A 112,166-nucleotide genomic window follows, 5' to 3' on the forward strand; every position below is an offset into this window, starting at 1 on the left:
CCGGGCGGCGCCGCGGGCGGCGCGGGCGCGGACCGGCCGTTCAACGCCTTCGAGAGGCCCGACCGCGCGTCCCGTCCCCCGGGGCCTGCGCACGCCGCCGCCAAACCGGGCCGCAAGCGGCCGCGCGCGCCGAGGAAGTTCGGCGGCATCCTGCTCGGACCGCTGGCCGGCGCGGTCGGGCTCGTCCTGGTGACGGGCATCGGCGCGTACGCGCTGACCGGGGCGGGCGACGACTGCGCGGGCGACGGCGCGCTCACGATCAGCGTGGCGGCGGCGCCGGACGTCGCCCCCGCGGTCATCCGGGCCGCGCGGCGCTTCAATGACGCCCGCGAGCAGGTCGCGGGAAGGTGCGCCATCGCGCGGGTGCGGTCCGCCGACCCGGCCGCCGTAGCGACGCTCCTGTCGGGCAAGGGGGTCGCGGGGGTCACCGAGAAGCCGGACGTCTGGATCCCCGACTCCTCCCTGTGGACCAAGCTCGTCGAGGAGTCCGACCGGGCCGGGGCCGCCGCGGACTTCACCCGCCTCGGCGGGATCGCGTCGAGCCCGATCGTGCTGGCGATGCCCCGCGGGCTCGCGGTGCAGCTGCGCAACCTCGGGGCGCCCGAGCGGCCGTCCTGGAAGGAGCTGCTGGCGGCGGCCGGGACGGCGGAGAACGCCGAGCAGGGGCCCGCGGCCGCGCCCGCCGAAGGCGCGATCCCCCCGCGGCTGTTCCGGCTGCAGGTCCCCGACCCCGACCGCACCGCCACCGGCATGGGCACGCTGATGCTGGCCGGCGCGCTGCTGGCGGACGACCCGCAGGGACAGGCGGTGTTCACCGGCGTGGTGCGGACGTTCCGGGAGGGCATCGCGGCGTCGGTCAAGGCGCAGTTCGCCGCGTTCGGCCAGGAGTCGGGCGAGCGCTACCCCGTGGCGCTGACGCCCGAGCAGGCGGTGTTCGCCTTCAACGCGAAACGTCCGTCCGAGATCGCCGTCGCCGTGTACCCGGCCGAGGGCACCGTCTTCCTCGACCACCCCGTCACCGTCCTGTCCAGGGAACCGGCCAAGGTGAGCGCCGCCCGGCTGCTGCGCGAGGAGCTGGCGAGCGACACCACCCGCGAGGACGTGCGCAGGCTGGGCTTCCGGACGCCCGACGGCGCCGCGCCGGCGGCGTTCTCGGCGAAGACCGGGCTGGCGAAGAAGGCGCCCGAGGCGCTGCCGCCGACGCCCGCGGCCGAGGTGAAGCGCACCATGCAGCAGTGGGCGCAGCTCTCGCTGAGCATCCGGATGCTGAGCATCATCGACATCTCCGGTTCCATGGACCGCAAGATCGCGCCCGGCGCCACGCGGCTGCAGTCCACGATCCGCACGGCGCAGAACGGGTTGTCGCTGCTGCCGGACGACAGCGAACTCGGCCAGTGGGTGTTCTCCACCGAGCTGGAGGGCGAGCGGGACTGGCGGGAACTGGTCAGCGTGGGGCCGCTGGACGAGCGGCTCGGCTCGGCCACCCGGCGCCAGCTCGTGCTGAGCGCGTTCGCGCAGACCAGGGTGAAGGAGGACGGCGGCACGGGGCTGTACGAGACCACCATCGCCGCGTTCGACCACATGAAGCGGACCTACAAGCCGGAGTACGTGAACTCGATCCTGCTGTGGACGGACGGGAAGAACGAGGACAGGGAGGGCCCCTCGCTGTCGGAGACGCTGGAGCACATCCGCCGGGCGTACGACCCGGAGCGTCCCGTCCTGATCAACATGTTCGGTCTCGGCGAGGGCGTGGACGTCAACGAGCTCCGCCAGATCGCGCGGGTGACGGGCGGCGACGCGTACGTGGCCGAGACTCCGGGACAGGTCCAGGCACTCTTCCTCAAGGCGCTGTCCCAGCGGGTCTGCGAACCCGACTGCTGAGCCTCCGCCCCTCCGGGATTCGCTGCACGGCCGGACGGACCACCTGACTCGTATTTGATTCTAGAACTCGATTCGAGTTAGGTTAGCGTTCTGTTAATTGCGCAGCGAAAGGGGCACAGCGTGCGCCGCACCGTGTTCAACGAGGACCATGAGGCGTTCCGGGAGACGATCCGGTCGTTCATCGAGGCGGAGGTCGCGCCCGTCTACGGCGAGTGGGAGGACGCCGGCCATCCGCCGCGCGGCTTCTACAACAAGCTCGGCGAACTCGGCGTGTTCGGCATCCAGGTGCCCGAGGAGTACGGCGGCGCGGGCGAGACGAGCTTCAAGTACCAGGCGGTGGTCTCCGAGGAGTGCGCCCGCGCCGGGGTGAGCTTCGGCGGTTACGGCGTGCACGTCAACCTCGTCCTGCCCTACGTGCTGAAGTACGGGTCGGAGGAGCAGAAGAAGCGCTGGCTGCCGCCGTTCGTGTCCGGCGACATGATGACGGCCATCGCGATGACCGAGCCCGGCACCGGCTCCGACCTCGCCGGCATGCAGACCACCGCCAAGCGCGACGGCGACCACTACGTCCTCAACGGCGCCAAGACGTTCATCACCGGCGGCGTCCTCGCCGACCGGGTGCTCGTCGTGGCGCGGACGTCACCCGCCACGCCGGAGAACCGGCGGGCGGGCCTGTCGATCCTGGCGGTGGACACCAAGAGCGAGGGCTACGCGGTCGGCCGCAAGCTGGAGAAGATCGGCCTGCGCAGCTCCGACACGGCCGAGCTGTCGTTCACCGACGTCCGCGTCCCGGTCGAGGACCTGCTCGGCGAGGAGGGCCGCGGGTTCGAGTACCTGACGCACAACCTGGCCGAGGAGCGCCTCGGCATCGCGACCAGCTCCTACGCGTCCGCGGCCGCCGCCGTGGAGTTCGCCCGCAGGTACGTCCAGGACCGCACCGTCTTCGGCAAGACCGTGTCGTCGTTCCAGAACACCAAGTTCGTCCTCGCCGAGTGCGCCACCGAGGTCGAGGCGGCCCGCTCGCTCGTCGACCGCTGCATCGAGGCCCTCGACGCCGGGGAGCTCACCCCCGCCGACGCCGCCGTGTGCAAGCTGTTCTGCACCGAGGTGCAGGCCCGCGTCGTCGACAAGTGCCTGCAGCTGCACGGCGGCTACGGCTACATCCTCGAGTACCCGATCGCGCGCCTGTACGCCGACGCCCGGGTCACCCGGATCTACGGCGGCACCAGCGAGGTGCTCAAGACCATCATCGCCAAGGACATCCAGGTCTGAGAGGGGCCATCGACATGACCGACACCAGGGTCGCCATCGTGACCGGCGCGGCGCGGGGCATCGGCGCCGCCACCGCCGTACGGCTCGCCCGGGAGGGATTCGCCGTCGCGGTCTGCGACCTCGACGAGGCCGCCTGCGCCGCAACCGTGGAGCAGATCGAGAAGGACGGCGGCAAGGCCCTCGCCGTCGGCGTGGACGTCGCCGACTCCGCGCGGGTCACCGCCGCCGTCGCGCGCGTCGCGACCGAGCTGGGCCCGCCCGTCGTGCTGATCAACAACGCCGGCGTCACCCGCGACAACCTGCTGTTCAAGATGACCGACGACGACTGGGACACGGTCATGTCGGTGCACCTGCGCGGCTCGTTCCTGATGAGCCGCGCCGCGCAGGAGCACATGACGAAGGCCGGCTGGGGCCGGATCGTCAACCTGTCGTCGGTGTCGGCGCTCGGCAACCGCGGGCAGGTGAACTACTCGGCGGCCAAGGCGGGGCTGCAGGGCTTCACCAAGACCCTCGCGATCGAGCTGGGCAAGTTCGGCGTGACCGCCAACGCCATCGCCCCCGGGTTCATCGCGACGGAGATGACCGCCGCGACCGCCGCCCGCGTCGGCGTCGGGTTCGAGGACTTCAAGGCCGCCGCCGCCAAGGAGATCCCCGTCCGGCGCGTCGGCGTCCCCGAGGACATCGCCGGGACGGTGGCGTTCCTGGTGAGCGACGACGCCTCGTTCGTGTCCGGCCAGGTCATCTATGTCGCGGGCGGCCCGCGGGCGTGACCGGACCGCGGACGGCCCGCCGGGAGGGACCGGCGCGGGACCGCGAGGCGACCGAGGAGTCGCTGCGCGCGGCGGCGATCGCGCTGCTGGGGCGCGGCGGCGTCCTCGCCGGGCTGAACCTGCGGCAGGTCGCCGACGAGGCGGGCGTCAACCGCGGGCTGGTCTACCAGTACTTCGGGTCGCGGCGGGCGCTCCTGCGGTCGGCGCTGTTCCACCGGTCCCGGCCGAACGCCGAGGACGCGGTGGACGCGGCGGGCCTGCCGCTGCGCAAGCGGCTGGCACGGCTGTTCTGGACGAGCCTGCGCAACCCCGAGCCGGTCGTCCTGGCGTCGCTGCTCGTGCTGGACGGCGACGACCGGCCCCGGGTGCTGCTGAACCGGGGCGCGAGCCGGGAGGACCTCGCCGCGGAGGCCGCGCGCGGCGAGCTGCCGGTCGAGGACGTCGAGGCCGTGCAGGCGGCGATCGCGTCCACGATCTACGGGTACACGCTGCTGCGCGAGCATCTGGCGCGGGAGATCGACCTCCCGGCGGAGGAGCTGGACGGGCGCATGGCCGCCTGCGTGGAGGCGATGTTCGCGCGCGGCCCCGTCCGCGACGACCGGTAGGGCCGGTCAGCAGGGCCCGTCAGTAGGGCCGGGCCGCGGCGAGCTGACGGGCGAGCGCGGCCGGCGCTTCGGTGAGGGACGGGCCGTACCAGGTGAGGTACCGGCCGTCGACGAGCGCGACGTCGACGCCGGGGAACGACTCGGGGCCGTCGTCCGCGGTGAACCGGTAGGGCTCGTCCGGCAGGACGACCAGGCCGGCGCCGACGGCGTTCAGCTCGTCCAGCGCGATCTTCGGGTAGCGGTCGGGGTGGCCGGCGTACAGGTTGGACACGCCGAGGCGGGACAGGACGTCGCCGGTGAAGGTGTCGCGGCCGACGACCATCCACGGCCGCCGCCAGATCGGGACGATCGCCGTGCGGGGCTCGCCGGGCGCGACGTCCGACCAGACGCGGGACGCCTCGTCCAGCCAGCCCGGCACGGGGACCCGGCACGCCTCGGCGAGCATGCGGCGCAGCGACGCCAGGGCCTCGTCCACGGTGCGGATCTCCGTCATCCACACCGCGATCCCGGCGGCGCGCATCGCCTCGACGTCGGCGGGACGGTTCTCCTCGGTGTTGCCGAGGACGACGTCGGGCCGCAGCTCCGCGATCCGCTCCAGGTCGGGGTTCTTGGTGCCCTTGACGCGCGGGACGTCCAGGCCCGCCGTGCGGGTGCACCAGTCGGTGGCGCCCGCCAGCAGGCCCGGCGCGGTGACGGCGACGGTCTCGGTCAGGGACGGGACGATCGACACGACGCGGCGCACCCGGTCCGGGACGGGGACCGGGGCGCCGGTGTCGTCGAGCGGGCTCATACGTTACGGCGGTACTGGCCGCCGACCTCGAAGAACGCGTCGGTGATCTGCTGCAGGCTGCACACGCGGGCGGCGTCCATCAGCACCGCGAACACGTTCTCGCCCGACCGCGCCGCGTCCTGGAGCGCGGCGAGGGCGGCCCGCGCCTCGTCGCCGTGCGCGTCCTGGTAGCCGCGGACCCGGTCGAGCTGGGACCGCTTCTCCTCCTCGGTGGCGCGGGCCAGCTCGATGGTGTCCGGCGTCCCGTCCTCGGCGCCGGGGGCGCGGAACGTGTTGACGCCGACGATCGGCAGGGATCCGTCGTGCTTGCGCTGCTCGTACAGCATCGACTCGTCCTGGATGCGGCCGCGCTGGTAGCCGGTCTCCATGGCGCCGAGCACGCCGCCGCGCTCGCTGATGCGGTCGAACTCCGTCAGCACGGCCTCTTCGACCAGGTCGGTCAGCTCGTCGATGATGAACGACCCCTGCAGCGGGTTCTCGTTCATCGCCAGGCCCCACTCGCGGTTGATGATGAGCTGGATCGCCAGCGCCCGCCGGACCGACTCCGCCGTCGGGGTGGTGACGGCCTCGTCGTAGGCGTTGGTGTGCAGGCTGTTGCAGTTGTCGTAGATGGCGATGAGGGCCTGCAACGTCGTCCGGATGTCGTTGAAGTCCATCTCCTGCGCGTGCAGGGAGCGCCCGGACGTCTGCACGTGGTACTTGAGCTTCTGGCTGCGCTCGTTGGCGCCGTACCGGTCGCGCATGGCCACGGCCCAGATGCGGCGGGCCACGCGTCCGAGGACGCTGTACTCGGGGTCCATGCCGTTGGAGAAGAAGAACGACAGGTTGGGCGCGAAGTCGTCGATGCCCATGCCGCGCGCCAGGTACGACTCGACGTAGGTGAACCCGTTCGCGAGGGTGAACGCGAGCTGGCTGATGGGGTTCGCCCCGGCCTCGGCGATGTGGTAGCCGGAGATGGACACCGAGTAGAAGTTGCGGACGTTGTTGGCGATGAACCATTCCTGGATGTCGCCCATCATCCGCAGCGAGAACTCGGTGGAGAAGATGCAGGTGTTCTGCCCCTGGTCCTCCTTGAGGATGTCGGCCTGCACGGTGCCGCGCACGGTGGACAGCACACGCGCGCGGATCACGGCGGCCTCGTCCTCGGACGGCGCGCGTCCGTTCTCGTCGTAGAAGGCGTCCAGCCCCTGGTCGATGGCGGTGTTGAGGAAGAACGCCAGGATCGTGGGGGCGGGGCCGTTGATGGTCATCGACACCGACGTCGTGGGCGACGACAGGTCGAACCCGTCGTAGAGCGCCTTCATGTCGTCCAGCGTCGCGATGGACACGCCGGACGTGCCGACCTTGCCGTAGACGTCGGGACGCTCGTCGGGGTCGCGCCCGTACAGGGTGACCGAGTCGAACGCGGTCGACAGGCGGGTCGCGGGCTGGCCCTCCGACAGCAGCTTGAAGCGGCGGTTGGTGCGGAACGGGTCGCCCTCCCCCGCGAACATGCGCGCGGGGTCCTCGTTGTCGCGCTTGAACGGGAACACCCCGGCGGTGAACGGGAACCGTCCGGGCAGGTTCTCGTTGCGGAGGAACCTCAGCAGCTCACCGTGGTCGGTGTAGCGCGGCAGCGCGACGCGCGGGATCCGGCTGCCCGACAGGGACTCGCGGGTCAGCGCGGTGTGCAGTTCCCTGTCGCGGATCCGGACGACCTGCTCGTCGCCCGAGTACGACTCCACGACCGCCGGCCAGCCCTCGATCAGCGCGGCGTTCTCCGGCGCCACGTCGCGGCGGGCCTTCTCCAGCAGCCCCTCGACCTCGGCGGCGTCCGTCAGCTCGGCGCGCACCTCGTCCAGCCGCTGGACGCGCCGGACGGCCTCGATCTGCCCGACGGTGCCGGAGTGGTAGCCGCGCACGGTCTCGGCGATGTCGGACAGGTACCGCACCCGGCCGGGCGGGATGATCGTCGCGGCGCCGGTGGAGACCTTCGTCGCGATCTCCGGCAGGACGCCGTCCGCCAGCTCCAGCCCGTGCTCGCCCAGGAGCCCGCCGAGATGCCGGTAGAGGGCGGTGACGCCGTCGTCGTCGAACGTGGCCGCGCTGGTGCCGAACACCGGCATGTCCTCGGGCCGCTGCCCGAACGCCTCGCGGTTGCGGATGAGCTGCCGCGACACGTCCCGCAGCGCGTCGGCGCCGCCGCGGCGCTCGAACTTGTTGATGGCCACCACGTCCGCGAAGTCGAGCATGTCGATCTTCTCCAGCTGGGTGGCGGCGCCGAACTCGGGCGTCATCACGTACAGCGAGACGTCGACCAGCGGCACGATCGCGGCGTCGCCCTGCCCGATGCCGGGCGTCTCCAGGATGACCAGGTCGTATCCGGCGGCCCGGCACGCCGTGATCATTTCCTCGATGTTGTCGGGCAGCTCCCGCGCGCCGCGGGTCGCCAGGGAGCGGAAGAACACGTGGTCGCCGTCCAGGGCGTTCATCCTGATGCGGTCGCCGAGCAGCGCGCCGCCGCCGCGCCGCCGCGTCGGGTCGACGGCCAGCACCGCGACGCGCAGCCGGTCCCGCTGGTCGACGCGCAGCCGCCGCACCAGCTCGTCGGTGAGCGACGACTTCCCGGAACCGCCCGTCCCGGTGATGCCGAGGACGGGGACGCGCCGCCGGCCGGCCGCCTCGGCGAGCGCGGCCCGCTCCTGCTCGGGCAGTTTCCCGGCCTGCAGGCAGGTGAGGGCGCGGGCGAGGGCGCGCCGCTCCCCCGCGACCACGGCCTCAGCCGAAACAGGTTCGGCGGCGAGGTCGACGTCGCAGTCGCGCACCAGCTCGTTGATCATCCCCGGCAGGCCGAGCCGCTGCCCGTCCTCGGGCGAGAAGATCCGCACGCCGGCCCCGGACAGCCGTGCGATCTCCTCGTGGACGATCACGCCGCCGCCCCCGCCGAACACCCGCACGTGCTCGGCGCCGGCCTCCTTGAGGCTGCGCGACAGGTACTCGAAGTACTCGACGTGGCCGCCCTGGTAGGAGCTGATCGCCACGCCCTGGGCGTCCTCCTCCAGGACGGCGTCGACGACCTCGCTGACCGAGCGGTCGTGCCCGAGGTGCACCACCTCGGCGCCCTGGGACTGCAAGATGCGCCGCATGATGTTGATGGCCGCGTCGTGACCGTCGAACAGCGCGGCCGCCGTCACGAACCGCACCGGGTGCACCGGCACGTGCAGATCCCCCGTCACCGTCTCCACCCCAAACCTTGGACATCCAATATTTGGAAGTTAAAATAGTTTCCGTGCGCGACCCGGTCAAGACCACACCGCCTCCGACGACATACGGTGGTCCGGTGCCCGAGACCCCCGACCCGATCGCCGAGGCCCACCGCCAGTGGAGCATCCGCTGGCCCGAGCACGCCGACCACATGGCGGCCGTCACCTCGGTGATGCGGGCCCAGCAGATCCTGCTGAGCCGGATCGAGGCCGTACTCAAACCGTACGCGCTGACGTTCGCCGCCTACGAGGCGCTGCGCCTGCTCGCCTTCACCCGCACCGGGACGCTCCCCATGGGCAAGATGGGCACCCGCCTCATGGTCCATCCCGCCTCGGTCACCAACGTGATCGGACGGCTGGAGCAGCGCGGCCTCGTCGGCCGGGGCCCCTCCCCCGACGACCGCCGCGTCGTCCTGGCCGCCATCACCCCCGCCGGGCGCGACCTGGCCGAGGAGGCCACCCGGGCCCTCAACGAGTCGGGCTTCGGCATCGCCGACCTGCCCGCCGACCAGGCCGCCGGGATCACCACCGCCCTGCGCGCCGTCCGCGTCTCCGCCGGCGAGGTCGACTGACGTCCCGTCACGTCCGGCGGGGGGCGTTCGCGCTAATGGTCGCGGACCCAGGCGTCCATGAGGTCGGCGACCCAGGCGCGCGACCGCGGCAGGTAGTGGGTGTCCTTGATGAAGTCGAGGGTCTTGTCGGACGAGGCGAGGGCGTCGAAGACCGCGCGGGCGTCGCTGTCGTAGACGCACTCGTCCGCCGTCGCGTGCACGACCAGGGACGGCGCGGTGATGCGGGCGAGGTGCGGCGCGGCGGCGCACTGGGAGGTGCGCAGGCTCCACATCGACAGCCAGGTCCGCAGCGCGTCGTAGGGCGGGCCGTTCTCGGGGTTGAACGGGTCGAGCGCGGGGTCGGCCGACAGCGGGTCGGTCTCGTCCGTCACCGACGGGTCCATCCAGGCGGTGAGGACCTCGGGGCGGCCGGAGTGCGCGGCGAGGGCGATGAACAGGTCGCCGGCGGGCAGGTCCTCGATGGCCGAGACGGGCCGCATCCCCGCGACCGGCGTGACGTTCGGCTCGACGGCCTGGGACTGGTAGGCGGCCATGAGGGAGCCGCCGCCGGAGTTGCCGAGCAGGACGATCCGCTCGGCCCCGGCGTGCTCGCGGAGCCAGCGGACGCCGGTGCCGATCTCCGCGAGCGCGTGGTCGAGCAGGAAGTGCGCCTCGTTGCCGCGGAAGCGCGTGTTCCAGCCGAGGAAGCCGTAGCCGCGGGTCGCGAGGTGCTCGGCGAGGTAGTGCTCGGAGAAGTCGACGTTGTAGTGGGTCGCGATGAACGCCGTCCTCGGCGGGTTCCCGGCGGGGCGGTGGTAGACGCCCTGGCACGGATGGCCGCCCGCGCCCGCCCTGCCGGTCAGAGGCGACGGCAGCCCCACGAACTCCCTGACGATTCCGCTCATCCGGCGCCTCCCGAGCGCGATACCGAATCCCGTTCTGATCGTAGGGGCAGGGGCCGGCGCGGCGGCACCCGTCCCCGGGCCGCGCGGAACGATCCCATATGCTGCGGACACATCCGTTGTGTCGCAAGGAGGCGTGATGGCGGATTCGCCGACGATGACGTACGGCGGCTATCTGAAGCTCGACGATCTCCTGGCCTGCCAGGAGCCGAAGACCCGGGCCCACGACGAGCTGCTCTTCGTGATCATTCATCAGGTCTACGAGCTGTGGTTCAAACAGATCCTGCACGAGGCCGGGCTGCTGCAGAGCAGGCTGGAGGAGGGCAACAGCGCGGGGGCGCTGCACACCGCCCGCCGGATCGCCAAGATCCTCAAGACCGTGGTCGGGCAGCTGGACGTGCTGGAGACGATGACGCCCCGGCAGTTCGCCGCGTTCCGCGACGTCCTCGGCAGCTCCAGCGGGTTCCAGAGCGCGCAGTTCCGCGAGATCGAGGCCGTCCTCGGGCGGCGCAAGTTCCCGGCCTCGGACCTGCGCGACGACGAGCGGCTCCAGGCGGCGGTGTCCCGCCGGTCGGTCTTCGACTCGCTGCTGCGCTACCTGGACGGCAAGGACTTCTCGGTCCCGGGTGAGGCCCTCGACCGCGACACGTCCCGTCCCTGGGAGCCCGACCCGGGCGTGCAGAAGGCGCTCCTCGCCGTCTACGCCGACGAGGCCGGGCCGGCCGCCGAGGTCTGCGAGGCGCTCGTCGACGTGGACGAGGGCATCCAGGAATGGCGGTACCGGCACCTGAAGATGGTCGAGCGGACGATCGGCGCGAAGATCGGCACGGGCGGCTCGGCCGGCGCCGACTACCTGCGCCGCACGCTGTTCGCCCCCTCCTTCCCCGACCTGTGGGAGGTCCGCTCGCAGACCGAGCCGGGGAGTACGGGGGAGGTCCCCGCCGATGGCGCGTGACGGCGGCGGCGAGCGGGTCGCGATCGTCGGCGCCGGCCTTGCGGGCTCGCTGCTGGCGGTGCTGCTGGGCCGCAGGGGCATCCCGGTGACCGTGTACGAGCGGCGTCCCGACCCGCGGGTCGCGGGCGCCGAGCGCGGACGCTCGATCAACCTGGCGATCTCCGCCCGGGGCCTGGCCGCGCTGGAGCAGGTGGGCCTGCGCGACCAGTCCCTCAAGCAGGCCCTGCCGATGCACGGGCGGATGGTGCACCCCCTGTCGGGCGGACGGAACTTCCAGCCGTACAGCGCGGACGGCGAACGCGCCATCAACTCCATCGGCCGCGCCGAGCTCAACCGGTCGCTGCTCGACGCCGCCGACCGCACGCCCGGGGTCGCGCTGCGGTTCTCCCAGCGCGTCACCGGCGTGGACACCGAGGCCGGGGCGGTCCTGTTCGAGGACGCCGACGCCGAGCCCGCCGACGTCGTCCTGGCGGCCGACGGCGCCTACAGCGCGGTCCGCCGGTCCCTGGGGCTGGACGACGACGCCGACTTCCTCGAGCACGGTTACAAGGAGCTGACCATCCCGCCCAGGGACGGCGGGTTCGCCCTCGACCCCGACGCGCTGCACATCTGGCCCCGGGGCACCTCGATGATGATCGCCCTGCCGAACCTCGACCGGTCGTTCACCTGCACGCTGTTCTGGCCCAAGGCCGACCTCGACGCGCTGGACACGCCGGAGAAGGTCACCGCCTGCTTCGAGCGTCACTATCCCGACGTCACGGACCTGATGCCGGAACTGACGGCCGACTACGAGCACAACCCCGTCGGGTCCCTGGTGACCGTCCGGTGCCGCCCGTGGACGCGGTCCGGGGACGGCGGCGCGATCACGGCGCTGGTGGGCGACGCCGCGCACGCGATCGTCCCGTTCTTCGGGCAGGGCGCCAACTGCGCGTTCGAGGACTGCATCGAGATCGACCGGTGCCTCACCGAGACCGGCGGCGACTGGGCCCGCGCGCTGTCGCTCTACCAGGAGCGGCGCAAGCCCAACACCGACGCGATCGCCGAGATGGCGCTGGACAACTTCATCGAGATGCGCGACCGCGTGTCGTCCCCGGTGTACCGGGCGAAGCAGGCCGCTACGCACGCGCTGGAGCGGCGCCTGGCGGGACGCTACGTGTCCCGTTACGAACTGGTGTCGTTCTCGACGATGCCGTACGCGGAGATCCCGGCGCGGATCAGGCGCCAGAACCGGATCCTCGCCGGAACCGTTCTCGGCGCCGCGGGCGTCCTCGCCCTGACGGCCCGCGCCCTCCGCCGCCGGAGCTAACCGGCGCGCCCGGCGCGGTCGGCGCGACGGCCGGCGGCCAGGTCGGCGGCGGCCGCCGCCAGCGCCGCCAGGACGAACACCAGGATGACGATCAGCCCGTCGCGGAACGCGGCCGCCCAGTCCCCGCCCGTCCCGGAGAGGGTGGCGAAGAACAGGTATCCGACGGCCGCGATCCCGATCGCGGTGCCGACGCGCTGCCCCGTCTGGAGGACGCCCGCCGCACTGCCGCCCTCGGTGTAGTGCACCTCCGACAGGGTGATCGTCTGGTTGGGCGCGATGACCAGGCCGCTGCCGAGGCCCGCCACCAGCAGCGGCGCCGCGGTCGCCCACGCCACGCCGCTCCCCGGTTTCAGCTCGACCGCCACCCACGCCGCGCCGAGGCCCACCAGGACCAGGGCGAGCCCGGCGGCGACGAGCGGGCGTCCGTACCGCGCCACGACGCGGCCCCCGACGGCGGACGCGATGCCCGATCCCACCGCGAACGGGGTGATCGCGAGGCCCGCGCCGAGCGCGCTGTAGCCGAGGCCGCTCTGCAGGTAGAGGGTGAAGATGAAGAAGACCGCGGTGAACCCGGCGAAGTACAGCAGCGCGATCGCCGAACCCAGCGCGTAGGAGCGGAGCCGGAACAGGCCGAGGTCGACCATCGGCGTCCGGGCGCGGCGCTCCCACGCGGTGAACACGGCGATCAGCACCGCGCCCGCGGGGATCAGCAGCCACTTGAGGCCGCTCTGCCACTGCCGCTCCTGGACGAACGGCAGCAGCACGCAGACGACGCCCGCGCCCAGCAGCAGCACCCCGAGCGGGTCGAGGCCCTGGCGTTCCCCGTAGATGGGCGCGGGCAGCAGCCGCCACGCCAGCACCAGCGCCAGCACCCCGACGGGGACGTTGACGTAGAACACCCACCGCCAGCCCTCCTCGGGCCCGGCGACGGCGATCAGCGCGCCGCCGAGCAGCGGGCCGACGGCCGTCGCGATCCCGATCACGGCGCCGAGCGCGCCGAACGCCCGGCCCCGGTCGGCGCCGTGGAACAGCTGCTGGATGAGGCCCGCGACCTGCGGGTTGAGGATGCCGCCCGCGACGCCCTGCACGAGCCGGGCCACGATGAGGAACAGGATCGTCGGCGCGATCCCTGCCAGCGCGCTCGACGCCGTGAACAGCGCGAGCCCGGACAGGAACACGGCGCGGCGGCTGCGGGCGTCGCCGAGCCGCCCGGCCGGCACCAGGACGAGGCCGAACGTCAGCGCGTACCCCGACAGGATCCACTGCAGCCCGGCGTCGGACGCGTGCAGCCCGTCGCGGATCGAGGGCAGTGCCACGTTGACGATGCTGACGTCCAGCAGCGTCATGAACGCCGCGACCAGGCAGACCGAGAGCGCCTCCCAGCGGCGCCGACCGTCCCGGCCCCGGTCCGGGGCGCCCGAGCCCTCGCTCCGCACGGCAGGGTCCTATCCGGGGATCACCGGGCGAAACGCGGGGCTGGCACGTTCCCGCGGGCGGGGCTGTGCCACAGTTGGCCGATGACCGACTCCGCTCCGGGAACCGGCCCCGACGACGAACTGCAGTGCTCCGCCAAAGGCTGCCGCGCCGACGCCGTGTGGGCGCTGCGCTGGAACAACCCGAAGATCCACACCCCGGACCGGCGGAAGGTCTGGCTCGCCTGCGACGCGCACCGCGAGAGCCTGTCGGCGTTCCTCGACCGCCGCGACTTCCTGAAGGACGTGGTGCCCGTCGCCGACCGGGAGGCGCCCCCGTCCGGCGGTTAGGCCTCGTCGAGGAGGACGGGTTCACCCGCCGGCCCGGGCACCCCGGCCCTCTCGCCGGTCTTCTCCGCGGGCTCCGCCGGCCGGTCGTGCGCGGCGTTCCAGCCCTCGGCCATCTCGGTCAGCCGGGCGGCGGCGTCCCGCGCGGGCGCGCCCTGGCCGACCGCGAAGCCGAGCAGGTACGCCGTCAGCGGAGCGCCCGGCCGCGCGACCCCGTGCGCGACGTCGCGGGCCAGGTCCAGCACCAGGTCGCGGTCGATGTCGCAGCGTTCGAGGCCCAGTTCGTCGCAGGCCGCGTTGATCCAGTCCTCAAGCACCGACATGGGTCCCCCTTCACGCATGGTTCTGGCGATCTGCCCACTTTCGCACGATCAAAGCAGGCGTTCGGCGGCGGCGAGTTCCTCCGGGGTATCGCAGTCGTACCACGCCGGACGGATTCCCGCCGGCAACACGACCCTGGCGGGCGCGAGGGGGCCGAGGAGCCCGCCCAGCGACGCGCCCGCGTAGCCGTTCACGGCCGTCCGCAGCGTTCCGGTCTGCCAGCAGCCGGCGAGCCACTGTTCGCGGCCGTCCTCGTCCACGAGCACGGCCCCGGCCCGGTCCCCCATCGCGTCCAGCAGCCGGGTGAGGTGGGCGGGGCGCAGGAACGGCAGGTCGGCGGCCAGCAGCGCCAGCCGCGGCGCGCGCACCTCGGCCAGCCCCGCCCGCAGCGCGGGCACCGGCCCGGCGCCCGGCGGGTCCTCCCGGACGAGCACGGCCCCCGGCAGGACGTCCCGCGGCGGCCCCACCACGATCAGCCGGGACGCACCGGACGCGGCCGCGGCCGCCCACTCGATCAGCGCCCGGCCGCCCACGGGCGCGGCGGGCTTGTCGGCGCCGAACCGCCGGGCCCGCCCGCCCGCGAGAAGGACCGCGTCGAACGGCCCGGCGGCCCGGGCCATCAGCCGCCGATCGCCGACATGGGCCGCGCGGGCTGCAGGAAGGACGGGTCGTCGATGCCGTGCCCGGCGCGCTTGGCCCACACCGCCTTGCGCCAGCGGTCGGCGAGTTCGGCGTCGGTGGCGCCGTCGCGCAGCGCGTCGCGCAGGTTGGACTCCTCGGTGGCGAACAGGCAGTTGCGGATCTGCCCGTCGGCGGTGAGCCGCACCCGGTCGCAGGCGCCGCAGAACGGCCTGGTCACCGAGCCGATCACGCCGACGACGTCCGGGCCGCCGCCGATCGTGAACGTCTCCGCGGGGGCGCTGCCGCGGTCGTGGTCCGCGTCGGGGGCCAGGTCGAACTCCGCCGACAGCCGTTCCAGGATCTCGTCCGCGGTGATCATGTTCTCGCGGGTCCAGCCGTGCTGGGCGTCCAGCGGCATCTGCTCGATGAACCGCAGCCGGTAGCCGTGGTCGAGGCAGTAGCGCAGCAGCGGGACGGCCTCGTGGTCGTTGATCCCGCGCATCAGCACCGCGTTGACCTTGACGGGCCGCAGTCCCGCGGACTGCGCGGCGGCCAGCCCCTTCAGGACGTCGTCCAGCCGGTCGCGGTGCGCGAGCCGCTTGAACGTGCCGCGGTCGAGGGTGTCGAGGGAGACGTTGACCCGGTCGAGCCCGGCCTCGGCCAGCGGCGCGGCCAGCCGGTCCAGCCCGATGCCGTTGGTGGTCAGCGATATCTGGGGACGCGGCGTCAGCTCCGCCGTCCGCCGCACGATGTCCGGGAGGCCGCGCCGCAGCAGCGGCTCGCCGCCGGTGTAGCGGACCTCGGTGATCCCCAGCTCCCGGACGGCCAGTCCCACCAGCCGCACCACCTCGTCGTCGGTGAGGACCTCGGGCTTGGGCAGCCAGTCCAGGCCCTCGGGAGGCATGCAGTACGAGCAACGGAGGTTGCAGCGGTCGGTGAGGGAGACCCGCAGGTCCGTCGCGGTACGGCCGAAGGTGTCGACCAGCACGGGCGCCCCTTCCTGCTGTCCGGCTCGCCAGGCTCGCTGGCCACCGGGAATTGCGGTCGGACACTCCAGCCTATTCCGGTGGTTGACGATCCGTCGCATCGCGGGAGACCGTTACGTTCCGTCGACCGTACAGGAGGCCGGAGTGACCACGAGGAGGCCGGAGTGACCACGGCGCGGGAATGGGAGTTCGCGGGGACGCGGGGCGCGATCACCGCCCGGATCTGGGCGGACGGCGAGCCGCGGTACGCCGCCGTCCTCGTGCACGGCTACGGCGAGCACCTCGGCCGCTACGACCACGTCGCGGACGTCCTCGTCCGGCACGGCGCCGTCGTCTGCGGGCCCGACCACATGGGGCACGGCCGCTCGGCGGGCGAACGCGTGCTGATCGAGGACTACGAGGACGTGGTCGCCGACGTGCACACGGTCGTGGAGTCGGCGCGCGGCGACCGTCCCGGGCTGCCCGTCGTCATGATCGGCCACTCGATGGGCGGGCTGATCGCGGCCCGGTACGCGCAGCTGCACGGCGGCCTCCTCGCCGCGCTGGTGCTGTCGGGTCCGGTGCTCGGCCGCTGGCACGTCGTCGAGGAGCTGCTCCCCCTGGACGAGATGCCCGGCGAGCCGATCGACACGTCCACGCTGTCGCGCGACCCGGCCGTCGGCAAGGCCTACACCGAGGACCCGCTCATCTGGCACGGCCCGTTCAAGAAGACCACGGTGAAGGCCCTCGACAGCGCGCTGAGGCGCGTCAACGAGCACGGCTCCCTCGGCTCCCTGCCCACCTTCTACGTGCACGGGGAGGCCGACCGGCTCGTCCGCCCGGAGGACACCCGTACCGGCATCGAGGCGATCCGCGGCGGCGGCCTCACCGAGCGGATCTACCCCGGCGCACGGCACGAGGTGTTCAACGAGACCAACCGCGGCGAGGTCCTCGCCGACGTCACCGCCTTCGTCGACCGCGTCCTCGGCTGACTCCGGCGGCGGGTCCGCCGACTCCCGGCCCGGGCGCGGCCCGGCCCGGGAGGGCGGCTAGCCCTTCACGCAGATGAGCTGGCGGAGGTGCGCCACGACCTCCACCAGGTCGGACTGCGCCTCGATCACCGCCTCCAGGTCCTTGTAGGCGCCCGGGATCTCGTCGATGACGCCGCTGTCCTTGCGGCACTCGACGCCGCGGGTCTGCTCCACGAGGTCGTCCACGGTGAAGTTCTTGCGCGCCTTGTTGCGGCTCATCCTGCGGCCCGCGCCGTGCGAGGCCGAGTTGTAGGCGGTCTCGTTGCCGAGGCCCCGCACGATGTAGGTGCCGGTCGCCATCGACCCCGGGATGATGCCGAGGTCGCCGGCGCCCGCGCGGATGGCCCCCTTGCGGGTGACGAGCAGTTCCGCGCCGCCGTACTCCTCCTCCGCCACGTAGTTGTGGTGGCAGGAGATGATCTGGTTCCAGCGGCAGCGCTTGTCCCCGAACCGCTTCGTCACGACGTTCTGCGCGAGCGCCATCATGACGGCGCGGTTGCGGCGCGCGTACTCCTGCGCCCAGAACAGGTCGTGGCGGTAGGCGTCCATCTTCACGGTGCCGGCGAGGAAGACGGCGAGGTCGTTGTCCGGCAGGTCCTGGTTGTGCGGCAGCTTGCGGGCGGCCTCGATGTGCTGCTCGGCCAGCTCGTTGCCGATGTTGCGGGACCCCGAGTGCAGGACGAGCCAGATCGCGCCGTCGTCGTCCGCGCACAGCTCCAGGAAGTGGTTCCCGCCGCCGAGCGTGCCCATCTGGACGCGGGCGCGGCCGAGGCGGGACCGCACCGCCGGGTGCAGGTCGTCGAACGCCTTCCAGAAGTCGTACCAGCCGCGCTCCTTCAGGTTCGGGAGCGCGTCCGGGTCGACGGCCTGCCGGTGGGAGCCGCGGCCGACGGGGATCGCCTTCTCCAGCCGGCCGCGCAGGACCGACAGGTCGTCGGGCATGTCCTCGACGGTGAGCGTCGACTTCGCGGCGGTCATCCCGCAGCCGATGTCGACGCCGACGGCCGCCGGGGACACCGCGTCCCTCATCGCGATGACCGAGCCGACGGTGGCGCCCTTGCCGTAGTGGACGTCGGGCATCACGGCGAGGCCCTCCACCCACGGCAGGGCGGAGACGTTGCGGAGCTGGTCGAGGGCCTGGTCCTCGACGGTGGCGGGGTCGGTCCACATCCGGATGGGAACGCGGCCGCCCTTGATGGTCTGGTACGGCATGCCTTCTCCTTGATCGACGGGATCCGAACCGTGATCTATGACGCCAGAGCGGGCGGGTTCGGTTCAACCGGTTTTCGCCCGGGTCAGGAGCGGCGGCGTTCGGTGAGTCCGAGCCTGTCCAGGTGGCGCAGCAGGGCGACGGCGACGTGGCGGCTGGTCGACAGGGCGCTCCCGGCCTGCCCGGGCGTGAACGGCTGCGGCAGCGCCGACAGGATGCGCAGCGCCTCCCGGTCGGCGCCCGGCAGCAGGACGATGTCGGTCCCGTCGCGGCCGCCGTCTCCGTCTCCGTCTCCGTCGGCACCGCCGCCGATCCGCAGGACGGCGCCCGCGCGTTCGGCGTCGGCGAGGATCCCGCCGGTGAGGCCCAGTTCCGCGAGACGGCCGGCGGCGGGCGCCGAGAACGGGGCGTCCGCGAGGTCGGCCCGGAGACGCTCCACGGCGTCCGCCCAGGGCGGCGGCGGTTCGGACGCGATCGCGGTGCGGGCCACGTGCCGCGCGACCGGCTCCGGCTCCGGCTCCGGGGCGGGGCCGTAGACGCGTCCGCCTTCGACGCGCAGCGGCGGGCGGATGAGCGCGGCGACGAGCCTGCGGGCCGGGAGGCCGAGGCGCAGCCGGACGGTCTCCAGCGGGATCCCCGGTGCGTGCGGGCTCTCGGCGGCGTGCCGCGACGTCTCCTCGCTGAGGCGCTCGAACAGCGAGTCCCAGTGCGCGGGGTCGGCGACCCATTCGCCGTTCAGCGTGACCGCGTCCGGCGGCGGCGCGCACCCCATGACGGACAGCTCGGACCGGCGGAGCACGCCGTGCCGGCGCAGCACGATCGTGCCGTCCGGCCGGTCGGGCCAGGACGCCAGCTCCCGTGCCCGGGCCGCGCCCGCGTCGCGCCGCACCAGGGTCGGCGGCCGGACGTCCAGGACGCTCACCCCGGCGATCGAGCCGCGCGCCGGGTCGCGCAGGATCCCGGTGTCGCCGAGGTGCAGGGCGACCCGCTCGTTCAGGGTCAGGCGGGCGGTGTCGGGGCCGAGCGGCCGCAGCCGGACCGGGACGGCGGCCGACCCGATGTGCAGGGTCATCCGCCGCGCGAGCCGGCCGGACGCCTCACCGAAGCGGGTGCGGACGTCGATGCAGGTGGTGTGGGTCCAGGCGCCGGCGGCGACCAGGGCCATGCCGCCGTCCACGCGTCCCGCCTCGCGCAGGGTCAGCACGATCCGCGACACGCCCCCGACGGACTCGCACGGCTCGCCCGCGCAGCCGATCGTCCGGACGCGGACGCGTTCGCCGGCGGGCATGAGGAGCAGCTCGTCGCCGACGGTGATCGTCCCGGCGGCGAGGGTGCCGGTGACGACGGTCTGGCGGCCGGCGGTGAAGGCGTGGTCGATCCACAGCCGCACCGGGGCGGCGGGGTCGGGGACGGGGAGGCGGGCGGCGAGCCGGTCCAGGGCGGCGGCCAGCTCATCGGTCCCGGCACCGGTCACGGTGCTGACGGCGACCGCCTCGGCGCCGCGCAGGGCGGTCCCGGCGAGCCGCTCGCGGACCTGGCGCAGCGCGAGCTTCGGGTCTGCGGCGTCCGCCTTGGTGACGGCGACGACCCCGAACCGGGCGCCGAGCGCGCCGAGGGCCTCCAGATGCTCCCGCGTCTGCGGCATCCACCCCTCGTCCGCGGCGACGGCCAGCAGGACGGCGGACGCCGGGGCGGCGCCGGCGAGCATGGCCGGGACTGCCTCCTCGTCCCCGGGAGCGTCCACGAACGCCACGCGGCGTCCCGAGGGCAGCTGCATCCACGCGCCCGGTTGCTCGGGCTCCTTGCCGGTGAGGGCGCGCACGAGCGCCGACTTGCCGTGCCCACCGTGGCCGGCGGTGGTGACGACGTTCATCAGCGTCCCTCCCCGGGAGGGATGCGGGGGGCCGCGCGGCGACGGGCCGGGCGGGGGGAATCATCGCGGGGGTGGCGCAGACGAAGGTCCACGGAAGCCAACCTTATGGACGCGGGAGCCCGGCGCAAAACCAGATCCTGCACACATCGCGGCCTGGAAAATCTCTCTAACCTCACGTAAACCACAAACGACTGGAAATCGTCCGCGGTTCAGCTCCGGCCGGACCCGGCATGGCCGGACGCCGCCGCCGCGGGGGAACCGGCGCCGGTGACGCCGGCGTCGGGGGTGCCCGCTTCGGGGGTGTCGGCGTTGCCGGAGTGGGCCTCGAAGTCGTCGACCATCCGGTTCACGAGCCCGGCCAGCCGCTCGCGCTCGGCGGGCGACCACTCCGCGAGGGCCCCGGTGATCCAGCGGCGCCCGGACGCGCGGATGGACTCGACGGCCGCCAGCCCGGAGCCGCTGAGCCTGACCCGCCGGCACCGCCGGTCGTCGGGGTCGGGGACCCGCTCCAGGTACCCGGCCCGCTCCAGCCGCTGCACCTGCCGGGTCACGTGGGGCGCCTCGACGGCCAGCCGGACGGCCAGCTCCCCCGGCCGCATCGGGCCCTCGTTCTCGGCGAGGGCGCGCAGCAGCGGCACGGCCGCGCGGTCGACCGGGACGCCCGCCGCGACGACGGTGCGGTCGTGCTGCCTGAACCGGGTCAGCATGTGCGCGACGCGGCTGAGCGCCCGCTCGATCTCCACGATGTCCGGCGGCACCGGTGATGACATGCCACCCACCCTACCGCTCTACACTTACTTAACTTAAGTAACAAGATCGCCGATCGGCCGGCTCCCGGCGACCGGCCGATGGAGGTTCGATGACCGGCGCCCCGACCACGGCGCGCGAGACGGCCGGGCGCCCCGCACCCGATCCCGGGCGCACCGGCCGCACCCTGGTCGCGCTGGCGTTCGCCGGGATGGCCGTGGCGGTGCAGCAGACCCTGGTGCTGCCGATGCTGCCCCAGCTCATGGTCCGCTTCGACGCCCCGATCACCGATGTGACCTGGGTGTTCACCGCGTCCCTGCTGGCCGGTGCGGTCGCCACCCCGCTGCTGACGCGGTTCGGCGACATGTACGGCAAGAAGCGGATGATCCTGCTCGCCCTCGCCCTGCTGCTGGCCGGCTCGGTGGTCTGCGCGCTGTCCGGCTCGCTCGTCGTCCTGATCGCCGGACGCGCGCTGCAGGGCGTCTCGGCCTCGATGATCCCGCTGGCCATCGGCATGATCCGGGACACGTTCCCGCGCGAGCGGATCACCACCGCGATCGGCGTGGTCAGCGCCACCATGGGCGCCGGCGGCAGCGCCGGCATGATCGTGACCGGGCTGATCGCCGCCCGCACCGACAGCCACCGGCCGGTGTTCTGGATCGCCGGCGCGATGGCCGCCGCCGGGCTGGTGCTGGTCGGGACCGCCGCCCGCGACGTCGGCGTCCGCGTGGGCGGGCGGCCCGACTACCCGGGCGTGGTCCTCCTCGCCGCCTGGCTGATCTGCCTGCTGCTCGGCATCAGCGAGGGCAACGCGTGGGGCTGGACGTCCGCCGGCGTCCTCGGCCTGTTCGGCGCCGCCGCCGTGCTCTGCGCCGCCTGGGTGGTGATCGAGCTGCGGGTCCGCGCCCCGCTGGTGCGGCTGAACCTGCTCGTCGGCGCGCGGTCGCTGTCGGCCAACGTCGCCTCGGCGCTGCTCGGCTTCTCGATGTTCGCGGCGTTCACGCTGATCGCGGGCTTCGTGCAGGCGAAACCGGACGCGGTCGGGTACGGGCTGGACGGCTCGGTCCTGGACGTCGGCCTCTACATGCTGCCGAGCACGGTCACGATGCTGGCCTTCTCCTTCATGGCCGGGCGGATCGCCGCCCGGATCGGACCGGCGTTCACCCTCGCCATCGGATCCGCCTTCGCGGGGCTGTGCTACGCGTGGCTGGCGGTGTCGAACTCGCACGTGTACGACATGCTCGCGTTCAGCTCCATCCAGGGGATCGGGTTCGGCATCGCGTACGCGGCGCTCGGCACGCTCGCCATCCAGCACGTCCCGATGGACCAGAGCGGCATCGCCAGCGGCATCAACTCGCTCGTCCGCACCACCGGCGGCGGCATCGCCGGCGCCGTCACCGCGTCGGTCCTGGCCGGGCAGGTCATCGCCGGCACCGACGTGCCCTCCCTCGCCGCGTACGAGCTGTGCTTCTGGGTCGTCGCCGCGGGCTCCGTCATGGCCGCGCTCGTGGCCGTCGTGCACGGTCTCCGCCACCCCGACTAGCCGCCGCCCGGCCGGGTTCCTCCCCCTGTCCGGGGCGTTCCGGGAGCACGCCGGGCACGCGTGCGGCGCGGACCCGGCGGCGCGGGGCCTTGACGAACGGCACCCGCGCCGTGCCCTATAGGGATGCGGCCCAAATCGCCGAGCGGGCCGGAGACGACCGGGCCAGGACACCCGACCGGGAGGACGACATGGGCGCCTACGCGGCCGCGTACGAACGCAGCATCGCCGATCCGACCCGATTCTGGGGCCTGGCGGCACGGGACGTGCGCTGGCTCGTCCCGCCGGACCGGGTGCTGGACGACGGGGCGCCGCCGTTCTACCGCTGGTTCACCGGTGGTGAGCTCAACACCTGTGACAACGCACTGGACCGGCACGTCGAGGAGGGCCGCGGCGACCAGCCCGCGCTGATCTACGACAGCCCCGTCACCGGCACCGTCCGGACCTACACCTACGGCGAGCTGACCGGCCTCGTCGCCCGGTTCGCCGGGGCGCTGCGGGCGCAGGGCGTCGACCGCGGCGACCGCGTGGTCATCTACCTGCCGATGGTGCCCGAGGCGGTCGTGGCGATGCTGGCGTGCGCGCGGCTCGGCGCGGTGCACTCGGTCGTGTTCGGCGGCTTCGCGGCGCGCGAGCTGGCCGTCCGCATCGACGACGCCCGGCCCAAGGCGGTCGTGTCGGCGTCCTGCGGCATCGAGGCGGGCCGGGTCGTCCCCTACAAGCCGCTGCTGGACCGGGCGCTGGATCTGGCGAAGCACAAGGTCGAACGGTGCGTGATCCGGCAGCGCGAGCAGCTGCACGCCGACCTCGTCCGGCCGCGGGACGTGGAGTGGGACGAGGCCGTCGCGGCCGCCGAGCCCGCCGAGTGCGTTCCCGTCGCCGCCACCGATCCGCTCTACATCCTGTACACGTCGGGGACGACCGGGCGGCCGAAGGGCGTCGTCCGCGACAACGGCGGGCACGCGGTGGCGCTGCGCTGGTCGATGGAGAACGTGTTCGGCGTCGGGCCCGGCGACGTGTTCTGGGCCGCGTCCGACGTGGGCTGGGTCGTCGGGCACTCCTACATCGTGTATGCGCCGCTGCTCACCGGCTGCACGACCGTCCTGTACGAGGGCAAGCCGGTGGGGACGCCGGACGCGGGCGCGTTCTGGCGCGTCGCGGCGCAGCACCGGGTCAAGGCGCTGTTCGCCGCGCCGACCGCGATCCGGGCCGTCAAGAAGGAGGACCCGGAGGGCGCGCTGCTCGCCGGGCACGATCTGTCGGCGCTGGACACGCTGTTCCTCGCCGGGGAGCGCCTCGACCCCGACACCTACCGGTGGGCGTCGCGCATCCTCGACCGGCCCGTCATCGACCACTGGTGGCAGACCGAGACGGGCTGGCCGATCGTGGCGAACCTGCGCGGGCTGGAGCCGATGCCGGTCAAGCCCGGGTCCCCGTCGGTGCCGGTCCCCGGGTACGACGTGCGGATCCTCGGCCCGGACGGCTCGCCCGTCCCACCGGGCGCCGACGGCGACATCGCGATCCGGCTGCCGCTGCCGCCCGGCACGCTGCCCACGCTGTGGCAGGACGACGAGCGGTTCGTCGAGTCCTACCTCACCCGCTTCCCCGGTCACTACCTGACCGGCGACGGCGGCCACGTCGACGAGGACGGCTACGTGTGGGTGATGGGCCGCACCGACGACGTGATCAACGTGGCCGGGCACCGGCTGTCCACCGGGACGATGGAGGAGGTCATCGCGTCCCATCCGGCCGTCGCCGAATGCGCGGTCATCGGCGTCCAGGACCCCCTCAAGGGGCAGGTCCCGCGCGGGCTGGTCGTCCTCAAGAGCGGCGTCCTGGCCGAGCCGGAGGAGCTGTGCCCGGAGCTGGTCCGGATGGTGCGCGACCAGGTCGGGCCCGTCGCGTCCCTCAAGGAGATCACGGTCGTGCCGGCGCTGCCGAAGACCCGCTCCGGCAAGATCCTGCGGGGCGTGATGCGGGGCATCGCCGACGGGCAGGAGGTCTCCGTCCCGTCCACCATCGAGGATACGGACGTCCTGGACACCCTGCGGCCCGTCCTGCGGAAGGCCCCCTAGCTGCAGGGGCGGGCCCTCTACGAGGGGGTGCGCTTGGGCCAGAACGCCGCCACGAGGAAGACGCCGACCACCGCCAGGGCGATCTGGAGCACCGTCGTCCAGATGCTCCAGCCGTCGTCCGCCAGGCCGAACACCTGGGCCAGGCCCGTCCCGGCGAACGCCGCGACGATCCCGGCGCCGATGGTGAGCCAGATCGGCATGCTCTCCCTGCCCGGCGCGACCAGCCGTCCCAGCACACCGATGACCGCGCCGAGGACGACGGCCGCGGCGAGCCCGGTGATGGTCATGTGAGCCCCCTAGCCTCTTCGCCCCGACCGCAGTCCCCTACCCGTGTCCTGATCGGCGACACGGGCGCGGCACGGGAGGCGGCACGGCAGCCGGCACGGGAGGCGGCACGGCTTGGCCGCGGGGGCGCGGTGTCAGCGCACGACGAGCGTGTGGCGTCCCCGGGCGACCAGCTCGCCGACGACGGGGGCGCCGGGGATCTCGCCGGCGATCAGCAGGCCGCCGGAGGTCTGCGCGTCGGCCAGCAGCAGCCGCTCCTCCTCGCCGATCCGGCGGAAGTCGGCGTGCGGCGACACCCACGCCAGGTTGCGCCGGGAGCCGCCGGGGACGAAGCCGTCCCGCACGGCGTCCCGCGCGCCGTCCAGGTACGGCACGGCGGAGGCGTTCACGACGGCCGTGACGCCGCTGGCCCGCGCCAGCTTGTAGAGGTGGCCGAGCAGCCCGAACCCGGTGACGTCGGTGGCGCCGGTGACGCCGCGTTCCAGCGCCGCGAGCCCGGCCGCGGCGTTGAGCTCCGTCATGGTCTCGACCGCCTCCGGGAACACCACCCCGGTCGCCTTGTGGCGGGCGTTGAGGACCCCGATGCCGAGCGGCTTGGTCAGCGACAGCGGGAGGCCGGGGCGTGCGGCGTCCAGCCGCAGCAGCCGGTCGGGGTCGGCGACGCCGGTCACGGCCAGGCCGTACTTGGGCTCGGGGTCGTCGACGCTGTGCCCGCCGGCGATCGCGCAGCCCGCGAGCGCCGCCACGTCCCGTCCGCCGCGCAGCACCTCGCGGGCCAGTTCGGCGGGCAGCGCGTCGCGGGGCCAGCCCAGGAGGTTGAGGGCCATCAGCGGCTCGCCGCCGACCGCGTAGACGTCGGACAGCGCGTTGGCGGCGGCGATGCGGCCCCAGTCGTAGGCGTCGTCGACGACGGGGGTGGAGAAGTCGGCGGTGGATACCACGGCCCGGCCGCCCTCGATCCGCAGGACGGCCGCGTCGTCGCCGTCCGCGCCGCCCACCAGGAGGTCGTCGCCGCCGCCGGTGAGACCGGTCACGACCCATTCCAGCTCCGCCGGGGGGATCTTGGACGCGCAGCCGCCGCCGTGCGCGTACTGCGTGAGGCGGGCGACGGGTGCGAGGCGGGTCACGGGAAGATTTAACGCACAACCATCTCAAATGATCAAGAAACGGACAGTACGGGTGCGGTCACCGAGGGCCCAGATCGCGGTCCGACCAGCCCGGAAAACCGGGAAACCCTTGTCCGAACGACATTCGGCATGATGCGATTCAGCTTTAGCAAGTCATCACTTACTTCCAAGGGGCGACATGGGGATCCACGAACGAGGACGGGCCGGACTTGACCGGGCCCTCGACGGACAGACGACCTGCACCGCACTCGCCGAGACCGCCGAGCGCCACGGCGACCTGCCCGCCTACTCCGAGCGCGCCGGCGGCGGGTGGAACACGCTGACATGGGCCGAGACCCGGACCCGGGCACTGGAGACGGCCGCCGGCTTCGCCGCCCTCGGCCTGGAGCCCGGCGACGTGGTCGCCCTGATGATGCCGAACCGCACCGAGCACGTCCTCGCCGACCTCGGCGCCGTCCACGCCGGCGGCACCCCCACCACCGTCTACGCGACCCTCGCGCCCGACCAGATCGCGTTCGTCGCCGGTGACTGCTCCGCCAGGTACGCCGTCCTCAACGGCAAGGACCAGCTCGACCGCTGGCTCCCGGTCCTCGACGGCCTCCCCGGCCTCCGCAAGATCATCGTCGTGGAGGCGGACGACTGCCCGGCCGGCGACCGCTACCTCACCTGGGACGCCCTCACCGAACTCGGCCGCAGGGAACTCGCGGCCGACCCGGCCGCAGCCGACCGCCGCTGGCAGGCCGTCAAGCCCGGCGACACCGTCACGCTCCTCTACACCTCCGGCACCACGGGCGACCCCAAGGGCGTCCTCATCACGCACTCGATGGTGCTGCACGAGGCGGCGATGGTGAAGCGCAGCTCGGTGCTGCCCGACCACCCGTCCGGCATCTCCTACCTGCCGTTCGCCCACATCGCCGACCGCGTCCTCAGCTATTACCTGCCGATCAGGCTCGCGTCCCACGTCCACTTCTGCCCGGACCCGGCCCAGCTCACCGCCGTCCTCGGCGCGGTGCGGCCGCACTCCTTCTTCGGCGTCCCCCGCGTCTGGGAGAAGATCATGGCCGGCATCCAGGCCGTGCTGTCCGCCGAGCAGGACGAGGCGAAGAAGCAGGCCGTCGCCGCCGCCCTCGACGCCGGCCGCGCCTACGTCACGGCCCAGGAGTTCGGCAACACGCTCACCCCCGAGATCACCGCCGCCTTCGAGAAGGCGAACCAGGCGGTCCTCACCCCCATGCGCGCCATGCTCGGCCTGGACCGCGTCCTCCAGGCGTCCAGCGCCGCCGCGCCGCTGCCCGTCGAGGTCGCCCGCTTCTTCGCCGGCCTCGGCCTGAAGATCTTCGACGCCTACGGGATGACGGAGACGACCGGCGCCATCACCGCCAACCTGTCGGACTCCTTCAAGCTCGGCACGGTCGGCCGCCCCTTCGAGGGCGTGGAGCTGAAGCTCGCCGACGACGGCGAGATCCTCGTCCGGGGCGCCACCTGCACCCCCGGCTACCTGCGGCGCCCCGAGGCGACCGCCGACCTCATCGACGCCGACGGCTGGGTCCGCACCGGCGACGTCGGCCGCCTCGACGCCGACGGCTTCCTGACCGTCGTCGACCGCAAGAAGGAGCTCATCATCACCGCCGGCGGCGAGAACATCGCCCCGTCCATGATCGAGAACCATCTCAAGGAGCACCCGCTCGTCGGCCAGGCCCTCGCCTTCGGCGACCGCCGCCCCTACGTCGTCGCCCTCATCACCCTCGACGGCGAGGTCGCCCCCGTCTGGGCCGCCGCCCACGGCATCGACACCACCGACCTCGCGGCCCTCGCCGACAACCCCCTCGTCCTCGACGAGGTCGCCAAGGCCGTCGAGGACGCCAACTCCCGCCTCGCCCGCGTCCAGCAGGTCAAGAAGTGGCGCCTGCTGCCCGCCGAATGGACCGCCGAGAGCGAGGAGCTCACCCCCACCCTCAAACTCAAGCGCCGCGTCGTCCACACCAAGTACTCCACCGCCATCGACGACCTCTACACCGGCTAAGATCACCCGCGGAGGCGTGCGAGCGCCTGGTGGCCTCCCCGGCCTTCAAAGCCGATGGTCCCGAGGATCTCGGGACGGCGGGTTCGATTCCCGTACGCCTCCGCGACCCGCTTCCGGCCGCAGGCCGCCGCGGGCACGGACCGGGTCCGAGATCGCGGCGGCCTGCGGCCTGCGGTGGAGAAACGCGGGGGTGAGCGTCAGCCCTTCGGCTGCGGAGGCTCCTCCATGCTGAAGCGGACCTGGTCGCCGTCGACCGAGGTGACGGTGACGGTCAGCGGGTAGTCGCGGCCGTTGCCGTCCTTGACCGTGCAGGAGATGGCGGCGCCGACCTCCCCCTTGAGGTCCTCGCCGCAGTCGGCCGTCGCCGGGCCGATGCCGCCGTCGTCGAAGGGCGGGCCGAACTTCGCGACGATCTGCTCCTCGACCTTGTCGGCGGAGACGGTCTTGGTCACCCCCGCGTTCACCTCGCAGGCGGTGGTGGCCAGCACCAGGCCGCCGAGCAGGGCGGGAACGAGCAGGAACTTGCGCATCGGTGTCTTGGCTCCTTGCGTTCTGTGGCGCCCCGGTCCCCTTGGGGCGCGCTTTGGCACGTTCCGATCATCGGTGCCGGGACGCCCCGGGAGCCAGGGCGTCCTGTCCCGGGGATGAAGGGACCTAAAACAGGACAGGTCGGTCCGAACTTTTCGTTACTCGTCGGTATCCGGGGTACGGTCCCGTCCATGGGGCGGATCACCGTGCGCAGGCCAGTGCTCCGGCTGAGCACCTCCGGGTCGCGAGGCAGCAGGCCCGACACGCTGGCGGTGGAGGAGCCGCTGGAGATCCGCGTCGCGGGCAAGCCGCTCACCATCACGATGCGGACGCCCGGGCACGACTTCGACCTCGTCGCGGGCTTCCTGGCGGCCGAGGGCGTGATCGCCGGCGCCGGCGACCTGGCGACGATGCGCTACTGCGCCGACACCGAGGAGCAGAACACGCTGGACGTCGCGCTCGCCCCCGGGGTTCCCGCGCCGGACGACTCCATGACCAGGGCGTTCACGACGACGAGTGCGTGCGGGGTGTGCGGGAAGTCCAGCATCGAGGCGCTGCGCGCCGACCGGCCGTACGAGGTGCGGGACGACCCGGTACGGCTCACGCCCGATGTCCTGGCGGCGCTTCCGGGGCGGCTGCGCGAGGCGCAGAGGGTCTTCGACCGGACGGGCGGGCTGCACGCGGCCGGGCTGTTCGACGCCGGCGGCGAGCTGCTCGCGCTGCGGGAGGACGTCGGGCGCCACAACGCGGTCGACAAGGTGATCGGCTGGGCGCTGCGCCAGGGGCGGCTGCCGCTGGCGGGGACCGTCCTGATGGTGAGCGGGCGCGCGTCGTTCGAGCTGACGCAGAAGGCGATGACTGCGGGCGTGCCGGTGCTGGCGGCGGTGTCGGCGCCGTCGTCGCTGGCGGTGGATCTGGCCGAGGACGCCGGGATGACGCTCATCGGGTTCCTGCGCGGGGAGACCATGAACGTTTACGCGGGTGCGGAACGTTTGGCCCTGTAAGGGTCCCGAGTTATCACCCCGAGCCGAAAACCAAGCGGTAACTTGTTGGGTGCGCCCCAAGAAACGACGGGGCCCACTGGAGTTGACTCATCCCCCAATGGATACGCGCGCGTGTGCTCACGCGGCGTGACGATGCGTGGAAGCGAGGACCCGAATGACGAGGCCCCTGACTGGCGGCGGACCGGCGTCCGGGATCGACGAGCGCCACCCTCCGATCAAGCCTCGGCGCGTGTCCTTCGACTGGTCGCGGACACCGCTGCACTGGGTTCCCGGCGACCCCGTCGCCACCCACATCATCAACTCGTTCCACATCGTCCTGCCCGAGGGCGAGAAGTGGTTCATCCAGTGCGTGAAGGACGCGCGTCCCTACATCAAGGACGAGCGGCTCCAGGAGGAGATCCGGGGGTTCATCGGGCAGGAGATGGTGCACGCCCGCTCGCACCAGGGCGTCCTCGACCAGATCCTGGAGGCGAACGGGATCGACGTCTCCAAGATCACGGACGCGGCGGCCAAGGGCAACGCGGACCGGCCGGCGCAGATGGCCGCGCTGAAGAAGAAGAACCCGCGGGCGTGGCGGCGCAGGCTGCGGTTCGAGCTGGCCGCGGTCGCCTCGATCGAGCACTACACCGCCGTCCTCGGCCAGTGGATCATGGACAACGACCGGTTCGAGAAGGCCGGGGTCGACCCGACCATGCTGGACCTGCTGCGCTGGCACGGCGCCGAGGAGGTCGAGCACCGGTCGGTGGTGTTCGACGTGTACAAGGCCGTCGGCGGCGGCTACGTCACGCGCGTCGCCGCGTGGGTGGTGTCGCTGTTCTTCCTGTACTGGGCGCTGATCGGCGGGTCCCTGTACCTGCTGAAGCAGGACCCGACCGTCAAGAAGCGGGTGACGCCGCTGCGCGTCTACCGGGCGTACCGCCGGTCGGTCCGGCTGGGCCACGTGCCCGGCATCTTCAGGCTGCTGCTCGGTGAGGCGCCCGTCTACCTCAAGCCGAACCACCACCCGTCGAAGGTGTGCTCGACGCCGCGGGCGCTGGACTACCTGATGCAGTCCCCCGCGGCGCGGGCCGCGGGCTACGACCCGTACTAGACCGCCGCACCCGCCGAGGGCCCGTACCGCCGCGCCGTACGGGCCCTCGGCCATGCGTGGCGGGCGTCACGCACCGCCGCCCCTTGACCGGGGGACGATTCGGCGCTTTATTAACATCGTGTCCAATAAAGTGGCGCTCGCCCGCGTACACGACCCGGCGGAGCTTGAGCGATTCCGTGACGTCCAGCGCCTGTGCTACCGGTGCGCCGAAGAGGTCGCCGCCACGCTCGAACCGGGCGTGACCGAGCGCGAGGCGTGCCGGCGCATGCGCCGGTGGCTGCGCGAACGCGGCGTCGACGACTGGCTGCACACCCCGTTCGCGTGGTTCGGCGACCGGTCGGCGTTCCGCGGGTTCAAGGTGCCGACGCAGTTCCTCCCGAGCCGGACGCGGCTGGAGGAGGGCATGCCGTACATCCTCGACATGGCGCCGGTGCGGGACGGGTACTCCGCCGACATCGGGTACGGCGGCGTCCTCGGCGCGAACCGGATCTGGGAGTGGCTCGACGCCGACCTCGCCGGCTACCGGACGCTCATCCTCGACCTGGTCCGCGAGCGCCGCACGTTCGCCGGCATTTACGCCGAGGTCGACGCGCTCATCGAGCGGCAGGGGCTCCAGAGCAGGCACCGCAAATATCCCGGACGGGTCATCGGCCACCAGGTCGGCGTCATCGGCGGAATCCTCCCCAAGCGCGTGGGATTCCCGTTCGGTGTACGGTTCCTCCAGACCATCGGCCGCGAACTGGTCAAGGAGCGACTGGAGGGGCGCTCCCCGCTCTGGAACGGGGCCGCGCAGTCGCAGCATCCCCCGACGCCTGGACTGTGGGCGGTGGAACCGCACATCGGGTTCCGCGGCGTCGGCGTGAAGTTCGAGGAGATCCTCGTGGTCACCGAGGACGACGCGTACTGGCTGGACGACGACCTGCCCCATGTGCGGCGGTGGGCACGACGGGAGACGACGACATGACACCCCCGGCTTCACCCGTCACCCGGCGGAGGGTCCGCGGCGACGGCGTCGATCTGGCCGTCTGCGAACAGGGCGACCGGTCGCGCCCGACCGTCCTGCTCGTCCACGGCTACCCCGACACCCACGCGGTCTGGGACGAGGTCGCCGAGCGGCTCGCCGGGCGGTTCCACGTCGTCCGCTACGACGTGCGCGGCGCCGGATCGTCGTCCCGGCCGTTCGGGCGCAAGCGCTACACCTTCGACTACCTGATGTCCGACATGCAGGCCGTGCTGGACGCCACCGCGCCCGACCGCAAGGTGCATCTGGTCGGCCACGACTGGGGCTCGATCCAGTCGTGGGAGGCGGCGTGCACGATGCCGGACCGCTTCGCCTCCTTCACCTCCATCTCCGGGCCGTGCCTGGACCACGTCGCGCACTGGATGCGCCGCAGCCTGGCCCGCCCCACACCGTCCGGCCTGAGGCGGACGGTGGGACAGGCCGCCCGGTCCTGGTACATCTACTTCTTCCAGACGCCGCTGCTCCCGGAGCTGATGTGGCGGGCCGGGCTGTCCAAGGTGTTCACCCGCGCCCTGGAGGTGGGCGAGGGCGTCCCCGCCCGCCCCGGGCATCCGGCGAGGACGATGGCGCGCGACGGCGCGTCCGGGGTCGGGCTGTACCGCGCGAACATGATCCGGCGGCTGCGCAGCCCGCGCGACCGGCGGACGGACGTGCCGACGCAAGTCATCGTCCCCACCAAGGACCTGTTCGTCTCGCCGCATCTGGTGGGCGGGCTCGCCGGGCACGTCCCGAACCTGTCGCTCCGGCCGATCGCGGCCGGCCACTGGGTGACGCGCAGCCACCCGGACGTCGTCGCCCGGTGGATCACCGAGCACATCACCGGCGTCCAAGGCGGCCCGCTCACCGCAGCCGAGTCGCGTGCGCTGCAGCGCGCCAGGGTCGCAGGGGACCGGCGCTCGTTCGAAGGCTCCCTCGCGGTCGTCACCGGCGCGGGGAGCGGAATCGGCCGTGCGACCGCGCTGGCCTTCGCCGAGCAAGGCGCGGAGGTCGTCGCGGCCGATCTCGACATGGCCGCCGCCGAGCGGACCGCCGAACTCGCGGGCCTGCTGGGCCCGCAGGGGCACGCCTTCCAGGTGGACGTCTCCGACCCCACCGCGATGGAGGACTTCGCCAAGTCGGTGATGCACGAGCACGGGGTACCGGACGTCGTCGTCAACAACGCGGGCATCGGCATGGCCGGGTCGTTCTTCGACCACTCCACCGAGGACTGGGCGGCGGTCCTGAACGTCAACCTGTGGGGCGTCATTCACGGTTCACGGCTCTTCGCCGCCCAGATGGTGGAACGCGGGGAGGGCGGCCATATCGTCAACACCTCCTCTGCCGCCGCGTTCACGCCGTCCCGCGCACTGCCCGCCTACGCCACCAGCAAGGCGGCCGTGCTGATGCTGTCGGAATGCCTGCGCGCCGAACTGAAGGGCAAGGGCATCGGGGTCAGCGCCATCTGCCCGGGCATCGTCAACACCAACATCACCCGGACGTCCCGTTTCGTGGGCCTGGGCAAGGACGAGGAGGCGCGCAGCCAGGAGCGGGCCGCGCGGGCCTACGCACGACGCAACTTCGGCCCCGACGGAGTGGCGAAGCGGATCGTCGCCGCGGTCCGGAACGACAGGGCGGTCGTCCCGGTCACGCCGGAGGCGCGTTTGAGCCACGTGACGTCCCGCGTGTCACCGCGCCTCATGCGCCTCCTGGCACGCCTCGACGTGGGCTGAACACCGCGCCGGCCGAACACGCGCGGGCTGAACACCGCGCCGGCTGAACACCGCGCCGGCTGAACACGGGCGCCCCGGGTACCCGTAGGGTGATCACTCACCCGGGGAGGCGGTACCACATGGCGGACGCCGTGGTCGTCGGCGCGGGACCCAACGGGCTCGTCGCCGCCAACATGCTGGCCGACGCCGGCTGGGACGTGGAGGTCCTCGAAGCGCAGCCGGAGCCGGGCGGGGCCGTCCGCAGCGACCGGGGCGTCCACCCCGGCTACGTCAGCGACCTGTGCAGCGCGTTCTACCCGCTCGGCGTCGCGTCCCCCGCGATGCGCGCCCTGGACCTCGAACGGCACGGTCTGCGCTGGCGGCACGCCCCCGCCGTCCTCGCGCACCCGCTGCCGGACGGACGCTGCGCCGTCCTCGAACGCGACGCGGACGCGACGGCCGCCGGTCTCGACGCGCTCGGCGCGGGCGACGGCGAGGCGTGGCTGCGGCTCTGCGGGCTGTGGGACGAGATGGGGGAGGACCTCCTGCGCGCCCTCTTCACGCCATTCCCGCCCGTCCGCGCCGCGCTCCCGCTGGCCGTGTCGGCGCGGCGCGCGGGCGGGCTCCGCGTCCTGCGCGACCTGCTGGCGCCCGCGCGCACGTTCGGCGAGCGGGAGTTCGCCGGGCCCGGCGGCCCGCTGCTGCTCACCGGGTCCGCGCTGCACACCGACATGCTGCCCGAGACGACGGGCGGCTCGGTGTTCGGCTGGCTCCTCGCCATGATCGGGCAGCGGTACGGCTGGCCGGTGCCCGAGGGCGGCGCGGGCGAGCTGACGGCGGCGCTCGTGCGGCGGCTGGAGTCCCGCGGCGGGCGCGTCCGCTGCGACACCCCCGTCGCCTCGGTGATCGTCCGCGGGGGCCGGGCGCTGGGCGTGCGCACCGCGTCCGGTGAGCCGGTGCGCGCGGTCAAGGCCGTCCTGGCGGACGTGTCCGCGCCCCTCCTCTACGGCGGCCTGGTCGGCTGGGACGACCTTCCCGGCTCGCTCCGCGCGGACATGCGGCGCTTCGACTGGGACCACGCCACGTTCAAGGTCGACTGGGCGCTGTCGGGGCCCATCCCCTGGGCCTCCCCCGGCGCGGCGCGGGCGGGAACCGTCCACCTCTCCCCCGGCATGGACGCGCTGAGCGACTACAGCGCACAGCTCGCCACCGGCCGCGTACCGTCCGAGCCGTTCGCGCTGCTCGGCCAGATGACGACCGCGGACCCCTCCCGCTCCCCCGCCGGAACCGAGTCGGTCTGGGCCTACACCCACGTGCCGCACCGGGTGAAGGCCGACGCGGGCCCCGACGGCATCACCGGAGTCTGGGACGAGCGCGAGCAGACCGCCATGGCCGCGCGCATGGAGGACGTCCTGGAACGTCTCGCGCCCGGTTTCCGCTCCCTGATCACCGGCCGCCGCGTCACCGCGCCGCCCGCGTTCCAGGAGCACAACGCCAACCTGCTGAACGGCGCCCTCAACGGCGGCACGGCGATGCTCCACCAGCAGCTGGTGTTCCGTCCCGTCCCCGGCCTCGGCCGCGCCGAGACCCCGGTCGCCGGCCTGTACCTGGCGTCCGCGTCCGCCCACCCGGGCGGCGGGGTGCACGGCGCCTGCGGCGCCAACGCCGCCAGGGCCGCCCTCGCCCACGCCTCCCCGGCGGGCCGCGTTCTGACTCCCGCCCTCAGCGCCCTGGCCCGCCTCCTCGCGCCCTAGCCCGCGCCGGGGCGGTGCTCGGGGCCGGCGAGACGGCTGGTCCGGGTGTCGACCAGGCCGAATGGAACGGGGAAGGCTTTACGTGATGTTTCATAACTTTTCGCCACAGGCGTGAGCGGTGTCCGGGGAGGGGTTTACCGCTGCGGGGTTTTCCCGGACGCCGGAACATGCGACCTTGGCAGAACAAGCCCGGCGACCGGCCCCCGCCCCCGGCGGCCGTCGTCCCACGGGCCCCGAACCGGCACCGGAGCGTGAGGCATGCGGATTCGCGACATCCTGCGGAGGAAGGGAGACACGGTGGCCACGGTGCGGCCCGACGCCACCGTGCGGCAGCTGCTCGCCGTCCTGGCGGAGCACAACATCGGGGCGGTGGTGGTCTCACCCGACGGCACGTCGATCGCCGGCATCGCCTCCGAGCGCGACGTCGTGCGGTCCCTGCACGAGCGCGGCGCGGCGCTGCTCGACCGTCCCGTCTCCGACATCATGACCGCGGAGGTGCGCAGCTGCGGCCCCGCCGACATGGTCGAGGACCTGCGCCGCGCCATGACCGAGCACCGCTTCCGGCACGTGCCCGTCACCGAGGACGGGCGCCTGGTCGGGATCGTCAGCATCGGCGACGTGGTCAAGAGCGCCATCGACGAACTGGAGAGCGAACGCGAACACCTAGTGGGCTACATTCAGCGGGCACCGTAGGGGTACTGCTCTCCCCGGGTCAGACGTAGGCGGGAAGGGGGCGGGCGGCCGGGGCGGACTCGGCCTCGCGGTAGGCCAGGGCCAGGCGTTCCACGGCCAGGCGCAGCGTGTCCGGCGGCAGGACGTACGGCAGCCGGACATAGTCCTCCAGGACGCCGTCCACGCCGAACACCGGCCCGGCGACGACCCGGACGCCGAGCCGCTCGGCGGCCCCGGCGAGCGCCGTGGCGACCGGTGCGCCGATCCGCGCCCACAGCGACATGCCGCCGGCGGGCAGCCGGAACTCCCAGCCGGGCAGCAGCTCGCGCAGCGCCCCCGCGAGCGCGTCACGGCTGCACAGCAGGCTCTCGGCCCGCTCGGCGCGGACCTCGTCCACCCGCAGCAGCAACTCCCGGACGATCAGCTGGTCCAGCACCGGGCTCGCCATGTCGTACGGTTCACGGGCCAGCACCAGGCGGCGGGCCAGCGGTGCGGTGGTGCGGATCCAGCCGATCCGCAGGCCGCCCCACATCAGTTTGGACGCCGAGCCGATGGTGACGACCCGCCCGCCGGAGTCGTAGGAGGCCAGCGGCGCCTCGCGCGGCGCGGCGGGGTCGTGCGCGAGGTCGGCGAACGTCTCGTCGGCGACCAGGAACGCGTCGGCGCGGCGGCCGGCGTCGACGAGCGCGGCCCGCTCGGCGGAGGCCATCAGCAGCCCGGTCGGGTTGTGGAAGTCGGGGATCGTGTAGGCCATCCGGACGGCGGCCTGCCGCATGGCGCCCGCGGCGAGTTCGACGTCCCAGCCCTCGTTGACGCCGACGGGGACCAGCCGGGCGCCGCGGCGGCGCAGCGCCTCGAGCGCGTGCGGGTAGGTGGGGCGTTCGACCATGACGGCGTCGCCGGACTCGATGAGGACCTGTGACAGCAGCGTGAACGCGTGCTGCGCGCCGGTGGTGACGACGATCTGGTCGGGCCGGGTGGGGACGCCACGCGCCGTGTACCCGTCCGCGATGACCTGGCGCAGGCTCGGCAGCCCGGCGGGCTCGTAGCCGGGGCCGGAGCTGTAGCGGGGCAGTTCGTCGACGGCGGCGGCGACGGCCTCGCCGAAGATCGCCGGGGCGCCGGGGGCGGCGCAGCCGAGGTCGATGAACGTCGCGTCGTCGGGGACCGGGTGCGCCCTGCCGAACCGGCCGCCGGCGGCCGTGCTCCGCGGCTCGGCCGGCGACCGCCGCATCGGGGGCAGCACCGTCCAGCTTCCCGCGCCCTGGCGGCTCTCGATGTAGCCCTCGTCGCGGAGCCGGTCGTAGGCGGCGGTGACCGTGGTGCGGCTGACGCCCAGAGCGGCGGCCAGGTCGCGTTCGGCGGGCAACCGGGTCCGCAGCGCGAGCCGCCCGTCCAGGACGAGGGCGCGCACCGACCGGGCCAGCGCCGCGTAGACGGGGCGTTCGCGCGACACGTCCCCCAGCAGCCGGGCCAGATGCGGACCGCTCACATATCGAGTGCTCACACAAGCCACTTTCGCACATTGGCCCTATAAAAACCAGTCCACTCGGGCCAAGGTGAGCAAGGAAGATGGCCGGTTTTGGGCGAGGGAGCGGATCAATGGCCTTGATGGCACGCCGTCTGGTGCAGCTTTATGTCGGATTGGCCCTCTACGGGCTGGGGATCGCCCTGCAGGTGTCGTCGGGCCTCGGCAACGACCCCTGGGACGTCCTTCACCAGGGCCTGTCCCGGCGCTTCGGCCTGTCGATCGGCGCCTGGATCATCATCGCCGGCGCGCTGGTGATGCTCGCGTGGATCCCGCTGCGGCAGCGGCCCGGCATCGGGACCATCAGCAACGTCGTCCTCATCGGCGTCTTCGCGGACCTGTTCCTCTGGCTGCTGCCCACGCCGGAGGCGCTCGGCGTGCGCTGGGCGTACCTGGTCATCGCCGTCCTGGTGGGCGGTTTCGCGACCGGCTGCTATATCGGCGCCGGGCTCGGGCCGGGCCCGCGCGACGGCCTGATGACCGGCATCGCGGCGCGGGGCCACTCCATCCGCGTGGTGCGGACGGGGATCGAGCTGACCGTGCTGGCCACCGGCTGGCTGCTCGGCGGCACCGTCGGCATCGGAACGCTCCTGTACGCCGTCGCGATCGGCCCGCTGACGCACGTCCTGCTGCCCGCGCTGACGATCAAGCCCCGGACCGGCGCGCCGGCCCCGGAACCCGAGCCCGAACCCGCCCGCGCGTGATCGCTCAGTGCTCGGCGGCCAGGGTGGCGAGGACGGAGGAGAACTCCTCCGGCAGCACCAGCGAGTCGCCCTCGTAGCGGGTCTCCAGGTAGGAGAGCTCCCCAGCGCGCCACCAGTACAGGTGCGGGCTGAGGGAGCCCGGCCCGTCCTCGTAGGCGCGGTGGGCCTGGGCCTGCAGCTCGTTGGCCGCGGCCACGGCCGCGCGGTAGCGCGCCCTCGGGCACCCCTCGTTGATGCGGAGCGGATGCGCGACGATCAGGCTGCGGTTGGGGGCGATGACCAGCGCACCGTACGGCCCGATCGGCAGGTACTCCTCCAGCCAGGCCAGGTGGGTCACGGCGTAGAACGTCCAGCCGTGCAGGACCGAGACGCGGACGCCGCCGAGGTCCTGCTCGTCCACCTGGAGCGGCCCGTCGGCGCGGACGTTGGAGCGGCCGAGCATGAACAGCGCGTCGCCGGAGACGGGCCAGCCGTTCATCTCGTCGGTGCTGACGGTCCGGACGGAGGTGGGCGTGTCGACGACCACGACCTCGATCAGGCCGGGCGCGAACGGCCGCGCCGCCAGCACGCCGTTGTCGGCCTCGGCGGGGTAGATGCGGGTGCGCAGCAGATGCTGGGCGAGGTCGAAGTCGCTCAGGTCGAGCGGCTCCTCCATCGCGGTGACGATCGTGGTGACATGGTCGGAGACCAGCGCCGGCCAGTCGTCGCGGGGCACCAGCCGGGCGAGCTGCCGCAGGTCGCGCATGCTCACCGGCAGCCGCTGGACGCCCTCCAGCAGCATGATCTCACCGGGCGCGCGGTGGCAGGAGTAGCCGAGGCTCTCGGCCACCAGCACCAGCAGCGAGTCGAGGGTCCCGTCGTCGGCCGGTTCGGGACGGGCATGGCGGCCTCTCATCGCGCACCTCCCGGCGCTCGGAGGGTGAGCGCGGCCGCGGCCGGGGGGGCCAGTGCGGTCGTGTCGAGCACGGCGGGGGCGCCGAGTTCCAGTGTGCGCTGGTGCGGGCCGTGCCCGGCGGGGACGCCCGCCAGGACGGGGACGCCGAGCGGCCCGAGCCGCGCGGCGAACACCGAGTCGAGTTCGGCGGGGTCACCGCAGTCGCGCCAGGAGCCGAGCGCGATCCCGGCGGCGCCGTCGAACCAGCCGGCCTGGAGCAGCTGGACGAGCATGCGGTCGATCCGGTACGGCGCCTCGGTCACGTCCTCCAGGAACACGATGCGGCCCGCGGCGGGCGGCGGCGCGTACGGGGTGCCGAGCAGGGCCGTGAGGAGCGACAGGGTGCCGCCGGTGAGCGGACCCTCCGCGCGGCCCGGGCACAGCGCGTGCGTGCCGGGCAGGGCCGCCGGGCCGCCGAACAGCGCGGCGCGGAGACCGTCCAGCGTGCCGTCGTGGCGATCGTCCGCCCCGCCGCCGGCCAGGGCGGGACCGAGGTCGGCGATCACGCCGGCGGGCATGGGGCCGAACGACGTGGTGACGCGAAGGCGCGTTCCAAAAGCGGCGTGCAGGGCCGTGACGTCGCTGGAGCCGTGCAGGATCTTCGGGCCGCCGCCGGACGCCGCGGACGCCTCCGTCGCGGCGCGCAGGGCGTCCCAGTCGAGATGGTCCAGGACGCGGGTGGCGCCGTAGCCGCCCCGCGCGCAGATCACCGCACGGACGCGCGGGTCGCACCAGGCGGCCTGGAGGTCTGCGGCCCGGTCGGCGTCGCCTCCGGCGAGCCGGTGCCAGTCGTCGCGGACGGGGCCCGGCGAGCCGAGGTTGACACGGTCGAGGGCGTGCTTTCCGACCACGGCGTCAAGGCCCATGTCACGGAGTACGGCGCAGCCGGCCTCCAGTCGGGCGGGCTCCGCGGGGCCGCTCGGGGCGACCACGGCGACCCGGTCGCCGGGGCGCAACCGCCTATACCTGCGGGTTTGTCGCGTTTGCGGCAGTCCGCCGGGTACGCCGACGGCGGGCGCGTCGGCCGGCCCCTGGACCGCCTCCGCGCGGGCGCCCCCGCTTTTCAACCCGATCCCTCCTCGCACCGCAACGGATAGAGCTTGTCAGGATCCGGACGCCAGTGGAAGAGGCGCACGGTCACGACCCGCCAACAGATCATCGCCCGGTACCGAGCGCGATGCCGGCGAGACGCGGCAGGGTCTCGCCGATCGGCCGGCGCAGCACCGCGTCGGCCAGCCCATCGTACGGCGTCTCCTCCGCGTTGATGATCACCAGGCGGGCGCCGTGGTCGACGGCCTCCAGGCACAGCCCGGCGGCCGGCTGGACGGTCAGCGACGTGCCCACGGCCAGGAACAGGTCGCAGGAGCGCGCCGCGATGACGGCCGCGTCCAGGACGTCCTGGTCCAGGGCCTGGCCGAACGAGATCGTCGCGGACTTCTGAACGCCGCCGCATTCCACGCACGGCGGGTCGTCCTCCCCCGCGTCGAGCCGCTCGAAGATCTCCGGCATCGGGGTGCGCAGGTCGCAGGACAAGCACACGGCGTCCCGGACGGTGCCGTGGATCTCGATGACCGTCGCGTCGCCCGATCCGGCGCGCTGGTGCAGGCCGTCGATGTTCTGGGTGATCAGGGCGCGGAGCCGCCCGGCCCGCTCCAGCTCGACGAGGGCGGCGTGCGCGGCGTTCGGCTCGGCGTCCCACAGCGGGCTGCCGCGCCGGGACCGCCAGGCGCGGCGCCGCACCTCCGGGTCGGCGAGGTAGGCGCCGATCGTGGACATCGCCTCCGCCGCCGGGTCCTTCGTCCAGACGCCCTGCGGACCGCGGAAGTCCGGGATGCCGCTGTCGGTGGATATCCCGGCGCCGGTGAGGACCGTGATCGCCTCGGCCTTCGGCAAAAGTTCGGCGAGCGTCAGGGGAGCGTCCATCTTCCCCATGGTAGGTCCCGGGCGAACCTGCCCGCCCCGGCCGGGTCCAGCCGGGTTCGCCCTGTTTAACAGATGGATATCGGTCGGCCCTTACGGAGGGTCACGGACGGAGCAGGCCTCAAAAGGTGACAAACTTGGCCCCGTATGAGGTCGACGCCGCACATCCTGGTGATCAACGGCACCAAGGTCCGCCGCCCGGTGTTCATCCTGGGCGCGCCGCACTCGGGTGCGGGATTGCTGGCGCGCGCGGTCAAGCGCTCCCCCGGATTCCACCTGACGACGGGCCGTCCCGGTGTGCTGCGCGTCACCTACGCGTTCGCCCGGCAGCCGTCGATCGCGACGGAGCGCGGGAAGGGGGCGGCGCGGGTGCTCCGCGACGCCTACGCCGAGGCGTGGCTGGTGTCACCCCGCGGCTGCGCGGAATGCCCGGACGAGTGCCGTGAGCTGGGCGGGCTGCCACCGCGGCCGTCCGCCGCGGCCGGCCGTCCCGGCCAGCCCGGCGACCTTCCGGAGCCGTGCGTCGAGCCGCGCGGGCTGGCCCGGTTCGCCGACGCGTCGCCCGACCTGATCTACAGCACGGACGTGCTCCTGGACGCCTTCCCCGACGCGCAGCTCGTGCAGGTGATCCGGGACGGCCGCGACGTCGTCGCCGACATGCTGGACGACGAACGCTGCCTGGCCTGGTTCAAGCCGGGCTTGGCCAACCTGGACACGGTCTTCCCCAACCCGTTCCTCGGCGTAGAGGACCACACCGAGCGGAACCGGTGGCCGCGCGCGGCCACCGCCGTCAAGTGCGCGCTGCGCTGGCGGGGCGCGGTGCGGCTGAGCGCGAAACTCCGCCGGCAGGTCCCGGAGGACCAGCTGTTCACCGTCCGTTACGAGGAACTGGTGGCCAGGCCGCGCCGCGTGGGCACGGACCTGTCGGAGTACCTGGACGCGCCGCTGTCCAAGACGGCCCTGACGGGGCTGGTCCGCGTCGGGGCGCCGAGCGACGACCACGGTGTCGGATCATGGCGGGACCGCCTGACGCCGCGGCAGGCCGCCCAGGTCGAGAAGGTCGCCGGGACCGAGCTGCGGCGGCTCGGCTACCAACTCGGCTCCGACGCCTGAGTCCGCCCGGCGGCCGGTCCGCCCGCGCCGCTACTCCGCGCCGAGCGGCTCGGTCTGGCGCTCCTCGTCGCGCTGGTGCGCGAACTGGGTGCGGTACAGCTCGGCGTACAGGCCGCCCTGCAGCAGCAACTCCTCGTGCCGCCCGCGCTCGGCGACCCGGCCGTCGTCGATCACCAGGATCAGGTCGGCCTCCCGGATCGTCGACAGCCGGTGCGCGATCACCAGGGACGTCCGCCCGGCCAGCGCCGTGCGCAGCGCCCGCTGCACGGCCGCCTCGGACTCGGAGTCCAGGTGCGCGGTCGCCTCGTCCAGCACCACCACGGACGGCGCCTTGAGCAGCAGCCGGGCGATCGCGAGACGCTGCTTCTCCCCGCCCGACAGGCGGTAGCCGCGGTCGCCGACGACGGTGTCGAGGCCCTCGGACATGTCGGCGACGAGGCCGCCGATCTGCGCGGCCTCCAGCGCGTCGTGGATCTCCTCATCGGTGGCGTCCGGGCGGGCGTAGCGCAGGTTCTCGCGGATCGAGTCGTGGTACAGGTGCGCGTCCTGGGTTACGACGCCGATCTCGGCGCGCAGCGATTCGAGTGTGACGTCGCGGACGTCGGCGCCGCCGATCCGCACCGCGCCCTCGGTGACGTCGTACAGCCGCGACACCAGGTGCGTGATCGTCGACTTGCCCGCGCCGGACGGCCCGACGAGCGCGACGAGCCGGCCGGGCTCGGCGGTGAAGTCGATGTCGTGCAGGACCTCGCGTCCGGGGGCGGTGTCGGTGCGCGCGATCGACTCCAGCGAGGCCAGCGACACCTCGTCCGCCGACGGGTAGGCGAACCGGACGTGGTCGAACTCGATCGACGGCGCGCCCCGGCCCCCCGATCCCGCGCTGCCCTCGGAGGCCTTGGCGAGCTTGACGTTCTCCTTGACGTCCTTGGTCAGGCGCGTGCCGTTCCCGGCGGGCCCGCGCGCCTCGCCGAGCGTGCGGGCGTCGTCGCGGTCGCGGATCAGCGGCTTGAGGTCGAGCACCTCGAACACGCGGTCGAAGCTGACCAGCGCGGTCATGACGTCCACGTGGACGTTGGACAGGGCCGTGAGCGGCCCGTACATCCGGGTCAGCAGGGTCGCCAGCGCGACCAGCGTGCCGAGTTCCAGGGCGCCGTTGACGGCGAGCGCGCCGCCGACGCCGTAGACCATGGCCGTGGCCAGGGCCGCGACAAGCGTCAGCGCGGTGAAGAAGACCCGGCCGTACATGGCCGCGATGATGCCGATGTCGCGGACCCGCGCGGCGCGCCCGGAGAAGTTCTCCTCCTCCTCGGCGGGCCGCCCGTACAGCTTGGCGAGCATCGCGCCGGCGACGTTGAACCGCTCGGTCATCAGCGAGCCCATCTCGGCGTCCAGCACCATCTGCTCACGGCTGACGCGCTGGAGGCGCTTGCCGACCCACTTGGCCGGCAGGATGAAGATCGGCAGCAGCAGCAGCGCGATCAGCGTGACCTGCCACGACAGGATCAGCATGGTGGCCACCACCAGGATCAGGCTGATCACGTTGGAGACCACCGACGACAGGGTGGTGGTGAGGGCGCGCTGCGCGCCGATGACGTCGTTGTTGAGACGGCTGACGAGCGAGCCCGTCTGCGCCCGCATGAAGAACGCGACGGGCTGCCGCTGGACGTGCGCGAACACCTGGCTGCGCAGGTCGTAGATGAGGCCCTCGCCGACGCGCGCCGAGTACCACCGCTGCACGAGGCCGAGGACGGCCTCCACCAGCGCGAGCCCCGCGACGGCGACGGCGAGCCAGATGACCAGGCTCTGCCGTCCCTGCACGATGCCGCGGTCGATGATCGCCTTCAGCAGCAGCGGGTTCGCGACCACGATCAGCGCCGACAGCGAGTTCAGGGCGAGGAACAGCCCCAGTTCCCGGACGTAGGGACGGGCGTACCCCGCGATCCGCCCGACCGTGCCGGGCTTGAGCTTCTGCCGGGTGACGCTGCTGTCCTTGCGGAACGAGGCCATCACCTGCCAGCCGTTGCCCGGCATTCCCGGCATTCCCACAAACGCCTCCGAGGTCCGCCGCGCGACCGCGGGAGCGGCGGCCGCGCATGAACGTAATCAAGTAAGCATCTCAGTATCCGGCCGGGACAACGCGCGCCGGACAGCCCCCCTTCCCGCGTCCGCTCTTGGCGTAACCACGAGTGGACGGGGGCTGGAGGACGGTGGACTTCGGTTCACCGGCGGAGTAAAAGTGATCAACCCCTTTCGTCAGGCTCACACCCCCCGGGAGCCCCGATGACACAACGCCTCCCGCGAGGCGGCGCCGGCGTGGCCACCCTCACCGCGGCGCTGCTCGCCCTCACCGCGCTCCCCGCCGAGGCGGCCGGCCCCACCGGGTCCTCGCCGCCCGGACGGCATTCCGGCACGGCGCCCACCGTGAAGGGCGGCGAGACACAGCCGGTCTTCTCCCGTGCCGACGCCGTCACCCAGACCGTCAACATCGAGACCACCGCCGACAGCGACCGCGACGGGGTCCGGGACCGCGTGCAGCTGCGGATCATGCGCCCGAAGGAGACCGACACCGCCGGCCTCAAGGTCCCGACGATCCTGGAGCCGAGCCCGTACTGGGCCGGCGGCAACGACGTCGTCAACCACCCCGTCGACATAGGCGACGCGCGGGCCGGGGCCTTCGCCGCGCCGCAGCGCAACCTCGCCGCCCTGTTCCCCGGGTACTACGACAACTACTTCCTGCCGCGCGGGTACGCCGTCGCCGACCTGGACAGCATCGGGACGGGCGGTTCCACCGGCTGCCCGACCTCCGGGGACCGCAGCGAGCAGGCCGGCGCCAAGGCGGCGGTCGACTGGCTGAACGGCCGCGCCCGGGGCTGGGCGCCGGACGGGACGCCCGTCACGGCGGACTGGTCGACCGGCGACGTCGGCATGATCGGGCAGTCGTACAACGGGACGCTGCCGAACATGGCCGCAGCGACGGGCGTGACGGGGCTGAAGGCCATCGTCCCGATCGCGGCGATCTCCAGCTGGTACGACTACTACCGCGCGAACGGCGGGGTCCTCGCCCCCGGTGGTTTCCAGGGCGAGGACCTGGACGTCCTGGCCAAGTACGTGCTGACCCGGGAGAACCCGGAGGTCTGCGCGGAGATCATCGACGGGATCGAGGCGGCGCAGGATCGCGAGACCGGCGACTACAGCGAGGTCTGGGCCGCTCGTGACTACGTCGGCCAGGCCAAGAACGTGCGGGCCGCGGTCATGGTCGTGCACGGCCTGAACGACTGGAACGTGAAGACGAAGAACTCCGTCCAGTGGTGGAACGCGTTGAAGAAGGCGGGTGTCCCCCTCAAGCTGTGGCTGCACCAGGGCAGTCACGCGACGCCGTTCCGCTGGCGTGTCGAGGAGTGGCTGCGGCAGACGCACCGCTGGTTCGACCGCTACCTGTACGGTATCCGCAACGGCATCGAGCACGAGCCCCGCGTCGACGTCCAGCACGCGGACGGGACGTGGGAGACCGCGCGGGACTGGCCGGTCCCGGGGACCCGCACCGTGCCGCTCGCCCTGAACGCCGGACCTTCCGGTCAGCCCGGAAGGCTGGCCCTGTGGCCCCGCCGCGGCGCGACGCAGTCGTTCGTCGACGAGGGCAGGACCCGCACGGCCGAGCAGCTCCTCGTGAACGAGGACCGGGCCGATCCGGGGCGCCTGGCGTTCCTGACGCCGCCGCTGCACGCGCCCGTCCGGGTGAACGGCACACCCGGGATCACGCTGCGCGCGTCCCTCGACGGGCGCTCGCCGTACCTGACGGCGCTGCTGGTCGACTACGGCACCGGAACCCGCCCCACGGGCCGCCGCACCGACACCGGTGAGCGCGTCTGCTACGGCCAGGGCGTGCCGGGCGACGACGGCTGCACGACGCGCCAGGCCCTGGAGACCGAGACGGCCCCCTACAAGATCATCACGCGGGGCTGGCTGGACGCGCGGAACCGGCATGATCCGGCCCGCACGGAGCCGATCAGGCCCGGCCAGACCTACACCTTCAGGTGGGACCTCCAGCCGACTGACTACACCGTGGAGCCGGGACACCGGATCGGCGTGATCGTGCTGTCCACCGACTACGACTACACGCTCCGCTACCCGGCCGGAACCGAGGTCACCGTCGAGCCGGGCGTCAGCCGGATCCTGCTGCCGCTCGCCGGCGGCGGCCGCAGAGCCCTGCGCTAGGTACGGCTAGGCCGGACGCGGTCGCGGCGGGCCGTCCCCATGGACGCCCATCGGGGCGGCCCGCCGCCGTCCACCTCCGCAACATGCTGAGGGAACGGGCGGCGGGCCGCCATCCGGCGATCAGCGCGCGAACAGCTCGCGCAGCCGGCCGATCTGCTCGCGCCGCTCGGCGGCGCACTGCTCTTCGAGGGTGTTCTCGGCGGCCTGCCACAGCAGCCGCTTGGTGGCGACGGCGGCGCCGGGGTTCACCGCGAGCAGCGCGGTGACCAGGTCGCGGACGGCGTCGTCCAGGCCGTCGCGCGGGACGACCGTCTCGGCGAGCCCGATCCGGGACGCCTCGTCGGCGAGGACGGTGCGGGCGGTGAGGCACAGCTCCAGCGCCCGCCCGATGCCGACGACCTCGACGAGCGGCTTGGTGCCGGTCAGGTCGGGGACGAGCCCGAGCGCGGGCTCCTTCATGCAGAACTTGGTGTCGTCGGCGATCACGCGGACGTCGCACGCCAGCGCGAGCTGGAAGCCGCCGCCGATGGCGTGGCCGTGCACCGCCGCGACGGTGACGATCTCGGGGCGGCGCAGCCAGGTGTAGCCCTCCTGCAGCTCCGCGATGAACCGGTCGGCGGCCTCGGGGTCGGAGCCGTCGGCGAACCCCTCGCCCTCGCCGGAGAACATGCCGAGGTCGATGCCCGCCGAGAAGCTCGGGCCCTCGCCCCGCAGGACGACCACGCGGACGCCGGCGGGCAGGGAGCGGCCGATCGCCGCGAGGCCGCGCCAGGTCGCGAACGTCATCGCGTTGCGCCGCTCGGGCCGGTTCAGCGTGACGGTCGCGACGGCGCCGTCCACCTCGAACCGCAGCCCGCCCTCATCGAGCACGCCCTCATCAAGCACGTCCTCATCAAGCACGGGCCGATCGATTACGGCCGGGTCGAGCACCGCCGGATCCGTGACCGTTTCCGGCCGTCCGTCCGTGTTCGCGTCCGCCATTGGCCTCCCTTTCGATGAGCACCACGGGCCCGCCCCGCCGTCCACGGGGCGGGACCCGGCGCCTGTCCGCCGCCGCGACCGAACCTTACTCGGCCGGTCGCGGCGCCGGTTCAGGCGGTGCGCTCATCCGGGGGCCGGGGTCCGTTCAGGACTTCTTGCCCCGGGTCGCGCCGCCGCGACCGCGCAGGTTGACGCCGGACTCGGTCAGAATCCGGTGGATGAAACCGTACGAGCGGCCGGTGGCGGCTGCCAGGGCGCGGATGCTCTCGCCGGAGTCGTACCTCTTCTTCAGGTCCGCCGCCAGCTTGTCGCGCTCGGCACCGGTCACGCGGGTGCCCTTCTTAAGGGTCTCGGCCACGAGTACCTCCCGTAGTGATGTGGTGACCGCTGCGTTATCCCCCGCCATGATCAGTCATTCCCGCCGGTTCGGCTACCCACTCGGCCAGAAAAGATCTGCGGAAGTCACCCCGCAGGTCACGCGAGCGCCACCAGATCGGCAAACTCGTCACTCCAGATGTCTTCCACACCATCCGGCAGCAAAATCACTCTTTCCGGCGCGAGCGCGCCGACGGCGCCCTCATCGTGGGTCACCAGGACGATCGCCCCGGCGAACGTCCGCAGCGCCTCGAGGATCTCCGCGCGGCTGGCCGGATCGAGGTTGTTGGTGGGCTCGTCCAGCAGCAGGACGTTCGCGCTCGACACCACCAGCATCGCCAGCGCCAGCCGGGTCTTCTCGCCTCCGGACAGGACGCCCGCGGGCTTGTCGACGTCGTCGCCGGAGAACAGGAACGAGCCGAGGATCTTGCGGACCTCGACGGGCGCCATGCCGGGCGCGGCCGACTGCATGTTCTCCAGGACGGACCGGTCGACGTCCAGGGTCTCGTGCTCCTGGGCGTAGTAGCCGACCCGCAGGCCGTGACCGGCCACCACCGACCCGGTGTCGGGCTCGTCGACGCCCGCCAGCAGGCGAAGCAGGGTCGTCTTGCCCGCGCCGTTCAGGCCCAGGATGACCACGCGGCTGCCCCGGTCGACGGCCAGGTCCACGTCGGTGAAAATCTCCAAAGATCCGTACGATTTCGACAAACCCTCCGCGGTAAGGGGGGTTTTGCCGCACGGTGCCGGTTCCGGGAAGCGGATCTTGGCGACCTTGTCGGCCCGCCGCTCCCCCTCGACGCCCGCCAGCAGGCTCCGGGCGCGCCGGTCCATCTGCTGGGCCGCCTTGGCCTTGGTGGCCTTGGCGCGCATCTTGTCGGCCTGCGACAGCAGCGCCGACGCCTGCCGCTGCGCGTTGGCCGTCTCGCGCTTCCGGCGCCGCTCGTCGGTCTCGCGCTGCTCCAGGTACTTCTTCCAGCCGACGTTGTAGATGTCGACCACGCTGCGGTTGGCGTCCAGGTGGAAGACCCGGTTGACCACGGCGTCCAGCAGCTCCACATCGTGGCTGATCACGACGAGGCCGCCCTGGTGGGACTTCAGGAAGTCGCGGAGCCAGACGATGGAGTCGGCGTCCAGGTGGTTGGTCGGCTCGTCCAGCAGCAGGGTGTCGGCGCCGGAGAACAGGATGCGCGACAGCTCCACCCGGCGCCGCTGGCCGCCCGACAGCGTCCCGAGGGGCTGGGTCATCACGCGGTCCGGCAGGCCGAGGCTGGAGGCGATCGAGGCGGCCTCGGCCTCCGCGGAGTAGCCGCCGAGCACGTGCAGCCGCTCCTCCAGCCGGCCGTACCGGCGGACGGCCTTGTCGCGGTCGGCGCCCGACGCGGCCGCCATCGCGTCCTCGGCGGCGCGCAGCTTGCGGATGACCTCGTCCAGCCCGCGGGCGGACAGGATGCGGTCGCGGGCCAGCTCCGTGAGGTCGACGTCGCGGGGGTCCTGCGGCAGGTAGCCGATGGTGCCGGAGGACGTCACGGCGCCCTGCGCGGGCAGCGCCTCCCCGGCCAGCACCTTGGTGAGGGTGGTCTTGCCGGCGCCGTTGCGGCCGACGAAACCCACCCGGTCGCCGGGGTTGACCCGGAACGTGGCGGTCTCGATCAGCAGCCGGGGTCCGGCGCGCAGCTCGATGTCTTTCGCGATGATCACAGTGACAGGGCTCCCCTGACGGACGGCTCGGTGGACAGGCACGAAGAGGCGCGCCGCACGGTCACCGTGGGACCGGGGCGCGCCTGGCGCACTGTCAGTTCGGGAGCGGAACCATTCGTCCAGTGTACGGGACGGGCTGCGGGCCCCGCCCCGCCGCCCGTCCCGCGCCGATCGATCCGGATCCGATGTGTGAACGCCGAGCTCGGGGCCAGGATGGGAGTGAGGGGCGTGCGGCGGCACGAGACGAAGGAGTGTGAGCGCGATGACCCAGGTCACGAGCAACGTGGCGGAAGGGACGCCCAACTGGCTCGACATCGGCGTCCCCGACATCGACCGCGCCAGGACGTTCTACGGGACGCTCCTCGGCTGGGAGTTCCAGGACGCGGGCCCCGAGGCGGGGCACTACAACCAGTGCCTCCTGCGCGGGGAGTCCGTCGCCGGGATGATGCTGAACCCGGAGGACCAGCCCGACGTGTACTGGTGGGCCGTCTACTTCGCCGCCGACGACTGCGACGGCGTCGTCAAGCGCGCCGCCGACGCGGGCGCGGAGGTCGTCGTCCCGGCCATGGACGTGATGGACCTCGGCCGCATGGCGATCCTCAAGGACCCGCAGGGCGGGCAGTTCGGCCTGTGGGAGGGCCGCAGCCACCCCGGTTCCCGGATCGTGAACGAGCCGGGATCGTTCGTCTGGAACGAGCTGGTCACCACCGACTCGGGACCCGCCTGCGAGTTCTACAAGGCGGTGTTCGGGTACGAGCTTGAGCCGATGCCGGGCGACATGGACTACACCGTCCTGCGTCGTCCCGACGGCCGCTACGTCGGCGGCGACGGCCCGGTCCCGTCCTGGACGACGACGTTCGCGGTCGACGACGCCGACGCGGCGGTCCGGACGGTCCGGGACGGCGGCGGCACCGTCGACTCCGAGCCGGTCGACAGCCCGTACGGCCGGTACGCCGCCGTCCGCGACCCGTTCGGCGTCCCGTTCAACGTGATGAAGCCCGCACCCGAGCCGGAGGTGTGACCCGCCTCGGGCCGCGCCTCCCGCCTCACCCCTGGCGCTCGGCGGCGAGCCGCTGGGCGATCGTCTGCTGGAGCCGCTGGAGCCCGGACGTGCCGACCAGCCCGATCTGGCCTTCGAGGTCGCGCAGCAGGACGTCCTCGCGCATGACGACCTCGGACGACTGCATCAGCACGGTGCCCTCGCCGGTGAAGTCGAACTGGTGCTCCTCGCCGGACGAGCCGCCGACGCCGAGGATCATCCGGGCGGCGCCGAACGCACCGCGCATGTAGGAGTGGTCGTAGTGGTGGCACGGGGACGGGCAGTCGGCCCAGCCGAGCAGTGCCTGCGGGTCGATCCTGATCGGCGGCTCGACGAAGTGGACGGGGCCGTTGGAGGCGGCGACGAACCGCCCCGTGCCGATCAGCGTCAGGAACCCGGGGATGATCGACTGCTTGAGCTCCAGGCCCGGCTCGAACGCCAGGAGGTTCCCGGCCCGGACCGTGAGGTTGCCGTTGTCGAGGTCGAAGGAGTTGACGTCGAACCCGCGGTCGGCGAGGACGAGCTTGCCCTGCCCCTGCGCGACGATCCAGTCCTGCGCGTACAGCGGGGAGTTGAAGGTGTGCGCGACGAGGGAGTCCAGCGGCCCCGCCGACAGCGCCTCGAACCTGATCTGCCCGTAGTAGGCGATCATCTTGCCCTTCTGCGCGAACCACTGCCCGTTGAGGTCGACGCTGAAGGCGTAGGGGTTGACGTTGTCGTTGGACGGGAGCGTCCCGGCGTTCCAGGTCTGCGTGCCGAACATGCTCACGGGTCAGATCTTCCTCTCGCTGGCCTGGACGTAGACGACGCCGGTGCCGCTCAGCTGGAGCTGGAAGCCCTCGCCGGAGCCCCGCCCCATCATCTCGCGCAGGCCCACCGCCGTGGTGAGCTTGTTCTCCACCTGGCCGCGGTGCGCGACGTACGCCTGCGGGTCGACGTGGACGGGACGCTGCGGGCTGATCGGCATCTCCATCACGCCGCCGTGCGACAGCAGCGCGCACGAGCCGTGCCCCATCAGCGTCGTGGTGAACAGGCCCTGCCCGGTGACCGCGCCGCGGACCATGCCGCGCACACCGCCCTGCTCGCCCATGAACATCGTCCCGACCTGCAGCGAGGCGTCGTGCACGAGCAGCCGGTCGGCCTCGGCGTAGAGCGTGTCGGCGCCGTTCAGGTCGACGACGGTGATCTCCAGCCCGGCGTGGCCGAACAGGACGCTGCCCTGCCCGGTCACGTGCATCATCGCGGTGCGCTCCCCCGCGACGGCGCGTCCGATGGTGCCGCCGATGCCCTGCCCGGCGGTGGTGGACGGCGCGAACGACACCGGCCCGGTGTAGCCGAGCATCGCGCCGCGCTTGCTGTAGACCTCCTGGCCCGGCCCGATCGGCACCTGGAGCATCTTCTGGTTGATCGACTGGTAGCCCGGCATCAGATCTCCAGAATTCCGCCGCGTTCGGAAGGCTGGACGTACACCAGCCCGTGTCCCGAGTACCGGAACTGCACGCTCTCCCCCGATCCCTGGCCGATCACCGTGCGCCAGTTGACGTCGGTGACCACGTCCTGCTGGAGCTGGCCGTGATGGCAGACGTAGGCGTGGGGGTCGACGCACAGCGGCGACTGGGGCGACACCTCCAGCGCGATCGCCGGCCCCTCCGACAGGACGGCGACCGTCCCGTGCCCTTCCACCTTGGTCGTGGCGAGCCCCTGGCCGGTCCCCATGCCCCGCAGCCCGACGAAATGGACGCCGGTCTGCAGATTCCCGTCGAGGGCCAGGAGGCTCTCCGACTCCACGAACAGCGTGTCGCCGGCGAGCTGGACGAGCGTGACCTCCGTCGCCTCGCTCGCCAGGTAGACCGTCCCCTGCCCGGTGACCTCCATGAGGGTCATGCCCTCACCGGCGATCCTGCGTTTGAGGGCGCCGCGAAGGCCCTCGCCACCCGTCATGCCCTGCCGCTTGAACGCCATCTGGCCCTCGTAGGCGACCATGGATCCGTTCAGCGCCCTGATGGTCTCGCCGCCGAGGTCGACGGCGAGCATCTTCGAGCCGTTCATCCGAAATTGCGCCACGGAGCGAGAAGATACAGGCCCCGGCGCGTTGACGGCTCGCCTTGACCCCGGATCGGGAAGGATGAGGACCATGTGGATCGCTCCCGAACGCCGCAGTCTCGGCCGGTGGGCCGTACCCGGGCTCGTCCTGAGCGCCGGTGTGGTGGTCGGGGCCGTGCTCGCCGCCGACGGGCGGTCCGGGACGGCCCTGGTCGCGCTCGCCGCGCTGGCCGGCTACGCGGCGTACCTGGCGTACCGGCGCAACGAACCGGCGCTGCCGGTCAGCGAGGGCTTCGGGTCCGGCACCCGGGCCCGCGCGCACCTGCGGGCCGCCGCGATGACGGGCGACGTGCTGACCGTCGCGGTGGTCGGCGCGCTGATCGTCCAGTCGCTGCGCGGCGCCGACATCACCGCCTACGTGTGGCTCGCCGCGGTCGCGGGGGTGACCTACTTCCTGTCGGCGCTCGCCGGCGGCCGCGGCCTCTGAGCCCATGCGAACTGTGGGTTAACTTCTTCCTACAAGTCCGGTTTCAGGGCCTGATGGGCGGCATGATGCGGCTGTGTCAGCCGTCGAAGTCCCAGACGCCCTCCTCCCGGCCCGGGCGGTGTTCCGGCCCGTCGTCGACCTCGGCACCGGCACCGTCGTGGCCGTCGAGGCGCACGCGGCGCCGCCCGGCTCGACCGGTCCGATGCGCTTCGATCCGGCGTCGGAGGACGTGCGCCGCGCCGTGGAGGCGGCCCGCGCCGCCGCCGGCCTCGGCACCCCGCTGCCGCTGCAGATCGGCCTGCGCGCCGAGACGCTCTCCGGCGGCGACGACCTCCTCGCCGAACTGCACCACGGCCTCGGCGACACCGGCCGGCGCCCGCAGGAGATCATCATCTGCGTCGCGGGCGGCTTCCCGCCCGCGATGCGCCCGCCCGTCACCGCCGCGATGGCGCGGCTGCGCGCGGCCGGGTACCTCGTCGCGCTGGCCGGCCTCGGCGCCGCCCACGCGCCCCTGGACCTTCTCGCGGACGGTACGTCCTACCTTCTGAAACTCGACCCGGAACTGGCCCGCAGAGCGGTCGGCGAGCCGCGCCGGGCGGCGCTGGTGCGGAGCCTGGTCGAGCTGGCGCACCGGCTGGAGACGCACGTCCTGGCGCCGCAGATGGCGACCCGCGAGCAGGTGCTGCACATGCGCGACGCCGGTGTGCGGCTCGTCCAGGGCCCCGCGCTCGCACCGCCGGGGTGGCTGCCGGGTGCGCCGGTCACCATCCCGGTCGCGGCCCGCGAGGAACCCGTCCGGGCGGACGCGGGGCTCGGGCCGCGGGTCTCGGAGTTCACGCTCCCGGCGGTGACCATGCCCCACACGGCGACCGCCGGCGAGGTGCTCGACGCGCTGAACGCCGAGACCGGGATCACCAGCATCGTCCTGGTCGACGAACGGCAGCGGCCACGGTCCGCGGTCGACCGGACGCGTTTCCTGCTGCGGCTGTCCGGCGCCTACGGGCACGCGCTGCACGCCCGCAGGCCCGCCGCGCGGCTGGCCGACCCGCCCCGCCCGGTGCCGCGCACCGTCCCGGCGGTCGCGGCGCTGCGGGCCGCCGGGAAGGAGGACGAGCGCGTCTACGACGACCTGGTCGTGGTGGACGAGGTGGGCCGCTGCCTGGGCATCGTCCGCGTCGCCGACCTGATCCGCGGCCTGTCGCGCTGAGATCGTCTCTGCGGCGTCAGCCCGCCCCGGGTGATCCTTCGAGCGGGTCATGCCGGGAGAACCCGGACACGGCCGTTTCCTGGGCGAGAATGGCCGCCTGAACGCGGCTCGCCAGCCCGAGTTTGCCGAGGATGCGGCTGACGTGCGTCTTGGTGGTCGTCTCGGCCATGCCCAGGCGTTCCGCGATCTGCCCGTTGGACAGGCCCTCGCCGAGGCACGCGAACACGTCCCGCTCCCTCGGCGTCAGCTCCGACAGCCCGGCCGCCTCCGCCGGGGCGGCGGGCCGGGACGAGAAGGCGCCGATCAGCCGCCGGGTGACCTTCGGCGCGATGATCCCCTCCCCCGCCGCCACGGTCCGCACCGCCTCCACCAGCCGGTCGGCGTCCACGTCCTTGAGCAGGAACCCGGCGGCGCCCGCCCGCAGCGCACCGAACACGTACTCGTCCATGTCGAACGTCGTCAGCACCAGCACGTCGGTGAAACCCGCGATCTCCCGGGTCGCGGCGATGCCGTCCAGCCGGGGCATGCGGACGTCCATCAGCACCACGTCCGGGCGCAGCTCGCGGGCCAGTTCCACCGCCTCCGCACCGTCGGCGGCCTCGCCGACGACCCGGACGCCGGGGGCCGCGCCGAGGATCAGAACGAGCCCGGCCCGCACCGCCGCCTGGTCGTCGGCGACCACCACCTCGATCATGACGCCTCCGCGACCTGCTGGTCGACGGGCAGTTCGGCGTGCACGCGCCACCGGCCGCCGTCCGGTCCCGCGTCGAACTCCCCGGCCAGCATCACCGCGCGCTCGCGCATCCCGACCAGCCCGCTGCCCGTGCCCGGCAGCCGCGACCCGTCCTGCCCGAGCGGGCTCAGCACGTCGATCACCACGCGCCGCCGCGTGTACTCGACCCGGACCTCGGCGCGGCCCGGACCGGCGTGCTTCAGCGCGTTCGTCAGCGACTCCTGGACGATCCGGTACGCGGCCAGCTCGACCGCCGCGGACAGCTCGGGCGGCTCCCCGGCGATCTCCAGCCCCGCAGACAGGTCGGACCTGGCGGTGTGCCGGACGAGCGGCTCCAGCTCCGACAGCCGCGGCCGCGCCGCCGGGTCCGCGGAGTCCCCGTCCCGCAGCAGCCCGATCATCCGGCGCATCTCGGCGAGACCCCGCACGCTGTTCTCACGGATGACCTCCATGGCCCGCTCGATCCCGCCCCGGTCGAGGTCGCGCACCTTCAGCACGGCCGAGGAGTGCAGGGCCACGGCGCTCAGATGGTTGGCGACCACGTCGTGCAGCTCGCGGGCCATCCGGGCGCGCTCGGCGTTCACCGCGGCGAGCCGGTCCATCTCGGCCAGCCGCGCCACCTGCTCGGCGCGCTGCCGCTCCGCCTCCGCCCTGAACCGGTGCTCCCGGACGGCCATCGCGGTCAGCACCGGCGCGACCCAGACCAGCCCGGCGACCGCGCCCCCGACCACGCCGGCGGGGAACTCGCGCAACGCGATCCCGACCCCGGCCGCCACCGCCAGCGACGCCAGGACGGTCGTCGCGAGCAGCCACTCGGCCGTCCGCCGCCGCCCGTACACGCTCGCCGCGTACAGCGCGTCCCCGTAGATCATCGCCGTGGCGATGCTGGGCCCGAGCACCACGTCGGCGAAGTTGAACGGCGTCGCCAGGGCCAGCCCGGTGAGCGGCGCCGTCCGCCTCAGCAGCATCGTCGAGCACAGCCCGGCCAGCGGGACGAGCCGCCCCCAGAGCGAGGGATCCCACTCCGGCGACCACCTCGAGTAACCGTGCACCGCGAGCATCAGCAGGCCCCCGGCCAGCGCGGCCGCGGCGATCAGCGCGTCCTGCCCGGTGGTGAGACGTCGGACCTTGTGCACGCATACATCTCAGCATCCCCGCGGGCGTGCCTCGTCCACCCACGCGAGGAGGTCCGCGTACATCCTTCGAACGACACCCGAAACCTCACCCAGAACGACGGACCGCCCCTTGAGGGGGTGGACGATGGAACCCGGCGAGAAGGGATTCCACGTGCTCATCGCGATCATCATCGGCTGCGAGGTCGGCTTCTGGGTCGTGCTCGCCGCCGGCCTCCTCGCCCGCTACCCGCTGCGGATGCCGCGGACCGGCGCGGCGCTCCTGCTCTGCGTCCCGCTGGTCGATCTCGTCCTGCTGGCCGCCACGGTGATCGACCTGCGCGGCGGCGCGACCGCCGGCACGGGCCACGGCCTGGCCGCCGCGTACCTCGGCTACTCGATCGCGTTCGGCCACAGCATGGTCCGCTGGGCGGACGAGCGCTTCGCGCACCGCTTCGCGGGCGGCGCGCCGCCCCGCGGCAAGCCGAAGCACGGCCGGGCGCGCACCCGCCACGAGTGGCGCGAGTTCGGCAAGGCCGCCGTCGCCACCGCCATCGCCTGCGGCCTCCTCGCCGCGATGATCGTCCTCGTCGGCGACTCCGGCCGCACCGAGGCCCTGGTGGGCTGGCTCGGCCGCCTCGGGATGGTCCTGGCGATCTGGTCGCTGTGGCCGATCACCCACACCCTCTGGCCGGCCAAGCCCAAGACGCCCGAGGCGGCCCGGCCCCCGGCGGAGGACATCCGGGGTGGATGAGCCCGCCCGGCGGGAGCACGGCGCGCGAAGAGGCCGCGCCCCGGGGCGGGGTGCGGCCTCAGCACGCGGTGCGGATCAGCGGATCAGATGTTGAAGCCGAGGGCGCGCAGCTGGTCGCGGCCGTCGTCGGTGATCTTGTCGGGGCCCCACGGCGGGAGCCAGACCCAGTTGATCTTGACGTCCTTGACGAGGCCCTCCAGCGCGCTGTGCGTCTGGTCCTCGATCACGTCGGTGAGCGGGCAGGCGGCGCTGGTGAGCGTCATGTCCAGGGTGGCGACCTCGTCGGCGAGGCTGACGCCGTACACCAGTCCGAGATCGACGACGTTGATGCCGAGCTCGGGGTCGACGACGTCCTTGAGCGCCTCAAGGATCTCTTCATCCGGGACGGTGCCGGTGGCGGGCGTATCGGTCATGTTGCCTCTCCGAGTGCGCGGGCGGTCGCGTCCTTCCACGCCATCCAGGCGAGCAGGGCGCATTTGATCCTGGCGGGGTACTTGGACACCCCGGCGAAGGCGATGGCGTCCTCGAGGAGGTCCTCGTCGGGCTCGACGTCCCGGCCGCGCGACTGCATCAGCGCCAGGAACTCCTCGCCGACCGCCATCGCCTCCTTGACGGACTTTCCGATGATCAGGTCGGCCATCACCGAAGCGCTGGCCTGGCTGATCGAGCAGCCCATGGCGTCGTAGGAGACGTCGGCGACCACGGCGTCCTGACCTCCGCCGTCCAGGTGGACGCGCAGCGTCACCTCGTCACCGCAGGTCGGGTTGACGTGGTGGGCCTCCCCCTCGAACGGCTCCCGCAGCCCTTTGTGATGGGGGTTGCGGTAATGGTCCAGGATGACCTCCTGGTACATCGCCTCCAGCTGCATGTCGTCCTTTCCAAGCCTTTCTCGCTACAACCGGGCCCAGGGCCGGCGTGTTCCGCTAGGTGGTGCCGAAGAACTTCTGGGCCTGCCGCACCCCGTCGGCGAGGGCGTCCACGTCGGCGAGGGTGTTGTAGACGTAGAAGGTCGCGCGGGTGGTCGCCGGGATGCCGAACCGGCGGCAGATCGGCCACGCGCAGTGGTGCCCGACGCGGACCTCGACGCCGAGGTCGTCAAGGACCTGCCCGACGTCGTGCGGGTGGATGTCCTCGACGGTGAACGACACCGCGCCGCCGCGGGCCTCGGTGGTGCCGGGGCCGATGATCCGGACGCCGGGGATCTCGGTGAGCCGCTCCAGCGAGTAGGCGATCAGGGCCTCCTCGTGGGCGTGCACACGGTCCATGCCGAGCTCGGCGAGGTAGTCGCAGGCCGCGCCGAGCCCGATCGCCTGCGCGGTCATCGGGACGCCCGCCTCGAACCGCTGCGGCGGCGGCATGAAGGTGGAGTCCTCCATGTGCACGAGCTCGATCATGGAACCGCCGGTGATGAACGGCGGCATGGCCGCCAGCAGCTCGCTCCGGCCCCACAGCACGCCGATGCCGGTCGGGCCGAGCATCTTGTGCCCGGAGAACGCCAGGAAGTCGGCACCGAGCGCGGCCACGTCCACCGGCTGGTGCGGCACGGACTGCGCCGCGTCCAGCAGGACGAGCGCGCCGACGGCGTGGGCGCGCGCCACGATCCGCTCGATCGGCGGGACGGTGCCGAGCACGTTCGACTGGTGCGTCAACGCGACGATCTTGGTGCGCTCGCCGACGAGGTCGTCCAGGTTCTCCAGGTCGAGACGGCCCTCGTCGGTGATGCCGAACCAGCGCAGCGTCGCGCCCGTCCGCCGGCAGAGCTGCTGCCACGGGACGAGGTTGGCGTGGTGCTCCATCTCCGACACCACGACCTCGTCGCCGGGGCCGACCGCGAACCGCTGCGCCTCCGGGCCCGCGGTGGCGGCGTTGCTCATCGCGTAGGCGACCAGGTTGATGCCCTCGGTGGCGTTCTTGGTGAACACGATCTCACCGGGCGTCGCGCCGATGAACCGGGCGATCGACGCGCGGGCGTTCTCGTAGGCCTCCGTGGCCTCCTCGGCCAGAAGGTGCGCGCCACGGTGCGGCGCCGCGTTGTGGCGCTCGTAGAACTCCCGCTCCGCGTCCAGGACCCGGACGGGCTTCTGCGACGTCGCTCCCGAGTCGAGGTACACCAGGGGGCGCCCGCCGCGCACCGTGCGCTGCAGCAGCGGGAAGTCCTTCTTCAGCTCCTCCGGCAGCAGGGGCGCGCCCACCGGCGGGGGGTCGGCCCCCCACACGTCCTGGTTCGCTTCGCTCAGGGTCATAGCGACGCGCCCGCCCCTCGCACCGGCTCGGCGTACTTCTCGTAGCCCTCTTCCTCCAGCTCGTCGGCCAGCTCGGGGCCGCCCGCGGCGACGACGCGGCCGGCGGAGAAGACGTGCACGAAGTCGGGCTTCAGGTACCGCAGGACACGCGTGTAGTGCGTGATGAGCAGGACTCCGGTGTCGCCGGACGCGAACCGGTTCACGCCCTCCGCGACGACCTTGAGGGCGTCGACGTCGAGGCCGGAGTCGGTCTCGTCCAGGACGGCGACCTTCGGCTTCAGCATCTCCAGCTGCAGGATCTCGTGCCGCTTCTTCTCACCGCCGGAGAAGCCCTCGTTGAGGCTGCGCTGCGCGAACGCGGGGTCGATGGACAGCGCGTCCATCGCCTGCTTCATCTCCTTGGAGAACTCGCGGAGCTTGGGGGCCTCGCCGCGGACGGCGGTGACGGCCGAGCGCAGGAAGTTCGACACCGACACGCCCGGCACCTCGACCGGGTACTGCATCGCGAGGAACAGCCCGGCGCGGGCCCGCTCGTCGACCGACATGGCGAGGACGTCCTCGCCGTCGAGCGTCACGGTCCCGGACGTCACCCGGTACTTGGGGTGCCCGGCGACCGCGTACGCCAGGGTGGACTTGCCGGAGCCGTTCGGCCCCATGATCGCGTGGGTCTCGCCGGCCTTCACGGTCAGGTCGACCCCGCGCAGGATCTCCTTCGCCCCGTCGGAGCCGTCGCCGACGGAGACGTGGAGGTCGCGGATCTCTAGCGTGGCCATAGTGCTCGTGGTTCCTTCGTCGTGGGCCTAGTCGTCGGCGGCGAGGGACAGGTACACGTCGCCGTCCTCGACCTTGACCTTGTATGTGGCGACCGGCTGCGTGGCCGGCGGGTTGGTGGGCTTGCCGCTGCGCAGGTCGAAGCACGACCCGTGCAGCCAGCACTCGATGGTGCCGTCGTAGACCTCGCCCTCGGACAGCGAGACCTCGGCGTGCGAGCAGATGTCGTTGACGGCGAACACGTCGTCGCCGCTGCGCGCGAGGGCGATGGGCGTGTCGTCGACCTCGACGGCGATGGCCCCGTCGACGGGGATCTCCACCAGGGCGCACACTTTCACGTACTGCCCCTGGGGGGACGCCCCTCCGGCCTCACCGGGGTTCGCTGTCGAGGTCATCGCACGCCCGCCCTCACGTCCAGTTCCTCCTCGATCGCCTCGGTGACCTTGTCGCGCACCTCGGCGACCTCGATGCGCTGGATCAGCTGCCCGAGGAAGCCGCGCACGACCATCCGGCGCGCCTCGTCGAAGGTGATGCCGCGCGCCTGCAGGTAGAACAGGTGCTCGTCGTCCAGCCGCCCGGACGCCGAGGCGTGCCCCGCGCCGGTGACCTCGCCGGTGAGGATCTCCAGGTTCGGGACGGAGTCGACCCGCGTCCCGTCGGTGAGGACGAGGTTGCGGTTCAGCTCGTAGGTGTCGGTGCCCTCGGCCTCGGCGCGGATGATCACGTCGCCGATCCAGACGGCGTGGGCGTCCTGATCCTGGAGCGCGCCGCGGTAGTCGACGCGGCTGCGGCAGTGCGGGACGGTGTGGTCGACGAGCAGGCGGTGCTCCAGGTGCTGGCCGCCGTCGGCGAAGTACACCCCGTACAGCTCCGCGTCGCCGCCGGGCCCGTCGTAGGTGATCGACGGGGAGATCCGGACGACGTCGCCCCCGAGCGAGATGTTGTGCGAGACGAACCGGGCGTCGCGGCCGAGCCGGGCGTGCTGGTGGGACACGTGGACGCTGTCGTCCGCCCAGTCCTGCAGGCTGATCACCGAGAGGCGGGCCCCGTCGCCGACGACGAACTCGACGTTGTCGGCGTAGGTCGCCGATCCGCGGTGCGCCAGCACGACGGTGGCCTCGGCGAAGGGCTCCACGACCACCGTGGTGTGGCCGTAGGCCGCGGCCGAGGCGTCCTCGCCGCGCAGCCGCAGCACGGTCGGCGCGGAGGCGACGGCCTCCTTCGGGACGGTCACGACGGTGGCCTGGGTGAAGGAGGTCCACGCCTGCGCGCTGACCCGGTCGGCCGGCACATAGGACTTGCCGAGGCGGGCGTCGTCGCGGCCGACGGTCTCGACCGTCACCTCCGGCGCCGCCTCCACCTCGACCAGTACCTTGCCGTTCGCCTCGGCGGTGCCGTTGTGCAGGCCGCGGAGGCGGCGCAGCGGGGTGAACCGCCACTCCTCCTCCCGGCCCGTGGGCACCTCGAAGTCGCCGAGGTCGTACGACGCCTTCTCGTGCAGCGTCGAGAGAGGCCGCTGATCGGATCGGGTGTCGAGCCCCATCAACCCACGGCTCCTTCCATCTGCAGCTCGATGAGCCGGTTCAGCTCAAGGGCGTACTCCATCGGCAGCTCGCGCGCGATCGGCTCGACGAACCCGCGCACGATCATCGCCATCGCCTCGTCCTCGGTGAGGCCGCGGCTCATCAGGTAGAACAGCTGCTGCTCCGACACCTTGGAGACGGTGGCCTCGTGGCCCATCTCCACGTCGTCCTCGCGGACGTCGACGTAGGGGTAGGTGTCGGACCGGCTGATCTGGTCGACCAGCAGCGCGTCGCACTTGACGGTGGACTTGCTGTGCTCGGCGCCCTCCTGGATCTGCACGAGCCCCCGGTAGGAGGTGCGGCCGCCGCCGCGCGCCACCGACTTGGAGATGATGCTGCTGGAGGTGTTCGGCGCGGCGTGCACCATCTTGGCGCCGGCGTCCTGGTGCTGGTCCTCGCCCGCGAACGCGATCGACAGGGTCTCGCCCTTGGCGTGCTCGCCGAGCAGGTAGACCGCCGGGTACTTCATGGTGACCTTGGAGCCGATGTTGCCGTCGACCCACTCCATGGTGGCGCCCTCGTAGGCGACGGCGCGCTTGGTCACCAGGTTGTAGACGTTGTTGGACCAGTTCTGGATGGTCGTGTAGCGGACGCGGGCGTCCTTCTTGACGATGATCTCCACGACGGCGGAGTGCAGCGAGTCCGACTTGTAGATCGGGGCGGTACAGCCCTCGACGTAGTGGACGTAGGAGCCCTCGTCGGCGATGATCAGCGTCCGCTCGAACTGGCCCATGTTCTCGGTGTTGATCCGGAAGTAGGCCTGGAGCGGGATCTCCACGTGCACGCCCGGCGGGACGTAGATGAACGAGCCGCCCGACCACACCGAGGTGTTGAGCGCGGCGAACTTGTTGTCGCCGACCGGGATCACCGAGGCGAAGTACTCCTGGAAGATCTCCGGGTGCTCGCGCAGGCCGGTGTCGGTGTCGACGAAGATGACGCCCTTCTCCTCAAGGTCCTCACGGATCTTGTGGTAGACGACCTCCGACTCGTACTGCGCGGCGACGCCGGCGATGAGCCGCTGCTTCTCCGCCTCGGGGATGCCGAGCTTGTCGTAGGTGTTCTTGATGTCCTCCGGCAGCTCCTCCCAGGACGTGGCCTGCTGCTCGGTGGAGCGCACGAAGTACTTGATGTTCTCGAAGTCGATGCCCGATAGGTCGGAGCCCCAGGAGGGCATCGGCTTCTTGCTGAAGAGCCGCAGCCCCTTGAGCCGCAGGGCGAGCATCCAATCCGGCTCGTCCTTCTTGCCCGAGATGTCGCGGACGACGTCCTCGTTCAGCCCGCGCCGCGCCGAGGCCCCCGCCTCGTCGGAGTCGGCCCAGCCGAACTTGTACCTGTCGAGCCCTTCAAGCTCAGGGTGGGCTGCAGTAGTCATAGGGAGATCCCTCCGGACTCCTCGTCACTGATCTCTGTTCGTTCGGGGGACGCCGTCCCCCGCTCGTCGTCTGCCGCGTCCCCGCCCGGGGTGACGCTCGCGGCGGGATCGCCGGCCCCGCCCGCCCCGCTCAGCGAGCGGGAGCTGACGTGGGTGGTGCAGATCCCGTCGCCGTGCGCGATCGTCGCCAGCCGCTGGACGGGCGTGCCCAGCAGCCGGCTGAACGCCTCGGTCTCGGCCTCGCACAGCTGCGGGAACTCCGCGGCGACGTGCGCGACCGGGCAGTGGTGCTGGCACAGCTGCTCACCGCCGCCCGGCTGCGGAGCCTTGGCCGCGGCGGCCGCGTACCCGTCGCCCGACAGCGCCTCGGCGAGCGTGCGGACACGCTGCTGGGGCGGGGCGTCCTGCACGACGGGGCGGTACCGCCGCTCCAGGTCGGCGATCTGCCGCCGGGCGAACTCGGCGACCGCGTGGTCGCCCGCCGTCTCGGCGAGGAACCGCAGGGCGCCGGTCGCCAGGTCGTCGTAGGCGTGCACGAAGGCGCTGCGCCCGGCGTCGGTGATGGCGAACCACTTGGCGGGACGTCCCCGCCCGCGCCGTGTCTGCGTCGCCCTCGCCTTGCGGACCTCGATCATGCCTTCGGCCAGCAGCGCGTCCAGGTGCCGGCGGATCGCCGCCGGCGTGAGGCCGACGCGCTCCCCCAGCGTGGACGCCGTGACCGGACCGTGCTCAAGGATCAGCCGGGCCACCCGAGCGCGTGTGTCACGCTCGGTGTGGGCGGCTCCGGACGGCATGCCGAGAGGCCGCACGGCGGCGGCCCGGGCAGGCGTCTGGTCCTCGCTCACGTATTTCACAACATCAGTGTGCCGTAATTCCTTCCCCCGAAACACCGGATCGCCGATGTCATAGCTCACGCAGGTAAGCCTTACCTAACCTGGGCTTTCTCGTCCGGCCGGCGTTCCGGCGCCGCTCGGCAGGACCAGCACCGGGCACGGCGCCGCCCTGACGATCTTGCCGGAGCTCTCCCCGAGGAAGACCTTGCGCAGCGGCCCGTGATGACCGGACAGGCAGGCCAGCACCTCGCCCCGGAGCATACCGACGGAGCCGAGCGTCGCGGCGACTCCCGTCCCGACCGCCGTCAGCCGCTCCACCGGCCTGCCGCCGCCCACGAGGCCTGCGGCGCGGCCGAGATCCTCCTCCGCCCGCGCCACCTGGCGTTCCATCACGCCGCCCGCGTCGCGGAACTTCGCCGCGAGCCCCGGCGGCCGCAGCACCAGCGTCAGCAGGCGCACCGGCACCCCGAGCGCCTCGGCGAACCCGGCTGCGGCGTGCAGGGGCCCGCCGGCGCCGCGGCGTCGCCAGTACGCGATGGTCATCCGCTCGAACTCGGCGGGCGCGTCGGCCGCGTAGCCGCGCGGGGCGAGCAGGACCGGTACGGGCGAACCGTGCAATAGCTGGTCGGCGGTGCTGCCGATGGCGATGCGCCCGCGCCGGCCGCGCGGGGCGGAACCGGCCACGATGAGGCCGGCGCCGGCGGCCACGGCGGCCTCGATGAGCCCGCGCCCGCTGCCCCGGTGGACGTGGGCGCGCACGCCGACGCTCCCTTCCGGGACCCCCAGCTCCGCGAGCCGCGCGGCGGCCCGGCCGAGGGCCTCCTCCGCCTGCCCCCGCAGGTAGGCGATCCATTCGGCGTCGACCTTGCCGGGGCCGTACGCGGGCCACGCGGGCGGATGGACGTGCACGGCGGTCAGGTGCGCGTCCGCCGTCCTCGCGACCAGGGCCGCCAGTGCCAGGGCGTCCTCACCGCGGTCGTCGGGCGCGTAGCCGACGAGCACCCGGCCGAGGTTCACGGCAGGCTCCTTCCCGCGGGCCCGGACGCCAGCCGCGAACGGCGGCGGCCGTACAGGAAGTACGCGGCCAGCCCGACGAGGATCCACAGCAGGAACACCGTCCACGTCGCGCCGCCGAGGCCGACCATGAGGTACAGGCAGAACGCGACGCCGAGCAGCGGCGTCAGCGGGAAGAGCGGGGTCCGGAAGCTGCGCGGCAGGTCGGGCCTGGTGCGGCGCAGGACGATGACGCCCACGCTGACCAGCGCGAACGCGAACAGAGTCCCGATGCTCGTGGCGTCCACGAGCCGGCCGAGCGGGATCACCGCGGCGAGGATGCCGATGAACAGCGCCACGATGATCGTGTTGGCGACCGGCACCCGGCGTCCCGGGCTCACCTTCTGGAAGACCCGCGGGACGAGGCCGTCCCGCGACATCGCGAACAGGATGCGGGTCTGCCCGTACATGACGGTGAGGACGACGCTCGCGATGGCGATCACCGCGCCGAGCGACAGGATCATCGACGGCCAGCTCTGCCCGGTGGCCTCGTCCAGCACCTGCGCCAGCGACGCCTCCGAGCCGCTCAGCTCGAACCGCTCCCAGTGCATCGCCGCGACCGCGGCCAGGCCGACCAGCACGTAAATGACCGTCACGATGACCAGCGAGAAGATGATCGCGAGCGGCAGGTCGCGGCGGGGGTTCTTCGCCTCCTCGCCGGCGGTGGAGGCGGCGTCGAAGCCGATGTAGGAGAAGAAGACCTTGGATCCGGCCGCGCTGAGGCCCGCCCAGCCCATCGGCGCGAACGATTCGAGGTTGCGCGACTCGAACGCGGTGAACGCGACCGCGCAGAAGAACAGCAGCACGCCGATCTTGAGGAACACCATGATCGTGTTGGCGGCGGCGCTCTCGGACGTGCCGCGCAGCAGCAGGAGCGTGGCGAACAGCACGACGATCACGGCCGGGACGTTGACGATCCCCCCTTCGCCCGGCGGGTTGCTGATGGCGGCCGGGATCGTGAACCCGAACGCGGAGTCGAAGAACGCGTTGAGGTAGGAGCCCCAGCCGACCGCGACGGCCGACACCGACACCGCGTACTCCAGCAGCAGGCACCAGCCGCAGACCCACGCGACCAGCTCGCCGAGCGTGGCGTAGGCGTAGGAGTACGACGAGCCGGAGACGGGGATCGTCCCGGCCAGCTCCGCGTACGACAGGGCCGAGAACAGGGCGGTGACGGCGGCGAGGACGAACGACAGCACGACCGCCGGCCCGGCCAGCGGCACCGCCTCGCCGAGCACGACGAAGATGCCGGTGCCGAGCGTCGCGCCGACGCTGAAGAGGGTGAGCTGCAGCAGGCTCATCGTCCGCTTCAGCTCGCCGCCCTCGCCCTGCCCGCCCTCGGCGACGATCCGGTCGACGGGCTTGGTCCGCAGGAGGCTGCGCGCGAAGGACTCCCGCGCGGTCCCGGCGGTCACAGCGTGCTCGCCAGCGGCCAGGTCGCGTTGGGGGTGACGATCGTCCCTGCGGTCCCGTCAAGGATCTGCACGCACTGGTCGAGCAGCCCGATCGCGGCCATGTCGCCCGTCCGCTCGACGAAGCTCGCGGCGGCCTCGACCTTCGGGCCCATCGACCCGGCGGGGAAGTCCTCGGCCCTCAGCTCGTGCGGGGTCGTGTGGGTGATCGCCTCCTGGTCCGGGGTCCCGAAGCCGCGCATCACGTACGGCACGTCGGTGAGGATCAGCAGCGCGTCCGCGTCCATGCTCTCGGCCAGGACGGACGCGGTGAGATCCTTGTCGATCACCGCCTCGACGCCCTCCAGCCGCCCGACGTCGTTGCGGAACACCGGGATGCCGCCGCCGCCCGCGCAGACCACGACGGTCCCGAGCCGCACCAGCTCCCTGATCAGCCGGGTCTCGATCACCCGCTGCGGCCGCGGCGACGGCACCACGCGGCGCCACAGGTCCCCGTCCCGCCGGACGGTCCACCCGTACTCGGCGGCGAGCTTGTCCGCCTCGTCGCGGTCGTAGACCTGGCCGACGAACTTGGTCGGGTTCTCGAACGCCGGGTCCACCGCCGACACCAGCGTCTGGTTGATCATCGCCATCACCTGGCGGCCGGGCAGCGCGTTCTGCAGCGCCTGCAGCATCCAGTAGCCGATCATGCCCTGGGTCTCGGCGCCGACGGTGTCCAGCGGATACGGCCGGGTCAGGCCCGGGTCGTTGACGCTCTCCAGCGCCAGCACCCCGACCTGCGGCCCGTTCCCGTGCGTGATGATCAGCTCGTGCCGCTCGGCGAGCGGCGCCAGCGACCGCACCGCCCGGTCGACGTTGTGGCGCTGCGGTTCCGCGTCGGGCGTCTCACCCCGCTTGACCAGCGCGTTCCCCCCGAGCGCTACGACCACGCGCATGCTTTTCCCCCCGCCCCGATCTCCCGGTGGCCGCGGCCGTCAGGCGTCCCGCTGGATCGGGCAGGTCATGCAGCGCGGCCCGCCGCGCCCCCGCCCCAGCTCGCTGCCGCGGATGGTGATGACGTCGATCCCGTTCGCGCTCAGATGGTTGTTGCTCGTCGCGTTGCGCTCGTAGGCGACGACCACGCCCGGCGAGACGGCCAGCAGGTTGTTGCCGTCGTCCCACTGCTCGCGTTCGGCGGCGAACACGTCCTGCGTCGGCGTGAGCACTTTGACGTCGTCCACGCCGAGGGCCGCCGCGATCGCTCGGTACATGTCCTCCGGAGGATGGTCGGTGATCTTCAGTTCCTTCTCGGTGTCCCCCGGCTCGATCGTGTGGGACGGCAGCAGGCCGAGCCCCCCGTAGGTGGTGAACACGCCGTGGTCGACCATCGTCATGACCGTGTCCAGGTGCATGAACGCCCGTTTCTGCGGCATCCGCAGCGCGACGATCCGGGAGCAGGAACCGGCGGCGAACAGCGACTGGGCGAGCATCTCGACCGCCTGCGGCTGCGTCCGCTCGCTCATCCCGACCAGGAGGGCCCCGTTCCCGATGACCAGGACGTCGCCGCCCTCCAGCGTCGCCGGCGCCATCGTCATGCCCCGGTTCCACACGTGGAACCCGCCCATCGCGGGGCGGGCGTAGCCGTCGGCGAACAGCGGGTGCCACCGGTAGATCGCCTCCATGTTCACCGTCTCGCGCATCCGGGCCTTCTTGCGCATGGTGTTGATCGAGACGCCGTCGTAGATCCAGCAGGACGTGTCGCGGGTGAACAGGTGGTTGGGCAGCGGCGGCAGGATGAACCCGTCCGGCTCGATCGAGTGGAACGCGATGGACGCCGGCTCGGGCATCCGCTCCAGCATCTCCCGCTTGGTGATCCCGCCGATGAGGAACGCGGCCAGGTCGTTCAGGTCCATGGAGTCGAAGCAGTTGCGGATCGCGTCGATGGCGACCGGGCCGAACCAGTGCGGGTCGACGACGGCGTCGAGGATGTGCTTGCGCGGCTCGGGGTTCTCGACCGTCTCGCGCAGCAGGTCGAGCAGCAGGTACGTCCGGACGCCCTGCGAACGCAGCACGTCCTCGAACTCCTCGTGCTCCTCGACCGCCCGCCTGACCCACAGCACGTCGTCGAACAGCAGGCCGGCGGCGTTGGACGGGGTGAGCCGCTTCAGCGACAGCTCCGGCCGGTGCAGCAGGACCCCCCGCAGCCGGCCGACCTCCGAATCGACGTGGAACGCCATCCCCACCTCCTCGGGGCGCGGCCACGGTGCCGCGAAGCCCCAGGTCGCCGGGGACCGCCCGGCGACAGGCCGTCAATTCCCCCGGCTCACGCGGGCGAAACGGAGCCGGCGGCGCACCGGCGCACCGGACCCGCGTTCACCCGGCGGCTTTACCGGATCTTCACCGGCCGCACCGGCGGGACCCGGCACGGGGTGGTCGTCCCCCGGTTCTAAACTCGTCACCATGACACCCCCCGGAGACGGCGCCGTCGAGCTGGATTCGCTCGTCAAGCGCTACGGCGCGGCGACCGCCGTGGACGGCCTGTCGCTCAGCGCCGCCCGGGGCGCCGTCACCGCGCTGCTCGGGCCCAACGGCGCCGGCAAGACCACCACGGTCGAGATCTGCGAGGGGTTCCGCCGCGCCGACTCCGGCACCGTCCGCGTCCTCGGGCTCGACCCCGTCGCCGCCGGGCGGGCGCTGAAGCCGAGGGTGGGCGTGATGCCGCAGTCCGGGGGCGTGCCGGGGACGGCCCGCGCCGGCGAGTTCCTGAAGCTCGTCGCCTCGTTCCACGCGACGCCGCTCGACCCGTCCGCCCTGCTGGAACGGCTCGGCCTGACCGAGCACGCCCGCACGCCGTTCCGGCGGATGTCGGGCGGCCAGCAGCAGCGGCTCTCGCTGGCCGTCGCCGTCGTCGGGCGGCCCGAGCTGGTCTTCCTCGACGAGCCCACCACCGGGCTCGACCCGCAGGCCAGGCACGCCACCTGGCGGCTCATCGAGGAACTGCGGGCCGCGGGCGTGTCGGTGGTCCTCACCACGCACAACATGGAGGAGGCCGAGCGCCTCTCCGACCACGTCGTCATCCTCGACCACGGCAGGGTCGTCGCCGGCGGCGCGCCCGAGGAGCTGACCGGCGCCGAGCGCCAGCTGCGCTTCCGCGCCCGCCCCGGCCTCGGCCTGGAGGAGCTGCTGTCGGCGCTGCCCGCCGGCTGCGCCGCCAAGGAGTCGCCCGCCGGCCACTACCTGATCGAGGCGGACGTGCGGCCCGAGCTGCTGGCCACCGTCACCGCCTGGTGCGCCTCCCACGGCGTCATGGCCGAGGACCTGCGGATCGAGCGCCGCACCCTGGAGGACGTCTTCCTGGAGCTGACCGGACGGGAGCTGCGCCCGTGACCACCCCGCACAAGGCCGCGCCCCGCGGCCCCGCGCCGCTGGACCTCACCCCGGCGCCGGCCGCCGTCCCCTTGCCGCGGATGATCCTGTCCCAGGCCGGTTACGAGTTCCGCACGACGCTGCGCAACGGCGAGCAGCTGCTGCTGACGCTGATCATCCCGGTGGTGCTGCTGTTCCTGTTCAGCGCCACGTCCCTGCTGGACCTCGGTGACGGCCGCCGCGTCGACTTCCTCACGCCCGGCATCCTCGCGCTCGCGGTGATGTCCACGGCGTTCACCGGCCAGGCGATCGGGACCGGGTTCGAGCGGCGCTACGGCGTCCTCAAACGGCTCGGCGCCACGCCGCTGCCGCGCGGCGGGCTCATCGCCGCCAAGACCCTCACCGTGATCGCCGTCGAGGCGGTGCAGGCGGCCGTGATCTGCGGCATGGCGCTGACGCTCGGCTGGCGGCCGCACGGCGATCCCTTCTCGGTCCTCGTCCTGCTGCTGCTCGGCACGGCCGCGTTCAGCGGGTTCGGCCTGCTCATGGCGGGGACGCTGCGCGCCGAGGCCACCCTCGCCGCCGCGAACCTCGTGTACATCCTGCTGCTGGCCGTCGGCGGCGTCGTCTTCCCCCTGGACGAATTCCCCGGACCGGTCCAGGCCGCCCTGGAACTGCTGCCCATCTCGGCCCTGGCCGAGGGGCTGCGCGACGTCCTGCGCGACGGCGCGGCGCTGCCCGGCGGGCCCCTGCTCGTGCTCACCGTGTGGGCCGTCGCGGGCCTCGCCCTGGCCGCGCGCTTCTTCAAATGGGAGTAGTCCATGGCACTCGCTGAGGCGCCCGGGTCGTGCGGCGGGGCGTCCCGGGCGACCGGCCGTGCCCGGATCCTGTCGCTGGGGTCGGTGCCGCCGCCCGCGCTGATCCTGTTCGGCATCATCTCCGTGCAGACGGGGGCGGGCCTCGCCAAGCACCTGTTCGACCGGATGCCGCCGAGCGTCGTCGTGACGATCCGGCTGCTGACCTCGGCGATCGTGCTGGGGTTCCTGGCGCGCAAGGCGCTGCGGACCGTTCTGCGCGACCACTCCCGCTCCAGCCTCGCCATCGCCGCCGGTTTCGGGCTGGCGCTGGCGCTGATGAACTTCTCGATCTACCAGTCGTTCTCGCGGATCCCGCTCGGCGTGGCGGTGACGATCGAGTTCCTCGGGCCGCTGACGGTGGCGATCGGCGCGTCCCGGCGTCCCCGGGACGGGCTGTGGGCCCTCCTGGCGGGTGCGGGCGTCATCCTGCTGGCCAGGGGCGGCACCGGCTCCCTCGACCCCGTCGGCATCGCGTTCGCGCTCCTGGCGGGGGCGTGCTGGGCGGCCTACATCCTGCTCACCGCCGCCACCGGCAAGCGGTTCTCCGGCTCCAGCGGCCTCGCGCTGGCCAGCATCGTCGGGACGGCCGCCATGCTGCCCATCGGCGTCGCGTCCGCCGGTCCCGCCGTGCTCGACCCGCAGCTGCTGCTGATCGGCCTCGGCGTCGGCCTGCTGTCGTCGGTGATCCCCTACTCGCTGGAGCTGGAGGCGCTGCGGCGGATGCCCGCCCGCGTCTTCGGCGTCCTCATGAGCCTGGAGCCCGCCGTCGCCGCGCTGGTCGGGATGGCGCTGCTCGGCGAGATCCTCACCGGACGCCAGTGGGTCGCGATCTGCTGCGTCATCGTCGCCTGCGCGGGCGCCACCCGTGGGCAGAAGGACCCGCCGGAGGCACCAGAGGCCTGAGCGGAGCGAAATCGGGGGTGTGGGGGGCGCCCCCCACAAGCGACAGGCGTGAGCGGTGGCAGGTGCGTGGGGCGGCGTGGAAGGATCGGAGCGCGAGGATCATCAGCGAGGGGAGAGGAGCCGCCGTGATCGGCCGGACCGAGGACCAGGGGATACCGCCCGAGTTCTTCGAGGCGGGGTCGGCGTCGTTCGTCGACCTCCTGCGCCTGCACTCCCCCGAGCTGCTGCCCGTGAACCGGGTCCCGCACGCCGGGGACCTCCCGGAGCTGCCGCACGGCACGACCGTCCTGGCGCTGACGTTCCCGGGCGGGGTCATGATGGCCGGCGACCGGCGCGCCACCCAGGGCCACCGCATCGCCTACCGCGAGCTGGACAAGGTGCAGCGCGGCGACGAGTACTCCGCCGTCGCGTTCGCGGGGACGGTCGGGCTGGCGCTGGAGATGGTCCGGCTGTTCCAGGTCGAGCTGGAGCACTACGAGAAGATGGAGACGGTCCCGCTGTCGCTGCCGGGCAAGGCGCGCCGCCTCGGCGCCGTCATCCAGGCCAACCTCGCCCAGGCGCTGCAGGGCCTCGCCGTCGTCCCGCTGCTCACGGGGTACGACCCCGACACCGGCGAGGGCCGTATCTACACCTACGACATCACCGGCTCCCCGCAGGAGGCCCGTGACTACCACGCGGACGGCTCGGGCTCCCCGTACGCGCTGGGCGCCCTGAAGAAGCTCTACCGGCGCGACCTCTCCCTGGAGGACGCCGCGACGGTCTGCGTCCAGGCCCTCTACGACGCGGCCGACGACGACACCGCCACCGGCGGGCCCGACCCGGCGCGGCGCATCTACCCGACGGTCGCGGTCGTCACCGGCGAGGGGTACCGGCGCCTGCCCGAGGACGAGGTGGCCGCGATCTCCGACGAGGTCGTCCGGGGCCGGATGGACAACCCGGGCGGTCCCCTCGCGCCGCTGCGCTGACCCGCCGGCGATCATGCCGCTGAACATCGGGAACGTCGTACCCGGCTTCTAGACTCGGCGGTATGTCACGGGCTAACGACGAGGCTGCGGCCCTCATCCAGGAACTGGCCGATCTGCTGTCCATCACGGGCGGCGACGCGTTCAAGGTCAGGGCGTACGAGAAGGCCGCGCGGGCGATCGCGGGCCATCCCGACGACATCTCCGGCATGGATCTCGCGGGGCTGCGCAAGATCCCGACCGTGGGCGAGGCGATCGCGAAGAAGGTCCTCGACTACACCGCCACCGGCACGATCCGGCAGGTGGAGGAGCTGCGCACGCAGATCCCCGCCGGGGTCAGGGCGCTGACGGCCATCCCCACCCTCGGCCCGAAGAAGGCCCTGGCCGTCTACGAGGAGCTGGGCATCTCCTCGGTCGACGAGCTGGAGACCGCGATCCGCGACGGCCGGCTGCGCGGCCTGAAGGGCTTCGGCGCCAAGACCGAGGAGAACATCCTCCACGGCATCGATCTGATGCGCAGTTCCGGCGAGCGGGTGCTGCTCGACGCCGCCGCCGGCGTCGCCGACGAGATCGTCGAGGTGCTGTCCGCGCTGCCCCAGGTGGAGCGCTGCGAGCACGCCGGGTCCCTGCGCCGGATGCGGGAGACGATCGGCGACGTGGACGTCCTGGCGGCCTCCCGCGACCCGCACCCGATCATGGAGGCGTTCACCGCGCTGCCGTTCGTCGCCGAGGTCATCGCGAGCGGCGACAAGAAGACCTCGATCCGCACGGCCAAGGGGCTGCAGGTCGACCTGCGCGTCGTCCCGCCCGAGTCCTGGGGCGCGGCCCTGCAGTACTTCACGGGGTCGCAGGCCCACAACATCCGCACCCGCGAGATCGCCGTGAAGGCGGGCCTCAAGCTGTCCGAGTACGGCCTGTTCCACGCCGAGTCGAACGAGCTGATCGTCTCCGAGACGGAGGTGGAGGTGTACGAGCGGCTCGGCCTCCCCTGGGTCCATCCCACCCTCCGCGAGGACACCGGCGAGATCGAGGCGGCCCTGAAGGACGGGCTGCCCCGGCTCGTCACCGTCGAGGACCTGCGGGGCGACCTGCACAGCCACACCGACCTCACCGACGGCATCGCCTCCCTGGACGACATGGTCGCCGCCGCGCACGCCCGCGGCCTGGAGTACTACGCGATCACCGACCACGCGCCCAACCTGTTCATGCAGCGGATGACGGACGAGAAGATGCTGGCCCAGCGCGACCAGGTCGCGGAGCTGCAGCGCGAGTACCCCGGCATGGCGCTCCTGCACGGCACCGAGCTGAACATCGACCCGGACGGCGAGGTCGACTGGGACGCCGGCTTCCTCTCCGGGTTCGACGTCTGCGTCGCCTCGATCCACTCCCACTTCACCCAGGACCAGGACGCCATGACCCGGCGCCTGGTCCGCGCCTGCGAGAACCCCCACGTCCACGTCATCGGGCACCCGACGGCCCGCAGCATCGGCCGCCGGCCCCCGGTCGACGCCGACTGGGACGAGGTGTTCCGCGCCGCCGCCCGCACCGGCACCGCCATGGAGATCGACTCGTTCCCCGACCGCCTCGACCTGCCGGCCGACCTGATCCGCCGCGCCAAGCGGCTCGGCGTGAAGTTCTCCGTCGACACCGACGCCCACTCCGTCGGCCACCACCGCAACATCCGCTACGGCGTCGGCACCGCCCAGCGCGGCTGGCTGACCCCCGACGACGTCATCAACACCTGGCCGCTGGACCGCCTGCGCGACTTCCTCCGGAAGCGGTGACGCGTCTCCCCGAGCAGGCGGCGTCAGGCGGGCTGGGGCGATTCGGCCTTCGGGGCGGGAGCCTGGAGCGGTTCCGCGGCAGGGACGGGCCCGCGGTCGCGGAGCGCGAAGAAGAGGCGGAACGCCGCGATCCACATCAGCACGGAGCCGAGCATGTGCAGGAGCACCAGGCCCTCGGGGACGCCAAGGAAGTACTGGAGGTAGCCGACGGCGCCCTGGACGACGATGAGGGCCGTCAGCTCGTGCGCGCGGCGGCGCGCGGCGGCCGGGGCGCCCGTGCGGTACAGCGCGACGAGCACGATCACCGTCAGGGCCGTGGTGACCCAGGCCAGCACGCTGTGGATGCGGGCGACGTCGGTGATGTCGAAGCCGTACCGGCGGGAGTCCGCGTCGCCCGCGTGGGGGCCGGTGCCGGTGACGACGGTGCCGGCGACGAGCACCGCCGCGCAGGCCACCAGGAGCGCGGCGGTGAGGAGGCGCGTCCCGGGCCCGGTGAGCCGCCGGGGCGGGGCCTCGCCTTCACCGGCGCGGATCCACAGGGCCACGCAGAAGACGAGCAGGGCCGGGGAGACGAGGAAGTGCAGGGAGACGGCGGCCGGGTGCAGTTCGGTGAGCACCACGATCCCGCCGATGACGGCCTGCGCGACGACGCTCATCGGCTGGGCCAGCGCCCACCACACGAGTTCCCCGCGGCGCGGCCGCAGCCGCAGCGCCGCGATGAACACCAGCAGGCCGGCGGCCAGCACCACGAAGGTGATCAGCCGGTTGCCGAACTCGATCGACATGTTGAGCACGTGGTGCTCGGGATTGTGGGTCGGGACGAGGCTGTCGCCGGAGCAGCGGGGCCAGTCGGGGCACCCGAGCCCCGACTTGGTGACGCGGACGGCGCCGCCGCTGACGACGATCACGATGTTGCCGACGACGCCGAGAAGCGCGAGCAGCCGCAGCGACCCGGGGGTCGGACGCCACACGGCGTTCCAGATCCGGAGCGGGAGGTTGGACGACTGTCGCTCTGCCACGGCACCAATCGTATGGCCGGGTTCCGGTGGTCGTGATCCGGCCCCCGGTCACCGTCCGTAGGGGCCTGGCGGGCGGGGCGGGAGGAATCCGGACGGGCCCTGCGCCGCCCACGGCGGGCCGGCCGCGCGGTTCGCCCCGGGGCGCGGCGGGGTGCGCAGGAACGCCTGCCTGGCCAGCGACATCAGGTTGAGCAGCGAGTCGCGGCGGGTGACGAACCAGCGCTGGTCGGCGACGCCGCGGTCGGCGCGCTTGTGCAGCAGCGCCAGCTCCGTCGCCGCGAGCTGGTAGTCCGTCATGGCGCGCCCGGCGGGCGGGCCGCCGACGAGGCGGGCCCAGCGGCGGGCGGCGCGGCGGGACGGCAGGGAGCGCAGCATCCGGATGTCCTGCGGCGTCACCAGGCCCGTCGCGGCGTACGTCGGCAGGTACATCTCGATGCGGCGGACGGTACCCCGCCGTTCGACGAACACGACCACGATCAGGGTGACCAGGATGCAGAAGTCCAGCGCGTAGACGACGCCGAGGCCGCCGAGCCCGAGCGACGCGGAGCCGTTCCACAGCCCGTGCAGGATCATCGCGCCGAGCAGCCCGGCGAGCGGCGCGACGAACTGGCCCCGCCGGTGCGTGGCGGCGTAGGCGACGCCGAGCCCGGTCATCGAGGTGAACAGCGGGTGGCTGAGCGGCATGATCAGGCCGCGCAGGATGAACACGGCCCCGAGCTGCTGTGTGCCGCCCTCCTCGAACGCCCGCATGTAGTAGGTGATGTTCTCCATCATGGCGAAGCCGAGGCCGACCATGGCGGCGTAGATGATCCCGTCGGCGAAGCCGTCGATCTCGTTGCGGCGGAACCAGAGCATGCCGAACAGGACGGCGCCCTTCAGCGTCTCCTCGATGACGGGGGCGCCGAAGGTGGCGCTGACGAAGTGGCCTTCGGACTCGCCGAAGATGGGGACGGTCACGTACAGCAGGCCGGCGGTGTTGAGCACCAGGGCGCCGAGCACGGCGACGCCCGCGCCCCACATGAACGAGAACGCCAGAGCGCGCGGCGGTTCGGGCTCCAGCCGGTCGAGGGTGAGCGCCAGGGCGATGAGCACCGGGATCGGGACGATGGCGAGCAGCGCGCCCACCCAGAAGCCCGCTCCCCCGTACATGGCGGTGACGCCGAGCGCGATCACGGCGCACAGCCCGGACACGGTCATGCCGATGATGAGGCCGACCGGGGGCCTGCCGGGGATCCGCCCTTCGAGCACCGCCTTGGGGTCCACACGCGCCATGACGCGAAGCGTAACGGCAGGTGGCGTGAACCGCTAAGCCCGGGTCGTCACGGACGGTCACCGTCCGCCGGGAAAGGCGTGGTCAGTGCAGGATCGGGTCGACGGCCACGGCCGTGAACAATAGCGCCAGGTAGACGTTGGAGAGGTGGAAGAACCGCATCGGCCGCAGGCGGACGCCGGTCACCCCGGCGCGCACCGCCTTCAGCAGCCGGTGCCCCTCGGCGAGGAAGACGAGGCCGAGCACGACCGCGACGGCGCCGTACATCGGGCCCATGCCGGCCACCGGCCACAGCAGCAGCGAGCAGGCCACCGTCGCGTAGGTGTAGACGAGGCTCTCGGTGACGACGCGCCGCTCGGTGGCGACGACCGGCAGCATGGGGACCTTGGCGACCGCGTAGTCCTCGCGGTAGCGCATGGCGAGCGTCCACGTGTGCGGCGGCGTCCACAGGAACACGACGCCGAACAGGACGAGCGGCGTCCAGGCGACGCCGCCGGTGACCGCGGCCCAGCCGATGAGGACGGGCATGCACCCGGCGATGCCGCCCCACACGACGTTCTGGGACGTGCGCCGCTTGAGCAGCAGCGAGTACACGAAGACGTAGAAGAGGATCGCGAACAGCGACCCGGCCGCGGCGACGGGGTTGACGGCGAGCAGGAAACCCGCCGTGGACAGCACCGCGAGCGTGACCCCGAAGGTCAGGGCGCGCGCCGGGGTGACCTGGTGGCGGGCCAGCGGGCGGCGCCGGGTGCGGCGCATCTTCGCGTCGATGTCGCGGTCGATGTAGCAGTTGATCGCGTTGGCGGCGCCGGCGGACATGGTCCCGAACGCCAGCGTCAGCAGGACGGTGGACAGCGGCGGGACGCCCCCGGCCGCCAGGAACATCACCGGGATGGTGGTGATCAGGAGCAGTTCGATGACGCGCGGCTTGGTCAGCGCCACGTAGGCGCGTATGCTCGCGCCGATCGTCCTGGGGGCGGCCTGCTCGGCGGGCAGCGGCACCAGGGAGACCACGGGCGCCCCCGGCCCACCGTCCTCCGGGCCCCACCCGCCATCGGTCAACTGACCGGCGGCGAGTTCCTGGTCGAGTTCCGCGTCGATCTCGACCCCGCGCTTGTTGCTGAGCACCGTCACAATCGGGTCCACGTCCAACTAGGGATGGGAAATCGCGTACAGCCTCGGCGGCGCCCCCGCGATCCGGGCCGGCCTCGGCGTGTGCAACTTCGGCTTCGGTATTGCTGCCGCGGCCGCTGTCGTCAACCGCGCCCTCACTGTAGTCCGACCCCTCCGGAGGCCGCGCACCGGGTCACCTGACGCGCCGCGCGCCGCAGCGCTCCGGCACGGGCCGGGCAGGTGTCCGGAGCGTCCCGCGGAAGGACCGCTTCGCGGAACGCCTCCGGATCCCCCGTGGGATCCCCCATGCGGGGGGTTAGCCCTCAGGGCGTTCGGGCAAGGGTGCATGAAGCGGCGCAACCCCCCGAGGACGCGGCGCCTCGTGCCAGCCTGCGGCGGCCCACCCTCGCGATAGGCTCGCTGGGGGCGCGGCATGATCTTCGCCGGCCGCGGACGCGGCCGCACGGGGCCAGCGGGAAGACCGATCGCGTGACGAGCCGTGCCGTGCCCGGCCGTGGCGGCGGCACAATCTACAGAGTGGTAACACACCGGTTCGAGAGGAGCCTGGCGTTCCGTGAGCAGGGACAACAGCACGTTCGAGTGGTCCGACCAAGACCGGCGGGCGGTGGATCTGATCCGCGTTCTCGCCATGGACGCGGTCGAGGAAGCGGGCTCCGGTCACCCAGGGACGGCGATGAGCCTCGCGCCCGCCGCCCACCTTCTCTTCCAGCGGTTCCTCCGGCACGACCCGACGGATCCGCACTGGCCGGGCCGGGACAGGTTCGTGCTCTCCTGCGGGCACTCCAGCCTGACCCTCTACATCCAGCTCTACCTGTCGGGCTACCCGATGACGCTGGACGACCTGAAGGCGCTGCGCAAGTGGGGCAGCCTCACCCCCGGCCACCCCGAGTTCGGGCACACGGCGGGCGTGGAGACGACCACGGGCCCGCTGGGGCAGGGCGTCGCGAACGCCGTCGGGATGGCGATGGCGGCGCGCCGCGAACGCGGCCTCTTCGACCCGGACGCGCCGCAGGGCGAGTCGCCCTTCGACCACACCATCTGGGCGTTCGCGTCCGACGGTGACATCCAGGAGGGCATCAGCCACGAGGCGAGCGCGCTGGCGGCCCATCAGCGGCTCGGCAACCTGGTGCTGCTCTATGACGACAACCACATCTCGATCGAGGACGACACGGCGATCGCGATGTCGGAGGACGTGCAGGCCCGCTACGCGGCCTACGGCTGGGACGTCCACCGGGTCGACTGGACCGAGGACGGCGACTACGCCGAGAACGTCGCCGCGCTCGCCGCGGCGTTCGCGGCGGCGAAGGCCGAGACGTCCCGCCCGTCGTTCATCGCGCTGCGGACGATCATCGGCTGGCCGGCGCCGAACAAGAAGAACACCGGCAAGATCCACGGCTCGGCGCTCGGCGCCGACGAGGTCGCCGCGACCAAGCGGATCCTCGGCGTCGACCCGGCCGAGTCGTTCCACGTCCCCGAGGACGTCCTGGCGCACGCCCGCAAGGTCTGCGACCGCGGCCGCGCCGACCACGCCGAGTGGAGCAAGTCGTTCGACGCGTGGCGGGAGGCCGATCCCGAGCGGGCGGCCGAGTACGACCGGATCACGGCGCGCACGCTGCCGGACGGGTGGGAGGGCGCCCTGCCGGAGTTCGACGCCGGCGGCGCCGTCGCGACCCGCAAGGCGTCCGGCGAGATCCTGGCGGCGCTGGCGCCGGTGCTGCCCGAGCTGTGGGGCGGCTCGGCGGACCTGGCCGACAGCAACAACACGACGATGAAGGGCGAGCCGTCCTTCATTCCCGAGGAGTTCCAGACCAAGGAGTTCCCCGGTCACCGCTACGGCCGCACGATGCACTTCGGCGTCCGCGAGCACGCGATGGGCGCGATCTGCAACGGGATCGCCCTGCACGGCGGGACCCGCCCGTACGGCGGCACGTTCCTGATCTTCAGCGACTACATGCGCCCGGCGGTCAGGCTGGCGGCGCTGATGAAGCTGCCGGTCACGTTCGTGTGGACGCACGACTCGATCGGCCTCGGCGAGGACGGCCCGACCCACCAGCCGGTCGAGCACCTGTGGGCGCTGCGCGCCATCCCGGGCCTGGACGTCGTCCGGCCGGGCGACGCCAACGAGACGGCGGTGGCGTGGCGCACCATCCTGGGGCACACCGACCGCCCGGCCGGCATCGCGCTGACCCGGCAGAACCTGCCGACGCTCGACCGCGGCGGCGAACTCGCGTCCGCGGAGGGCGTCGCCAAGGGCGGCTACGTGCTTGCGGACGCCGACGGCGGCCGGCCCGATGTGATCATCATCGCCACCGGCAGCGAGGTCCAGCTCGCGCTGGAGGCCCGGGCGGCGCTGCAGTCGGAGGGCACCCCGACCCGGGTCGTGTCGATGCCGTGCGTGGAGTGGTTCGAGGCGCAGTCCGACGCCTACCGGCAGGAGGTCCTGCCGCCCGGGGTGCGCGCCCGCGTGTCGGTGGAGGCCGGGGTCGCGCTCGGCTGGCGCGCCTACGTCGGCGACGCCGGCGAGTCGGTGAGCCTGGAGCACTTCGGCGCGTCGTCCGACTACAAGACGCTGTTCCTGCAGTTCGGCATCACCTCCGAGCGGGTCGTCGCGGCGGCGAAGGCCAGCCTGATCAAGGCCGGCGTCAAGCACGCCGGGCGAGGCGAGACCACCGGCAACTAGGACCGTGACGAGGAGTATCGATGAGTGACATTCTGAAGCGGCTCTCGGACGAGGGCGTGTCGATCTGGCTGGACGACATCAGCCGTGAGCGGCTGCGGACGGGCAACCTGGCGGACCTCGTCAAGGACAAGCACGTCGTCGGCGTCACGTCCAACCCGACGATCTTCGCGAAGGCGCTGAGCAAGGGCACCGCCTACGACGACCAGGTCCGCGACCTGGCGGTGCGGGGCGTGGACGTCGAGGAGGCGTCCCGCGCGATCACCACCTACGACATCCGCTGGGGCTGCGACGTGCTGCGCCCGGTGTACGACCGGACGGACGGGCTGGACGGCCGGGTGTCGATCGAGGTGGACCCCCGGCTGGCCCGCGACACCCGCCGGACGGTCGCCGAGGCGCGTGCGCTGTGGTGGCTGGTGGACCGGCCGAACCTGTTCATCAAGATCCCGGCGACGAGGGAGGGCCTGCCGGCGATCACGACGGCGCTGTCGGAGGGCATCAGCGTGAACGTGACGCTGATCTTCTCGCTGGAGCGCTACGGCGAGGTCATCGACGCCTACTTCGCCGGGCTGGAGAAGGCGCGCGAGAACGGTCACGACCTGTCGAAGATCGCCTCGGTGGCGTCGTTCTTCGTCAGCCGGGTGGACACCGAGATCGACAAGCGGCTCGACAAGATCGGCTCGGAGGAGGCGAAGGCGCTGCGCTCGAAGGCGGGCCTCGCCAACGCCCGCCTCGCGTACGCGCTGTACGAGGAGAAGTTCGGCACCGACCGGTGGAAGGCGCTGAAGGACGCCGGGGCCCGTCCCCAGCGTCCGCTGTGGGCCTCCACCGGGGTGAAGGACCCGGACCTCAACGACACGCTGTACGTGGACGAGCTGGTCGCGCCGGGCACGGTCAACACGATGCCGGAGGCGACGCTGGTGGCCGAGGCCGACCACGGCCAGGTCCGCGGCGACACCGTCAGGGGCGCCTACGACGACGCCCGCGCGCACATGGCGGCGCTGAAGGAGGCCGGCGTCGACTACGACGACGTGGTGAAGGTCCTGGAGGACGAGGGCGTCGAGAAGTTCGCGGTGTCGTGGAAGGAGCTGCTCGACTCCATCACCGGCGAGCTGGATTCCAAGAGGGCCGGCGCGTGACCTCGGTGGTGACCGCCGGGGGGATCTCGGTCACCATCCGCGGCGCCGTCGTCGACGAGAGCGAGACGGTCCTGGACCGGCTCGTCTCCGACGGCGTGCCGGGCTCGCTGACGTCCGGCAACGCGAAGCTGTGGGGGCCGGACGCGGCCCCGCTGGCCGCCCGCCGGCTGGGCTGGCTGGGCCTGCCGGAGACCTCGCGGTCTCTGGCGGGCCTGCTGGCCGAGCCGGCGGGCGAGGCCCGTGCCGCCGGGCTCGACCGGATCGTGCTGGTGGCCGCGGGCGGCCCCGCGGTCGCCGCCGAGGCGATGTTCATGTCCGCGTTCCGGTCCGCCGCGGAGCCGGCGGAGCTGATCGTCCTGGACACCGCCGATCCGCACGAGGTGTCGGGCGTCCTGGCGGGCGACCTGCACCGGACGGTCGTCGTCGTGGTGGGCGAGAGCATCGAGGCGGAATCGCTGCGGCGCGTCTTCGGGCGCGCGTTCTCCGAGGCGGGGCTGGGCGGCGCCGAGCTGGCGCACCGGTTCGTCGTCGTGGCGGACGAGGGGTCCGCGCTGGAACGCGCGGCCCGGGACGTCGGCCATCACCTCGTCCACGCCGAACCCGACGTCGACGGGCGTTTCGGCGCGCTCGGCGCGCGGGCGCTGGTTCCGGCCGCGCTCGCCGGCGTCGACGTGGACGTGCTGCTGGACGAGGCGTCCCGGCTGACGCCGACGCTCCGGCAGCCCTACGACAATCCGGCCCTGGCGCTGGGCGCGGCGCTGGCCTCCTCGGCGCTCGGCGCCCGCGACAAGCTCGTCATCGCCGACCACGGCTCCGGTTTGGACGGCTTCGCCGGGTGGGCGGAGCAGCTGATCGGCGGCGCGCTGGGCAAGGACGGCAAGGGCCTGCTGCCGGTCGTGGTGGAGGGAGCCGACGCGCCCGGCTTCGAGCTGGCGAGCGACCTGCGGCGCGTCATCCTGGGCCGCCGGCTGGACGAGCCGGGCCCCGGCCGCGAGGCGGGGGTGAACGTCGCGGGCCCGCTCGGCGCGCAGTTCCTGCTGTGGGAGTACGCGGCGGCGGTCGCGGCGCGCGTGCTGGGCGTCGACCCGTTCGACGAGCCGGACGTCGCCGAGTCGGTGGACGCCACGGCGGCGCTGCTGCGGTCGGAGGAGGGCACCGCCCCCACGGTCGTGCGGAGGCCGCCGGAGCTGGTCTCGGAAGCCGTGGAGGTGCACGCCCCCGAGGGCGCCCTGCGCGGCGCGCAGACGCTGACCGAGGCGCTGGAGGTCATCCTTGAGGACGTCCCCGACGGCGGGTACCTCGCCGTCCTGGCGTACCTGGACCGCCGCGGCGACGCGGCCGCGGCGGGGCTGCGGCCGCTGCTGGCGGCGCGGTGCGCCAAGGTCCGCAGGAATCCGGCGCCCGTCACGTTCGGGTGGGGGCCACGCTACCTGCACACGGCCGGCCAGTACCACAAGGGCGGCCCGCAGAACGGGACGTTCCTCCAGGTCACCGGTACCGTCGCCGAGGACGTCCCGGTGCCGGGGAGGCCGTACACCCTCGGCGAGCTGCAGCTCGCGCAGGCGTTCGGCGATCTGCGGGTGGTCCGGTCGCTCGGCCGTCCCGTGTTCCGCCTGCATCTGCGCGACCGCGCCGACGGCCTCGCCCAGCTGACCGAGGCTCTCGCCTGACGCGCTCTCCCGTCGAGCCGCCCGTGTGACACGGTGCTCACCCGACGCGCTGAAGAAGATCGAGGGAGAGGTCGCCAATGTCCATTCTCTCCTGAAACGATGGGGGGCAGGAGGGAACGGTGTCCGGATTCGACGTATTGACGCGCGGCGACGTGCTGGACTCGGCGCTGCAGGCGAGGGACTACCTCGTCAGCTGCGGCGTGCCCGGCGCGCTCGCCGCCAAGGACCCGCGGCTGTGGGGGCGGCGCGCGGTCGACCACAGCAGGCTGGGCTGGCTCGACCTGCCGTTCGCCTCCCGTGGCCTGCTGACCCAGGTGGACGGCATGGTCGCGGAGGCGCGCTACTCGGGCCTGGACCACATCGTGCTGATCGGCGTCGGGGCGGAGAGCCTCGCCGCCCAGGCGATCATGGAGGCGCACGCTCCGGCGGTCGCCGCCGGCGCCGCCAAGCCGGCGGCGGGCGGGGCGGCTGCGAGCGGGCCGGGCTCGAACGGGCAGGGCACGGGCGAGCTGACCGTGCTGGACGGCAGCGACACCGCCGCGCTCGCGTTCGCGCTGGAGCGGCTCGACCGCACGCTGGTCGTGCTGGCCAGCAAGGCGGGCGTGTCGCTGGAAGGCGACGCCTACCGGCGGATCTTCACCGCCGCGTTCCGTGAGCGGGGGCTGTCGGAGCGGGAGATCGCGGGCCGGTTCCTGGTGATCACCGATCATGGGAGCCCGCTGCACGACTTCGCCCGGCAGTGCGGCTACCGGATCGGGCTGACCGACCCGTATCTTCCCGGGCATTTCGGGGCGCTGTCGGCGTACGGGCTCGTCCCGGCCGTCCTCGCGGGCGCCGACGCGGAACGGCTGCTGGAGGAGGCGGCGTCGCTGGTGCCGTCGCTGGGCAAGGACGAGGACAATCCCGGCCTGCTGCTCGGCGCGGTCCTCGGCGGCTGCGCGCAGCAGGGGCCGGGCGGCCTGGCCCGCGACAAGGTGCTGCTGCGCGAGCCCGGCGGGCCGGGCGCGCTGAGCAGCTGGATCTCCCAGCTCCTCGCGGTCGGCACCGGCAAGCGGGGCCGCGGGGTGCTGGCGTTCGAGCCGCGGGGCGGGCGGGGCGACTTCCCGGACGTGCACGGCGTGTCGATCAACCCGCAGTCGGCGGCGCAGGACGAGTCCGACACCTCGGTGTGGGCGCCGCTCGGCGCGCAATTCCTGCTGTGGGAGTACGCGACGGCGGTCGCCGGGTGGCTGCTCGGCGTGAACCCGTTCGAGGCGGGCAGCACCGTCGTCCAGGAGTCCGAGGACGACGCGGCGACGATGCTGCGCTCGGCGGGCGGCGGCCCGCTGACCGCGGAGCAGCCGGTGTACACCGAGGACGGCATCGAGGTGTACGCCGACTTCCCGTGGCCGCCCGGCGCGGAGCTGCGGACCGTCCTCGGCGGGCTGGTCGCCTCGGTGCCCAACGACGGATACCTGTCCGTCATGACGTACCTGTCGGGCGACTTCTCGGGCCGCTACCTCGCGCCGTCCATGGCGCGCGGGTCCGGGCGCCCCGTCGCCTACGGGCCGGGCCCGGCGTACCCGCACGCGACCGGGCCGGTGCACAAGGACGGACCGGGCAACGGCGCGTTCCTCATCATCACCGGCGACCCCGCGCCGGGTGAGACCCTGGCCACGCAGCCCATCCCGGGCCGCCCCTACAGCCTGGCGAAACTGCAGCTCGCGCGGGCGCTGGCGGAGCTGCGGGCGCTGCGCGACCGCAGGCTGCCGGTGATCCGGCTGCATCTGCGCGACCCGGTGGAGGGCGCGGGCAGGCTCACCGAGGCGATGCGGTCGGTGGCGGGAGCGCGCCGGCCGTGACCTTCACCGCCGTCGTCTCGGGGGAGACGGCCATCACCGCCCGCGGGCCGCTGAAGGAGGCCGCCGAGCGGGTTCTGGGCCGGCTGTGGATCGACCAGGTGCCGGTCCGGCTCGCGTCGGAGGACGCGTCCCTGTGGCCGTCGACCGCGACCGCCGGGCTGGAGGGCCGGCCGCTGTGCTGGCCGGGGCAGCCCGGGCCGGGCCGCGCGGCGCTGGAGCGTGCCGAAGAGCTGCGCGCGCGGGCCCGCGCGGACGGGCTGACCGAGGTGGCGCTGCTCGGGCGCGGCGCACCGGCCCGCGCCGCCGAGCTGATCGTCGCGGCGCACCGGCTCACCGCGCGGGACACGGCCGCGACGACGACCGGAGATGACGGGGAGGACGGGGACGAGGACGGCGGCGCCGCGCCCGGCGCCGGCGTGTCGCCGCTCACCGTGCTCGACGGTCCGGAGCCGGGCCCGCTGCTGCGCATCCGCGACGACCCGGAGCGGCTGAACCGCACGATGATCGTCGTGACCGGCGACGATCCCGGCACCGACACGCTCCGCCAGGTGTTCGCCCGGATGCTCCAGGACCTCGGCCTGTCCCCCGACGAGATCGCGCGGCGGTTCGTCACCGTCGCCGAGCCCGGCGCCGCGGCGGCCAAGCGCGCGACGGAGGCGGGGCATCCGCTGATCGAGGCGCCCGCCCCGACCGCGTTCGGCGCCCTGTCCCCCTACGCGCTGGTGCCGGCGGCGCTCGCCGGAGCCGACGTGGGGCGGCTGCTCGACGCGGCCACCGCCGTCCTGCCCTCGCTCACCCGGCCGGAGAACAATCCGGGTCTCGTCCTCGGCGCCATCCTCGGCGGGGCGGCCCGCACCGGCCGGCGGACGGCCGTGCTCGGCGGCTACCCCGCGGCGCTGCCGGGGATCGCGGGATGGGTCGCGCTGCTGCTGGAGGAGACGGCCCGCGGCCGGCTGACCCCGGTCGTCCAGGGCGGCGGCCTCCCGCTGACCCCGGCCGGCGACCTGTTCCTCGTGACGTTCGACGGCCGCCCGCACCAGGACGACTCCACCGTCGCCGGGCCGCTCGCCGCGCAGCTCGTCGTGTGGGAGTACGCCGCCGCCGTCGCCGCCTACCTGCTGGAGCTGGACCCCCTCACGCCGCGGGACCGCGCGGCCCCGATGACGCTCGACGACGGGTCGGGAGACCCGCTGTTCGCCGACGGCGACCCGGGCCGCGCCGTCGAGGTGCACACGACCGTCCCGGCGCTGGCGGCGGCGCCCGACCTGCCGCGGCTGCTGGACGCGCTGACCGACCGGATCGGCGCGGACGAGCATCTGGCGATCGTCGCCTACCTGGACCCGGACGAGACGCGCGGGCAGGGCACGCAGATCCGCAGGCTCGCCGCGCTGCTGGCCGCCCGCTGCGGCCGCCCGGTGACGGTCGGCTGGGGCGGCCGGCGGCTCCCGAGCGGGAATGATCAGCCGGACGGAGGCGTATTCCTGTTGGTGACCGGGAACGTGGTTCGCGACGTTCCGGTCCCGGACCGGCATCATCGGCTCGGCATGCTGCAGCTCGCCCGGGCGCTCGGGGACGCCCGCGACGCGCGCGCGGCGGGCCGCCCGGTGGTGCGGCTGCACCTGCAGAACCGCTGGGCGGGGCTCGCCCGGCTGCTCGACTCCGCCAGAGGAGACCCCGGAAGAGGAGGGGAGTGAGCGCGCCGCCCGGCGTCGCGCCCCCGCTTCAGTTCGTTCCCTTTTCGTCCGTTCACGCATCAGAGCACGGGGTCAGGACCAAGATGTTCGAAGTACTGGTACGACTAGGCACCGAGCCGCCGGAGGCGGCGTCGAAGGCAGTGCCACCGGAGGGGGCCACGTGACCGACCCAGCCAATCCGCTCCGCGACCCGCGGGACAAGCGCCTGCCGCGGGTGGCCGGGCCGTGCGTCCTCGTGCTGTTCGGGGTCACCGGGGACCTGTCACGCAAGAAGCTGCTGCCGGCCATCTACGACCTGGCGAACCGGGGGCTGCTGCCGCCGGGCTTCTCCCTGGTCGGCTTCGCCCGCCGCGACTGGGACCACCAGGACTTCCGGGAGATCGCTCACGAGTCGGTCAAGAAGCACGCGCGGACCCCGTTCCGCGAGGACGTGTGGACGCACCTGTCGGAGGGCATGCACTTCGTCCCCGGCACGTTCGACGACCCGGGCGCGTTCGACGCGCTGTCGATGGCCGTCAAGGAGCTCGACGCGACACGCGGCACGGGCGGGAACTACGCGTTCTACCTGTCGATCCCCCCGAAGTTCTTCCCGGAGGTCGTGGAGCAGCTGCAGCGCTGCGGGCTGGCCGACCCCAGCGAGGAGGCCTGGCGGCGGGTCGTCATCGAGAAGCCGTTCGGGCACGACCTGAAGAGCGCGGTCGAGCTGAACGACACCGTGCACCGCGTCTTCCCCGAGGAGTCGATCTTCCGGATCGACCACTACCTCGGCAAGGAGACGGTGCAGAACATCCTGGCGCTGCGGTTCGCCAACGCGATGTTCGAGCCGATCTGGAACCGTTCGTACGTCGACCACGTGCAGATCACGATGGCCGAGGACATCGGCATCGGCGGCCGCGCCGGGTACTACGACGGGATAGGCGCCGCCCGCGACGTCATCCAGAACCACCTGCTGCAACTGCTGGCGCTGACGGCCATGGAGGAGCCCACGTCGTTCAGCGCCGAGGCGGTCCGCGCCGAGAAGGCCAAGATCCTGTCCTCGGTGCGGGTGCCCGGGGACCTCGCGGAGGCCACCGCGCGCGGCCAGTACGCGGCCGGATGGCAGGGCGGCGTGAACGTCAGCGGCTACCTGGAGGAGGACGGCATCCCCGCCGACTCCCGCACCGAGACCTACGCGGCGATCAAGCTGGAGATCGAGAACCGGCGCTGGGCGGGCGTCCCGTTCTACCTGCGGACCGGCAAGCGCCTCAGCCGCCGGGTGACGGAGGTGGCGATGGTGTTCCAGAAGGCGCCGCACCTGCCGTTCTCTCACACCGACACCGAGGAGCTCGGGCAGAACGCCCTGGTCATGCGGGTGCAGCCGGACGAGGGCATCACGGTCCGGTTCGGCTCGAAGGTGCCCGGCACCTCGATGGAGATCCGCGACGTCAACATGGACTTCGCCTATGGCGAGTCGTTCACCGAGACCTCCCCGGAGGCGTACGAGCGGCTGCTGCTGGACGTGCTGATCGGCGACCCGCCGCTGTTCCCGCGCCAGGAGGAGGTCGAGCTGTCCTGGAAGATCCTCGACCCGATCGAGGAGTTCTGGGCGAGCCGCGGCGGTCTCGAACAGTACAAGTCCGGCGGCTACGGGCCCGACTGCACCGATGAGCTGATGGCGCGGGACGGGCGAGTCTGGCGGCGGCTCTAGATGAACGGGGGCTCTGCATGAACATCGACCTCACCGGTACCACCACGCGCAAGATCCAGGACGCGCTGACGCAGTCGCGGCATCTGATGGGCGGCCCCGCCGTCGGCATGGTGCTCACGCTGATCATCGTGACCGACGAGTCGGCGCAGTACGACGCGGTGCGCGCGGCGACGGAGGCGGCCCGCGAGCATCCCTGCCGGGTGCTGACCGTCATCTCCCGCGACCCGCGCGGCGGCTCGTCCCGGCTGGACGCGGAGATCCGGATGGGCGAGACCGGCCCGGGCGAGACGGTGCTGCTGCGCATGTACGGGCCGCTCGCCGAGCACGCCGACTCGGTGGTCGTCCCGCTGCTGATGCCCGACACCCCGGTGGTGACGTGGTGGCCGGGCGGCAAGGTGCCGAAGGTGCCGGCCCTGGACCCGCTCGGGGTGCTGGCGCAGCGCCGGGTGACCGACTCCTACGCGGCCCGCGACCGGCTCGGCACCCTCGCGCAGCTCGCCGAGGGGTACCGTCCGGGCGACACCGACTTCACCTGGACGCGGCTGACCTCGTGGCGGTCGCTGCTGGCCGCCGCGCTCGACCAGGACCACGACGAGATCACGGGCGGCGAGGTGACGGCCGAGCCGGACAGCCCGAGCGCGGAGCTGCTGGCGGCGTGGCTGTCGGTCCGGCTGGGCGTCCCGATCGGCCGGACGGTCTCCGAGGGGCCCGGCATCACGGGCGCGCGGCTGACGACGACGGGCGGCGACATCCAGATCCACCGCCCCGACGGGCGGGTCGCGACGCTGTGCCGGCCGCGCCAGCCCGACCGGCAGGTGTCGCTGATGCGGCGGCCGATGGCCGAGCTGCTGGCCGAGGAGCTGCGCCGGCTCGACCCCGACGAGGTGTACCGCGACGCCGCCGCCCGGTTCGCCAAGGACCTCGCCGGCGGGTCGACGGAGGAGGGCGTGGCGAGCGAGCCGCTGTCGGCGACGGCGGAGGCGGCGCGGACCGGGCCCGCCGAGGGGGACGCGGACGCGTCCGGCGGGCGGGGTGACGCGTGAACGCCCCGTCGGTCCTGGTCCACCGCGACCAAGGCGTGCTCGCCGAGGCGGTCGCGGCACGGCTGGTGACGCGGATCGCGGACGCCCAGGCGGCACGCGGCTCGGCGTCGGTGGTGCTGACCGGCGGCGGCGTCGGCACGGCGGTGCTGGCCGCGCTGGCCGGCGCCGGGGCGCGCGACGCGATCGACTGGGGGCGCCTGGACGTGTGGTGGGGCGACGAGCGCTTCCTGCCCGCCGGCGATCCGGAGCGCAACGAGACCGGCGCCCGGGAGGCGCTGCTCGACCACGTCCCGGTGGATCCGGCGCGGGTGCGTCCGATGCCGGCGGCGGACGGGCCGGACGGCGACGATCCGGAGGCCGCGGCGGAGCGGTACGCCGCCGAGCTGCGGTCCGCCGCGGGTCCCGGCGGCGGGGGCCCGGTGCCCTCGTTCGATGTGCTGATGCTAGGCGTGGGCCCGGACGCGCACGTCGCGTCGCTGTTCCCGGGGATGCCGGCGCTGCGGGACGGGCGTCCGGTGGTGGCCGTGCGGGACGCCCCGAAGCCGCCGCCGACGCGTATCTCGCTGACGTTCGCCTCGCTGCGCGCCGCACGCGAGGTGTGGGTGCTGGCGTCCGGCGAGTCCAAGGCCGAGGCCGTCCGGCTCGGGCTGGCGGAGACCGATCCCGTGAAGGCGCCGGTCGCGGGCGCCCGGGGCCTTGAGCGGACCCTGTTCCTGCTGGACCGGGCGGCCGCCGCGCAGCTTCCGCCGGAGCGCGCCACCGGATCCTGACGCTGCCGGCCGAGCGCGGGTGAGCTGGGCGAACCTTGACCCGCCTGAGAGAAAACCGAAGAGTACGGCTCCTTCCGCATGCCTTCCGTAAAACCGCGCATACCCTGACGAGGGGGTAACCCGCGTCTAAGCGTGAGGAGTCTCAGGTGCTCAAGGGTCGGACCGGGACCGCGAGTGCGGCGATCATCGGGGCGGCGGTCATCGCGGTCGCCGGCTGCTCGTCCGGCGGCGACGGCGGCGGCGAGGGCGGCGACGGCGACGGCAGGGCGGCGGACCCGGTGAAGCTGTCCATCACCCCACCGACCGGCACGAAGCAGGTCGCGCCCGACAAGCCCGTCGTCGTCCGGGCGGAGAACGGCAAGCTGACGAACGTCACCCTCACCTACGGAAAGAAGGGTGAGAAGGCCGAGGGCAGGCTCGCAGCGGACGGCACGTCGTGGCGGTCGTCGTGGACGCTGAGGCCGTCCACCACGTACACGCTCACCGCGAAGGGCACCGGCCAGGACGGCGAGAAGGTCGACGCGACCTCCACGTTCACGACGCTGAAGCCGGCCGGGAAGCTGGAGAGCGGCATGTCGCCGCTGGACGGCGAGACCGTCGGCGTCGGCATGCCGGTCCAGCTGCTGCTGTCGCGGCCGGTGAGCACGAAGGCCGGCAAGATCGCGGTGGAGAAGTCCCTTGAGGTCCAGATGTCGGAGCCCGTCCAGGGCGCCTGGTACTGGATCAGCGACAAGGAGGTCGACTTCCGTCCCCGCGAGTACTGGCCGACCGGCCAGAAGGTGAAGGTCACCGCTCACCTGGCGGGCGTGAAGGTGGCCGACGGCGTGTACGGCGTCGAGGACCGCACGGCGAGCTTCACCGTCGGTGAGCGGCACATCACCACCGTCGACGCCAAGAAGCACCGTGCGACGGTCACCGAGAACGGCGAGACGGTGAAGACCTTCAACGTCAGCCTCGGCAAGCCCGGCCACGAGAGCTACAGCGGGACGATGATCGCGCAGGAGAAGGCGAAGGACATCATCATGGACTCGGCGACGACCGGTAACCCGGGCGAGTACCGGATCCCGACGAAGTGGAACGTCCGCCTCACCTACAGCGGCGTGTTCGTGCATTCGGCGCCGTGGTCGACCGCCGCCCAGGGCAGCGACAACGTCAGCCACGGGTGCGTGAACATGTCACCCCAGAACGCCAAGTGGTTCTACGACTTCACCAACCGGGGCGACGTCGTCAAGGTGACGGGAACCTCCCGGAAGCTGGAGTTCGGCAACGGCCCGACGCCGTGGGCGAAGTCCTGGGAGGGCTGGCTGGAGGGCAGCGCGATCGGCAAGCCGGTCATGGGCACCCCGCTCAAATGACCCCCGCGCCGGGAGCCGCCGGCGATGCCGCTGGCACACTTGGTGCCATGCAGAAGCTCTCGTTGGACGCACTGGTACGGGACCATCTCAAGCGCGCCGCCGCGGCCTCCACCGGACGCAGCGCCGACACCGTCTACGGCGGTCACGAGCACGTCCTGCGCCAGACGCTCATCGCGCTGACCTCGGGCACGACGCTGTCGGAGCACGAGAACCCCGGGGAGGCGACGATCACGGTCCTGCACGGGCGGGTGCGGCTGCTGAGCGGCGAGAACTCCTGGGACGGCATCTCCGGCGACCTGCTGATCATCCCGGCGGCGCGGCACAGCCTGGAGGCGCTGGAGGACTGCGCGATCCTCCTTACCGTCGCCAAGCTCCCCTGAGCGGCCGGCCGGGGCGGCCGGGGTCAGCCGCGCCGCAGGTGCGCGAGGCAGGCGCCGGGTTCGGCGAACGGCTCCAGCCGGTCGGCCTCGACCGGTGCGTCCAGTTCCGTCAGCGCCCCCTGCATGAGGCCGAGGTGGACGTCGCAGACGAGCGGCCCGTACTCCTCGGCGAGTTCCAGGAACGGGCAGTGCCGCAGCCGGATGACGTCCCCGTCGGGTTTCGGGGCGAAGTCGAGGTCGTCGAGGAGGGCGGTGAGCCGTTCGGCGGCCTCCTCGTCGGTCATCCGCTTGAACGGAGGCGGGCGGTCGACGAGGAACCGGCCCCATTCCCGTCCGGCCTGCGCGGCGCTCTCCCGCGCCCGCGGGCCGTCCGACGCCAGCCGGCTGAGCAGGATCTGGGCGAGGAGCCGGTAGCCGCGGGCGCCGCCGCGGTCCATCCCGGCGCGGGGGGTGTAGACGGTGCGGGGACGTCCGGGGCCGGAGGGCTGTTCGACGGTGCGTTCCACGGCGCCCTCGGCGGCCAGGGCGTCCAGGTGGAAGCGCGCGGTGTTGGCGTGCACGCCGAGCCGCCCGGCGATGTCGGTGACGCCGAGGGGTGCGCCGGCGTCGCGGAGGACGTCCAGGACCTCGCGGCGGCGCGGACCTTCCGTTGCCATGGCGCTCATTCCTCCTCCCGTTCTTACGAATATACCTGTAATAATCGTGTCAATCGAAGTGCGCAGAGCGCGGATACCAAAGTCGATGGCGGGCCGACCTGCGGCCGCTTCCGGGGCATGGCGGCGTGGCTAACGTTGGCCCCGTGGATCTCAGGCGACCGTGGCGCGACTGGCTCGGCGACCTGGCGGTCGCCGCCGGGGCGGTGCTGCTCGGCACGCTGATGCTCCTGGCGTCCTTGAGCGACTTCCCCGAAGGGTCCAAGACCGCGATACCCCGGGACATCGCGACCGGGGCGGTCTCCTGCGCCGTCCTGCTGCTGTGGCGGCGCCGGTACCCGGTCGCGGTCGCCCTCGTGCTGATGGCGCTCCAGTTGACGGCGGCGACCGTGCTCGGCACCGCCGCGGCCGCGGTGTTCTCCGTCGCGATGCTCCGGCCCTGGCGGACGAGCATCCCGGTCGCGGTCGCGGCCGGGCTGGCGGTCGCCGGGCTGTTCTGGCTCGCGCCGCTGTCCGAGCGCGAGTTCCGGGAGGGGATCGTCGCCTTCGGCCTGCTGTACGCGGTGCTGGTGTCGTCGGGGATGCTGGTGCGGTCCCGGCGGCAGCTCATCGCGTCGCTGAAGGAACGGGCCCGCGCCGCCGAGACCGAGCAGCGGCTGCGCGTCGAGGAGGCCCGGCTGCTGGAGCGCGAGCGGATCGCCCGCGAGATGCACGACGTCCTCGCGCACCGCATCTCGCTGCTCGCCGTGCACGCGGGGGCGCTGGAGTTCCGCCCGGACGCGCCCGCCGACCAGCGCGAGGCGGCGGGGATCATCCGGCAGAGCGCCTACGAGGCGATGGAGGACCTGCGCGAGGTGATCGGGGTGCTGCGGGACGACACGCCCGGCACCGACCCGGAACGGCCGCAGCCGACGCTCGCCGACGTGTCCGGGCTCGTCCGCGAGTCGCGGCGCGCCGGGGGCCGCGTCACCCTGGACGAGAACGTCCCCGACCCGGGCCGCGTCCCGTCGCGCGTGGGGCGGCACGCCTACCGGATCGTCCAGGAGGGGCTGACCAACGCCCGCAAGCACGCGCCCGGCGCCGACGTCCGGGTGCGGCTCGACGCCGGGGCGGACCTGGACATCGAGATCGTCAACGGGCTGCCGCCCGACCCGCCGGCCGCGCTCACGATGCCCGCGTCGGGCGCGGGCCTCGTCGGCCTCGCCGAGCGGGTGGCCCTGCTCGGCGGCACGCTGGAGCACGGCCGCACCGGCGACGGCCGCTTCCGGCTCCGCGCCCGCCTCCCCCTGTAGCCCGGGCCCGAGCGCGCATGCCGCACCGGACGCTGGGAAGGTGGAGGGCATGGCATCGAACTCCTCACCGCAGCCCGTACTGGAGGAACTCGACCGCGCCGTCTGCATGCGGCTCCTCGGCGACGGCGGCATCGGCCGCATCGCCTTCGACGACGGCGAGGGCCCCACGGTCGTCCCCGTGAACTACGCCGTGGACGGGGACGCGGTGGTCTTCCGGACGTCGGTCTCGGGCCGGCTGAACCGCAGCCTGCTGACGGCCGTGGTGGGCGGCGCGGTCAGGGCGGCCTTCGAGGTCGACAGGTTCGACGAGTCGACCCGCGAGGGCTGGAGCGTCCTGGTGCGCGGCGGCGCCCACCCGCTGACCGACGAGGAGAAGGCGACCGCCGCACAGGTCCAGCCATGGCCCGGCGGCGACCGCGAGGCGTGGTTCCGGCTGTCGGCACTGGAGGTCAGCGGGCGGCGGCTGCACCGGCCGTAGTCGGCGCACGGGCCGTGGGCCCGCGGGCCGTTAGGGTGACGGAATGGACTCCCCGCCCATCCGCGTGCTGATCGTCGACGACGACGCGCTCGTCCGCGCCGGCCTGTCGATGATGCTGTCGAACGCCGGCGACCTCGAGGTCGTGGGAGACGTCGCCGACGGCGCCGAGGTGGTGTCCGCCGTGAACCGGTACCGGCCCGACGTGGTCCTGATGGACATCCGGATGCCCCGGGTGGACGGGCTCGCCGCGACCGAGCTGCTGCGCGCCCGCCGCGAGCCGCCCGAGATCATCATCCTGACGACGTTCGACACCGACGACCACATCGTGCGCGCGATGCGGGCGGGCGCGAGCGGCTTCCTGCTGAAGCACACGCCGCCGCCCGGCATCGTCCGGGCGATCCGGGAGGTCGCCGCCGGTGAGCCGATGATGTCGCCGGCGGTTCTGCGCAAGATGATGTCCCATGTCGCCGCCTCCGGCGCCGACCCGCGCCAGGCCCGCGCCCGGGAACTGCTGGACCGGCTGAGCGACGGGGAGCGCGCCGTCGCCGCGCTCGTCGGACGCGGCCGCACCAACAGCGAGATCGGCAAGGAGCTGTCCCTCAGCGTCGCCACCGTGAAGGCGTACGTGTCGCGGCTGCTGACCAAGCTGGAGCTGAACAACCGCGTCCAAGTGGCCCTCCTCGTCCACGACGCCGCCCTCGACGACTAGCTCTTCGGCCCCCGCGGCGTCAGAGGGACGTTGCGGAGGAGCAGGGCCGCCACGAGGCCCGCCGCCAGGACGGGGAGGGCGGTGAGGAACAGGTCGGAGAAGGCGGCCGCGAACGCCTCCGCGACACCGTCCTGCACGGGCCCGGGGAGCCTGGACAGGACCTCGGGCCGGACGGCGTCACCGAATACGGGCACCTGGCCGTCGGGGACGCGCCGTCCGATCTCCTCGGCGAACCGGCTCGACACGATGGCGCCGAACACCGCCATGCCCGCGGCGGTGCCGAGCATCCGCGTCGCGAAGACGCCGGAGCTCGCCGCGCCCAGGTCGCGGCTCGGGGCGGCGTTCTGCGCGATGAGCATGACGACCTGCTGGGACAGCCCCGCCCCGAACCCGAGCAGCGCCATGTAGCACCCGGCGGTGAACAGTCCCGTTCGGGCGTCCATCGTGGCAAGGAGCGCGATGCCGACCGCGCTGAGCGCCATGCTCGCGGCGGGCAGCCGGTGGTAGCGGCCGGTCCGGTGGATGTACTTGCCGGCGCCCATCGCGGCGGCGACGAGGCCGAGCATCATCGGCAGGAGCAGCAGGCCCGAGTCCGCCGCCCCCACTCCCCCGACGACCTGGAAGAACATCGGCAGGTAGGTGGCGAGCCCGAACCCGGTCGCGCCGCCCACGGCCGCGACGGCGCAGGCCACGGCGAACGACCGGTCGCGGAACAGCCGGGGCGGGATGACCGGCTCGGCGGCCGTCCGTTCGGCCAGGACCCACACGGTGAACAGCACCGCCGCCCCGGCCCCGAGGCCGAGGACGACCGGCGAGCCCCACGCGTAGCGCGTCCCGGCCCAGCTGGTGAACAGCGTGAAGCAGGTGACGGCCGCGCCGAGCAGGACGATGCCGAGGTAGTCGATCCGGGGCCTGCGGTCCGGCTTGGGCAGCCGCAGGAACAACACGGTCGTCGCGGTCGCGGCGACGCCGAGCGGCAGGTTGACGTAGAACACCCACCGCCAGGAGGCGTGGTCGGTGAGGAAACCGCCGATCAGCGGGCCCGCGATGCTGGAGACCGCGAAGATCAGCGCCGAGTAGCCCTGGTACTTCGCGCGCTCCCGCGGCTCGAACAGGTCGCCGGTCAGCGCGAACATCGAGCTGAGCAGGCAGCCGGCGGCGGCGCCCTGGACGACGCGGAACACGATCAGCCAGTTCATCGACGGGGCCGCCCCACACGCCGCCGACCCCGCCATGAAGCCGAGGAGCCCGATCAGCAGGATCGGCCGGCGTCCGAACAGGTCCCCCAGGCGTCCTGACAGGGGGACGGTGACGCTGGTGGCCAGCACGTACGCGGTCGACACCCACGCGAGCCGGTCGAGTCCGCCGAGGTCTCCGACGAGCGTGGGCAGCGCGGTGCCGAGCACCGTCGCGTCCAGGGAGGACATGAGCCCCGCGAGCATCAGCCCGCCGAACACCAGCAACCGGTGCCGGTGACTCATCGGCATCGTCTCGGCCGGGCGGGGTAGTCCGACAATCATGTGCACCTCACAGTCATATGCGTAACGCAATTGAATGCTAGACGCATGCAGATGAGGGACGCAACCTAGCTAGACTGGTCACCATGAGCGAGGAGTCGTCGCGCGACGGAGTCAGATATGACGGGGCGATGGACGCCGTCGAGCGGAGCATGGTCAAACTGCGGCGCGGCATGTCGCGGCAGCGGCTGGGCAAGGCGGCGATCCGGGAGCACAACCTCCCCGTGGACGTCCAGATCCTGCACGTCGTGGACATCATCGACGAGGGCCCCGACGACGCCGGCCAGGAGATGAGCGTCGGCCTGGTCGCCGCCCGCCTGGGCGTCGACGCGTCCCGGGGCAGCCGCATCGTCGCGGAGGCCGTCAAGTCCGGGTACGTCCGCCGCGTCGCGTCCCAGGAGGACGGCCGCCGCATCCACCTGGAGCTCACCGGCGCCGGGCAGGCCATCGTGGACGCCACCCGCCGCACCCGCCACGAGCACTTCGCCAAGGCCATGGGCGACTGGACGGACGAGGAGCGCACCGAGTTCGCCCGCCTCCTGTCCCGCTTCGTCCACTCCTACGACGACTGACCGGCGACGATCGATGGGAGGGCGGTTCGCGGTCGGCGACCACTAGGCTCGCCCAGGTGGACGAAGGCGAACTTCTGACGCGGGCCCGCGCCGGCGACCCGGCGGCGTTCGACCGGCTGACCGCCCCCTACCGGGGTGAGCTGAAGGCGCACTGCTACCGCATGCTCGGCTCGCTGCACGACGCGGAGGACGCGCTGCAGGAATCGATGCTCGCCGCCTGGCGCGGCCTGGGCGGCTTCGAGGGACGCAGTTCGCTGCGCACCTGGCTGTACCGGATCAGCACCAACGCGTGCCTGCGGCTGAGCTCCAAACGCCCGCGGCGCGTCCTGTCCCCCGACCACGGCCCGCCGCGCAGCGGCACCGACGACCTCGGCGAGCCGGTGGCCGGCCCGGTGTGGCTGGAACCGTGGCCGGACGACGTCGCCGCCGACGATCCCGGCCCCGCCGGCGCGTTCGCCCGCCGCGAGGGCGTGGAACTGGCCTTCGTCGCGGCGTTGCAGCACCTGCCGTCCACCCAGCGCGCGGTGCTCATCCTCCGCGAGGTGCTGGAGTTCTCCGCCGCCGAGGTCGCCGGGTTCCTCGACATCACACCGGCCGCGGTCAACAGCGCCCTGCAACGCGCCCGCAAGGCCGTCCAGGAGCGGGTACCGCCCACCACGCAGCAGGCCGAACTGTCGGCGCTCGGCGCGGACGGGCAGCGGGAGCTGATCGACGCCTTCGTGACCGCATGGGAACGCGCCGACGTGGACACCCTCGTCACCCTCCTCGCCGACGACGTCCGCTTCACCATGCCGCCGCTGCCCGCCTGGTTCGACGGCCGCGACAGCGTCGTCCGGTTCCTCACCGAACGCGTCTTCGCCACGCCCTGGCGCCTCGTGCCGATCCGGGCCAACGGGCAGCCCGCGTTCGCCTGCTACCAGCAGAACCCCGACGGGCGCTTCCGGATCGGCGCGATCAACGTCCTCGGCCTCCGCGACGGCCTGATCACCGAGATCTCCGGCTTCCTCGACCCCGGCCTGTACCCCCTCTTCGAACTTCCGGAGGAATTCTCCTCCTGACCGATGAATCCGCGGCGTCCGCTGTCTCTCCCCCGGTGAAAGCACATCCGAGAGGAGAACACCGATGCGCAAGCTGATCGTCACCAACATGATCTCGCTCGACGGCTACTACGAGGGGCCGGGCAACAACGTCATGGCGCTCCCCTTCGACGAGGGCTTCAGCGAGTACAACGCCGAACGCCTCCGCGCCGCCGACACCCTCCTGCTGGGACGCGCCACCTACGAAGGCTTCAGGAGCTATTGGCCGCCGATCGCGGACGACACCTCCCAGCCGCCGGTGGAGCGCGAGATCTCCCGCCTCAACACCGCCATGGACAAGGTCGTGGTCTCCGACACCCTCACCCCGAACCAGACGGCCCCCTGGAACAACACCGAGATCGTCAAGCGCGCCGACGCCCACGCCCGGGTCGCCGCCCTCAAGGAGAGCCCCGGCAAGGAGATCATCATGTTCGGCAGCCACACGCTGTGGAACGACCTCCTCGTCGCGGGTCTGGTCGACGAACTGCACCTCATGATCGGCGCGGGCGTCCTCGGCGCCGGCACCCGGGTGTTCGAGGGCCCCGCCCCGGTCCGGCTGCGGCTCCTGGAGTCCCGTACCCTCCCGGACTCCAGCCTCGTCCTCACCCGCCACGCCCCCGCCGCATGACGCACCTCCACCCCGGCGGCCTCCGCGCCGCCGGGGTGGCCACGCGGACCGGGCCGCACTACTTTGAGTGCGGTGGATTTCGTCAAAGCGGCCGCCTTGATCGCCCTCGGCACGGGCCTTCTGTGGGGCTGCCGGGTGGAGATGCTCGCCTGGTCCCGTCGGCGTCGCCGCGGAGTACGCACGACCGGGATCGTCGTCGGGCACCGCTCACCGGCCACCGCGGGTCCCGGAACCGTGCAGCGGTCGGGAGTCTTCGAGTTCATGACCGAGGACGGCCAGGTGGTTCAGGCGACCAGTTCGCTGTCCACCCCGCGCGGCCCGAAGATCGGAACCCGGATCCCCATCGTGTACGACCCGGCAGACCCCGCGGGCAGCGCGGACCGCCCCGGCGTCCTCACCTTCAAGATCGTCGCACTGCTCCCCGTCATGCTCGCCATCGGCACGGCCCTCACCATCTACGGCGTCACACTCCTGACCTGAAGCGCCGCCGTCAGGCGGCGACCGCGACCAGGGCGGCGGCCCGGCGGACGTGCTTGTCGACGGCGTCCCGGAAGCCCGGATCGCCCAGCATGGGGCCGAACCAGTGCTCAACCTGCCTGGCCAGCTCGATGAAGCACGGCACGTCCTGCTCACGGGCGAGTCTGATGATCAATCGAGGCGCTTGCGGAGCAGGCAGAACTCGTTGCCCTCCGGGTCGGCGAGGACGACCCAGCTCTCCTCCCCCGTCTGCCCGACGTCGGCGTGCCGCGCCCCGGCGGCCAGCAGCCGCTCAAGTTCGGCGTCCTGGTCGCGGTCCGTGGGGTTGACGTCGATGTGCAGCGGCAGCTTGTCCGCCCTGGCGTCCTCGCTGGGACTGAGGACGAGCGTCGGCTGGAGCCCACCGAACCCTTCCGGGGGACCGATCTCGATCCCGTCGTCGTCCCGTTCCAGCACCACGAACCCCAGCACCTCGCACCAGAACTCCGCGAGCCTCTCCGCATCGCGGCAGTCGAGCACGAGCTCAGTGATCCGACAAGCCACAGCCTTCACCCTCCACTTTCACGCGAAGTCGAGCGCACCGCTCTTCACCTCATCGAGGAAGGCACGCCACTCGGGCTTCGTGAAATCGAGCACCGGCCCGGAGGCGTCCCTGGAGTCACGCGCTGCGACAATCTGCCCCAGAGCCGCGACTTCCACACAGTTGCTCGGATGATCAGTGCTGTAGCTGCTCTTGCGCCACGGAGAAGGTGGAACACTCATAGTTCAGACGCTATCGCCTCGATAAGCGCACGGGAATCCGACTTCGAGAGAGCAAGGGCCTGGAGTTCCGCGTACACCCGTTCGTAATACTCGATGCTCGGCGGCTCATCGATGAGCCAGCCACGCGTCAGGCAGTCCACGGCGACGACCTTCATGGGGTCGTCCGAACCGACATCGAGGATCGTGAAGGAGCCGGCCATCCCTGGATGTGCGCCGACAGTCCCGGGCACGACCCGCAGATCCAAGTGCTCCCTCTCCGTGACTTCCACCAGCTTCCAGCACTGGGAGCGCATCACGTCCCGGCCGCCGACCATCAGTCGCAGCACAGGCTCACCGATGATCCAGGCCGCCCGCATGGACGGGCGGTCGAGGATGCGTTGCCTCGCCATACGGAACGCGATCGCGTTCTTGTCCCGAGGCTGAACCCGGACGGGCTCGTACGCCGCGAAAACCGCTCGGGTATAAGCCTCCGTCTGAAGGAGCCCAGGCACGGCGACCGTCTCGAAGGAACGTGAGCGCGAGGACTCAGCTTCGAGGGAGGCGAAATCGACGCTGAACGCGTCCTCATGGCTCATGTAGTCACGCCACCAGCCCTCTTTGCGGCCCTGAGCAGCGAGATCGAGCAGACGCTTTCGCTCCTTCTCCTCGGTGACGCCGTAGTGGTCGAGAATCTGGCGGAGGTCGCGGGGGCGGATGGCACGGTGGCCGTTCTCGTAAGCGCTGAGGGAAGCCGGCGACCGTTCGACCAGACGGGCCGCCGCGTCCTGCGTCAGGTTGCGTTCTTCGCGGTACCGGCGGAGCGCCTGACCGATCTTGCGGCGCCGGTACGACAATCGGTCATCTGACGTCATGCACTCATTCTGTCACCGTGTGTGACAGCAATGGTCCGCTCCGCCGAAGTTAGATGCATCCGGACTTCGATACTTCAGCTTCTCCATGGACCCGCGACGGATGGCCCTCACCTCGCGGGAACGTGTTGATGCGGTGACGGAGGGCGATCAGCCTTGGCGGGTGACATTCGGAGGAGGAATCACGATGACATCCGCCAAGGTGGGAGAGCTGGAGCTTCTCGCCGTGCTCACGCTTCCCGGCGTGGAGCGTTCCGTCCGGCATGCCCGGCTGTTCCTCCGGGACACGCTCGTCCCGGACCTCGTGTCGCCCGGTGACGAACTGCTGGACGACATGGCGCTCGTGGTGGCCGAGTTCGCGGGGAACGGGATCAGGCACACCGCGTCAGGGCGGGGCGGGGAGATCCACATCGCGTTGTGGGCGGGTGACGGTGTCCTGCGGGCCGAGGTCAGTGATGACGGGGCGGGCGGGGAGCGGCCGGTTCTGCGGGACGCCCAGGACGGCGAGAGCGGGCGGGGCCTGCAGATCGTCGATGCGCTCGCGTCCCGCTGGGGACACCGGCCCGACGGCTCGCGCACCACGGTGTGGGCGGAGTTCCCCGCGCGGGTGCAGCGCTGATCCGCCTACATCCGTGGTTGCGGCTCGGGCGTTCGGCGGTACCCCAGAAGTTGCGGGGAGCGTCCACACAGGCGGGCCGTAAGGGTGAAGGTCCTGGCCAGGGTGCCGCCTAGGCTGGTCGCATGGCTGGTTGGTCTGGGCTGCGCGTCCGGAGGGCGGACGGGGTTCTGGCCGGTGGCGTCCTGCTGCTGGTGGGCGCCGGCAGCGTGCGGTCGCTGATCGGCGCCCGCGAGGAGCCCTGGTCGGTCACCGCCCTGTCCTGGGTCCTGATCACCGTCGCCTGCGGGGCGCTGTACTTCGGCCGCCGCCGCCCGGTGGCGGCCGCGGTGGTCGCGGTGGTGGCCACGGGCGCCCACTACGTCACCAGCGCCTACGACGGGCCGCTGCTGATCGCGCCCATCGTGGCGCTCTACATGATCGCGGCCCAGGGGCGGATCCAGGCGGCCGTCGCCGTCGCCGCCCTGATCGTCATCGCGACGGGCGCGGGGACGCTCGCGGGCGCCGAGGACGTCAACGGGGTCGCGGTGTTCATGCTGACCGGGTGGGTCGTGGCGATGGTGGCGCTGGGTTGGGTCCGGCACAGTCGCCAGGTCTACCTGCGTGAGGCCGAGCAGCGCGCCGCCGGTGAGGAACGGCTTCGCATCGCCCGCGACCTGCACGATGTGGCCGGGCACCACATCTCGCTCATCAACGTCCAGGCCGGGACGGCGCTGCACCGCTTCCGCCGCGACCCGGCGCAGGCCGAGGCCGCCCTCGCGGCGATCAAGGAGTCGAGCCGGGACGCGCTGCGCGATCTGCGCGCGACGCTCGGGGTGCTGCGGCAGGCCGACGAGGAGGCGCCGACCGCGCCCGTGGCGGGTCTCGACAGGATCGGCGAACTGGTCGAGTCGGCACGGGCGGCGGGACTCACGGTCCGTCTCCGTTTCGCGGGCGAGGACGGGCCGCTGCCCACCGGTGTGGACCTTGCCGCATACCGAATCGTGCAGGAATCGCTGACCAACGTGGTCCGGCACGCCTCCGCCTCCGTGGCGACCGTGCGCATCGAGCGCGGGCCGCGGGCGGTCCTCGTCGAGGTCGCCGACGACGGCCGGGGCGCGGCGGACGGCGCCATGGGCGGCGGCGTCCGCGGGATGCGGGAGCGCGCCCGTGCGCTGGGCGGCGAACTGACCGCGGGCCCGGGACCGGACGGCGGCTTCCGCGTCCGGGCCTGCCTCCCCCATGAGAACGGAGCCTCATGATCAAGGTCCTGCTGGCCGACGACCAGCGGCTGGTGCGCGCGGGGTTCGGCTCCATCCTCGACGACGAGGACGACATCACCGTGGCCGGGGAGGCCGCGGACGGCGAGGAGGCCCTCGCCGCCTGCCGCGCACTGCGCCCGGACGTGGCGCTGATGGACATCCGGATGCCCGGCATGGACGGCCTGGAGGCCACCCGGCGCATCACCTCCGACCGGCGGCTCGACGGCGTCAGGGTCGTCATCCTGACCACCTTCGACCTGGACGAGTACGTCTACGGCGCGCTGCGGTCCGGTGCCGCCGGGTTCCTGCTCAAGGACACCGATCCGGAGGAGCTGATCTACGCCGTGCGGGTCGCGGCGCGCGGGGACGCGCTGATCACCCCGTCCGTCACCCGCCGCCTGATCGCCGAGTTCGCCGGACGGGTCAAGGCGCCCGTGCCCGGCCCCCGGCTGAAGGCCCTCACCGACCGCGAACGCGAGGTCATGCTGCTTGTGGCGGCCGGGCTCAGCAACGACGAGATCGCCGCCCGCCTCGTCCTCAGCCCGGCCACCGCCAAGACCCACGTCAGCCGCATCATGTCGAAGCTGGACGCGCGGGACCGCTCGCAGCTGGTCGTCCTGGCCTACGAGTCCGGCATGGTCAACCCGAGCTGGATGACCGGCGGGGCGCAACCACCGGGGTAGGCGGGCCGCGGCCCCGCAACCCGGGGGGTACGGCGAGTGCCCGCCGGAGGCCGATGCCGCGCGGCATCCCGCGTGCCGAGGCTGGACGGCATGAGCGCACTGTCCAGACAGGCCACCGGCGCCTTCGTCGGTCTCCTCGCCGGCGGGGCCGCGGGGTTCTTCCTCACCGAGTCGGTCGCCGTCTTCTTCCATCTCGTCCTCGACCACACGCTCGATGTGGAAGGCACCGGCGTCCTGCTGGCCGTCTTCATCGGCGTGCCCGTCCTGTGCGCCGCGGTCGGCGCCGTCATCGGCGCGAACCGCGCCGGCCGCCAGGGAGGTTGACCGCCATGTCCGCGAACACAGGGTCCTCGAACATCGGGTCTTCGAACACGGGGTCGCCGAGCAGCCGCACGGGCTTGTTCGGCCGCCTGGCCTCCTGGTCGCAGCGCCACCGCTGGGGTGCGCTCCTGCTGTGGGTGGTGGCGGTCGCGGCGATCACGGTCGGCTCGCAGGCGGCCGGCGCCACGTACCACAACGACTTCTCGCTGCCCGGAACCGATTCCCAGGCCGCGGCCGACCTGATGGAGGAGCACGGCTCGCTCCAGGCGGGCGCGACCGTCCAGATCGTCTTCAAGAACGCCCGGGGACTGAGCGGCGACCGCGCCGCCATCGACGGGATGCTGGACGAGGTGCGCGGGCTGCCGAGCGTCGCCGACGTCCAGGCGCCGGGCACCGGCTCGGTCTCCGAGGACGGAACGATCGGCTACGCCACCGTCACCCTCGGCGGCTCGGCCGAGGACGTGCCGTCGGCGCACGTCACCGAGATCATCGATACCGCGAAGGCCGCGGACGGGAACGGCCTGCAGGTCGAACTCGGCGGGGACGCGGTCCGGGGCGCGCAGGAGGAGGGCGGCGGAGGCGCCGAGGGCGCGGGGATGCTGGCCGCGCTGGTCATCCTGATCCTGCTGTTCGGCTCCCTCGTGGCCGCCGCGGTCCCGCTGGTCACCGCCCTGTTCGCGGTCGGCGGCGCGGTCGGGCTCATCGCGCTGGCCTCGCACATGTTCACCGTCGCCGACTTCACCCCGCCGATCATGATGCTGATCGGGCTGGGCGTCGGCGTGGACTACGCCCTGCTGATCTTCTACCGCTACCGGCACGAACTCCGCGGCGGCGCGGACCCGGCCGCCGCGGCCCGCGCGGCGCTGGACGCGGCCGGCCGGACGGTCTTCTTCGCCGGCTGCACCGTCATCATCGCGCTGCTGGGGCTGATCGTCCTCGGCCTCGGTGCGCTCCAGGGGGTGGCCCTGGCCGTGGCGCTGACGGTGCTGGTCACGATGGCGGCGTCGCTGACGCTGCTGCCCGCGCTCCTCGCGGTGTTCGGCGGCCGCATCCAGCGGCAGGTCCGCAAGCGTGGGGACCGCTCCAGGGACGACGGCTGGCGGCGGCTGGCCACGGCGGTGCAGCGCCGTCCCATCCCCGCGCTGCTGGTCGCCGTCGCGGCCCTGCTCGCCCTGTCGGCCCCCGCCCTCGACATGCGGCTCGGCTTCGCGGACGCGGGCAACGACGCCCCGTCCACCACCACCCGGCAGGCGTACGACCTGCTGGCGGAGGGGTTCGGCGCCGGCTTCAGCGGGCCGCTGGTCATCGTCACCGAAGGCCCGGCCGCGCAACTCCGGCCGGCGCTGGAGCAGACCGAGGGGATCGCCGCGACGACCCCGCCGCTGCCGTCGAAGGACGGTGCGGTGTCCACCGTGATCGCCTTCCCGGACACCGCGCCGCAGGACGAGGCCACCGCCGAACTGGTCCACACGCTGCGCGACGACGTGCTCCCGGCCCTCTCCCAGAAGACCGGCGCGGACTACCTCGTCGGCGGGCCCACGGCCGCCACCCAGGACTTCGCCGACTCGGTGTCGCAACGGATGCCGCTGTTCGTCGCCGTGGTCGTCGGCCTGTCCGCCGTCCTGCTCATGGTGGTGTTCCGCTCGGTGCTGATCCCGATCAAGGCCGCGCTGCTCAACCTGCTGTCCATCGCCGCCGCGCTGGGCGCCGTCACCCTGGTGTTCCAGGACGGCCGGTTCGGCGCGCAGCCCGGCCCGGTCGAGGCGTTCATCCCCGTGATGATCTTCGCGATCGTGTTCGGGCTCTCCATGGACTACGAGGTGTTCCTCGTCTCCCGCATCCATGAGGAGTGGGAGCGCACCGGGGATCCGGCGCACGCCGTCCGCGAGGGCCTGGCCGCCACCGGCAAGGTCATCACCGCGGCCGCCGCCATCATGATCGTCGTGTTCGCGGCGTTCATCCTGAGTCCCAGCCGGATGCTGCAGCAGTTCGGCCTGGGCCTCGCGGTCGCCGTCCTCCTGGACGCCGTGGTGATCCGCTGCCTGATCGTCCCGGCGGTCATGCAGCTGCTCGGCAAACACGCCTGGTGGCTCCCCGCCCCCGTGGCGAAGCGCCTTCCCAGGGTCGCTCTGGAACGCCCCAGCGGAACGTGACGGTCAGGCCAGGACGGTGCAGAGGGCGTCCAACGCGCCTGGGTAGGCGGAGCCTGGCGGGGTGCTGTAGCCGATGATGAGGCCCTGCGGGCGTCCGGAGGGGTTCTGCCAATGGTCGCGGAGGGGCATGAGGGCGAGACCGAGGGCCGCTGCGCGACGCACGATCTCGTCCTCCCCCGGGCCGTCGTCCGGGAGGAGGACGAGGGCGTGCAGGCCGGCCGCGATGCCCTGCACGCGGACGTGCGGTGCGCGGTCGCGGAGCGTCCCGACAAGGAGGTCCCGGCGGCGGCGGTAGCGGAGCCGCGACGCCCGGACGTGCCGGTCGTAGGCGTGGCCGCCGATCAGGTCGGCGAGGACGAGCTGCCCGAGCGACTGGGTGTGCGCGTCGGCGACGCGCTTGGCCTCGATGACGGGTTCGAGCAGGCGTTCGGGAAGCACCAGCCAGGCCAGGCGGAGCGCGGGGGCGAGGGTCTTGGACGCGGTGCCGGCGTAGACGACATGGTCGGGGGCCGTCCCCTGGAGGGCGCCGACGGGCTGCCGGTCGAAGCGGAACTCGCCGTCGTAGTCGTCCTCGATGATCGTCGCGCCGGTTTCGCGTGCCCAGGCGGTGAAGGCGCGCCGTCGGTCCGGATGGAGCGTCGCGCCGCACGGGTACTGGTGCGCCGGCGTCAGCACGGCCGCACCGGCCTGGTCGAGGGCTTCCGTACGCGCACCCAGGTCGTCCACCCGCAGCGGGACGACGCCGAGCCCGGCGTGCCGGACGGTGCCGCGGTGCAGCGGGTGGCCGGGTTCCTCCATCGCGACGGTGATCGTCCCGGCCTCGGCGAGGACGGCGGCCAGCAGGCCGAGGGACTGCGCGTAGCCGGACGTGATCACGATCCGGGCGGGGCCGGCGTGGACGCCCCGGGCACGGCCGAGGTAGCCCGCCAGGGCCTCGCGCAGTTCGGGCCTGCCGCGCGGATCACCGAGCGCGTGCACTTCGGGCGGCGCGGTCGTCAGAACGCGGCGGGTGGAACGCAGCCACGCGGCAGAAGGGAACGTGCTGAGGTCGGGCCGCCCCGGCAGCAGATCATGCGCGAAGTTCCCATGATCCCCGGGAAAGGCGTTCGCGCGCCGCACCGCCGGATTCGACGCGGACCCGGCCGAGGTGGAGCCGGCTGAGGTGAGGCCGTCTCGCCACGTGGGGGGCGGATGGGCGGCTTGCGCAACGCGTGTGGCCCAGCCGGGGACGGCGGTGAGGTATCCCTCGGCGGTCAGCTGGTCGTAGGCGGCGCTCACGGTGCCGCGCGAGAAGCCCAGTTCGAGGGCGAGGGCGCGGGTCGACGGCAGCGTGGCGCCGGGCGCGAGACGCCCCGTCGCGATCGCGGCGCGGAGAGCGCGTTCCAGCCCCGCTCGACGGCCACCGGACACATCCAGATCCAGATGAAGATCAACCCCGGAACCGGCCCAATCTTTCGACACGGAACCGGATCTTAATCTTGATCCGGTCGGGCCTTACGTTCGCGGCATGATTGTTTTCGCCCAGCTCAGCGACACGCATCTCGACACGACGGACGAACGGGCCGAACGCGCGGCGCGGGTCATGGAGCATGTGAACGACCTGCCGGTCGACGCCGTCCTGGTCACGGGGGACATCGCCGACCATGGCGAGCGCGCCGAGTACGAGCAGGCGCGCAAGCTGCTGGAATCCCCGCATCCGGTGTTCATGTGCCCCGGCAACCACGACGTCCGGGGACCGTACCGGGAAGTGCTCCTGGACGAGCCACCTGAAGACGGGCCGGTCAACAGAGTCCACATGGTGGCGGGCGCGAAGTTCGTGATGTGCGACTCCACGGTGCCCGGGGAGGATCGCGGGTTCCTCGACGACGCGACCATCGGCTGGCTCGACCGGGCCCTCGCCGAAGAGCCCGGCACCCCGGCGTTCGTCTGCTTCCATCACCCGCCGGTGACGCTGGGCATCCCGTACGTGGACGGAATCCGGCAGTTCGGCGTGGGGCGCCTGGCCGAGGTCATCGAACGGCATCCGCAGGTCGTGGCCGTCCTGTGCGGGCACGCGCACACGGCGGCGGCCACGACGTTCGCGGGACGGCCGCTGCTCGTCGCGCCCGGGGTCGTCTCCACGCTCAACCTGCCGTGGCAAGGGGGCGGCATCGCCGACTACGGCGCTCCCCCTGGGCTGGCGTTCCACGTCCTGGACGACGAGGGCCGCCTGATGACGCACTACCGCACCGTCTAGCGGCGGGTCGTCCAGGTGCGGGTGATCTCCTCGGCGGCGTCGCGGACGAGGGTCCCATAGCGGTCGACGGCCTCGGGGGTGAAGCGGTGGCGGGGTCCGCAGACGCTGATGGAGCCGTGGACCTCGCCGTCCGGGCCGAACAGGGGCGCGGCGACCGAGCCGGCGTCGACCTGCCGTTCGCCGAACGAGACGGCGACGCCGTCGCGGACCGTCTCGGTGAGGCGGGCGCGGAGGGCGGCGGCGTCGGTGACCGTCCGGTCGGTGAGGGCGGAGAGCGGGCGGGTCAGGAGGGACTCGCGGCGGTCCGCGGGGAGGAACGCGAGGATCACGCGGCCGGAGGAGCCGGCGTGCAGGGGGAACCTGCGGCCCACCTCGACCGTCATCTTGACCTCGCGGGGACTCTCGAACTGGTCGAGGTAGACCCGCTCGTCCCCGACCAGGCCGGACAGCGTGGTCGTCTCGGCGGTCTCGTCCCGCAGCCGGCGCAGGGCGGGCGCGGCGGCGTCGCGGACGTTGAAGCCGCGCAGCGCGCTGACGCCGAGCGCGACGGCGGCGGGGCCGAGCCGGTAGCCCGCCGCGCCGGTCTCGAGCACCTCGCGGGACACCAGCGACTGCAGGATCCGGTACACGACGGCCTTGGAGATGCCGAGTTCGCGGCTGATGGCGCTGACGCCGAGGTGTTCGGGCCCGCCGGCGAACAGCAGCAGCACGTCCGCGACCCGCCCGGCGACCTCGGTCCCCCCTTGGGCAGACGCTGCCGGCGGCGCGGTGGCGGTCTGGTCGGTCACGGGACGATCCTAGGGTTCAGCGTCCGCGGCGCAGGTATCGGCCGACCGGGTCGCCGGCGATCTCGCCGCCGGCGCAGACGCGGTGGCCGCGGACGAAGGTGTCGGTCACCTTGGCCGTCATGGCGAAGCCCTCGAACGGCGTGTACTCCTGCGTGGATTCGGAGTCGGCGGCGCGGACCGTCCAGGAGACGTCGGTGTCCACCAGGGCGATGTCGGCGTCGTAGCCCTCGGCGATGGTGCCCTTGTTGAGGAGCCCGTAGCGGCGGGCGGGGTTCCAGGACGTGAGCTGGGCGACGCGCTGGAGCGGCAGGCCGCGTTTGAGGCCCTCGCCGACGAGTCCGGGCAGCAGGTATTCGGCGCCGCCGAACCCGGACTTGGCGAGGAAGATGTCGTCGCGGTCGGCGCCGAACTTCATCTCGTCGCGGCAGCAGGCGTGGTCGCTGACGACCCAGTCGACGTCCCCGGCGAGGACGTGCCGCCAGAGCGCCTCAACGTCGGCGCGGTCGCGCAGCGGCGGGTTGACCTTGCCACCGAGGCCGTGTGCGGTGTCGACGTCGGCGAGGAGGTGCCCGATGGTGACCTCGCGGCGGAAGTCGATGTGGGGGAACGCGCCCGCCATGGTGAGCGCGGCCGACAGCGCCTTCTCCGACGACAGGTGCAGCAGGTTGATGTTGGGCAGGCCGGTCTCGTGCGCGAGGTAGGACGCGATGGTGACGGCGAGGCCCTCCGAGTGCGGCGGGCGGGACGCGCTGTAGGCGCGCAGGCCGGTGAGCGACGCGTCCTGCTCGACCATCCTGGTGTAGGCGGTCATGATCTCGGCGGTCTCGCAGTGCAGCGAGAGCGAGATGTAGGGCGCGTAGTCGGCGAGCCGCTCGCGGGTCCGCTGGACGCCGCGCATGACGAACTCGAAGTGCGCGAGGTCGTAGCGCTCGTCGGGCGGCGTCATGAGGAAGTCGCTCTGGCTGGACGAGCGTCCGTGCAGGCCGTGGCTCCCGTAGAACATGAAGACCTTGAACGAGGTGACGCCGTGCTCCTCGACCAGGTACGGGATCTCGTCGATGTGCCCGGTCATCATCGGCGCGAGGTGGAACGCGTAGTCGACGTAGGCGTTGCCCTGCGCGGCGCTCAGGACCTCGGGGAAGAACTCGCGGTAGGGGCCGCCCTTGTTCAGGTAGTACTGGCCGGTCCGCATGTAGGTCAGGGACGTGGTGACGCCGCCCTGCGCACAGGCGCGGCTCTCGGTGCGGGCGTCGGCGGCGAGTTCGTTGTAGATGCCCCAGTGCTGGTGGGCGTCGACGACGCCGGGGAACGCGAGCCGGCCGCCGCCGTCGATGACGGTGGCGGCGTCGTCGTCAGGGAGGTCGGCGGCGACGCGGGTGATGGTGCCGTCGTCGACGGCGATGTCGAGGGGCTGCGGCCCGGTGCCGTCGGGTGCGTCGGGACGGACGACCCGCACGTTCTTCAGCAGCAGTTCGGTCGTCGCCATCGTGTCTCCTTCTCGGGTGGTCAGGCACGGTACCGGGTGGTCGGGCGCCCATCAGCCGCAGACTCCCGACGAATGTTCCGCTGACAGAAACAAGCCTCAGTGTCACGCCAGGGTCGCACTCCCTGCGGCGACCGGTCAACATCGAGGCCGAACTTGACGCAACGTGGCCGATGCTGCCAATTTGAGAACTCCGGGGGCGCTTCCGCAGATCGGATTCGATGACCCATACTGTTTCTCTAAGCGGAACACCATCAAGCGGAAGGCGGTACCGTCCCATGACCGACGCCCTGTCCGGAGTCCGCGTCCTCGACGCGGCCACCCTGTTCGCCGGGCCGCTCGCCGCGACGCTGCTCGCCGACTTCGGGGCCGAGGTCATCAAGATCGAGCACCCGAGGGGCGACCCGGTGCGCGGCCACGGCGCGCAGCGCGACGGCGTCGGGCTCTGGTGGAAGATGCTCGGACGCGGCAAGAAGGCCGTCACGCTGTACCTCGGCTCCCCGGAGGGGCAGGAGCTGTTCCGCCGGCTGGCCGCCGACGCCGACGTGGTCATCGAGAACTTCCGTCCGGGCACGCTGGAACGCTGGGGCCTCGGCCCGGACGAGCTGCGGAAGACCAACCCGGGGCTGGTGGTGGCGCGGGTCACGGGGTTCGGGCAGACCGGCCCGTACTCCAGGCGTCCCGGCTTCGGGACGCTCGCCGAGGCGATGAGCGGGTTCGCCGCGATCACCGGCGAGCCGGACGGCCCGCCGACCCTGCCGCCGTTCGGGCTCGCCGACGGGATCGCCGCGCTGACCACCGCGTTCGCGATCATGACGGCGCTGCGCGCCCGGGAGGCCGGCGGCGAGGGCCAGGTGATCGACCTCGCCATCATCGAGCCGATCCTCACCGTGCTGGGGCCGCAGATCATCACCTACGACCAGCTCGGCGAGCTGCAGGCGCGCACCGGCAACCGGTCGCACAACAACGCGCCCCGCAACACCTACCGGACCCGCGACGGCGGCTGGGTCGCGGTCTCCACCAGCGCCCAGTCGATCGCCGAGCGGGTGATGCGGCTGGTCGGGCGGCCCGAGCTGATCGACGAGCCGTGGTTCGCGACCGGCGCCGACCGCGCCCGGTACGCCGACGTGCTGGACGAGGCGGTCGGCTCCTGGATCGCCGCCCGCGACCGCGACGAGGTCGTCAGGGCGTTCGAGGAGGCGCAGGCCGCCGTCGCGCCCGTCTACGACGCCGCCGACGTCATGGCCGACCCGCAGTTCGAGGCGCTCGGCACCATCGCGACCGTCCCCGACGACGAACTCGGCCCGCTGAAGATGCAGAACGTCCTGTTCCGGCTGTCGCGGACGCCGGGGCGGATCGAGTCGGCCGGGCCGCCGCTCGGCGCGCACACCGCCGAGATCCTCGCCCGTTACGGGGTAGGCGAGAAAGAGCTGGACCAGCTGCGCGCCAAAGGGGTGATCGGGTGACGCCGCGAGACCTGGTCCCCCGGACCTGGCTGTACGTCCCCGGAGACCGCCCGGACCGCATCGGCAAGGCCCTCGCGTCGGACGCGGACACGGTGATCCTCGACCTGGAGGACGCCGTCGCCCCCGCGGCGAAGGAGCACGCCAGGCGGACCGTCCTGGACACCCTGGCCGCGGGGCACGCCGCGCACGTCCGGATCAACGCGCCCGCCACCCCCGACGGCGCCGCCGACCTCGCCCTCCTGGCGTCCGCGCCGGGCGCGCTCGCCGGTGTCCGCGTCCCCAAGAGCGAGGACCCCGACGAGCTGCGCCGCGTCGCCGGGACGCTCGGCGTCCCGGTGTACCCCGTGCTGGAGTCGGCGCTCGGCGTGGAGAACGCCCTGGCCCTCGCCACCGCGCACCCGCTCGTCGCCGGGATCTCGCTCGGCGAGGCCGACCTGGCCGCCGACCTGCGCGTCGGCGGCGGCGAAGCGCTGGCGTGGCCGCGGTCGCGGGTGGTCGTCGCCGCCCGCGCCGCCAGGCTGCCCTCGCCGCCGCAGAGCGTGTGGACGGCCGTCCGCGACCTGGACGGCCTGCGCGCCGACACCCTCGCCGGGCGGCGGGCCGGGTTCTTCGGCCGGTCGTTGATCCATCCCGCGCAGATCCCCGTCGTCCACGAGGCGTGCGTCCCCGACCCGGGGGACGTCGCGTGGGCGCGCGACCTGATGAGCCAGGTGACCGAACGCGGCGGCGCAGCGGGGGGCGGCGCCGCTTGGATCGACTCCGCCGGCCGGTTCGTGGACAAGGCGGTCGTCGAGCGCGCCACCTGGCTGCTCGCCGCCGACGCCGCCGCCCGGCCCGTCAAGGAAAGGCACGCATGAACTCCCACGACCCGCTGCTCGCGGCCGTCGCCGGCGGGGTCCGGCTGATCGAGCTGGGGCA

Annotated in this window: 106 protein-coding genes and 1 tRNA gene (1 of these 107 running past the window's edge); 57 read left to right on the forward strand and 50 right to left on the reverse strand. The window is 72.8% G+C overall.

The features are described from left to right. From AB0C35_RS19935 to AB0C35_RS19950, 4 genes are all read left to right on the forward strand, one after another. Positions 1 to 1,881 (forward strand): substrate-binding domain-containing protein (locus AB0C35_RS19935; RefSeq protein ID WP_358457834.1); only part of this gene is annotated, 1,881 nt, incomplete at its 5' end. Between the two features lie 120 nt (positions 1,882 to 2,001). After that, on the forward strand, positions 2,002 to 3,153 hold the full coding sequence (locus AB0C35_RS19940) for an acyl-CoA dehydrogenase family protein (protein ID WP_358457837.1): 1,152 nt from the start codon (positions 2,002 to 2,004) through the stop codon (positions 3,151 to 3,153). 14 nt (positions 3,154 to 3,167) lie between these two features. Beyond that, positions 3,168 to 3,923 carry a 3-oxoacyl-ACP reductase FabG gene (gene fabG / locus AB0C35_RS19945; RefSeq protein ID WP_358457839.1) on the forward strand — a complete coding sequence of 252 codons (756 nt, stop codon included), beginning with the start codon at positions 3,168 to 3,170 and terminating at the stop codon, positions 3,921 to 3,923. After that, positions 3,920 to 4,528 carry a TetR/AcrR family transcriptional regulator gene (locus tag AB0C35_RS19950; RefSeq protein WP_358457841.1) on the forward strand — a complete coding sequence of 203 codons (609 nt, stop codon included), beginning with the start codon at positions 3,920 to 3,922 and terminating at the stop codon, positions 4,526 to 4,528. The genes fabG and AB0C35_RS19950 overlap by 4 nt, the downstream gene beginning before the upstream one ends. Before the next feature lie 19 nt (positions 4,529 to 4,547). Here the strand turns inward: AB0C35_RS19950 and AB0C35_RS19955 are convergent, their stop codons facing one another. Together AB0C35_RS19955 and icmF are read right to left on the reverse strand one after the other, a co-directional pair. Further along, positions 4,548 to 5,318 carry a helical backbone metal receptor gene (locus AB0C35_RS19955; protein ID WP_358457844.1) on the reverse strand — a complete coding sequence of 257 codons (771 nt, stop codon included), beginning with the start codon at positions 5,316 to 5,318 and terminating at the stop codon, positions 4,548 to 4,550. After that, positions 5,315 to 8,533 (reverse strand): fused isobutyryl-CoA mutase/GTPase IcmF, encoded by a 3,219-nt coding sequence (icmF, locus tag AB0C35_RS19960; RefSeq protein ID WP_358457847.1) that lies wholly within the window; start codon positions 8,531 to 8,533, stop codon positions 5,315 to 5,317. The genes AB0C35_RS19955 and icmF overlap by 4 nt, the downstream gene beginning before the upstream one ends. 104 nt (positions 8,534 to 8,637) lie before the next feature. Here icmF and AB0C35_RS19965 point away from each other — a divergent pair, with 104 nt between their 5' ends. Continuing rightward, positions 8,638 to 9,132, forward strand: a complete 495-nt coding sequence (locus tag AB0C35_RS19965) for a MarR family transcriptional regulator (protein WP_358457849.1) — start codon at positions 8,638 to 8,640, stop codon at positions 9,130 to 9,132. Positions 9,133 to 9,164: 32 nt separating this feature from the next. On the opposite strand, the gene AB0C35_RS19970 is transcribed toward AB0C35_RS19965, so the two are convergent. Beyond that, positions 9,165 to 10,016, reverse strand: coding sequence for an alpha/beta hydrolase (locus AB0C35_RS19970; protein WP_358457852.1), 852 nt, complete (start codon positions 10,014 to 10,016; stop codon positions 9,165 to 9,167). A gap of 136 nt (positions 10,017 to 10,152) precedes the next feature. Here AB0C35_RS19970 and AB0C35_RS19975 point away from each other — a divergent pair, with 136 nt between their 5' ends. Then, positions 10,153 to 10,968: a tryptophan 2,3-dioxygenase family protein gene (locus AB0C35_RS19975; protein WP_358457854.1), complete on the forward strand. Its 816-nt coding sequence runs from the start codon at positions 10,153 to 10,155 to the stop codon at positions 10,966 to 10,968. Continuing rightward, positions 10,958 to 12,274, forward strand: coding sequence for an NAD(P)/FAD-dependent oxidoreductase (locus AB0C35_RS19980; RefSeq protein ID WP_358457857.1), 1,317 nt, complete (start codon positions 10,958 to 10,960; stop codon positions 12,272 to 12,274). The genes AB0C35_RS19975 and AB0C35_RS19980 overlap by 11 nt, the downstream gene beginning before the upstream one ends. Here AB0C35_RS19980 and AB0C35_RS19985 read toward each other — a convergent pair. Then, the gene (locus AB0C35_RS19985; RefSeq protein WP_358457860.1) at positions 12,271 to 13,710 is read right to left on the reverse strand and encodes a DHA2 family efflux MFS transporter permease subunit; all 1,440 of its coding nucleotides are present in this window, start codon (positions 13,708 to 13,710) and stop codon (positions 12,271 to 12,273) included. The genes AB0C35_RS19980 and AB0C35_RS19985 overlap by 4 nt on opposite strands. Positions 13,711 to 13,791: 81 nt before the next feature. Between AB0C35_RS19985 and AB0C35_RS19990 the strand changes: the two genes are divergently transcribed. Further along, positions 13,792 to 14,037 carry a hypothetical protein gene (locus AB0C35_RS19990; protein ID WP_358457863.1) on the forward strand — a complete coding sequence of 82 codons (246 nt, stop codon included), beginning with the start codon at positions 13,792 to 13,794 and terminating at the stop codon, positions 14,035 to 14,037. On the opposite strand, the gene AB0C35_RS19995 is transcribed toward AB0C35_RS19990, so the two are convergent. From AB0C35_RS19995 to moaA, 3 genes are read right to left on the reverse strand one after another with little or no spacing between them, the layout of a single operon-like run. Continuing rightward, positions 14,034 to 14,357 carry a DUF6457 domain-containing protein gene (locus AB0C35_RS19995; protein ID WP_358457866.1) on the reverse strand — a complete coding sequence of 108 codons (324 nt, stop codon included), beginning with the start codon at positions 14,355 to 14,357 and terminating at the stop codon, positions 14,034 to 14,036. The two genes, AB0C35_RS19990 and AB0C35_RS19995, sit on opposite strands and share 4 nt — an antisense overlap. Before the next feature lie 48 nt (positions 14,358 to 14,405). After that, the gene (locus AB0C35_RS20000; RefSeq protein ID WP_358457869.1) at positions 14,406 to 14,975 is read right to left on the reverse strand and encodes an NTP transferase domain-containing protein; all 570 of its coding nucleotides are present in this window, start codon (positions 14,973 to 14,975) and stop codon (positions 14,406 to 14,408) included. Then, entirely contained in the window at positions 14,975 to 15,964 is a 990-nt protein-coding gene (gene moaA, locus AB0C35_RS20005; protein WP_358457872.1) for a GTP 3',8-cyclase MoaA, read from the reverse strand. The genes AB0C35_RS20000 and moaA overlap by 1 nt, the downstream gene beginning before the upstream one ends. Positions 15,965 to 16,126: 162 nt before the next feature. On the opposite strand from moaA, the gene AB0C35_RS20010 reads away from it, so the two are divergent. Then, entirely contained in the window at positions 16,127 to 16,933 is an 807-nt protein-coding gene (locus tag AB0C35_RS20010) for a lysophospholipase (protein ID WP_358457875.1), read from the forward strand. Positions 16,934 to 16,990: 57 nt separating this feature from the next. Here AB0C35_RS20010 and AB0C35_RS20015 read toward each other — a convergent pair whose 3' ends face one another. From AB0C35_RS20015 to AB0C35_RS20025, 3 genes are all read right to left on the reverse strand, one after another. Beyond that, entirely contained in the window at positions 16,991 to 18,184 is a 1,194-nt protein-coding gene (locus AB0C35_RS20015; protein ID WP_358457877.1) for an RtcB family protein, read from the reverse strand. An 83-nt stretch (positions 18,185 to 18,267) separates the two neighbouring features. Continuing rightward, positions 18,268 to 20,055 carry a SelB C-terminal domain-containing protein gene (locus AB0C35_RS20020; protein ID WP_358457879.1) on the reverse strand — a complete coding sequence of 596 codons (1,788 nt, stop codon included), beginning with the start codon at positions 20,053 to 20,055 and terminating at the stop codon, positions 18,268 to 18,270. Positions 20,056 to 20,264: 209 nt separating this feature from the next. After that, a complete protein-coding gene (locus tag AB0C35_RS20025) occupies positions 20,265 to 20,825 on the reverse strand; it encodes a MarR family transcriptional regulator (protein ID WP_358457881.1) in 561 nt (186 codons plus the stop codon). Positions 20,826 to 20,914: 89 nt separating this feature from the next. Between AB0C35_RS20025 and AB0C35_RS20030 the strand changes: the two genes are divergently transcribed. After that, positions 20,915 to 22,345, forward strand: a complete 1,431-nt coding sequence (locus AB0C35_RS20030; protein WP_358457883.1) for an MFS transporter — start codon at positions 20,915 to 20,917, stop codon at positions 22,343 to 22,345. 188 nt (positions 22,346 to 22,533) lie between these two features. Continuing rightward, complete coding sequence (locus tag AB0C35_RS20035) at positions 22,534 to 24,417, forward strand: propionyl-CoA synthetase (protein WP_358457885.1); 1,884 nt, start codon at positions 22,534 to 22,536, stop codon at positions 24,415 to 24,417. A gap of 17 nt (positions 24,418 to 24,434) precedes the next feature. Here AB0C35_RS20035 and AB0C35_RS20040 read toward each other — a convergent pair whose 3' ends face one another. Further along, on the reverse strand, positions 24,435 to 24,704 hold the full coding sequence (locus AB0C35_RS20040; protein ID WP_358457887.1) for a GlsB/YeaQ/YmgE family stress response membrane protein: 270 nt from the start codon (positions 24,702 to 24,704) through the stop codon (positions 24,435 to 24,437). 132 nt (positions 24,705 to 24,836) lie between these two features. Continuing rightward, entirely contained in the window at positions 24,837 to 25,829 is a 993-nt protein-coding gene (gene selD, locus AB0C35_RS20045; protein ID WP_358457889.1) for a selenide, water dikinase SelD, read from the reverse strand. A gap of 178 nt (positions 25,830 to 26,007) precedes the next feature. On the opposite strand from selD, the gene AB0C35_RS20050 reads away from it, so the two are divergent. Together AB0C35_RS20050 and AB0C35_RS20055 are read left to right on the forward strand one after the other, a co-directional pair. Next, positions 26,008 to 27,852, forward strand: a complete 1,845-nt coding sequence (locus AB0C35_RS20050; RefSeq protein ID WP_358457891.1) for an AMP-dependent synthetase/ligase — start codon at positions 26,008 to 26,010, stop codon at positions 27,850 to 27,852. Between the two features lie 10 nt (positions 27,853 to 27,862). Beyond that, positions 27,863 to 27,955: transfer RNA gene (locus AB0C35_RS20055), tRNA-Sec, on the forward strand. A 94-nt stretch (positions 27,956 to 28,049) separates the two neighbouring features. Here AB0C35_RS20055 and AB0C35_RS20060 read toward each other — a convergent pair. After that, a complete protein-coding gene (locus tag AB0C35_RS20060; protein WP_358457892.1) occupies positions 28,050 to 28,382 on the reverse strand; it encodes a DUF4333 domain-containing protein in 333 nt (110 codons plus the stop codon). Positions 28,383 to 28,571: 189 nt separating this feature from the next. Here AB0C35_RS20060 and fdhD point away from each other — a divergent pair, with 189 nt between their 5' ends. From fdhD to AB0C35_RS20090, 6 genes are all read left to right on the forward strand, one after another. Continuing rightward, positions 28,572 to 29,384 carry a formate dehydrogenase accessory sulfurtransferase FdhD gene (gene fdhD, locus AB0C35_RS20065; protein WP_358457894.1) on the forward strand — a complete coding sequence of 271 codons (813 nt, stop codon included), beginning with the start codon at positions 28,572 to 28,574 and terminating at the stop codon, positions 29,382 to 29,384. A 229-nt stretch (positions 29,385 to 29,613) separates the two neighbouring features. Next, on the forward strand, positions 29,614 to 30,474 hold the full coding sequence (locus tag AB0C35_RS20070) for a metal-dependent hydrolase (protein WP_358457896.1): 861 nt from the start codon (positions 29,614 to 29,616) through the stop codon (positions 30,472 to 30,474). Between the two features lie 130 nt (positions 30,475 to 30,604). Beyond that, positions 30,605 to 31,438 (forward strand): M24 family metallopeptidase, encoded by an 834-nt coding sequence (locus AB0C35_RS20075; RefSeq protein ID WP_358458164.1) that lies wholly within the window; start codon positions 30,605 to 30,607, stop codon positions 31,436 to 31,438. Further along, entirely contained in the window at positions 31,435 to 33,204 is a 1,770-nt protein-coding gene (locus AB0C35_RS20080) for an SDR family oxidoreductase (RefSeq protein WP_358457898.1), read from the forward strand. Before AB0C35_RS20075 ends, AB0C35_RS20080 begins: the two co-directional genes overlap by 4 nt. 119 nt (positions 33,205 to 33,323) lie before the next feature. Further along, complete coding sequence (locus AB0C35_RS20085) at positions 33,324 to 34,937, forward strand: NAD(P)/FAD-dependent oxidoreductase (protein ID WP_358457900.1); 1,614 nt, start codon at positions 33,324 to 33,326, stop codon at positions 34,935 to 34,937. Between the two features lie 258 nt (positions 34,938 to 35,195). Further along, complete coding sequence (locus AB0C35_RS20090) at positions 35,196 to 35,630, forward strand: CBS domain-containing protein (protein ID WP_358457902.1); 435 nt, start codon at positions 35,196 to 35,198, stop codon at positions 35,628 to 35,630. A gap of 19 nt (positions 35,631 to 35,649) precedes the next feature. On the opposite strand, the gene AB0C35_RS20095 is transcribed toward AB0C35_RS20090, so the two are convergent. After that, the gene (locus tag AB0C35_RS20095; protein ID WP_358457903.1) at positions 35,650 to 37,116 is read right to left on the reverse strand and encodes a PLP-dependent aminotransferase family protein; all 1,467 of its coding nucleotides are present in this window, start codon (positions 37,114 to 37,116) and stop codon (positions 35,650 to 35,652) included. 95 nt (positions 37,117 to 37,211) lie between these two features. Here AB0C35_RS20095 and AB0C35_RS20100 point away from each other — a divergent pair, with 95 nt between their 5' ends. Next, the gene (locus AB0C35_RS20100) at positions 37,212 to 37,841 is read left to right on the forward strand and encodes a hypothetical protein (RefSeq protein WP_358457904.1); all 630 of its coding nucleotides are present in this window, start codon (positions 37,212 to 37,214) and stop codon (positions 37,839 to 37,841) included. Between the two features lie 4 nt (positions 37,842 to 37,845). On the opposite strand, the gene AB0C35_RS20105 is transcribed toward AB0C35_RS20100, so the two are convergent. From AB0C35_RS20105 to AB0C35_RS20115, 3 genes are all read right to left on the reverse strand, one after another. Beyond that, entirely contained in the window at positions 37,846 to 38,736 is an 891-nt protein-coding gene (locus AB0C35_RS20105; RefSeq protein ID WP_358457905.1) for a hypothetical protein, read from the reverse strand. Then, a complete protein-coding gene (locus tag AB0C35_RS20110) occupies positions 38,733 to 39,707 on the reverse strand; it encodes an LD-carboxypeptidase (protein ID WP_358458166.1) in 975 nt (324 codons plus the stop codon). Before AB0C35_RS20110 ends, AB0C35_RS20105 begins: the two co-directional genes overlap by 4 nt. 223 nt (positions 39,708 to 39,930) lie before the next feature. Further along, positions 39,931 to 40,698 (reverse strand): Sir2 family NAD-dependent protein deacetylase, encoded by a 768-nt coding sequence (locus tag AB0C35_RS20115; protein WP_358457907.1) that lies wholly within the window; start codon positions 40,696 to 40,698, stop codon positions 39,931 to 39,933. A gap of 144 nt (positions 40,699 to 40,842) precedes the next feature. Between AB0C35_RS20115 and AB0C35_RS20120 the strand changes: the two genes are divergently transcribed. Continuing rightward, positions 40,843 to 41,808 carry a sulfotransferase gene (locus tag AB0C35_RS20120; RefSeq protein WP_358457909.1) on the forward strand — a complete coding sequence of 322 codons (966 nt, stop codon included), beginning with the start codon at positions 40,843 to 40,845 and terminating at the stop codon, positions 41,806 to 41,808. Between the two features lie 30 nt (positions 41,809 to 41,838). Here the strand turns inward: AB0C35_RS20120 and AB0C35_RS20125 are convergent, their stop codons facing one another. After that, on the reverse strand, positions 41,839 to 43,839 hold the full coding sequence (locus AB0C35_RS20125) for an ABC transporter ATP-binding protein (RefSeq protein WP_358458168.1): 2,001 nt from the start codon (positions 43,837 to 43,839) through the stop codon (positions 41,839 to 41,841). Positions 43,840 to 44,088: 249 nt separating this feature from the next. Here AB0C35_RS20125 and AB0C35_RS20130 point away from each other — a divergent pair, with 249 nt between their 5' ends. Further along, a complete protein-coding gene (locus AB0C35_RS20130; RefSeq protein ID WP_358457911.1) occupies positions 44,089 to 46,023 on the forward strand; it encodes a Xaa-Pro dipeptidyl-peptidase in 1,935 nt (644 codons plus the stop codon). Positions 46,024 to 46,143: 120 nt separating this feature from the next. Here the strand turns inward: AB0C35_RS20130 and AB0C35_RS20135 are convergent, their stop codons facing one another. The 3 genes from AB0C35_RS20135 to AB0C35_RS20145 all read right to left on the reverse strand — a co-directional run bounded on the left by AB0C35_RS20135 (position 46,144) and on the right by AB0C35_RS20145 (position 49,077). Beyond that, a complete protein-coding gene (locus AB0C35_RS20135; RefSeq protein WP_358457913.1) occupies positions 46,144 to 46,908 on the reverse strand; it encodes an enoyl-CoA hydratase/isomerase family protein in 765 nt (254 codons plus the stop codon). Positions 46,909 to 47,149: 241 nt separating this feature from the next. Next, complete coding sequence (locus AB0C35_RS20140) at positions 47,150 to 47,362, reverse strand: helix-turn-helix domain-containing protein (protein ID WP_021596738.1); 213 nt, start codon at positions 47,360 to 47,362, stop codon at positions 47,150 to 47,152. Positions 47,363 to 47,478: 116 nt separating this feature from the next. Continuing rightward, positions 47,479 to 49,077, reverse strand: a complete 1,599-nt coding sequence (locus AB0C35_RS20145; protein ID WP_358457916.1) for an ABC-F family ATP-binding cassette domain-containing protein — start codon at positions 49,075 to 49,077, stop codon at positions 47,479 to 47,481. Between the two features lie 262 nt (positions 49,078 to 49,339). On the opposite strand from AB0C35_RS20145, the gene AB0C35_RS20150 reads away from it, so the two are divergent. Next, positions 49,340 to 50,098 (forward strand): VOC family protein, encoded by a 759-nt coding sequence (locus tag AB0C35_RS20150; protein WP_358457918.1) that lies wholly within the window; start codon positions 49,340 to 49,342, stop codon positions 50,096 to 50,098. A 25-nt stretch (positions 50,099 to 50,123) separates the two neighbouring features. On the opposite strand, the gene AB0C35_RS20155 is transcribed toward AB0C35_RS20150, so the two are convergent. Genes AB0C35_RS20155 through AB0C35_RS20165 form a run of 3 tightly spaced genes read right to left on the reverse strand, consistent with a single transcriptional unit; the run spans position 50,124 to position 52,180 of the window. After that, on the reverse strand, positions 50,124 to 50,879 hold the full coding sequence (locus tag AB0C35_RS20155) for an AIM24 family protein (protein WP_358458170.1): 756 nt from the start codon (positions 50,877 to 50,879) through the stop codon (positions 50,124 to 50,126). A 9-nt stretch (positions 50,880 to 50,888) separates the two neighbouring features. Next, a complete protein-coding gene (locus AB0C35_RS20160; protein ID WP_358457920.1) occupies positions 50,889 to 51,542 on the reverse strand; it encodes an AIM24 family protein in 654 nt (217 codons plus the stop codon). Further along, positions 51,542 to 52,180 carry an AIM24 family protein gene (locus tag AB0C35_RS20165; protein WP_358457922.1) on the reverse strand — a complete coding sequence of 213 codons (639 nt, stop codon included), beginning with the start codon at positions 52,178 to 52,180 and terminating at the stop codon, positions 51,542 to 51,544. The genes AB0C35_RS20160 and AB0C35_RS20165 overlap by 1 nt, the downstream gene beginning before the upstream one ends. A 70-nt stretch (positions 52,181 to 52,250) precedes the next feature. Here AB0C35_RS20165 and AB0C35_RS20170 point away from each other — a divergent pair, with 70 nt between their 5' ends. After that, positions 52,251 to 52,646, forward strand: coding sequence for an ABC transporter permease (locus AB0C35_RS20170; RefSeq protein WP_358457924.1), 396 nt, complete (start codon positions 52,251 to 52,253; stop codon positions 52,644 to 52,646). Positions 52,647 to 52,719: 73 nt separating this feature from the next. Further along, a complete protein-coding gene (locus AB0C35_RS20175; RefSeq protein ID WP_358457926.1) occupies positions 52,720 to 53,853 on the forward strand; it encodes an EAL domain-containing protein in 1,134 nt (377 codons plus the stop codon). A gap of 16 nt (positions 53,854 to 53,869) precedes the next feature. Here AB0C35_RS20175 and AB0C35_RS20180 read toward each other — a convergent pair whose 3' ends face one another. Continuing rightward, complete coding sequence (locus AB0C35_RS20180; protein ID WP_358457928.1) at positions 53,870 to 54,547, reverse strand: response regulator transcription factor; 678 nt, start codon at positions 54,545 to 54,547, stop codon at positions 53,870 to 53,872. Next, the gene (locus tag AB0C35_RS20185) at positions 54,544 to 55,722 is read right to left on the reverse strand and encodes a sensor histidine kinase (RefSeq protein WP_358457930.1); all 1,179 of its coding nucleotides are present in this window, start codon (positions 55,720 to 55,722) and stop codon (positions 54,544 to 54,546) included. Before AB0C35_RS20185 ends, AB0C35_RS20180 begins: the two co-directional genes overlap by 4 nt. 124 nt (positions 55,723 to 55,846) lie before the next feature. Between AB0C35_RS20185 and AB0C35_RS20190 the strand changes: the two genes are divergently transcribed. Continuing rightward, complete coding sequence (locus tag AB0C35_RS20190) at positions 55,847 to 56,452, forward strand: hypothetical protein (RefSeq protein WP_358457932.1); 606 nt, start codon at positions 55,847 to 55,849, stop codon at positions 56,450 to 56,452. A gap of 83 nt (positions 56,453 to 56,535) precedes the next feature. Here the strand turns inward: AB0C35_RS20190 and AB0C35_RS20195 are convergent, their stop codons facing one another. The 12 genes from AB0C35_RS20195 to AB0C35_RS20250 form a co-directional block, all read right to left on the reverse strand. After that, entirely contained in the window at positions 56,536 to 56,865 is a 330-nt protein-coding gene (locus AB0C35_RS20195) for a metal-sulfur cluster assembly factor (protein ID WP_358457933.1), read from the reverse strand. Continuing rightward, a complete protein-coding gene (sufU, locus tag AB0C35_RS20200; protein ID WP_358457935.1) occupies positions 56,862 to 57,320 on the reverse strand; it encodes a Fe-S cluster assembly sulfur transfer protein SufU in 459 nt (152 codons plus the stop codon). The genes AB0C35_RS20195 and sufU overlap by 4 nt, the downstream gene beginning before the upstream one ends. 55 nt (positions 57,321 to 57,375) lie before the next feature. Further along, a complete protein-coding gene (locus tag AB0C35_RS20205) occupies positions 57,376 to 58,695 on the reverse strand; it encodes a cysteine desulfurase (protein WP_358457937.1) in 1,320 nt (439 codons plus the stop codon). Continuing rightward, positions 58,692 to 59,468: a Fe-S cluster assembly ATPase SufC gene (sufC, locus tag AB0C35_RS20210; protein WP_358457938.1), complete on the reverse strand. Its 777-nt coding sequence runs from the start codon at positions 59,466 to 59,468 to the stop codon at positions 58,692 to 58,694. Before sufC ends, AB0C35_RS20205 begins: the two co-directional genes overlap by 4 nt. A 27-nt stretch (positions 59,469 to 59,495) precedes the next feature. After that, complete coding sequence (locus AB0C35_RS20215) at positions 59,496 to 59,861, reverse strand: non-heme iron oxygenase ferredoxin subunit (protein WP_358457940.1); 366 nt, start codon at positions 59,859 to 59,861, stop codon at positions 59,496 to 59,498. After that, complete coding sequence (gene sufD, locus AB0C35_RS20220; RefSeq protein ID WP_358457942.1) at positions 59,858 to 61,009, reverse strand: Fe-S cluster assembly protein SufD; 1,152 nt, start codon at positions 61,007 to 61,009, stop codon at positions 59,858 to 59,860. The genes AB0C35_RS20215 and sufD overlap by 4 nt, the downstream gene beginning before the upstream one ends. After that, positions 61,009 to 62,421 (reverse strand): Fe-S cluster assembly protein SufB, encoded by a 1,413-nt coding sequence (gene sufB / locus AB0C35_RS20225; protein WP_358457944.1) that lies wholly within the window; start codon positions 62,419 to 62,421, stop codon positions 61,009 to 61,011. Before sufB ends, sufD begins: the two co-directional genes overlap by 1 nt. Further along, complete coding sequence (locus AB0C35_RS20230; protein ID WP_358458172.1) at positions 62,418 to 63,215, reverse strand: metalloregulator ArsR/SmtB family transcription factor; 798 nt, start codon at positions 63,213 to 63,215, stop codon at positions 62,418 to 62,420. Before AB0C35_RS20230 ends, sufB begins: the two co-directional genes overlap by 4 nt. 135 nt (positions 63,216 to 63,350) lie before the next feature. Beyond that, positions 63,351 to 64,271 carry a universal stress protein gene (locus AB0C35_RS20235; RefSeq protein WP_358457946.1) on the reverse strand — a complete coding sequence of 307 codons (921 nt, stop codon included), beginning with the start codon at positions 64,269 to 64,271 and terminating at the stop codon, positions 63,351 to 63,353. Next, positions 64,268 to 65,722: an amino acid permease gene (locus tag AB0C35_RS20240; protein WP_358457948.1), complete on the reverse strand. Its 1,455-nt coding sequence runs from the start codon at positions 65,720 to 65,722 to the stop codon at positions 64,268 to 64,270. The genes AB0C35_RS20235 and AB0C35_RS20240 overlap by 4 nt, the downstream gene beginning before the upstream one ends. Then, entirely contained in the window at positions 65,719 to 66,654 is a 936-nt protein-coding gene (gene arcC, locus AB0C35_RS20245) for a carbamate kinase (protein WP_358457950.1), read from the reverse strand. The genes AB0C35_RS20240 and arcC overlap by 4 nt, the downstream gene beginning before the upstream one ends. Positions 66,655 to 66,693: 39 nt before the next feature. Next, entirely contained in the window at positions 66,694 to 67,935 is a 1,242-nt protein-coding gene (locus AB0C35_RS20250) for an arginine deiminase (protein WP_358457952.1), read from the reverse strand. Positions 67,936 to 68,158: 223 nt separating this feature from the next. Between AB0C35_RS20250 and AB0C35_RS20255 the strand changes: the two genes are divergently transcribed. From AB0C35_RS20255 to polX, 5 genes are all read left to right on the forward strand, one after another. Further along, the gene (locus tag AB0C35_RS20255) at positions 68,159 to 69,085 is read left to right on the forward strand and encodes an ABC transporter ATP-binding protein (RefSeq protein WP_358457954.1); all 927 of its coding nucleotides are present in this window, start codon (positions 68,159 to 68,161) and stop codon (positions 69,083 to 69,085) included. A gap of 80 nt (positions 69,086 to 69,165) precedes the next feature. After that, positions 69,166 to 69,882 carry an ABC transporter permease gene (locus AB0C35_RS20260; protein ID WP_358458174.1) on the forward strand — a complete coding sequence of 239 codons (717 nt, stop codon included), beginning with the start codon at positions 69,166 to 69,168 and terminating at the stop codon, positions 69,880 to 69,882. A 3-nt stretch (positions 69,883 to 69,885) separates the two neighbouring features. Then, positions 69,886 to 70,824 (forward strand): EamA family transporter, encoded by a 939-nt coding sequence (locus AB0C35_RS20265; RefSeq protein WP_358457956.1) that lies wholly within the window; start codon positions 69,886 to 69,888, stop codon positions 70,822 to 70,824. A 125-nt stretch (positions 70,825 to 70,949) separates the two neighbouring features. Then, positions 70,950 to 71,789, forward strand: a complete 840-nt coding sequence (gene prcB / locus AB0C35_RS20270; protein WP_358457958.1) for a proteasome subunit beta — start codon at positions 70,950 to 70,952, stop codon at positions 71,787 to 71,789. A gap of 62 nt (positions 71,790 to 71,851) precedes the next feature. Continuing rightward, positions 71,852 to 73,570 (forward strand): DNA polymerase/3'-5' exonuclease PolX, encoded by a 1,719-nt coding sequence (gene polX / locus AB0C35_RS20275; protein WP_358457973.1) that lies wholly within the window; start codon positions 71,852 to 71,854, stop codon positions 73,568 to 73,570. Positions 73,571 to 73,593: 23 nt separating this feature from the next. Here the strand turns inward: polX and AB0C35_RS20280 are convergent, their stop codons facing one another. The 3 genes from AB0C35_RS20280 to AB0C35_RS20290 all read right to left on the reverse strand — a co-directional run bounded on the left by AB0C35_RS20280 (position 73,594) and on the right by AB0C35_RS20290 (position 76,873). Further along, on the reverse strand, positions 73,594 to 74,589 hold the full coding sequence (locus tag AB0C35_RS20280; protein WP_358457981.1) for a COX15/CtaA family protein: 996 nt from the start codon (positions 74,587 to 74,589) through the stop codon (positions 73,594 to 73,596). Between the two features lie 48 nt (positions 74,590 to 74,637). Then, the gene (locus AB0C35_RS20285; protein ID WP_358457983.1) at positions 74,638 to 75,861 is read right to left on the reverse strand and encodes a PrsW family intramembrane metalloprotease; all 1,224 of its coding nucleotides are present in this window, start codon (positions 75,859 to 75,861) and stop codon (positions 74,638 to 74,640) included. 82 nt (positions 75,862 to 75,943) lie between these two features. Then, positions 75,944 to 76,873: a heme o synthase gene (locus AB0C35_RS20290; protein WP_358458176.1), complete on the reverse strand. Its 930-nt coding sequence runs from the start codon at positions 76,871 to 76,873 to the stop codon at positions 75,944 to 75,946. Positions 76,874 to 77,546: 673 nt separating this feature from the next. Between AB0C35_RS20290 and tkt the strand changes: the two genes are divergently transcribed. From tkt to AB0C35_RS20340, 10 genes are all read left to right on the forward strand, one after another. Beyond that, positions 77,547 to 79,673, forward strand: a complete 2,127-nt coding sequence (gene tkt, locus AB0C35_RS20295) for a transketolase (protein WP_358457985.1) — start codon at positions 77,547 to 77,549, stop codon at positions 79,671 to 79,673. 20 nt (positions 79,674 to 79,693) lie between these two features. Beyond that, positions 79,694 to 80,809: a transaldolase gene (gene tal / locus AB0C35_RS20300; RefSeq protein WP_358457987.1), complete on the forward strand. Its 1,116-nt coding sequence runs from the start codon at positions 79,694 to 79,696 to the stop codon at positions 80,807 to 80,809. Continuing rightward, positions 80,806 to 82,479, forward strand: coding sequence for a glucose-6-phosphate isomerase (locus AB0C35_RS20305; protein ID WP_358457989.1), 1,674 nt, complete (start codon positions 80,806 to 80,808; stop codon positions 82,477 to 82,479). Before tal ends, AB0C35_RS20305 begins: the two co-directional genes overlap by 4 nt. Before the next feature lie 119 nt (positions 82,480 to 82,598). Next, positions 82,599 to 84,320, forward strand: coding sequence for a phosphoheptose isomerase (locus tag AB0C35_RS20310; RefSeq protein ID WP_358457991.1), 1,722 nt, complete (start codon positions 82,599 to 82,601; stop codon positions 84,318 to 84,320). Next, positions 84,317 to 86,014: a hypothetical protein gene (locus tag AB0C35_RS20315; protein ID WP_358457993.1), complete on the forward strand. Its 1,698-nt coding sequence runs from the start codon at positions 84,317 to 84,319 to the stop codon at positions 86,012 to 86,014. Before AB0C35_RS20310 ends, AB0C35_RS20315 begins: the two co-directional genes overlap by 4 nt. A gap of 160 nt (positions 86,015 to 86,174) precedes the next feature. Continuing rightward, positions 86,175 to 87,701, forward strand: a complete 1,527-nt coding sequence (gene zwf, locus AB0C35_RS20320) for a glucose-6-phosphate dehydrogenase (RefSeq protein ID WP_358457994.1) — start codon at positions 86,175 to 86,177, stop codon at positions 87,699 to 87,701. A gap of 17 nt (positions 87,702 to 87,718) precedes the next feature. Beyond that, on the forward strand, positions 87,719 to 88,744 hold the full coding sequence (locus tag AB0C35_RS20325) for a glucose-6-phosphate dehydrogenase assembly protein OpcA (RefSeq protein ID WP_358457996.1): 1,026 nt from the start codon (positions 87,719 to 87,721) through the stop codon (positions 88,742 to 88,744). Then, on the forward strand, positions 88,741 to 89,514 hold the full coding sequence (pgl, locus tag AB0C35_RS20330) for a 6-phosphogluconolactonase (protein ID WP_358457998.1): 774 nt from the start codon (positions 88,741 to 88,743) through the stop codon (positions 89,512 to 89,514). The genes AB0C35_RS20325 and pgl overlap by 4 nt, the downstream gene beginning before the upstream one ends. Before the next feature lie 146 nt (positions 89,515 to 89,660). Continuing rightward, a complete protein-coding gene (locus AB0C35_RS20335) occupies positions 89,661 to 90,869 on the forward strand; it encodes an Ig-like domain-containing protein (RefSeq protein WP_358458000.1) in 1,209 nt (402 codons plus the stop codon). Between the two features lie 47 nt (positions 90,870 to 90,916). Further along, on the forward strand, positions 90,917 to 91,249 hold the full coding sequence (locus tag AB0C35_RS20340; protein WP_358458002.1) for a cupin domain-containing protein: 333 nt from the start codon (positions 90,917 to 90,919) through the stop codon (positions 91,247 to 91,249). A gap of 23 nt (positions 91,250 to 91,272) precedes the next feature. Here the strand turns inward: AB0C35_RS20340 and AB0C35_RS20345 are convergent, their stop codons facing one another. After that, the gene (locus AB0C35_RS20345) at positions 91,273 to 91,905 is read right to left on the reverse strand and encodes a helix-turn-helix domain-containing protein (RefSeq protein ID WP_358458004.1); all 633 of its coding nucleotides are present in this window, start codon (positions 91,903 to 91,905) and stop codon (positions 91,273 to 91,275) included. A gap of 143 nt (positions 91,906 to 92,048) precedes the next feature. Here AB0C35_RS20345 and AB0C35_RS20350 point away from each other — a divergent pair, with 143 nt between their 5' ends. The 3 genes from AB0C35_RS20350 to AB0C35_RS20360 are packed head-to-tail and all read left to right on the forward strand — an operon-like array spanning position 92,049 to position 94,381. Beyond that, on the forward strand, positions 92,049 to 93,194 hold the full coding sequence (locus AB0C35_RS20350; protein WP_358458006.1) for a histidine kinase: 1,146 nt from the start codon (positions 92,049 to 92,051) through the stop codon (positions 93,192 to 93,194). A gap of 49 nt (positions 93,195 to 93,243) precedes the next feature. Continuing rightward, on the forward strand, positions 93,244 to 93,672 hold the full coding sequence (locus AB0C35_RS20355) for a pyridoxamine 5'-phosphate oxidase family protein (protein ID WP_358458008.1): 429 nt from the start codon (positions 93,244 to 93,246) through the stop codon (positions 93,670 to 93,672). A 43-nt stretch (positions 93,673 to 93,715) separates the two neighbouring features. Beyond that, positions 93,716 to 94,381, forward strand: coding sequence for a response regulator transcription factor (locus tag AB0C35_RS20360; protein ID WP_358458010.1), 666 nt, complete (start codon positions 93,716 to 93,718; stop codon positions 94,379 to 94,381). Here the strand turns inward: AB0C35_RS20360 and AB0C35_RS20365 are convergent. After that, the gene (locus tag AB0C35_RS20365) at positions 94,378 to 95,901 is read right to left on the reverse strand and encodes an MDR family MFS transporter (RefSeq protein ID WP_358458012.1); all 1,524 of its coding nucleotides are present in this window, start codon (positions 95,899 to 95,901) and stop codon (positions 94,378 to 94,380) included. The two genes, AB0C35_RS20360 and AB0C35_RS20365, sit on opposite strands and share 4 nt — an antisense overlap. 83 nt (positions 95,902 to 95,984) lie before the next feature. Between AB0C35_RS20365 and AB0C35_RS20370 the strand changes: the two genes are divergently transcribed. The 4 genes from AB0C35_RS20370 (at position 95,985) to AB0C35_RS20385 (ending at position 98,654) form a co-directional block, all read left to right on the forward strand. Continuing rightward, positions 95,985 to 96,470 (forward strand): MarR family transcriptional regulator, encoded by a 486-nt coding sequence (locus AB0C35_RS20370; RefSeq protein ID WP_358458014.1) that lies wholly within the window; start codon positions 95,985 to 95,987, stop codon positions 96,468 to 96,470. 56 nt (positions 96,471 to 96,526) lie between these two features. After that, positions 96,527 to 97,528 (forward strand): sigma-70 family RNA polymerase sigma factor, encoded by a 1,002-nt coding sequence (locus AB0C35_RS20375; RefSeq protein ID WP_358458016.1) that lies wholly within the window; start codon positions 96,527 to 96,529, stop codon positions 97,526 to 97,528. 64 nt (positions 97,529 to 97,592) lie between these two features. Then, positions 97,593 to 98,174, forward strand: a complete 582-nt coding sequence (locus tag AB0C35_RS20380) for a dihydrofolate reductase family protein (RefSeq protein WP_358458018.1) — start codon at positions 97,593 to 97,595, stop codon at positions 98,172 to 98,174. A 72-nt stretch (positions 98,175 to 98,246) separates the two neighbouring features. Next, positions 98,247 to 98,654, forward strand: coding sequence for a DUF3592 domain-containing protein (locus AB0C35_RS20385; RefSeq protein WP_358458020.1), 408 nt, complete (start codon positions 98,247 to 98,249; stop codon positions 98,652 to 98,654). Positions 98,655 to 98,664: 10 nt separating this feature from the next. Here the strand turns inward: AB0C35_RS20385 and AB0C35_RS20390 are convergent, their stop codons facing one another. The 4 genes from AB0C35_RS20390 to AB0C35_RS20405 are packed head-to-tail and all read right to left on the reverse strand — an operon-like array spanning position 98,665 to position 100,264. Then, on the reverse strand, positions 98,665 to 98,826 hold the full coding sequence (locus tag AB0C35_RS20390; RefSeq protein ID WP_358458022.1) for a hypothetical protein: 162 nt from the start codon (positions 98,824 to 98,826) through the stop codon (positions 98,665 to 98,667). Continuing rightward, positions 98,823 to 99,194 (reverse strand): VOC family protein, encoded by a 372-nt coding sequence (locus AB0C35_RS20395; protein ID WP_358458024.1) that lies wholly within the window; start codon positions 99,192 to 99,194, stop codon positions 98,823 to 98,825. The genes AB0C35_RS20390 and AB0C35_RS20395 overlap by 4 nt, the downstream gene beginning before the upstream one ends. An 18-nt stretch (positions 99,195 to 99,212) precedes the next feature. Beyond that, complete coding sequence (locus tag AB0C35_RS20400; RefSeq protein WP_358458026.1) at positions 99,213 to 99,413, reverse strand: DUF397 domain-containing protein; 201 nt, start codon at positions 99,411 to 99,413, stop codon at positions 99,213 to 99,215. Then, the gene (locus tag AB0C35_RS20405; RefSeq protein WP_358458028.1) at positions 99,410 to 100,264 is read right to left on the reverse strand and encodes a helix-turn-helix transcriptional regulator; all 855 of its coding nucleotides are present in this window, start codon (positions 100,262 to 100,264) and stop codon (positions 99,410 to 99,412) included. Before AB0C35_RS20405 ends, AB0C35_RS20400 begins: the two co-directional genes overlap by 4 nt. A gap of 184 nt (positions 100,265 to 100,448) precedes the next feature. Here AB0C35_RS20405 and AB0C35_RS20410 point away from each other — a divergent pair, with 184 nt between their 5' ends. From AB0C35_RS20410 to AB0C35_RS20430, 5 genes are all read left to right on the forward strand, one after another. Beyond that, a complete protein-coding gene (locus AB0C35_RS20410; protein ID WP_358458030.1) occupies positions 100,449 to 100,880 on the forward strand; it encodes an ATP-binding protein in 432 nt (143 codons plus the stop codon). Positions 100,881 to 101,002: 122 nt separating this feature from the next. After that, positions 101,003 to 102,118, forward strand: coding sequence for a histidine kinase (locus AB0C35_RS20415; RefSeq protein WP_358458032.1), 1,116 nt, complete (start codon positions 101,003 to 101,005; stop codon positions 102,116 to 102,118). After that, positions 102,115 to 102,801 (forward strand): response regulator transcription factor, encoded by a 687-nt coding sequence (locus AB0C35_RS20420; RefSeq protein ID WP_358458034.1) that lies wholly within the window; start codon positions 102,115 to 102,117, stop codon positions 102,799 to 102,801. The genes AB0C35_RS20415 and AB0C35_RS20420 overlap by 4 nt, the downstream gene beginning before the upstream one ends. A 90-nt stretch (positions 102,802 to 102,891) precedes the next feature. Continuing rightward, positions 102,892 to 103,125, forward strand: a complete 234-nt coding sequence (locus tag AB0C35_RS20425) for a hypothetical protein (RefSeq protein WP_358458035.1) — start codon at positions 102,892 to 102,894, stop codon at positions 103,123 to 103,125. A gap of 5 nt (positions 103,126 to 103,130) precedes the next feature. Then, on the forward strand, positions 103,131 to 105,275 hold the full coding sequence (locus AB0C35_RS20430; RefSeq protein WP_358458037.1) for an MMPL family transporter: 2,145 nt from the start codon (positions 103,131 to 103,133) through the stop codon (positions 105,273 to 105,275). Between the two features lie 3 nt (positions 105,276 to 105,278). On the opposite strand, the gene AB0C35_RS20435 is transcribed toward AB0C35_RS20430, so the two are convergent. After that, complete coding sequence (locus AB0C35_RS20435) at positions 105,279 to 106,685, reverse strand: PLP-dependent aminotransferase family protein (RefSeq protein ID WP_358458039.1); 1,407 nt, start codon at positions 106,683 to 106,685, stop codon at positions 105,279 to 105,281. A gap of 97 nt (positions 106,686 to 106,782) precedes the next feature. Between AB0C35_RS20435 and AB0C35_RS20440 the strand changes: the two genes are divergently transcribed. After that, positions 106,783 to 107,511 (forward strand): phosphodiesterase, encoded by a 729-nt coding sequence (locus AB0C35_RS20440; RefSeq protein ID WP_358458041.1) that lies wholly within the window; start codon positions 106,783 to 106,785, stop codon positions 107,509 to 107,511. Here the strand turns inward: AB0C35_RS20440 and AB0C35_RS20445 are convergent. Both AB0C35_RS20445 and AB0C35_RS20450 read right to left on the reverse strand, forming a co-directional pair. Further along, positions 107,508 to 108,299: an IclR family transcriptional regulator gene (locus AB0C35_RS20445; protein WP_358458043.1), complete on the reverse strand. Its 792-nt coding sequence runs from the start codon at positions 108,297 to 108,299 to the stop codon at positions 107,508 to 107,510. The genes AB0C35_RS20440 and AB0C35_RS20445 overlap by 4 nt on opposite strands. Before the next feature lie 16 nt (positions 108,300 to 108,315). Beyond that, entirely contained in the window at positions 108,316 to 109,785 is a 1,470-nt protein-coding gene (locus tag AB0C35_RS20450) for a dihydroorotase family protein (protein ID WP_358458045.1), read from the reverse strand. Between the two features lie 275 nt (positions 109,786 to 110,060). On the opposite strand from AB0C35_RS20450, the gene AB0C35_RS20455 reads away from it, so the two are divergent. The 3 genes in view from AB0C35_RS20455 to AB0C35_RS20465 are tightly spaced (each overlapping or abutting the next) and all read left to right on the forward strand, a layout consistent with a single transcriptional unit that may run on beyond the window. Then, positions 110,061 to 111,248 carry a CoA transferase gene (locus tag AB0C35_RS20455; protein ID WP_358458047.1) on the forward strand — a complete coding sequence of 396 codons (1,188 nt, stop codon included), beginning with the start codon at positions 110,061 to 110,063 and terminating at the stop codon, positions 111,246 to 111,248. Further along, entirely contained in the window at positions 111,245 to 112,105 is an 861-nt protein-coding gene (locus AB0C35_RS20460; RefSeq protein WP_358458048.1) for an aldolase/citrate lyase family protein, read from the forward strand. Before AB0C35_RS20455 ends, AB0C35_RS20460 begins: the two co-directional genes overlap by 4 nt. Continuing rightward, positions 112,102 to 112,166, forward strand: the beginning of a protein-coding gene (locus AB0C35_RS20465; RefSeq protein ID WP_358458050.1) for a cyclase family protein. It continues 754 nt past the right edge of the window; 65 of the gene's 819 nt are visible here — the first part of the coding sequence; the start codon lies at positions 112,102 to 112,104; its stop codon lies beyond the right edge, outside the window. The genes AB0C35_RS20460 and AB0C35_RS20465 overlap by 4 nt, the downstream gene beginning before the upstream one ends.

Origin of the sequence: Spirillospora sp. NPDC048819 (genome assembly GCF_040650055.1) — a bacterium.
Lineage (GTDB): Bacteria > Actinomycetota > Actinomycetes > Streptosporangiales > Streptosporangiaceae > Spirillospora.

Bases quoted from the DNA above. Each gene is read 5' to 3' on its own strand.
- AB0C35_RS20205 (WP_358457937.1), bottom strand. From the start codon at position 58,695: ATGACCCTGAGCGAAGCGAACCAGGACGTGTGGGGGGCCGACCCCCCG.
- AB0C35_RS20425 (WP_358458035.1), top strand. From the start codon at position 102,892: ATGAGCGCACTGTCCAGACAGGCCACCGGCGCCTTCGTCGGTCTCCTC.
- AB0C35_RS19990 (WP_358457863.1), top strand. From the start codon at position 13,792: ATGACCGACTCCGCTCCGGGAACCGGCCCCGACGACGAACTGCAGTGC.
- fdhD (WP_358457894.1), top strand. From the start codon at position 28,572: ATGGGGCGGATCACCGTGCGCAGGCCAGTGCTCCGGCTGAGCACCTCC.
- AB0C35_RS20060 (WP_358457892.1), bottom strand. From the start codon at position 28,382: ATGCGCAAGTTCCTGCTCGTTCCCGCCCTGCTCGGCGGCCTGGTGCTG.
- AB0C35_RS20345 (WP_358458004.1), bottom strand. From the start codon at position 91,905: ATGGCAACGGAAGGTCCGCGCCGCCGCGAGGTCCTGGACGTCCTCCGC.
- AB0C35_RS19955 (WP_358457844.1), bottom strand. From the start codon at position 5,318: ATGAGCCCGCTCGACGACACCGGCGCCCCGGTCCCCGTCCCGGACCGG.
- sufU (WP_358457935.1), bottom strand. From the start codon at position 57,320: ATGCAGCTGGAGGCGATGTACCAGGAGGTCATCCTGGACCATTACCGC.
- AB0C35_RS20260 (WP_358458174.1), top strand. From the start codon at position 69,166: ATGATCCTGTCCCAGGCCGGTTACGAGTTCCGCACGACGCTGCGCAAC.
- AB0C35_RS20025 (WP_358457881.1), bottom strand. From the start codon at position 20,825: ATGTCATCACCGGTGCCGCCGGACATCGTGGAGATCGAGCGGGCGCTC.
- AB0C35_RS20150 (WP_358457918.1), top strand. From the start codon at position 49,340: ATGACCCAGGTCACGAGCAACGTGGCGGAAGGGACGCCCAACTGGCTC.
- AB0C35_RS19980 (WP_358457857.1), top strand. From the start codon at position 10,958: ATGGCGCGTGACGGCGGCGGCGAGCGGGTCGCGATCGTCGGCGCCGGC.
- polX (WP_358457973.1), top strand. From the start codon at position 71,852: ATGTCACGGGCTAACGACGAGGCTGCGGCCCTCATCCAGGAACTGGCC.
- AB0C35_RS20085 (WP_358457900.1), top strand. From the start codon at position 33,324: ATGGCGGACGCCGTGGTCGTCGGCGCGGGACCCAACGGGCTCGTCGCC.
- AB0C35_RS20090 (WP_358457902.1), top strand. From the start codon at position 35,196: ATGCGGATTCGCGACATCCTGCGGAGGAAGGGAGACACGGTGGCCACG.
- AB0C35_RS20050 (WP_358457891.1), top strand. From the start codon at position 26,008: ATGGGGATCCACGAACGAGGACGGGCCGGACTTGACCGGGCCCTCGAC.
- AB0C35_RS20100 (WP_358457904.1), top strand. From the start codon at position 37,212: ATGGCCTTGATGGCACGCCGTCTGGTGCAGCTTTATGTCGGATTGGCC.
- AB0C35_RS20030 (WP_358457883.1), top strand. From the start codon at position 20,915: ATGACCGGCGCCCCGACCACGGCGCGCGAGACGGCCGGGCGCCCCGCA.
- AB0C35_RS20420 (WP_358458034.1), top strand. From the start codon at position 102,115: ATGATCAAGGTCCTGCTGGCCGACGACCAGCGGCTGGTGCGCGCGGGG.
- AB0C35_RS20370 (WP_358458014.1), top strand. From the start codon at position 95,985: ATGAGCGAGGAGTCGTCGCGCGACGGAGTCAGATATGACGGGGCGATG.
- AB0C35_RS20415 (WP_358458032.1), top strand. From the start codon at position 101,003: ATGGCTGGTTGGTCTGGGCTGCGCGTCCGGAGGGCGGACGGGGTTCTG.
- AB0C35_RS20170 (WP_358457924.1), top strand. From the start codon at position 52,251: ATGTGGATCGCTCCCGAACGCCGCAGTCTCGGCCGGTGGGCCGTACCC.
- AB0C35_RS20115 (WP_358457907.1), bottom strand. From the start codon at position 40,698: ATGGACGCTCCCCTGACGCTCGCCGAACTTTTGCCGAAGGCCGAGGCG.
- AB0C35_RS20255 (WP_358457954.1), top strand. From the start codon at position 68,159: ATGACACCCCCCGGAGACGGCGCCGTCGAGCTGGATTCGCTCGTCAAG.
- arcC (WP_358457950.1), bottom strand. From the start codon at position 66,654: ATGCGCGTGGTCGTAGCGCTCGGGGGGAACGCGCTGGTCAAGCGGGGT.
- AB0C35_RS20455 (WP_358458047.1), top strand. From the start codon at position 110,061: ATGACCGACGCCCTGTCCGGAGTCCGCGTCCTCGACGCGGCCACCCTG.
- AB0C35_RS20160 (WP_358457920.1), bottom strand. From the start codon at position 51,542: ATGCCGGGCTACCAGTCGATCAACCAGAAGATGCTCCAGGTGCCGATC.
- AB0C35_RS20190 (WP_358457932.1), top strand. From the start codon at position 55,847: ATGGAACCCGGCGAGAAGGGATTCCACGTGCTCATCGCGATCATCATC.
- AB0C35_RS20365 (WP_358458012.1), bottom strand. From the start codon at position 95,901: ATGATTGTCGGACTACCCCGCCCGGCCGAGACGATGCCGATGAGTCAC.
- AB0C35_RS20285 (WP_358457983.1), bottom strand. From the start codon at position 75,861: ATGGCGCGTGTGGACCCCAAGGCGGTGCTCGAAGGGCGGATCCCCGGC.
- AB0C35_RS20360 (WP_358458010.1), top strand. From the start codon at position 93,716: ATGGACTCCCCGCCCATCCGCGTGCTGATCGTCGACGACGACGCGCTC.
- AB0C35_RS20230 (WP_358458172.1), bottom strand. From the start codon at position 63,215: ATGCCGTCCGGAGCCGCCCACACCGAGCGTGACACACGCGCTCGGGTG.
- AB0C35_RS20400 (WP_358458026.1), bottom strand. From the start codon at position 99,413: ATGAGTGTTCCACCTTCTCCGTGGCGCAAGAGCAGCTACAGCACTGAT.
- tal (WP_358457987.1), top strand. From the start codon at position 79,694: ATGAGTGACATTCTGAAGCGGCTCTCGGACGAGGGCGTGTCGATCTGG.
- AB0C35_RS19975 (WP_358457854.1), top strand. From the start codon at position 10,153: ATGGCGGATTCGCCGACGATGACGTACGGCGGCTATCTGAAGCTCGAC.
- AB0C35_RS20000 (WP_358457869.1), bottom strand. From the start codon at position 14,975: ATGGCCCGGGCCGCCGGGCCGTTCGACGCGGTCCTTCTCGCGGGCGGG.
- AB0C35_RS19970 (WP_358457852.1), bottom strand. From the start codon at position 10,016: ATGAGCGGAATCGTCAGGGAGTTCGTGGGGCTGCCGTCGCCTCTGACC.
- AB0C35_RS20120 (WP_358457909.1), top strand. From the start codon at position 40,843: ATGAGGTCGACGCCGCACATCCTGGTGATCAACGGCACCAAGGTCCGC.
- AB0C35_RS20215 (WP_358457940.1), bottom strand. From the start codon at position 59,861: ATGACCTCGACAGCGAACCCCGGTGAGGCCGGAGGGGCGTCCCCCCAG.
- AB0C35_RS20405 (WP_358458028.1), bottom strand. From the start codon at position 100,264: ATGACGTCAGATGACCGATTGTCGTACCGGCGCCGCAAGATCGGTCAG.
- AB0C35_RS19995 (WP_358457866.1), bottom strand. From the start codon at position 14,357: ATGTCGGTGCTTGAGGACTGGATCAACGCGGCCTGCGACGAACTGGGC.
- AB0C35_RS20355 (WP_358458008.1), top strand. From the start codon at position 93,244: ATGGCATCGAACTCCTCACCGCAGCCCGTACTGGAGGAACTCGACCGC.
- sufC (WP_358457938.1), bottom strand. From the start codon at position 59,468: ATGGCCACGCTAGAGATCCGCGACCTCCACGTCTCCGTCGGCGACGGC.
- AB0C35_RS20155 (WP_358458170.1), bottom strand. From the start codon at position 50,879: ATGTTCGGCACGCAGACCTGGAACGCCGGGACGCTCCCGTCCAACGAC.
- AB0C35_RS20450 (WP_358458045.1), bottom strand. From the start codon at position 109,785: ATGGCGACGACCGAACTGCTGCTGAAGAACGTGCGGGTCGTCCGTCCC.
- AB0C35_RS20325 (WP_358457996.1), top strand. From the start codon at position 87,719: ATGAACATCGACCTCACCGGTACCACCACGCGCAAGATCCAGGACGCG.
- AB0C35_RS20080 (WP_358457898.1), top strand. From the start codon at position 31,435: ATGACACCCCCGGCTTCACCCGTCACCCGGCGGAGGGTCCGCGGCGAC.
- AB0C35_RS20380 (WP_358458018.1), top strand. From the start codon at position 97,593: ATGCGCAAGCTGATCGTCACCAACATGATCTCGCTCGACGGCTACTAC.
- AB0C35_RS20015 (WP_358457877.1), bottom strand. From the start codon at position 18,184: ATGCCGTACCAGACCATCAAGGGCGGCCGCGTTCCCATCCGGATGTGG.
- AB0C35_RS20410 (WP_358458030.1), top strand. From the start codon at position 100,449: ATGACATCCGCCAAGGTGGGAGAGCTGGAGCTTCTCGCCGTGCTCACG.
- AB0C35_RS20020 (WP_358457879.1), bottom strand. From the start codon at position 20,055: ATGAACGTCGTCACCACCGCCGGCCACGGTGGGCACGGCAAGTCGGCG.
- AB0C35_RS20340 (WP_358458002.1), top strand. From the start codon at position 90,917: ATGCAGAAGCTCTCGTTGGACGCACTGGTACGGGACCATCTCAAGCGC.
- fabG (WP_358457839.1), top strand. From the start codon at position 3,168: ATGACCGACACCAGGGTCGCCATCGTGACCGGCGCGGCGCGGGGCATC.
- AB0C35_RS20265 (WP_358457956.1), top strand. From the start codon at position 69,886: ATGGCACTCGCTGAGGCGCCCGGGTCGTGCGGCGGGGCGTCCCGGGCG.
- AB0C35_RS20040 (WP_358457887.1), bottom strand. From the start codon at position 24,704: ATGACCATCACCGGGCTCGCCGCGGCCGTCGTCCTCGGCGCGGTCATC.
- sufD (WP_358457942.1), bottom strand. From the start codon at position 61,009: ATGGGGCTCGACACCCGATCCGATCAGCGGCCTCTCTCGACGCTGCAC.
- AB0C35_RS20035 (WP_358457885.1), top strand. From the start codon at position 22,534: ATGGGCGCCTACGCGGCCGCGTACGAACGCAGCATCGCCGATCCGACC.
- AB0C35_RS20250 (WP_358457952.1), bottom strand. From the start codon at position 67,935: ATGGCGTTCCACGTCGATTCGGAGGTCGGCCGGCTGCGGGGGGTCCTG.
- AB0C35_RS20105 (WP_358457905.1), bottom strand. From the start codon at position 38,736: ATGAGAGGCCGCCATGCCCGTCCCGAACCGGCCGACGACGGGACCCTC.
- AB0C35_RS20195 (WP_358457933.1), bottom strand. From the start codon at position 56,865: ATGACCGATACGCCCGCCACCGGCACCGTCCCGGATGAAGAGATCCTT.
- AB0C35_RS20440 (WP_358458041.1), top strand. From the start codon at position 106,783: ATGATTGTTTTCGCCCAGCTCAGCGACACGCATCTCGACACGACGGAC.
- AB0C35_RS20130 (WP_358457911.1), top strand. From the start codon at position 44,089: ATGACACAACGCCTCCCGCGAGGCGGCGCCGGCGTGGCCACCCTCACC.
- AB0C35_RS20430 (WP_358458037.1), top strand. From the start codon at position 103,131: ATGTCCGCGAACACAGGGTCCTCGAACATCGGGTCTTCGAACACGGGG.
- AB0C35_RS20180 (WP_358457928.1), bottom strand. From the start codon at position 54,547: ATGATCGAGGTGGTGGTCGCCGACGACCAGGCGGCGGTGCGGGCCGGG.
- sufB (WP_358457944.1), bottom strand. From the start codon at position 62,421: ATGACTACTGCAGCCCACCCTGAGCTTGAAGGGCTCGACAGGTACAAG.
- AB0C35_RS20125 (WP_358458168.1), bottom strand. From the start codon at position 43,839: ATGCCGGGCAACGGCTGGCAGGTGATGGCCTCGTTCCGCAAGGACAGC.